The sequence below is a fragment of the Ralstonia sp. Ralssp110 genome (assembly GCF_047325135.1).
In the GTDB taxonomy this organism is placed as follows: domain Bacteria; phylum Pseudomonadota; class Gammaproteobacteria; order Burkholderiales; family Burkholderiaceae; genus Ralstonia; species Ralstonia mojiangensis.
Genome location: NZ_CP168610.1, coordinates 1470042 through 1582570, shown reverse-complemented (window position 1 = coordinate 1582570; position 112529 = coordinate 1470042). Strand labels below are relative to the sequence as shown.

General features: G+C 62.4%; 115 protein-coding genes and 2 tRNA genes (2 of these 117 cut by a window edge). 34 read left to right on the top strand and 83 right to left on the bottom strand.

The genetic code is table 11. From position 1 onward, the window contains the following. On the bottom strand, positions 1-933 hold the 5' portion of the coding sequence (locus tag ACEN9T_RS16305; protein ID WP_413708294.1) for an aromatic alcohol reductase. Its footprint begins 27 nt before the window's first position; only the first 933 of its 960 coding nucleotides appear in the window; it begins with the start codon at positions 931-933; its stop codon lies off the left edge, out of view. Positions 934-1025: 92 nt separating this feature from the next. Between ACEN9T_RS16305 and ACEN9T_RS16300 the strand changes: the two genes are divergently transcribed. The 5 genes from ACEN9T_RS16300 to ACEN9T_RS16280 all read left to right on the top strand — a co-directional run bounded on the left by ACEN9T_RS16300 (position 1026) and on the right by ACEN9T_RS16280 (position 4945). Beyond that, positions 1026-1439: a winged helix-turn-helix transcriptional regulator gene (locus ACEN9T_RS16300; protein WP_413708293.1), complete on the top strand. Its 414-nt coding sequence runs from the start codon at positions 1026-1028 to the stop codon at positions 1437-1439. A 426-nt stretch (positions 1440-1865) separates the two neighbouring features. Continuing rightward, complete coding sequence (locus tag ACEN9T_RS16295) at positions 1866-2516, top strand: Bro-N domain-containing protein (protein WP_413708292.1); 651 nt, start codon at positions 1866-1868, stop codon at positions 2514-2516. A 158-nt stretch (positions 2517-2674) separates the two neighbouring features. Next, the gene (locus tag ACEN9T_RS16290; protein ID WP_413708291.1) at positions 2675-3352 is read left to right on the top strand and encodes a TonB family protein; all 678 of its coding nucleotides are present in this window, start codon (positions 2675-2677) and stop codon (positions 3350-3352) included. A 58-nt stretch (positions 3353-3410) separates the two neighbouring features. Continuing rightward, positions 3411-3980 carry an imm11 family protein gene (locus tag ACEN9T_RS16285; RefSeq protein WP_413708290.1) on the top strand — a complete coding sequence of 190 codons (570 nt, stop codon included), beginning with the start codon at positions 3411-3413 and terminating at the stop codon, positions 3978-3980. A 332-nt stretch (positions 3981-4312) separates the two neighbouring features. Further along, positions 4313-4945 (top strand): Bro-N domain-containing protein, encoded by a 633-nt coding sequence (locus ACEN9T_RS16280; RefSeq protein WP_413708289.1) that lies wholly within the window; start codon positions 4313-4315, stop codon positions 4943-4945. Positions 4946-4956: 11 nt separating this feature from the next. Here the strand turns inward: ACEN9T_RS16280 and ACEN9T_RS16275 are convergent, their stop codons facing one another. From ACEN9T_RS16275 to ACEN9T_RS16105, 35 genes are all read right to left on the bottom strand, one after another. Continuing rightward, positions 4957-5667, bottom strand: a complete 711-nt coding sequence (locus tag ACEN9T_RS16275) for a hypothetical protein (RefSeq protein ID WP_413708288.1) — start codon at positions 5665-5667, stop codon at positions 4957-4959. A gap of 577 nt (positions 5668-6244) precedes the next feature. Beyond that, complete coding sequence (locus tag ACEN9T_RS16270) at positions 6245-6772, bottom strand: lysis system i-spanin subunit Rz (RefSeq protein WP_413708287.1); 528 nt, start codon at positions 6770-6772, stop codon at positions 6245-6247. A 264-nt stretch (positions 6773-7036) separates the two neighbouring features. Continuing rightward, entirely contained in the window at positions 7037-7381 is a 345-nt protein-coding gene (locus ACEN9T_RS16265; RefSeq protein WP_413708286.1) for a hypothetical protein, read from the bottom strand. After that, on the bottom strand, positions 7382-8020 hold the full coding sequence (locus ACEN9T_RS16260) for a glycoside hydrolase family 19 protein (protein ID WP_413708285.1): 639 nt from the start codon (positions 8018-8020) through the stop codon (positions 7382-7384). A gap of 76 nt (positions 8021-8096) precedes the next feature. Then, a complete protein-coding gene (locus ACEN9T_RS16255) occupies positions 8097-9161 on the bottom strand; it encodes a phage late control D family protein (RefSeq protein WP_413708284.1) in 1065 nt (354 codons plus the stop codon). 3 nt (positions 9162-9164) lie between these two features. Further along, the gene (locus tag ACEN9T_RS16250; protein ID WP_413708283.1) at positions 9165-9371 is read right to left on the bottom strand and encodes a tail protein X; all 207 of its coding nucleotides are present in this window, start codon (positions 9369-9371) and stop codon (positions 9165-9167) included. Next, positions 9346-10224: a phage tail protein gene (locus ACEN9T_RS16245; RefSeq protein WP_413708282.1), complete on the bottom strand. Its 879-nt coding sequence runs from the start codon at positions 10222-10224 to the stop codon at positions 9346-9348. The genes ACEN9T_RS16250 and ACEN9T_RS16245 overlap by 26 nt, the downstream gene beginning before the upstream one ends. 11 nt (positions 10225-10235) lie before the next feature. Beyond that, positions 10236-12548 carry a phage tail tape measure protein gene (locus tag ACEN9T_RS16240; RefSeq protein ID WP_413708281.1) on the bottom strand — a complete coding sequence of 771 codons (2313 nt, stop codon included), beginning with the start codon at positions 12546-12548 and terminating at the stop codon, positions 10236-10238. Between the two features lie 64 nt (positions 12549-12612). Then, complete coding sequence (locus ACEN9T_RS16235) at positions 12613-12933, bottom strand: phage tail assembly protein (RefSeq protein WP_413708280.1); 321 nt, start codon at positions 12931-12933, stop codon at positions 12613-12615. A gap of 23 nt (positions 12934-12956) precedes the next feature. After that, positions 12957-13460 (bottom strand): phage major tail tube protein, encoded by a 504-nt coding sequence (locus ACEN9T_RS16230; protein ID WP_413708279.1) that lies wholly within the window; start codon positions 13458-13460, stop codon positions 12957-12959. A gap of 12 nt (positions 13461-13472) precedes the next feature. Beyond that, positions 13473-14636, bottom strand: coding sequence for a phage tail sheath subtilisin-like domain-containing protein (locus tag ACEN9T_RS16225; RefSeq protein ID WP_413708278.1), 1164 nt, complete (start codon positions 14634-14636; stop codon positions 13473-13475). 101 nt (positions 14637-14737) lie between these two features. Beyond that, on the bottom strand, positions 14738-14974 hold the full coding sequence (locus tag ACEN9T_RS16220) for a hypothetical protein (protein WP_413708277.1): 237 nt from the start codon (positions 14972-14974) through the stop codon (positions 14738-14740). Between the two features lie 118 nt (positions 14975-15092). Next, complete coding sequence (locus ACEN9T_RS16215) at positions 15093-15800, bottom strand: tail fiber assembly protein (RefSeq protein ID WP_413708276.1); 708 nt, start codon at positions 15798-15800, stop codon at positions 15093-15095. A gap of 9 nt (positions 15801-15809) precedes the next feature. Further along, entirely contained in the window at positions 15810-17432 is a 1623-nt protein-coding gene (locus tag ACEN9T_RS16210) for a phage tail protein (RefSeq protein ID WP_413708275.1), read from the bottom strand. Continuing rightward, positions 17425-18045 (bottom strand): phage tail protein I, encoded by a 621-nt coding sequence (locus ACEN9T_RS16205; protein ID WP_413708274.1) that lies wholly within the window; start codon positions 18043-18045, stop codon positions 17425-17427. The genes ACEN9T_RS16210 and ACEN9T_RS16205 overlap by 8 nt, the downstream gene beginning before the upstream one ends. Continuing rightward, positions 18038-18925 (bottom strand): baseplate J/gp47 family protein, encoded by an 888-nt coding sequence (locus ACEN9T_RS16200; protein WP_413708273.1) that lies wholly within the window; start codon positions 18923-18925, stop codon positions 18038-18040. The genes ACEN9T_RS16205 and ACEN9T_RS16200 overlap by 8 nt, the downstream gene beginning before the upstream one ends. Then, complete coding sequence (locus ACEN9T_RS16195; RefSeq protein WP_413708272.1) at positions 18922-19239, bottom strand: GPW/gp25 family protein; 318 nt, start codon at positions 19237-19239, stop codon at positions 18922-18924. The genes ACEN9T_RS16200 and ACEN9T_RS16195 overlap by 4 nt, the downstream gene beginning before the upstream one ends. 73 nt (positions 19240-19312) lie before the next feature. Next, positions 19313-19987 carry a phage baseplate assembly protein V gene (locus tag ACEN9T_RS16190; RefSeq protein ID WP_413708271.1) on the bottom strand — a complete coding sequence of 225 codons (675 nt, stop codon included), beginning with the start codon at positions 19985-19987 and terminating at the stop codon, positions 19313-19315. Continuing rightward, the gene (locus tag ACEN9T_RS16185; RefSeq protein ID WP_413708270.1) at positions 19968-20480 is read right to left on the bottom strand and encodes a hypothetical protein; all 513 of its coding nucleotides are present in this window, start codon (positions 20478-20480) and stop codon (positions 19968-19970) included. The genes ACEN9T_RS16190 and ACEN9T_RS16185 overlap by 20 nt, the downstream gene beginning before the upstream one ends. Further along, positions 20470-21012, bottom strand: a complete 543-nt coding sequence (locus ACEN9T_RS16180; RefSeq protein ID WP_413708269.1) for a phage tail protein — start codon at positions 21010-21012, stop codon at positions 20470-20472. The genes ACEN9T_RS16185 and ACEN9T_RS16180 overlap by 11 nt, the downstream gene beginning before the upstream one ends. Next, positions 20997-21314, bottom strand: a complete 318-nt coding sequence (locus ACEN9T_RS16175) for a hypothetical protein (RefSeq protein ID WP_413708268.1) — start codon at positions 21312-21314, stop codon at positions 20997-20999. The genes ACEN9T_RS16180 and ACEN9T_RS16175 overlap by 16 nt, the downstream gene beginning before the upstream one ends. A 1-nt stretch (position 21315) precedes the next feature. Beyond that, a complete protein-coding gene (locus ACEN9T_RS16170; protein ID WP_413708267.1) occupies positions 21316-22317 on the bottom strand; it encodes a major capsid protein in 1002 nt (333 codons plus the stop codon). 35 nt (positions 22318-22352) lie between these two features. Next, entirely contained in the window at positions 22353-22688 is a 336-nt protein-coding gene (locus ACEN9T_RS16165) for a head decoration protein (RefSeq protein WP_413708266.1), read from the bottom strand. Between the two features lie 24 nt (positions 22689-22712). After that, entirely contained in the window at positions 22713-23816 is a 1104-nt protein-coding gene (locus ACEN9T_RS16160) for a head maturation protease, ClpP-related (RefSeq protein ID WP_413708265.1), read from the bottom strand. After that, entirely contained in the window at positions 23806-25311 is a 1506-nt protein-coding gene (locus tag ACEN9T_RS16155) for a phage portal protein (protein ID WP_413708264.1), read from the bottom strand. Before ACEN9T_RS16155 ends, ACEN9T_RS16160 begins: the two co-directional genes overlap by 11 nt. Continuing rightward, on the bottom strand, positions 25308-25514 hold the full coding sequence (locus ACEN9T_RS16150; protein WP_413708263.1) for a phage head-tail joining protein: 207 nt from the start codon (positions 25512-25514) through the stop codon (positions 25308-25310). The genes ACEN9T_RS16155 and ACEN9T_RS16150 overlap by 4 nt, the downstream gene beginning before the upstream one ends. 8 nt (positions 25515-25522) lie before the next feature. Continuing rightward, positions 25523-27469 carry a phage terminase large subunit family protein gene (locus ACEN9T_RS16145; protein WP_413708262.1) on the bottom strand — a complete coding sequence of 649 codons (1947 nt, stop codon included), beginning with the start codon at positions 27467-27469 and terminating at the stop codon, positions 25523-25525. Beyond that, complete coding sequence (locus ACEN9T_RS16140) at positions 27466-28113, bottom strand: hypothetical protein (protein ID WP_413708261.1); 648 nt, start codon at positions 28111-28113, stop codon at positions 27466-27468. The genes ACEN9T_RS16145 and ACEN9T_RS16140 overlap by 4 nt, the downstream gene beginning before the upstream one ends. 235 nt (positions 28114-28348) lie before the next feature. Next, positions 28349-28972, bottom strand: coding sequence for a hypothetical protein (locus tag ACEN9T_RS16135; RefSeq protein ID WP_413708260.1), 624 nt, complete (start codon positions 28970-28972; stop codon positions 28349-28351). Positions 28973-29191: 219 nt separating this feature from the next. After that, positions 29192-29560: a hypothetical protein gene (locus ACEN9T_RS16130; RefSeq protein ID WP_413708461.1), complete on the bottom strand. Its 369-nt coding sequence runs from the start codon at positions 29558-29560 to the stop codon at positions 29192-29194. Between the two features lie 31 nt (positions 29561-29591). Continuing rightward, the gene (locus ACEN9T_RS16125) at positions 29592-29891 is read right to left on the bottom strand and encodes a hypothetical protein (protein ID WP_413708259.1); all 300 of its coding nucleotides are present in this window, start codon (positions 29889-29891) and stop codon (positions 29592-29594) included. Then, a complete protein-coding gene (locus ACEN9T_RS16120; protein WP_413708258.1) occupies positions 29888-30931 on the bottom strand; it encodes a hypothetical protein in 1044 nt (347 codons plus the stop codon). The genes ACEN9T_RS16125 and ACEN9T_RS16120 overlap by 4 nt, the downstream gene beginning before the upstream one ends. Before the next feature lie 164 nt (positions 30932-31095). Continuing rightward, positions 31096-31536 (bottom strand): hypothetical protein, encoded by a 441-nt coding sequence (locus tag ACEN9T_RS16115; RefSeq protein WP_413708257.1) that lies wholly within the window; start codon positions 31534-31536, stop codon positions 31096-31098. Between the two features lie 226 nt (positions 31537-31762). Beyond that, entirely contained in the window at positions 31763-31990 is a 228-nt protein-coding gene (locus ACEN9T_RS16110) for a hypothetical protein (protein WP_413708256.1), read from the bottom strand. A gap of 40 nt (positions 31991-32030) precedes the next feature. Further along, a complete protein-coding gene (locus tag ACEN9T_RS16105) occupies positions 32031-32555 on the bottom strand; it encodes a phage regulatory CII family protein (RefSeq protein ID WP_413708255.1) in 525 nt (174 codons plus the stop codon). Between the two features lie 534 nt (positions 32556-33089). Between ACEN9T_RS16105 and ACEN9T_RS16100 the strand changes: the two genes are divergently transcribed. Together ACEN9T_RS16100 and ACEN9T_RS16095 are read left to right on the top strand one after the other, a co-directional pair. Continuing rightward, positions 33090-33578, top strand: a complete 489-nt coding sequence (locus ACEN9T_RS16100; RefSeq protein ID WP_413708254.1) for a hypothetical protein — start codon at positions 33090-33092, stop codon at positions 33576-33578. Positions 33579-33830: 252 nt separating this feature from the next. Then, positions 33831-34031, top strand: coding sequence for a hypothetical protein (locus tag ACEN9T_RS16095; protein ID WP_413708253.1), 201 nt, complete (start codon positions 33831-33833; stop codon positions 34029-34031). Positions 34032-34116: 85 nt separating this feature from the next. On the opposite strand, the gene ACEN9T_RS16090 is transcribed toward ACEN9T_RS16095, so the two are convergent. Next, a complete protein-coding gene (locus ACEN9T_RS16090) occupies positions 34117-34869 on the bottom strand; it encodes a class I SAM-dependent methyltransferase (RefSeq protein ID WP_413708252.1) in 753 nt (250 codons plus the stop codon). 128 nt (positions 34870-34997) lie between these two features. Beyond that, entirely contained in the window at positions 34998-35906 is a 909-nt protein-coding gene (locus ACEN9T_RS16085) for a LysR family transcriptional regulator (RefSeq protein WP_413708251.1), read from the bottom strand. A gap of 109 nt (positions 35907-36015) precedes the next feature. Between ACEN9T_RS16085 and ACEN9T_RS16080 the strand changes: the two genes are divergently transcribed. From ACEN9T_RS16080 to ACEN9T_RS16060, 5 genes are all read left to right on the top strand, one after another. Further along, entirely contained in the window at positions 36016-37326 is a 1311-nt protein-coding gene (locus ACEN9T_RS16080) for an MFS transporter (protein WP_413708250.1), read from the top strand. A 64-nt stretch (positions 37327-37390) separates the two neighbouring features. Continuing rightward, entirely contained in the window at positions 37391-38593 is a 1203-nt protein-coding gene (locus ACEN9T_RS16075; protein ID WP_413708249.1) for a M20 aminoacylase family protein, read from the top strand. A 389-nt stretch (positions 38594-38982) separates the two neighbouring features. Further along, positions 38983-39120, top strand: a complete 138-nt coding sequence (locus ACEN9T_RS16070) for a hypothetical protein (protein WP_413708248.1) — start codon at positions 38983-38985, stop codon at positions 39118-39120. A gap of 1 nt (position 39121) precedes the next feature. Next, positions 39122-39331, top strand: a complete 210-nt coding sequence (locus ACEN9T_RS16065; RefSeq protein ID WP_092969991.1) for a hypothetical protein — start codon at positions 39122-39124, stop codon at positions 39329-39331. 22 nt (positions 39332-39353) lie between these two features. Continuing rightward, a complete protein-coding gene (locus ACEN9T_RS16060) occupies positions 39354-39635 on the top strand; it encodes a hypothetical protein (RefSeq protein ID WP_413708247.1) in 282 nt (93 codons plus the stop codon). Between the two features lie 137 nt (positions 39636-39772). Here the strand turns inward: ACEN9T_RS16060 and ACEN9T_RS16055 are convergent, their stop codons facing one another. After that, a complete protein-coding gene (locus tag ACEN9T_RS16055) occupies positions 39773-40117 on the bottom strand; it encodes a hypothetical protein (protein WP_092969987.1) in 345 nt (114 codons plus the stop codon). Between the two features lie 220 nt (positions 40118-40337). On the opposite strand from ACEN9T_RS16055, the gene ACEN9T_RS16050 reads away from it, so the two are divergent. Continuing rightward, on the top strand, positions 40338-40586 hold the full coding sequence (locus ACEN9T_RS16050) for a hypothetical protein (protein WP_413708246.1): 249 nt from the start codon (positions 40338-40340) through the stop codon (positions 40584-40586). Then, positions 40583-41653, top strand: coding sequence for a tyrosine-type recombinase/integrase (locus ACEN9T_RS16045; RefSeq protein WP_413708245.1), 1071 nt, complete (start codon positions 40583-40585; stop codon positions 41651-41653). Before ACEN9T_RS16050 ends, ACEN9T_RS16045 begins: the two co-directional genes overlap by 4 nt. Before the next feature lie 258 nt (positions 41654-41911). Here the strand turns inward: ACEN9T_RS16045 and ACEN9T_RS16040 are convergent, their stop codons facing one another. The 15 genes from ACEN9T_RS16040 to ACEN9T_RS15970 all read right to left on the bottom strand — a co-directional run bounded on the left by ACEN9T_RS16040 (position 41912) and on the right by ACEN9T_RS15970 (position 56113). Beyond that, positions 41912-42343 (bottom strand): MerR family transcriptional regulator, encoded by a 432-nt coding sequence (locus ACEN9T_RS16040; RefSeq protein WP_413708244.1) that lies wholly within the window; start codon positions 42341-42343, stop codon positions 41912-41914. Positions 42344-42414: 71 nt separating this feature from the next. Beyond that, a complete protein-coding gene (locus tag ACEN9T_RS16035) occupies positions 42415-42831 on the bottom strand; it encodes an integration host factor subunit alpha (RefSeq protein ID WP_092969979.1) in 417 nt (138 codons plus the stop codon). Between the two features lie 78 nt (positions 42832-42909). Further along, positions 42910-45339, bottom strand: a complete 2430-nt coding sequence (gene pheT, locus ACEN9T_RS16030) for a phenylalanine--tRNA ligase subunit beta (RefSeq protein WP_413708243.1) — start codon at positions 45337-45339, stop codon at positions 42910-42912. 63 nt (positions 45340-45402) lie between these two features. Continuing rightward, complete coding sequence (gene pheS / locus ACEN9T_RS16025; protein WP_413708242.1) at positions 45403-46437, bottom strand: phenylalanine--tRNA ligase subunit alpha; 1035 nt, start codon at positions 46435-46437, stop codon at positions 45403-45405. A 142-nt stretch (positions 46438-46579) separates the two neighbouring features. Continuing rightward, positions 46580-46936: a 50S ribosomal protein L20 gene (gene rplT / locus ACEN9T_RS16020; RefSeq protein ID WP_012762124.1), complete on the bottom strand. Its 357-nt coding sequence runs from the start codon at positions 46934-46936 to the stop codon at positions 46580-46582. 28 nt (positions 46937-46964) lie between these two features. Further along, on the bottom strand, positions 46965-47162 hold the full coding sequence (rpmI, locus tag ACEN9T_RS16015) for a 50S ribosomal protein L35 (RefSeq protein ID WP_004636003.1): 198 nt from the start codon (positions 47160-47162) through the stop codon (positions 46965-46967). Between the two features lie 167 nt (positions 47163-47329). Next, positions 47330-47854 carry a translation initiation factor IF-3 gene (infC, locus tag ACEN9T_RS16010; protein ID WP_369812430.1) on the bottom strand — a complete coding sequence of 175 codons (525 nt, stop codon included), beginning with the start codon at positions 47852-47854 and terminating at the stop codon, positions 47330-47332. 42 nt (positions 47855-47896) lie between these two features. Further along, on the bottom strand, positions 47897-49804 hold the full coding sequence (gene thrS, locus ACEN9T_RS16005; RefSeq protein WP_413708241.1) for a threonine--tRNA ligase: 1908 nt from the start codon (positions 49802-49804) through the stop codon (positions 47897-47899). 382 nt (positions 49805-50186) lie between these two features. Beyond that, positions 50187-50263 (bottom strand) — tRNA-Val (locus tag ACEN9T_RS16000). A gap of 22 nt (positions 50264-50285) precedes the next feature. Further along, on the bottom strand, positions 50286-52511 hold the full coding sequence (locus ACEN9T_RS15995) for a RelA/SpoT family protein (protein WP_413708240.1): 2226 nt from the start codon (positions 52509-52511) through the stop codon (positions 50286-50288). 39 nt (positions 52512-52550) lie between these two features. Next, positions 52551-52919, bottom strand: a complete 369-nt coding sequence (locus ACEN9T_RS15990) for a RidA family protein (RefSeq protein WP_413708239.1) — start codon at positions 52917-52919, stop codon at positions 52551-52553. A gap of 29 nt (positions 52920-52948) precedes the next feature. Further along, on the bottom strand, positions 52949-53818 hold the full coding sequence (locus ACEN9T_RS15985; RefSeq protein ID WP_092969969.1) for an alpha/beta fold hydrolase: 870 nt from the start codon (positions 53816-53818) through the stop codon (positions 52949-52951). 145 nt (positions 53819-53963) lie between these two features. Next, positions 53964-54743: a 3-hydroxybutyrate dehydrogenase gene (locus ACEN9T_RS15980; RefSeq protein ID WP_413708238.1), complete on the bottom strand. Its 780-nt coding sequence runs from the start codon at positions 54741-54743 to the stop codon at positions 53964-53966. Positions 54744-54765: 22 nt separating this feature from the next. Then, the gene (locus ACEN9T_RS15975; RefSeq protein ID WP_024975498.1) at positions 54766-55401 is read right to left on the bottom strand and encodes a 3-oxoacid CoA-transferase subunit B; all 636 of its coding nucleotides are present in this window, start codon (positions 55399-55401) and stop codon (positions 54766-54768) included. Positions 55402-55411: 10 nt separating this feature from the next. After that, complete coding sequence (locus ACEN9T_RS15970) at positions 55412-56113, bottom strand: CoA transferase subunit A (protein WP_092969965.1); 702 nt, start codon at positions 56111-56113, stop codon at positions 55412-55414. A 153-nt stretch (positions 56114-56266) separates the two neighbouring features. On the opposite strand from ACEN9T_RS15970, the gene ACEN9T_RS15965 reads away from it, so the two are divergent. Then, complete coding sequence (locus tag ACEN9T_RS15965; RefSeq protein WP_004636022.1) at positions 56267-56812, top strand: LuxR C-terminal-related transcriptional regulator; 546 nt, start codon at positions 56267-56269, stop codon at positions 56810-56812. An 11-nt stretch (positions 56813-56823) separates the two neighbouring features. Here the strand turns inward: ACEN9T_RS15965 and ACEN9T_RS15960 are convergent, their stop codons facing one another. Beyond that, positions 56824-57609 carry an SDR family oxidoreductase gene (locus ACEN9T_RS15960; protein ID WP_045203199.1) on the bottom strand — a complete coding sequence of 262 codons (786 nt, stop codon included), beginning with the start codon at positions 57607-57609 and terminating at the stop codon, positions 56824-56826. A 210-nt stretch (positions 57610-57819) separates the two neighbouring features. Here ACEN9T_RS15960 and ACEN9T_RS15955 point away from each other — a divergent pair, with 210 nt between their 5' ends. Next, complete coding sequence (locus ACEN9T_RS15955) at positions 57820-59505, top strand: electron transfer flavoprotein-ubiquinone oxidoreductase (protein ID WP_092969963.1); 1686 nt, start codon at positions 57820-57822, stop codon at positions 59503-59505. A 68-nt stretch (positions 59506-59573) separates the two neighbouring features. On the opposite strand, the gene aroC is transcribed toward ACEN9T_RS15955, so the two are convergent. The 4 genes from aroC to ACEN9T_RS15935 all read right to left on the bottom strand — a co-directional run bounded on the left by aroC (position 59574) and on the right by ACEN9T_RS15935 (position 63715). Beyond that, positions 59574-60674 (bottom strand): chorismate synthase, encoded by a 1101-nt coding sequence (gene aroC / locus ACEN9T_RS15950; RefSeq protein WP_024975495.1) that lies wholly within the window; start codon positions 60672-60674, stop codon positions 59574-59576. Positions 60675-60759: 85 nt separating this feature from the next. Further along, complete coding sequence (locus ACEN9T_RS15945) at positions 60760-61173, bottom strand: FKBP-type peptidyl-prolyl cis-trans isomerase (RefSeq protein WP_413708237.1); 414 nt, start codon at positions 61171-61173, stop codon at positions 60760-60762. 95 nt (positions 61174-61268) lie between these two features. Beyond that, positions 61269-63176, bottom strand: a complete 1908-nt coding sequence (locus ACEN9T_RS15940) for an MFS transporter (RefSeq protein WP_413708236.1) — start codon at positions 63174-63176, stop codon at positions 61269-61271. Positions 63177-63259: 83 nt separating this feature from the next. Continuing rightward, on the bottom strand, positions 63260-63715 hold the full coding sequence (locus ACEN9T_RS15935) for a CBS domain-containing protein (RefSeq protein WP_009240853.1): 456 nt from the start codon (positions 63713-63715) through the stop codon (positions 63260-63262). A gap of 239 nt (positions 63716-63954) precedes the next feature. Between ACEN9T_RS15935 and ACEN9T_RS15930 the strand changes: the two genes are divergently transcribed. The 3 genes from ACEN9T_RS15930 to ACEN9T_RS15920 are packed head-to-tail and all read left to right on the top strand — an operon-like array spanning position 63955 to position 66452. Continuing rightward, entirely contained in the window at positions 63955-65289 is a 1335-nt protein-coding gene (locus tag ACEN9T_RS15930; protein WP_413708235.1) for an O-acetylhomoserine aminocarboxypropyltransferase, read from the top strand. Next, a complete protein-coding gene (locus tag ACEN9T_RS15925; RefSeq protein ID WP_413708234.1) occupies positions 65289-66113 on the top strand; it encodes an alpha/beta fold hydrolase in 825 nt (274 codons plus the stop codon). The genes ACEN9T_RS15930 and ACEN9T_RS15925 overlap by 1 nt, the downstream gene beginning before the upstream one ends. Positions 66114-66134: 21 nt before the next feature. Beyond that, positions 66135-66452, top strand: a complete 318-nt coding sequence (locus tag ACEN9T_RS15920; RefSeq protein WP_252691365.1) for an Mpo1-like protein — start codon at positions 66135-66137, stop codon at positions 66450-66452. A 4-nt stretch (positions 66453-66456) separates the two neighbouring features. Here ACEN9T_RS15920 and ACEN9T_RS15915 read toward each other — a convergent pair whose 3' ends face one another. After that, complete coding sequence (locus ACEN9T_RS15915; RefSeq protein WP_413708233.1) at positions 66457-67782, bottom strand: YihY family inner membrane protein; 1326 nt, start codon at positions 67780-67782, stop codon at positions 66457-66459. Between the two features lie 68 nt (positions 67783-67850). Between ACEN9T_RS15915 and wrbA the strand changes: the two genes are divergently transcribed. Genes wrbA through ACEN9T_RS15900 form a run of 3 tightly spaced genes read left to right on the top strand, consistent with a single transcriptional unit; the run spans position 67851 to position 70252 of the window. After that, positions 67851-68444 (top strand): NAD(P)H:quinone oxidoreductase, encoded by a 594-nt coding sequence (gene wrbA / locus ACEN9T_RS15910; RefSeq protein WP_045203206.1) that lies wholly within the window; start codon positions 67851-67853, stop codon positions 68442-68444. Next, complete coding sequence (locus ACEN9T_RS15905) at positions 68441-68833, top strand: DUF2069 domain-containing protein (RefSeq protein ID WP_092969949.1); 393 nt, start codon at positions 68441-68443, stop codon at positions 68831-68833. The genes wrbA and ACEN9T_RS15905 overlap by 4 nt, the downstream gene beginning before the upstream one ends. A 6-nt stretch (positions 68834-68839) precedes the next feature. Further along, positions 68840-70252, top strand: a complete 1413-nt coding sequence (locus ACEN9T_RS15900) for an FAD-binding oxidoreductase (protein WP_413708232.1) — start codon at positions 68840-68842, stop codon at positions 70250-70252. 17 nt (positions 70253-70269) lie between these two features. Here the strand turns inward: ACEN9T_RS15900 and ACEN9T_RS15895 are convergent, their stop codons facing one another. Then, a complete protein-coding gene (locus tag ACEN9T_RS15895) occupies positions 70270-70473 on the bottom strand; it encodes a hypothetical protein (protein ID WP_252691360.1) in 204 nt (67 codons plus the stop codon). 663 nt (positions 70474-71136) lie between these two features. On the opposite strand from ACEN9T_RS15895, the gene ACEN9T_RS15890 reads away from it, so the two are divergent. Then, a tRNA-Arg gene (locus ACEN9T_RS15890) sits at positions 71137-71213 on the top strand. 284 nt (positions 71214-71497) lie between these two features. Here ACEN9T_RS15890 and ACEN9T_RS15885 read toward each other — a convergent pair. From ACEN9T_RS15885 to tssH, 18 genes are all read right to left on the bottom strand, one after another. Further along, positions 71498-72076, bottom strand: coding sequence for a hypothetical protein (locus tag ACEN9T_RS15885; RefSeq protein ID WP_413708231.1), 579 nt, complete (start codon positions 72074-72076; stop codon positions 71498-71500). Positions 72077-72132: 56 nt separating this feature from the next. Continuing rightward, positions 72133-72885 carry a WG repeat-containing protein gene (locus ACEN9T_RS15880; protein ID WP_413708230.1) on the bottom strand — a complete coding sequence of 251 codons (753 nt, stop codon included), beginning with the start codon at positions 72883-72885 and terminating at the stop codon, positions 72133-72135. Between the two features lie 14 nt (positions 72886-72899). Then, positions 72900-73076: a WG repeat-containing protein gene (locus ACEN9T_RS15875; protein ID WP_413708460.1), complete on the bottom strand. Its 177-nt coding sequence runs from the start codon at positions 73074-73076 to the stop codon at positions 72900-72902. Positions 73077-73356: 280 nt separating this feature from the next. Next, on the bottom strand, positions 73357-74538 hold the full coding sequence (locus tag ACEN9T_RS15870) for a DotU family type IV/VI secretion system protein (RefSeq protein WP_413708229.1): 1182 nt from the start codon (positions 74536-74538) through the stop codon (positions 73357-73359). After that, on the bottom strand, positions 74538-78350 hold the full coding sequence (gene tssM / locus ACEN9T_RS15865) for a type VI secretion system membrane subunit TssM (protein ID WP_413708228.1): 3813 nt from the start codon (positions 78348-78350) through the stop codon (positions 74538-74540). Before tssM ends, ACEN9T_RS15870 begins: the two co-directional genes overlap by 1 nt. 12 nt (positions 78351-78362) lie before the next feature. Next, positions 78363-79649, bottom strand: a complete 1287-nt coding sequence (gene tssL / locus ACEN9T_RS15860; protein WP_413708227.1) for a type VI secretion system protein TssL, long form — start codon at positions 79647-79649, stop codon at positions 78363-78365. Then, a complete protein-coding gene (tssK, locus tag ACEN9T_RS15855) occupies positions 79649-80992 on the bottom strand; it encodes a type VI secretion system baseplate subunit TssK (RefSeq protein ID WP_413708226.1) in 1344 nt (447 codons plus the stop codon). Before tssK ends, tssL begins: the two co-directional genes overlap by 1 nt. 5 nt (positions 80993-80997) lie before the next feature. Continuing rightward, complete coding sequence (gene tssJ / locus ACEN9T_RS15850; protein ID WP_413708225.1) at positions 80998-81531, bottom strand: type VI secretion system lipoprotein TssJ; 534 nt, start codon at positions 81529-81531, stop codon at positions 80998-81000. Further along, positions 81528-81803: a PAAR domain-containing protein gene (locus tag ACEN9T_RS15845; RefSeq protein ID WP_413708224.1), complete on the bottom strand. Its 276-nt coding sequence runs from the start codon at positions 81801-81803 to the stop codon at positions 81528-81530. Before ACEN9T_RS15845 ends, tssJ begins: the two co-directional genes overlap by 4 nt. 37 nt (positions 81804-81840) lie before the next feature. Further along, a complete protein-coding gene (locus tag ACEN9T_RS15840; protein ID WP_413708223.1) occupies positions 81841-83418 on the bottom strand; it encodes a hypothetical protein in 1578 nt (525 codons plus the stop codon). An 8-nt stretch (positions 83419-83426) separates the two neighbouring features. Next, positions 83427-85751, bottom strand: a complete 2325-nt coding sequence (locus ACEN9T_RS15835; RefSeq protein WP_413708222.1) for a DUF3274 domain-containing protein — start codon at positions 85749-85751, stop codon at positions 83427-83429. Between the two features lie 50 nt (positions 85752-85801). Then, positions 85802-86338, bottom strand: coding sequence for a hypothetical protein (locus ACEN9T_RS15830; protein WP_413708221.1), 537 nt, complete (start codon positions 86336-86338; stop codon positions 85802-85804). A 16-nt stretch (positions 86339-86354) separates the two neighbouring features. After that, positions 86355-89501: a type VI secretion system Vgr family protein gene (locus ACEN9T_RS15825; RefSeq protein WP_413708220.1), complete on the bottom strand. Its 3147-nt coding sequence runs from the start codon at positions 89499-89501 to the stop codon at positions 86355-86357. Positions 89502-89634: 133 nt separating this feature from the next. Next, the gene (locus ACEN9T_RS15820) at positions 89635-90279 is read right to left on the bottom strand and encodes a hypothetical protein (RefSeq protein WP_413708219.1); all 645 of its coding nucleotides are present in this window, start codon (positions 90277-90279) and stop codon (positions 89635-89637) included. A gap of 82 nt (positions 90280-90361) precedes the next feature. After that, positions 90362-90847, bottom strand: coding sequence for an Hcp family type VI secretion system effector (locus ACEN9T_RS15815; RefSeq protein ID WP_413708218.1), 486 nt, complete (start codon positions 90845-90847; stop codon positions 90362-90364). A gap of 136 nt (positions 90848-90983) precedes the next feature. Beyond that, positions 90984-92477, bottom strand: a complete 1494-nt coding sequence (tssC, locus tag ACEN9T_RS15810) for a type VI secretion system contractile sheath large subunit (RefSeq protein WP_413708217.1) — start codon at positions 92475-92477, stop codon at positions 90984-90986. Between the two features lie 49 nt (positions 92478-92526). Next, positions 92527-93066 carry a type VI secretion system contractile sheath small subunit gene (gene tssB, locus ACEN9T_RS15805; protein ID WP_413708216.1) on the bottom strand — a complete coding sequence of 180 codons (540 nt, stop codon included), beginning with the start codon at positions 93064-93066 and terminating at the stop codon, positions 92527-92529. A gap of 57 nt (positions 93067-93123) precedes the next feature. Further along, positions 93124-95820 carry a type VI secretion system ATPase TssH gene (gene tssH / locus ACEN9T_RS15800; RefSeq protein ID WP_413708215.1) on the bottom strand — a complete coding sequence of 899 codons (2697 nt, stop codon included), beginning with the start codon at positions 95818-95820 and terminating at the stop codon, positions 93124-93126. Positions 95821-96223: 403 nt separating this feature from the next. Between tssH and ACEN9T_RS15795 the strand changes: the two genes are divergently transcribed. The 7 genes from ACEN9T_RS15795 (at position 96224) to ACEN9T_RS15765 (ending at position 103685) form a co-directional block, all read left to right on the top strand. Continuing rightward, positions 96224-96865 (top strand): TagK domain-containing protein, encoded by a 642-nt coding sequence (locus ACEN9T_RS15795; RefSeq protein WP_413708214.1) that lies wholly within the window; start codon positions 96224-96226, stop codon positions 96863-96865. 10 nt (positions 96866-96875) lie between these two features. Next, positions 96876-97682: a type VI secretion system accessory protein TagJ gene (locus tag ACEN9T_RS15790; RefSeq protein ID WP_413708213.1), complete on the top strand. Its 807-nt coding sequence runs from the start codon at positions 96876-96878 to the stop codon at positions 97680-97682. 1 nt (position 97683) lies between these two features. After that, positions 97684-98205, top strand: coding sequence for a type VI secretion system baseplate subunit TssE (gene tssE, locus ACEN9T_RS15785; protein WP_413708212.1), 522 nt, complete (start codon positions 97684-97686; stop codon positions 98203-98205). Positions 98206-98209: 4 nt separating this feature from the next. After that, positions 98210-100090, top strand: a complete 1881-nt coding sequence (gene tssF, locus ACEN9T_RS15780; protein ID WP_413708459.1) for a type VI secretion system baseplate subunit TssF — start codon at positions 98210-98212, stop codon at positions 100088-100090. A gap of 12 nt (positions 100091-100102) precedes the next feature. Then, positions 100103-101143 (top strand): type VI secretion system baseplate subunit TssG, encoded by a 1041-nt coding sequence (gene tssG, locus ACEN9T_RS15775; RefSeq protein ID WP_413708211.1) that lies wholly within the window; start codon positions 100103-100105, stop codon positions 101141-101143. Continuing rightward, complete coding sequence (gene tssA, locus ACEN9T_RS15770; protein WP_413708210.1) at positions 101130-102212, top strand: type VI secretion system protein TssA; 1083 nt, start codon at positions 101130-101132, stop codon at positions 102210-102212. Before tssG ends, tssA begins: the two co-directional genes overlap by 14 nt. A 279-nt stretch (positions 102213-102491) precedes the next feature. Further along, a complete protein-coding gene (locus tag ACEN9T_RS15765; protein WP_413708209.1) occupies positions 102492-103685 on the top strand; it encodes a diguanylate cyclase in 1194 nt (397 codons plus the stop codon). Positions 103686-103777: 92 nt separating this feature from the next. Here the strand turns inward: ACEN9T_RS15765 and ACEN9T_RS15760 are convergent, their stop codons facing one another. Further along, positions 103778-104248 carry an Lrp/AsnC family transcriptional regulator gene (locus ACEN9T_RS15760; RefSeq protein ID WP_024975461.1) on the bottom strand — a complete coding sequence of 157 codons (471 nt, stop codon included), beginning with the start codon at positions 104246-104248 and terminating at the stop codon, positions 103778-103780. 145 nt (positions 104249-104393) lie between these two features. On the opposite strand from ACEN9T_RS15760, the gene ACEN9T_RS15755 reads away from it, so the two are divergent. Next, positions 104394-105893 carry an aminotransferase class V-fold PLP-dependent enzyme gene (locus tag ACEN9T_RS15755; protein WP_413708208.1) on the top strand — a complete coding sequence of 500 codons (1500 nt, stop codon included), beginning with the start codon at positions 104394-104396 and terminating at the stop codon, positions 105891-105893. On the opposite strand, the gene ACEN9T_RS15750 is transcribed toward ACEN9T_RS15755, so the two are convergent. Continuing rightward, entirely contained in the window at positions 105890-106411 is a 522-nt protein-coding gene (locus tag ACEN9T_RS15750; RefSeq protein ID WP_413708458.1) for an Lrp/AsnC family transcriptional regulator, read from the bottom strand. The genes ACEN9T_RS15755 and ACEN9T_RS15750 overlap by 4 nt on opposite strands. Positions 106412-106556: 145 nt before the next feature. Between ACEN9T_RS15750 and ACEN9T_RS15745 the strand changes: the two genes are divergently transcribed. The 3 genes from ACEN9T_RS15745 to ACEN9T_RS15735 all read left to right on the top strand — a co-directional run bounded on the left by ACEN9T_RS15745 (position 106557) and on the right by ACEN9T_RS15735 (position 111213). Continuing rightward, positions 106557-107573, top strand: coding sequence for a 1-aminocyclopropane-1-carboxylate deaminase (locus tag ACEN9T_RS15745; RefSeq protein WP_413708207.1), 1017 nt, complete (start codon positions 106557-106559; stop codon positions 107571-107573). 91 nt (positions 107574-107664) lie between these two features. Then, entirely contained in the window at positions 107665-110364 is a 2700-nt protein-coding gene (gene mdeB, locus ACEN9T_RS15740; RefSeq protein ID WP_413708206.1) for an alpha-ketoglutarate dehydrogenase, read from the top strand. Positions 110365-110793: 429 nt separating this feature from the next. Beyond that, complete coding sequence (locus ACEN9T_RS15735) at positions 110794-111213, top strand: hypothetical protein (protein WP_413708205.1); 420 nt, start codon at positions 110794-110796, stop codon at positions 111211-111213. Between the two features lies 1 nt (position 111214). Here ACEN9T_RS15735 and ACEN9T_RS15730 read toward each other — a convergent pair whose 3' ends face one another. Further along, positions 111215-112048 (bottom strand): aldo/keto reductase, encoded by an 834-nt coding sequence (locus ACEN9T_RS15730; RefSeq protein WP_413708204.1) that lies wholly within the window; start codon positions 112046-112048, stop codon positions 111215-111217. Positions 112049-112138: 90 nt separating this feature from the next. Next, positions 112139-112529, bottom strand: partial view of an NADH:flavin oxidoreductase/NADH oxidase family protein gene (locus ACEN9T_RS15725; RefSeq protein ID WP_413708203.1) — the final stretch only. It continues 845 nt past the right edge of the window; 391 of the gene's 1236 nt are visible here — the last part of the coding sequence; its start codon lies off the right edge, out of view; it ends in the stop codon at positions 112139-112141.

Here is a 112529-nt window from a genome sequence, read left to right as displayed (position 1 = left end):
AAGGTTTGCCTTGATCCACGATGCCACGTCAGTGACCGGAATGGCGTGGCGTTGATTGAACGTCCCGCTCTTGTCCCACGCGACACCCCGCCCTTGAGCAAAAGCCGCGCGATACTTGCGCATCATGTTGTGCGGGTCGCGCGCCAGCTCGTCGAGCAAATACTGCTCGCTCCACTCGGACCGGCTGAAGGGGCGGCCGAGGGCCGCTTGCAACTTGTCGGCGACCTCTCCGTAGGTCACGGTGTCGCCGGCCAGATAGACAATCTCGTTCCGGATACGCGGTTTGGCGAACACAATCTCGGCGGTCAGCGCCCCAATGTCATCGGGCGTCGTCAGCGTTACAGCGGTGTCAAGGCTGCCTAGGGCGTGGACCGCGTCGTTTTGCAGGTCAACAACACCAAAGTCCGGCTCAAACAGATAGCTCATGAACATACCGGTCGAGATGATGACCCATTCAGTCTGGTGCTGACTGCGCAGCAGCTCACGCACGTCCAACTGTGCGTCGAAAATGTCCTGCGGACTGCCGCGACCAATCACATCAAAATCGACCCCGAACTGCCATGGAAAGTACCTCGGGATGCGCGCCTGCAAGGCCGCCCGTGCCAGCTTCATTGGCGTGTCGATGCCCGCTGCATAACCCGCGCAACCGATGACCGTGTCATATTGCGCGAAGACTTCGGCGAGCTCGTCGATGGAGCTTTTCACAAGATCGCCTACGACAATCTCGATCCCAAGACTTCGGATCTCCGCAATATCTTGCCGCTTGCCTGGTGCACTGGACTCAACGGCACTTGCGCGCAGCAGCACGCTGATCTTCGCACCGTCCACGTCCTTCGCGCGGCGTGCAAGATTGCGCAGCACCGGGAGGCCGAGTTCCCCGGCACCGAGCACGAGAATGTTTTGAGACGTAGAGTTAGGATCTGTTTGGTTCATCGTCTAGCCTGCTAAGGAATGAGTTGCAGCAGTCTAGCGATGCACGGGCGGGCGTAAAAGAAGGTACACGCGTGATACTGGGGGCTAGGTAGTTGAATCGAGACGAACTTCTCAAATATTCGCAGACCGTATGTGATGGCCTGAGGGACGATGATGATGGGTTGCGGCGGGAGGTGCTCGCCCATGCTGGGAGCCGTTGGTCGCTCGGCGTCGTCCACACCCTCGGCGTGTACGGCAGGCTGCGCCATGCGGAAATCGGTAGGCGCATGCACGGCGTTACTCAACGTATGTTGACGCGCACATTGCGACAGTTGGAGCGTGACGGCTTGGTGGTCCGTCACGACTTTGAAGAGATCCCGCCCAGGGTGGAGTACGAATTGTCCGACACCGGCATGGAATTGCTCGTTCGCATGGTTCCTCTGTGGACCTGGATCGTCGAGAGTGCGGACCACTTCCGCGAGGCGAGGCTGAATTTCGACAAGCAGCAGCGCGGCACAGACTCGTAGGCTAAAGGGGTTTCGATGCCCTTATCCGTTTGCCAAGCGTTCTACGGTCCACCCGCCCGAAAACGAATGACGGGCTACACATATTCGCCGCCCACCGTACTGCGAATCGGATGACCGCTGGTTTTCTTTGTCAGACTGCATCGGCGCGCTGGTTTGCACGTAGGTCCAACCAGCCGTATACTCGGCCGGTCGCCGGAAACACCGGCACACGGGATTGGCGTCCCGGTATACTTCGGCGCACAAGAGCCGCGCCTGCACATTGGACGCGGCTTTTTGTGTGCGCAGCATGGTTCTCCTTCGGGCGGGCTGTGTGGGAGGGCTTCGGCCCTGCCGGTTCCGAAGTACCGGTACGCCAACCTGCACAGTTCCGCCCACCCGATTGGCGTCGGGTTGGCGGTTCACACACCGCTACTTCGGAGTCATGCCATGACTGGTACGTCTGTTGGCGCGTCCGCGCTCGTCCCTACCCCCAACACCTACAAATTCGAATCCCACTCGGTACGCGTTGTCATGCGTGACGACGAGCCATGGTTCGTCGCGGCCGATGTGTGCCGCGCTCTGCAACTCACGAATCCGACAAAGGCGCTTCTTTCTCTCGACGCTGACGAGAAAGCCCTAACTTCAATTCAGGGCTTATCCCGAGGAAACGATCAGGCCAACGTCATCAGCGAATCCGGCATGTACACCCTAGTCCTGCGCTGCCGAGACGCCATCAACCCCGGCACCGTGCCGTACCGCTTCCGCAAGTGGGTCACGTCCATCGTCCTGCCGGCCATCCGCAAGACCGGCCAGTTCACGGCACAACCGCGCATCGACGCCGCGCCCCGCGCAGCCCTCACACCCGAAGAGCTCGCCAGCCTCTACCCCGCCGACGTCGAGCGCGCGCTGCAACTGCTCAACAAACACATCTACCAGGCAGACCGCTACACCGGCATGCTCATCGTCCTGCAGCACGACGACGCCAAAGAGCCCGTCGTCATCTCCGCCGGCAGCTATCGGCACAAGCGCGCCCGCGCGCTGACGGACTTTGCACGGGCGTCGGTGCAGATTTCGGATTTGATTGAGGCGGGGGTGTAGGGGGTGGGATGGGGCCCTGTCTTTGGCCGTTGTGGCGCCGCTGCGGTCGGCGAATGTCACGATCCTGAACAGGCGCCCTTCACTGCACTTGAGCTAGCATTCAGCCTGAAGGGTAAGACAAACAGACAAACGCGAGACTGGGAACAAACGGGGGGGTCATGCTACATCGCGCGCCGACGCTTGCTTGCATCGTTCTATTGGGTTCGCTTTCTGGATGTGCCAACCAAGCGCCAGCTTCATTGGCGACACGCCCACCTGCTACGGGGTGCACCACCCCGCCGCCCGTATATCCGGCGGAGGCGCGGCGTATGCGCATCCAAGGCACCGTCGTCGTGTCTGGCGCAGTTGAACCGGACGGAACGATCTCTTCCGTACAAGTCACTCAATCGTCTGGCAATGCCTTGCTCGATGATGCAGGCGTGCGGGCTGTACGCTCGACGGCATGCGCACCGTTTAACGATCCGAAGACAGGTAACGCGACCCGCGTGCCTTTTTCAAGACCGTTCACCTTCAGCATTGACGGCCAAGCCCAAACGCTGGTGGCTGCCCAACCAAGTCTACCGCCGGCCACCTTAGCGTACGCCGAAAGAATCAGGCAGCGGGTCAGGCCAAATATCGTCGTTGATGAAGTGCCTCCCGCAAATATCTTTGCGGTTGTGAAGGTACTCCTAGGGCCCGACGGTTCAGTGCTTCGCACAGAGCTTGAGAAATCCAGCGGTGTAAAGTCTTACGACGCGGCCGTTTTGAAAGCAATCGAGCGCTCCGACCCCTTGCCGCTGCCTGAACCTGGGCAAAAAGGCACCCGGACGGTTAGGCTGACATTCACGCCAACGTAGAAAACCTATCCCAACGTCACACGGCGGTTCTTACCCCAAGAACTGAATCCACGTGCCCATGATCCAGATACTGCAAGTAGACACCAGCGGACGAGTCCCTTGCCCAGAGGTAAGCAATCCGACGCGTTCAAAACTGCGCGGGCTGCAGACCATGGGAGGCGTCAGCTTAGCGGGAGAGTTCCCACAGCTCACGCTTGAGATGCAAGACGGCGATGAGGCTCCGCCTGGACTCGTCGATTATTTCAAGGTTGGCCTCTTGCATGTGGTGTCCGAAAAATTGAAGGCCGCGTTCTCGTCCCAGAGCGCCGAGCTAGAGTATTTTCCTGCCGTGGTCATGTACAACGGGTCCGCCACGGTCGTCAAATACTTCGTTGCAAATCCACTCAAACGCATTAAAGCAATTGATCTGGAGAACTCTGACGTCGATCTCGATAGCGAGCTCGGTGATGCACGTTCAGTGAGAAAGCTAGTTCTCGATGAATCCCGCTTTTCTGGCGTCAGGCTTGCCGTGATAGACGAAATTCAACGAGTTGGATTGCAGCACGAGATCGCGCTTGCGGTTGAATCAGCCGGATGCACAGGCTGCTCGTTCGTCAGCCCTGCTACGGTACGGTATGGGTTCAGTTAGCGGGTAGTGCGACTCACAGGGGCCCGCACAGCCGCATTTGCGAACCACTGTCACCAGCATTGCACCCTCCCCGCACCAGCCGTATACTCGGCCGGTCGCCGGAAACACCGGCACACGGGCTTGGCGGCCCGGGATACTCGGGCGCACATCAGCCGCGCTTGCTTTCACGCGCGGCTTTTTGTTTGCGCACGTCTGGCACTCCCATGGGCGGGCCGGATAGGAGGGCTTCGGCCCTGCCGGTTCCTGAGTTCCGGTCCGCCAACCTGTTCGGTTCCGCCCCCCTCGCTTGGCGGCGAGGAGGCGGTCTACTCACCGCAACTCAGGGATCTGCTATGACTGGAAATCTCAGCAGCGCGTCAGCGCTCGCGTCCAATACCTTCAAATTCGAATCGCACGCGGTGCGCGTTGTCATGCGCGACGACGAGCCGTGGTTTGTCGCGACCGACATCTGCGACGCGCTCAATATTCAGAACGCCTCGCAAGTCATTGCCCGGCTTGATCAAGATGAACGGTCTATGTTCAACATAGGTCGTCAGGGCGCAGCGCATATCGTGAACGAATCCGGCATGTACACCCTAGTCCTGCGCTGCCGCGACGCCATCAACCCAGGCACCGTGCCGTACCGCTTCCGCAAGTGGGTCACGTCCATCGTCCTGCCGGCCATCCGCAGGACCGGCCAGTTCACCGCACAACCGTGCATCGACGCCGCGCCCCGCGCAGCCCTCACACCCGAAGAGCTCGCCAGCCTCTACCCCGCCGACGTCGAGCGCGCGCTGCAACTGCTCAACAAACACATCTACCAGGCAGACCGCTACACCGGCATGCTCATCGTCCTGCAGGCCGACGACGCCAAAGAGCCCGTCGTCATCTCCGCCGGCAGCTATCGGCACAAGCGCGCCCGCGCCCTGACTGACTTTGCGCGGGCGTCGGTGCAGATTTCGGATTTGATTGAGGCGGGGGTGTAGGGATTCGCCGATCAGCGTGAGGAAAAGCGGTTGGCCGGGGCCAATCGCTCTAGGACAGAGGAGCTCGGCCAAGACGGGACTTGTCGATAGCGGCAGCCGTCCGTGAACGGGCATGGGGTTAAAAGCTGATGCCCTTCGTCAACGGGTTTAGCCGACGTGACCAGTACCTTGCGCCCATAGGCACCGAGATGCCCATAGCGGCCCGCGGGGCTGAGGTAGCCGACGATGCGCATCTGACGGGGCTTGTTCCCAGGCCGGGCATCACGCAGCCCTACATCGCACCGTGGATCGCCACAAATGGGCGTGACCCACCATTCACCTTCGTCTGAATCGGCCGGTCGGAAAGCATTCACTTCGAAGCCATGTGACCAAACACCCTCCCGCTCTACAGCGATGTACCCGTAGCCCGCAAAGATCTCGTCGCGTTCGGAGGGATGATCACGCCAATACGCTTGACCCAGCGCATACGCGCTATTCCCCAGGGTTGATCTTGTGAGGCTCCCACCAATTGGATTGGTGAAACCTTCAAAGAACCAGGTCGCATACTCCTCGCGCAGCGACAGTTTTGACAATGGCTGCCCCGACTCCCCTTGCGATTGTGCGAAAGCGTCTGCGTATCGGCGGACGACATCGGGCATTTCGCGGGCGGCCGCGTGTCCAGCCAGCACGCCTGCTATCAGAATCGTTGAAATAAATCGAAGCATCCAGCTCTTATCGGCCATACCGCGTGGTCGTACATTGAACATCGACATAGCCTTCGTCCCAGTCCCATGTAGAGGCCCGGCATAGCTCCAGTTCATGGGTCTTCGAGTCCAGGACACGCACGCTTACCTTCGTTAGGAGTCCGTGAAGACAGTCCCAGTTGAACGGCTCTGGACCGCTGAGGCGGGTCACCCCTCCGACTTTCAGGTCTCGAATCTCGACGTATCCCTGCCCCATGCACTCTCCCTTATCCGCAGGCGGATACACAGCAATCCTCGCCGTGACAAGCGCACAGGAAAGCTGACAGTGAGCGCTCGTGACGCCGTGACGCAAAGGCTTAAATCCAGCCGGCGGCTTAACGTCTGCCGGCGGATAACTGGTTTCCAGCGTCGGCGCAATAAAAAACGTGTTGTTCTTTGTATCGCAGCGCGTCGCGGCTCCAATGGCACCCCAGTCTGCTTTAGCAGGCGAGTATGCAAACAAAATTACTAAGAGAAGTCCGAGCCTGACTATTCCGGGCATGGGTTGAGTTGTTGGTTTGAAAATTGACTCTGGGCCGGAAACGGACGGACGCGCCGCCCGACTTGCAGGCCCCCATCAGCGCTGTACACAACCACCCGCCCCCTCAAGCGCACGCTCACGCGCCTGCAAGTATCTCAGTTTCTCCGCATCCCGCTCCGCCCCGGCGAAGAGATCGACAAGATCCGCCGCATCCTCTCCAGATAGCTCACATCGGCCGGTGGCTCCATCGCCCAGGCCGGCGCCGGGCTGATCTTCACCTGCGCCCGCACCGGTGTCGGCGTCGGGCTGGCAACGGGCGCGCACTGACATCCGTACAGTGCCAGCAGCAAGAGCGCGCTGCAGGCGCGTGTTTTCAGCGGTGGCACGTTGCATCTCCGAGAAATGGGTACGGTCGAGTGCGTCGAGCTGGTCGGTAAGCTGCCGGTGTTTGTCGATGGCAGCCTGCAGCGCCGTCACGACGGTATCGACGGCGGCCTGGCGCTCGATGGCGTGGTCGCGCTGCAGTTGCGCGATGGTCTTGTCGTAGCGGTTGGCCTGCCAGCCCCACGCCGCTGCTGCAGCTACCGCCGCCACTGCCACCAGGCGGATCATTGCGAAGTTCATTGGCTTTGCCTTGTCGGATGATGTGGGTGACCCACAGGCCCGCCATCGCCAGCGCGCAATGCAGTTGGACGGTGGCGATGTCGTGATTGGCGCCGAGCGCCGTGGAGGCGCTGCCCAGCGCGCACAGGGCGACTGCGCACAGCAGCAGCGCGCCGCGCAGCCCGTGCGGAATGGCCTGCGTGAGTGCAGACCACGCCGCGCCCGCGCAGATGGCCACAAGCGCCACGATGTCGATGGCGGTGAGCACGTCGTTTTGGCTGATCGTCATTCCTTGCGGCCTCCCATCCAGCGTTGCGCTGCCTGCTGCAGCCAGTCGTGCACCAGGCGCCGCAGCGCTGGAAGTTCGCCGTACGCGTAGCCGACGATGGTCAGCCCGAACACGCCGGCGATGAACTTGATGGCGTCGGACTCAAGCCCGGCCGGCACGTGCCACAAAGCAATGACGCCGTTGCCGAGGTAATGCGCGCAGGCAATGCCCAGCAGCAGCGCTGCCACGCGCTGCGCGGGCGTGCCCGGAATGAACCGCAGCGACACCAGCGCACCGGCCGCGCTCGGCAGAATCGTGTCCACCACGCGCAGCAGCGCGCCCCAACCTGTTTGCTCTGCCATTCATGCTCCCAATGCTTGTTTGGCCACCGCCCAGCGCGCGCGGCGCGGCTCTGTGCCTTCCATGGCTGGGCCGTTGATGCGGCGCGTGATCTCGTCGAACTTGCCGGCGTCGGCCAGCTTGCCGAGCCCGAAGGCCCACCAGTACCAACCGGCGGAGAGCGCGGCGTATTCGTCGCGCTCCAGCAGCTCGGGGTGCGTAACGAGATCCAGATCGAGCGCGTGGCCGCACTCGCGGTAGTTGGCCAGGAAGGTGATTTGCTTGAGGCCGCGGCCCCGGTAGCGCCAGCCGTCGCCGCTGGCGGCGTCGCCATTGCCGTAGCGGTTGGCGTAGGCGATGTTGGCAATGCGCATCTGCCGCTCGAGCGGCACCGCGCGCTCACCGGGCGCGCGGCCCAGCGCGAAGGCCAACGCAGGCGTGATGCGCGAGAACATGGCGGGCAGCGCGGCCACGGCGTAATTGAAGGATTCCGTTACGCGCGTGAAGCCGCCGGACTCGTGCCCGATCTGCGCAATGAAGGCCGCTTGCTGCGCGGGCGTGGAGATGCCGAAGCGCTTGCAGGTGGCCTCGATGTGCGGCCACCAGCGATTGGCGAGCGCGGGCGGCAAGGCTGCAGCCTTGCTGAAGGTGTCTTTGTTCATGGCTTGGAAATGAAAAAAGCCCGCCGGGTGGCGGGCTGATTGGGATGCGGCCGCGGTTGCGAGCGCGTGTGTCGTGTTACTTGGGCGGTGCAGGAATCGCCAGGTTGTTCACCTTGGCCGCCTTCTTGGGCTTGGCGTGGCCGGCCTTGGCCTTGCCGCTGTTGCCGCCGTTCAGGCTCACATTCACCAGCCAGCTTTTGTTGGCGTAGATGTGCGTGACGGTGTCAGCCAGGTAGTCGCCGTCGGCCTGGGCTTTGAAGCCTTCCAGGCGCAGCGTCTTCTCGGCGCTGATATCGCCACGGCCCATCATCTCCAGCTCGCCTTCGGCGGTGCTGCGGTTCATGTGTTGCAGCTTGGCCTTGGCGGCGGCCTTGGCGGCCTGCGGGCTAGCGTGCACGTGCCGATCGGTGTGCGTGGCCTGCGCGGGCCCGCCGTCGGGCGCTTCCGGGTTGGGAATGTGCAGATCGACCTTGCGGCCGGTCTTGGCATCGTGCGCGCGGGTTCTGACACCGCCGACGCTGCTGCGGTCTGGAAACGTCAGGCGGTAGCGCATCAGGTCTTCCGGCCGCAGCACGATGGGCGCGAGCGGCTTGCCGTCTGCGGATTTGCCGCCGCCGCGCGGGGCAACGATCAGCCGCCCGCCCTTGACCGTTGCCGTGCCGCCGTACTGCTTTGCAAGCCGGGTGATGAAATGCAGATCGCTCTCGCCGAACTGGTCTGCGCGCTGCACCTGTGCCTCGATCGTGCAGGCGGGCTTCCACCCGTGCCGCGCGGCCACGCTTGCCACGATGGCCGTCAGCGTGGTGCCGGTGTAGCTGGCATTGCGCTGGGCCTTGGCGGTGGCGCGCATGTCGGCCGGCTTGCCGCGTATCACCACGGTGGCGGGCGGGCCGCTCAGTTCGATCTCGTCAACGGCGTAGGTGCCGCGTGTGGATAGGCCCTTGCCGGCCCAGCCGAACGAGATGCGCAGCTTGGCGCCCTTGGGCGGGAAGGCGATCTTGCCGTCGCGGTCATCAAGCCGGATCTCGCAGCGGTCGGATTCCATGCCGGGCCTGTCGGTGGTGCGGATCTCCAGCACGCGATCGCGCAGCAGCGCGGTGATGTCTTTGCCGTCTGCCAGGACTTCGAATTGGGCTTCCATGGGCTACGTCCAAAGCTGGATGGGCTCGTCACGCGGGGGCGTGAGGTCGGGCAGGAAGATCTCGACGCCGACGGCGTACGGTTGGCGGCGTGCGGCCAAGCCGGGGTTGGCATCAAGCACGGCTTCCACGGTGCCAGCCAGCGTGCCGTATGCGCGGTAGCAGAGCACGTCCAGCACGTCGCCGTCAGATGTTCTGATAGTCATCGCCATAGCGTCGGAACTCCAAGTCGAAACCCTGTTTGCGCGGCGTGCCGTCGGCCAGCAGCGCGTCTTGCTCTTCGCCCACGCGGTCGAGGAAGTAGCGGCCGAGCACGTCGCCCGAGCCGGTGGTGAGCTGCACGGGCTTGAGCGCGGCGCCAATGGCCCGCAGGCGGTCAAGCTGCCCTGCCCCGGCGCCGCCGGCGGTGAAGATGGCGCCCGATACGGTGATGGTGTCGCCGCCCGCGCCCACGGCCTGCAATGCCTCTTGCCGCTGGATGCGCTCTTGCGCGGCGATGTTGTAGCGGGTCTCGCGGCGCAGGCGGTCGTATGCAGCGGTGCTGAGGCCGAACTGGAATTGCTCGCCGTCATCCGTCGACAGCACGAGCAGGCGTTCGGTGGCGCCTGCGGCTTGGCCGGCGCCCAGGATCTTGTCGGGCCCAAGCGCGTAGCTGGGCACCAGACTGCGCACGTTGGACGTGACGGCGGGCAGCACGGCATCGAGGCGGCGGCGTACGGTTGCCAGTGCGTCGCTGGTGGTTTGCGCGGCGCGCAGGACGGATGCGAAGCGCTCGCCCGCGGCGGTGCGCTGGATGCCGGCCAGCGCGGTATCCGTCAGGCCGAGCGCGCGCTGCGCTGCACCTCTGCCTGCAGCCGTTCGGCCTACGCCGCCAATGGCTTCAGCGGCAGAGGCAAGCGCGTTGCTGGCGCTGATCAGGTCGCCCAAGGCCTGTGCCTCGCGGCGATGGGCGTTGGCTTCCCCTGTGCCGTCCGGCTTGTCCAGCAACCGCTCCATCTGCCGGACGTGCTCGGCCGCACGCGCTGCATGCGTGGCCGCTGCGGATGCGTAGTTCAGAAAATCCATGGTGTGTTCCGTTACAGATGCGGGCGATCCGACATGGCGGCGCGGCGTTGCTGCGCGGCGTATTCGTCGAACTGGCGGCGCAGGTGGGGCATCAACTCCTCGGCAAGCTGGCGCGGGTCTTTGACGTCGCCGTGCACTGTCAGGGCGATGCGCGGGGCGAATTCGAAACGTTGGTCGATCTGCGGCGGCGGTGCCGGTGGTGCCTTGGCGAGCGCGCTGGCCGTGCCAAGCGCCTCCACGGCGCCTGCTGGCAGAACGGGCTTACCGGCTTCCATCGCGGTCTTGGGCTTGGTGCTGCCCAGCGCCAACCCTGCTGCGGCGCTACCCGCCGTGCCGCCCAGGTACGAACCCAGCATGCCGCCCAGCAGCCCGCCGACCACCGTGCCGATCGGCCCTGCGATGGCGGTGCCGGCGATTGCACCAATGGCGCGGCCCGCTGCACCGCCAGCAAGCTCGCCGGCCAGGCCTGCGCCGATGCCCGCGATGGCCTTGGCCTTGTCGGCTTTGGAGCCGGGGCCCTCGGCCGCTTGGGCGCTTGCCATGCCGGCCGTGCCCACCAGCGCCAAAACGCCCGCGACAGCGCCGACCTTGCCCCGCTTGGGCGCTGCACCTTTCAGGAACCGGCCCGAAGCGCCCAGCACGCCGGGTGCCTTTGTTGCAGCCGGTGCCACCTTGGCGGCAGAGGCAGCCACCCCGGCCGTGCGACCCACGCCCGCCGCAACGGCGTTGCCACGAGCGATGTCGGCAACGCCCTTGCCGATCTTCCATACGGCGCGCCCGGTCCTGAACGCCAGAATAGACGCCAGCACGCCGCCGATGGCGACGGTGGCCTTGGGCGATTCCGCCGCCAGCTTGCCGACGGAGTTGCCGGCGCCGGCGGCAAGATCCGCCACGCCATCCGTCACGGGCTTGAGCGCATCGCCAATGCGGCGCATGGCCTCATCCCACGCCTGCCCGACCTCGGCCCATTTCTGTTTGGAGCTGGCGCGGCGGTCTTCCAGGTCTTTCTCGATCTCGCCCGCCGCCTTCGCGCCTTCGTTCTTCAAGCGCTGGTACAGATCCGAGTTCTGCATGTAGGCGGTCAGCGCGGCCTTGACCTGCATGTCGTTGAAGAGATCGCCGGTCTTCATGGTCTCTTCAAACGCGCGCATCTGCGCTTCGCGCTTGGCGGGGTCGGATTCGCTGTTGAACTGCTTTGCCGCGGCGGCAAGCTGCTGGGCCTTCTGTGGGTCGGCCTGCTCGATGTACGCGCGGGCCAGCACGAAGGACGCTTCCATCGTGCTCCAGCCCTTGCCGATGGCCTCGCGCATCTTGGCCTGATAGTCGATGCCGGCTTTGGCGTAGTTGCCGGCCGTCTCTGCGCTTCCGATCTTGGAGAACCAGTTTTTGGTGTTGTTGGCGGCCTCGTCTGCGCTGCCGGCGGTTTTCATCTGCACCTGCAGCAGCGCGCCGAGCTGCTCGACCGATGAATTGCCGACAATGCCCAGCTTCTGCATGTCGGCCAGCAGCACCGGGAACCAGCGTGCCATGTCGCTCGATTCGAAAGAGCCTTCCTTGCCCTGAAACGCGATGGTCTCCAGCGCCTGCGCCATCTTGGCCGGGTCGGATATCTTGGCGTTCTGCTCGAGCGCCTGAATCATCCGCGCGGTTTCTTTCGGGTCGGCGCCCTGGCCGACGGAGAACTTGCCCACCAGCGGGGCGAACGACAGCGCGCGGTCAACGTCCATGCCCGCTGACACCATCTGGTTGACGGCATCGGCCAGCACATTGCGGCCGATGCCGCTCTGCTGCGCGGAGGCGGCAATGCCGCTGCTCATCTCGCGCTCTTTGTCGGTGCGCGCCGCGCCCGCCTTGATGGCAATGTCGCGGATGATCGCTTCGTAGTTGGCGGAGATGGCCGTCGGCACTGCGGCGGCAGCGACAAACTTGCCGGTGTCGCCGATGGTGCTGCGCAGGCCGTCTCGGCCACTGGCGACAAGCTGGGTGCCGCGCGCACGCAGTTCCAGCCCGCGCGCGGTACGGCCGAGGCGTTGATACGAGCGGTCGAGCCGGTCGACCTCGAACCCGGCTTCGCGCAGCGCGCGGGTGTTGCGCTCGATCTTGCTGCGCACCTTGTCTGCCGCGCGGTCGCCGGCGGCGTGCAGATCGCGAAACTCGCGCTGCAGGCGTTGCGTCTCGCCGATGGTGGTCTGCCAGACGCGCGCCTCGCCAGCGCGCTTCTTGAGTGCCTCCAGCTTGGTGCCGACTTCGTTGACGGCACGGCCCAAGGTTGAGCTGACCGCGCCACCGATGAGGATGCCGAGCGCAATGTCTTTTGTTGCCATCCGTGCTCCTCTGCGTCAGTCGGTCAACCACCACACCATGTCGTCGACCGTCATGGCGTCAATGTCAGAGGGGCTGACGCCCATCGCCAGCAGGCGCTTGGCCAGGCGCTTCAGGTCCGGCATCGGCAGCCTCGCGGTCGGCCAGCAGCCGAAAGTAGCCGCGCTGCACGCGCTGGTAATCAACGTAGGTCAGGCCCTCGATGTCGTTCTGGCCGGCGGTGGCGAGCGACGCGAACAGCAGGATCTCGCGCAGTTCTTCGTCGCCGCCCGCCTGCTGGCCCGCGACGCGCATGTCGCGCACGGTGGGCTGGCGCAGCGTGAGCGCATCGACCTTGACGCCGTTGACGGTGGCGGGAAACTTCAGCTTGATGGTGGTGGTTTGCATCTTGGTGTGTCTCTTGTGGGGCATTACATGCCGATGGCAGCGCGCACTTCGGCGAGTTGGTCAACGCCATCGATAACGCGCTTGCAGCCGAGCACGTCGATCTCGTGCCAGACGCGCCCGTCGATTTCGAGCTTGTAGTAATCAGCGCTGACGGAGTACTTGGATTCGGACTTCTCGCCCGGCTTCCACGAGCCCGGATCGACCTCGTAGAGCATGCCCCGCAGCACGAGCACGACGCTGCGGGTCTTGCCATCTTTGGTGCGCAGAGCACCGCGGAACGTGCCGTTAAAGGCGTTCTGATCGGCCAGGCCGAAGAGCTTCAGCACGGCGGTGGACAGCGTGACGAGCGAGAACGACGCTTCCATCGCCTCCATGCCCATATCGAGCTTGACGGGCGCATCCATGCCGCCGCCACGGTAGTCCTCAGTCTTGATCTTGAGCTTGGGCGGCGTCAGCTCCGACGCCTGCCCCGCGAGGTTCGTGCCATCCACGAACAGGTTGAAGTTGTAGAGTGTCTCGGGTACCAACTTGCGCCTCCGTTATTTGGTGTCGAGCACTTCGGTCAGCCACTCGTTGGTGACTTCGAAGCGGAAGATCGGGTTTTCTGCCGGGATGACATCGGTGAACCGCACGTTCCACACGACGCGGCCCTGCTCGATCTGGCTGGCGGTGTTGAGCACCGGGTCTGCATAGACCTCGAAATTGATCAGCGCGCCCGCGTTGCGCTGGTCGCGCATGAACGCCTGCAGGCCTTCGGTGACGTCGTGCACGTACGTCTTGGTGATGCCCCGGTCGACCGCCCATTTGTGGCCGGCCTGCGCCGCATCCATGAGGATGTCGAGCGTGCGCACACGGGTGACGAACGACCATTTCGGGTCGGCAGACAACGTACGGTTGCCCCACAGCCGGTAGCCACCGTCGCGGATGATGGTGGCGATGCGGGCCTCGTTCAGCAGGTTGGCGCGGCAGGTCGGATCGTTGTCGAGAAACTCGATGGGCCGGCCGGTGCCGGTGATGCCCACGAATTCCTTGTTGGATGGCGACGCCCAGTAGCCGTACTGCGCATCGGTGTACGCGAACAGGCCCGCAACGAATGCGGATGCCGGTGCGTCGGCCTCTGCGTTGGCGGCGGTGTCCCACGTGCGCACGCCCGGATCGACCATGTACAGGCGCTTCGAACCGAAGTTCTTGGCATACGCGAGCGCAGCTTCGTCGGTGGTGTTCGGCCCATCGATGATGCCGACCGCGCGCAGCTTGGACGCCAGTGCATCCATGGCCGTCGCTACCGGCTGGCGGGCAGAGAACCCGGGCGCGATCAGCAGGCGCGGTTGCACGTTGAAACGCGACTTGGCGTCGAGCAGCGATTGCAGGCCCGTGCGCATGCCTGCGCCCGTGGTGCCGCCGATGACGCTGGAGGTTAGCGCGTCTGCATCGTCAGAATCCGCAACGCCGGTTGCGACGATGACAGCCGAGGTGCGCTCCTGAATGGCCTTGATGGCGCGGGTGATGGCGCTGTTCTGCCCGAAGGCCTGCGCCGCCTCCCGCGCGTTGGTGATCTGCACCGGCACATCGGGCTGCACGAGATCCGGGCCCGGCGTGTACGTGTCGACCAGGCCGATGATGGACGACGACGGCACGGCGATCGGGCGCGGGCCGGTATCGACAATCGTGGTGGTGATGCCGTGGAAGAAAGAAGATGCCATGCGGCTCCTCGATGGAATGTAGAAATGAAAAAGCCCCGCTCGGTGGCGGGGCTTGCTGGGTACGGGGTGAGCGCGCTGACGAGCCAGCGCGCTATGTCGACTTAGTTTTCGATATCGATCTCGATGGGATACCGGCCATCGCGCGGGACGTGAGCGTGTTGTGTGTGGATGACCTTGCCGGCGCTGTACACCGTGACGGTGTAGGTGCCCTCTGCGATCTCCACTTCCTTGCCGAAATCGACTCCGTTATGACCCCACCGCGCCGTGCCAACCGTCACGGCCGGACCGACGAGATTCTCTTTGTTGTGCCCCACAAGGGTGACGACGACTTTTGCCATGATTGCTCCTGAACGGTTGAACGTGTGACGGGTGGTCATGGGCGCCTGTGCGTGACGGGTGCGCCGATGACTCTCGTTACGGTAGGGAGCGGCGCGTCGGTTTCCTATGGGGCTTGCGTCATGTGTCTGAGGTCTGTACCTCTGTGTTGTCGGTGTTCGAGGGCGCCGGGTCCGCTTCAGCGGCCGCAGCTTCCGCAGCGCGCTCTTTCTCAAGCTGTTCTGCCGCCGCCTGTTCGGCGAGTACCTGAGCCTTCACGGCTTCCACGTCGGGCTCATCAGGCCAATCGATGCTCTCAGGAAAAGCCGGCGCAGACAGGACACGCACGAGATCCATCTGATATGCGGCCCACGCTTTGAAGACGGCAATCTCCACATCCGACAGCAACCCTGCGGCGTAAGCATCGGCTTTGCCGGCGTTGGCCTGTCGTGCGATTTCCATCTTTCCATTGAAGGTGGCCATCGCCTCGTCGCGTGCCCGTTTGGCAACCTGCTCGGCGGACAACCGCCACGTGCCGTCCTTCCAGACGTGGTCATTGGAGGGACGGGGGTCAACTGTCAGCCCGATGTCTTGCGGGCGGATACCGGGCGCGACAATCTCTGCCTGCTCGCCAGTGTCGGTTCGATACAGCACCTTGCCTCGAAAGTCCGGCAGCATGACCCACGCGCCGTCACGGAAGAATGGCCATGTTTCGGCAGTGCGCTCCGGTAGCACCTGATCAGTTGCGAAGGCAGGTAGCAGCCAACGCCCCGGGGATCGAGGATCAGCGTCGGCCAGTTGGCTGCCGCAGTATTGGCCGGTCTGGTTGTCGTAATGGTGAATCAGCATGTGAATCCCTCAGAATGCGCGAATCATGGCCAGCAAGGCGACGTTGCGCATGCGCGCCTCCGTGCCGCCGTCTGCATTGATAGTGATGACGTGGCTATGTGAGCCGTTTGCGCCGATGCCAACGTTGTGCCCGTGCGATCCGTTACCGTCGAGATACACGGTGTGGCTGTGGTTGCCGTCGGTCGAGCTTGTGGCCGACCAACTGCCACCCGCATCGCGGTATGACCAATTGCCCACCGGGGCGACGGGTATGCCACCGCCAATGCCGTGCGCATGAGCGCCGCCCACCGACGTGGAACCCGTGTGAGCGTGCCACCCCTGGGCATCTGTCCAGGCCAAGTGCGCGTGATCGCCAGCCGCTGCGCTGGAGCCGGCGTGCGTGTGCTGCCGGTTCTGGCTGTCTTGCCATGTTCCGACGCCGCGCTTGGCATCGATGCCGCGCCCATCGTCCCAGCACCGCAAACCTTCGCCACGAAACTCCGGCAACCGGAAGGTGGACTCCCCGTCTCCAATGGAAAAGCATCCCCAGGCGTTCGCAGACCACTCGCTCTCGGTAACCATGGCACCGGTGCCCTGCGCATAGGCGAACAACTCCGGGTAGTCAGCGCGCATGAGTAACGCCCCATTGAGCCGCAAGCAACCCGCGCGGGGCAGCGTGCGCACTTCAAAGAAAATGCGCCCAACCTCGTTACCAGTGACTGCGGAGGCCACGTAGGCGCGCACGAAAGCGGTGTTTGCCGCCTGCAGGCTGTTGTCGCCAATGGCAGGTGTCGGCACACGGGGTGTACCGGTGAACTCGGGGCTGTCGGTTGCTGCGAGCTTGCGCCACGGCACCCACGCCCCATTCAGCAGGCGGCGGGTGTAGACGTCATTGGTGTCTGCATGCGCGAGCTGATAGACGGTGGTCCCGTGCTCACGCCATACCTTCAGCAGGCCATAGACGGACGGCCCATTGCTGTTCGTCGCGTTGTAGTAGTACTCCCCGGGCTCTGTCACCGCGTTCAGATCGCCAACAATCCCGTTGGTCAGGCTCAGGTCTGCGCCGATACCCGCCGCCAGGCCTTGCGCCACTGTTACGGCGTCGGTAATGCCGAAACCAGCCAGGGTGGTGGCTTTGTCGGCCTTCTCCTCGAGCGTGAGGCGCAGATCCCGCACCTCGTCGTCGACATACTCGCGCGTTGCCACCACAACCGCCGGGTCGATCTTTAGAACGATGTTGCCGGCCGCCTTGTGGATCAACATCATGCGGAAAAACTGTCCACGCCCGGAGCCCTCTGCGAGCACCGGCTTGTAACTGGGCGGCACGTTGGCGACCGCGAACAGCTCGCCATCTTCGTCGTACAGGCCGAGCTCACGCGACCACCATCCGCCCACCTCTTCGGGCAGGTAGACCTCGGCAATCACGATGCTTGCGTTCTTCTCGTCGCGGACGAGGCGATTCAGCGGCCGCCGGTGGCGTTCGCGCACGAGCGCGCGTTGCGCGGCGCTGGGCATGACATCCGCATCCGCGCCGCCATCAATACCTCCATCGCCGACGGCCATTTCGGTGAGCGGGACCATCGTATTGGAGACGAGCGTACGGGCCATCTTGGCCTCGCCGATCTCCGTCAAAGTCGCAAAATACTTAGCCATTCGATACCGTAGTGATTTCAACAACGTGTGCGGCGACCGCGATGTGCGTGGCACCTTCTGTGGCAACTGCAATGGGCATGTATGGGTACACGGTCACCGTATCGCCCTCCAGGCAGGCGGCGTGTATGCCGGTGTGGCCGGCAATCTCTGCGCTGAGCGTGAGCCCCGTCAGATGTCTTGATAGCGGCCGGACGTCGTCAACGATCTGTTCGATCTCTTCGAAGGTTGCCTCTGTGACGCCCGTGTTTTCGATACCAACGTCGAGCGCGAACGTGCCCCGCCGGGCCGGTGGCTGCGCCTGCCACCATTCCTGAATCGTCACTCGATAGCCCAGCGGTTCGAGGGCCCGCCGAAGCGCACCCGCTGTGCCCTTGCGCTGATGCACGCCAAAGGCGTTTCGCACAACGCGGCGCTTGACCTCTTCCGGCCAGTTGGCATTCCAGCGGTCGACCGAGCGGGCGCTTGCCAGGTACGGCAGCAGCCGCACGGGGCAGGTGTCCGCATCCCAAAGCTGATTCAGAGGAACGGGTGTGTCGAGCAGCGTGAGGATGGTCTGCGCCAGGGCGCGCTCCAGCGGCGTTGCATTTGCGGGCAGCAGCGTTTTGTCACTCATCCGCGCCCCCGACAACAACATCGATGCCCGCGCAGTAAGAAGCTTCGGTCAGGTCGACGATGATGTCTTCGGCGGGCTCGGCAACTTCCACACGCTGCACGCCAGCGACGTGCGCCGCGGCAAAGATGGCTGACCGGCGCACGTCTCGGCCGATGCGGCGCTGTTCTTGCGCGTAGGCATTGAGCCGCTCCCACGCAGCGGCAACCATGGGCTCCGCTTCCGGGCCCGGGTAGTGGTACAGCACGATGCGCAGCCGGTACGGGATGATGCGCGCCGCTTGCACGGTCAGCCGGTCGCCCAGCGGGCGGACGTCTTCATCGCTGAGTGCCTGGCGTACCCGCTCGACCAGCGCGTCGGAGGCGGTGCCGTCGCCCTCATTGCTGAGCACCGACACAATGACTTCCGCCGGCGCCGGCGAGATGGCACGTGCGTCTGCCACGCGACCGTCTGCGGCGCGTGCATGCAGCTCGTAGGCGGCGCGCGGGCCGGCGACCGACAACCGCTCGAAGGCGCCCTGTGCGCGCGTGCGCAGACTGGCTTCCGATTCCATGACTGGGGCGACCGGCGGAAACGCATCCGTGTCGCCCGGCACGGCAACAAGTCGCTTTGTATCCAAGCCAGCGGCCAGGTGTTCCAGATCGGCGCCCACGGCAAAGCCGAGCATGGTCGAGCGTGCGGAATCGTTCACGTGCGCGCGCTGCTGCACGTCGACATACGCGAGCAGTTCCAGCAGCTTGACCGCAGGGTCAGATTCCATGGTGGCCGACCATTCCGGACAGAGCCCCATGAAGGTCGAGAGGAGCCGCTGGTAGGACGCCTCGAAGTCGAGTGGTTCGACAACGTCGGGCGGCGGCAATGCGGACAGGTCGATTACGCTCATGACGTCACCTTGAGATCGACGGCCCGCTCGTTGTAGATACCGACGACACGCCAGACCACTCGACCGTCTTCAATGCCCTCCACCCGCACGCGCGAGAGGCGCAGGCGCGGCTCCCACCGTGTGATGGCACGTGCCGCTTCTGCCTGCGCGGCGGCAACCCAGCCGCGCGTGATGGGCAAATCCACCTTGTCGGGTAAATCGCTGCCGTATTCAGGCCGCTCGCGCCGGGTGCCGCGTCGTGTGCTCAGGATGTCGGTCAGGCTTTGCAGGAGGTGGTCCATGCCCGAGAGCAGCGCTCCCGTGCGTCTGTTCATGCCGACGACGGCCACGGTGCCTCCAATGAAAAATGGCGGCACGTGGCCGCCTTGCGATTGATGTGTGCTGCAGCTAGAACGGCTTGCCCACCGGCGCGCCGTCGCCCTGCTCCATGTGCGAGTGACCGCGCAGCGATACATCGCCGGCCACCACATCGTCTGTGGCTTGGATGCCGCCTTGGATGGCGACAGCGGCGCCGCCGGCGGCGCCCTGCCCTGACAGGCCGCCCATGAACGCGAGCGCCTTTTCCACGAGGGCATTGCCCGTGAAGGTGGATGCCGGCACGTCGGCACGCAGTTGCGGCGCTTTCAGCACAGCGCCGTCGGCGCGCAGCGTGAGCGACGTGTCGCCCACCTGCAGGACGATTTGCCCGCCTTCCGGTACGGCAAGCCGGTATTCGTGCGCTGCGTGGTCGTAATGCTCGCGGGCGCCGTCGGGGTAGTCCGTGGCCGTCAAATCTGACGATTGACCATTCGCGCCGCCGTGCTGGTCCGTATAGAAGCCCGCCAGGACAAAGCCGCCTTCAAGGCAGCCGGACGGCGAGACGAGCAAAGCCTGCTCACCCGGCGACGGCGGGCGCCATTCGCGCACGGCGCCGGCGGCACGCGACCACCACGGCAGCCAGTCAGACGTCCAGTCGGCAACGTTGACGGTGCAGCGGGCAGCAGCGAGGTCGACCTGCGCTATCACGCCGGCCTGCACGATGCACGCCAGGCGCCGGTCTGCTTCACCCGCTTCGTAGCCCATGGTCGGCCTCGCTATGGCGCGGCTGGATGTCGAAATCGACCGTCGTGCCGCTGGTGTCTTCAAACGCCCATTCGGGCGTGCCCAGGTCGAACTCATGTCGCCATTCAGCGGCGATGACGCTGTAGCCGTCGAGGTCGGGGCGCATGCCGTCTGGATGGAAGCCGTCGGCCTCCAGCTCAGCCATGGTGACAGGCAGGCCCCACGTCTGGTGGTGCAAGACCTTGATGAGCCGTGCGGCGAGCGCCCACATGGCGCCCTCGGCGTTTGGCTCGGTCGGGTCGCCAACGACGCGCAGCTCGATCACGATGTTGATGGGCGGTTGGCCGGTGCCCGGGTCGGTGCCCGGGCGCAGCGCGCCGACGTACAGCAGGATGGCCGGCAGCGGCATGCTGTCTTCGATTTCAGGTGCCCAGCCGATGAGGGCGACGTCGGGGAATTGCGCTTTGAGGTGCGATTCCACGGCGTCGAACAGTTGCTGCAGATCAGCGAGCATGGCCTGTCGCCTTGAGGATCTCGTATTTCACTTCCTGCTCCAGTAAGACCATGAGGCGCGCCTCGATCTCGGCAGCGGCTTTGCGGAATGCAGCTTCGCCCTTGTCAGCCCAATCGAGCTTGACGCCCTCGATGGGCATGCGCGCCTTGCCAACGCGGCGGAAGACCTTGCCGTCGCTTTTGCTGCCGCGCGTGCTTCGGTAGATCCACGCCTTGTCGAATCGATGCCGGCCGACAGACACGCCGCGCCGCGTTTGGCGGGGGTTGCCGAGCCGGTGCGCCTCAATGGAGTTCAGGCCGAGCCAGACCTTGCCTTTGTCTGCACTGCGCAAGAAGAAGTAGAGACGCTGCCGAACCAGTTTCTGCGCGATGTGCATCTCGGCCGAGACCTGCTTTGCTGTCTGGCCTTTCACCCAGTTGGCGCTCTTCTTCAGCGCGCGGCGCCAGGCGTTGCGCATGGCGTCTTTGCCAAGGCTTGCAAGCGGAGCCAGCGCTGCGGCAATGTCCAGCTCGGCCTTTAACGTGACGGACATGGTTCTGGCCTCAGTATCAGCTTGGTCATGCCGGAGCCGTCCGGCTGTAGCTCCATGACGCTGAACACGTCGCCCAGCGCTTGCACACGCGTGCGCTGGCGAACGCCGGCGGCGTCGGCATCGCGCAAGATCACGAACGGCTCACGCAGGCCCGAGCGCTGGCCGCGCATGGGTTCGACATCCAGCCACGGTGAATAGAACATGCCCATCACCGGGTCGGGCTTGCCGTCGATTTGCACCTCGTCAGAGAGCGCCTCGAAGACTGCCGTGTCGAGATCCGCCACGTGGTCCCGAAACGTCATGTCAGGCTGCCTTGCCCGTCCCGGCCGACAGCTTGATTACCGCGCGCGGGCGGGTGCACAGGTGTAGCGGGTTGGACTGCGCTTCCAGCTCAACGGCCTTGCCGAACTTGCCGGCTTCCTGCTTGGCGTAGTACGGCAGGCCGTTGGTGTTGACGGCCTCCATGTAGTCCGCCGGCGCGAAACGGGTGATGAACAGTTCCGGCACGCCTTCGGGCACGGCGTAGGCTTCGTCGTCGCCGATGTAGCCGACGTTGCCGACGCGCCCGCGATAGCGCTCCCACGTGACGCCACCGAAGTCGAAGGTGTCGCGCGGGTCGCCGCGCAGCGAGGCGGCCATCTGTGTGTTGAGGTAGGTCTCGCGGATGTCCTTGGACGTCATCAGCTGACGCCAGAAATTGCGCCCGCACAGCGCGCGCACGCCGGTGTGCGGGGTGGCGCCCAGCGAATCCTCCACCATGTCGAGTAGTTCCAGCGTGGAGGAACGCACGTCGCCGATGAGGATGGGCAGTTGCTGTTGCTTCAGCCCGAAGCGCTCGAACAGATCGACCAGAACGGACTTGCCGTCCGAGTCGAGGATCTGGCCCTTGATGGCGCCGATGCGGTGGAACTCGTGGGTGGCATCGAGCTGGCGGCGCATTTTCTGCAGGCGCTTGCTCACCACCGTCTGCAGGGCTTCGAGTTCGCTCTCTTCGCCGAAGGCGCGCAGGTTCTGCACTTCGTCCGCCTTGATGGTGGCGATTTCCGGCAGGTGCACGGCGTTGAACGGAATGACCTGACGCTTGCTGCCGACCACAACCTGCCCGGGCGAGCCGCGCTCTGCCGAGGCGACCAGCTGCAGTTGTTCGCCGTCGCGCTCGATCTGCGCGGTGGTGACGGTCATGCCCTCTTCTTCGAACAGGCCGAGAGCGGCCAGCCGCGAGGGCGTCGTTTCCAGCTCGTTGATGCTGGCGGTGAGCGCCGTCATGGAAAAGGCGTCGTCATTGAACAGGGCCATATCAGCCATGGGGTTCTCCTGAATTCCTGAATTCGTGTGGGTGCTTAGCGAACGGCGATGAAGGCCGCGAGCAGGTCGGTGCGGGCTTTGGCGTCAAGACCGGTGAGGCGGGCTTCGGCCACCTCTGCCAGGCGCACGATGGCGGTGGCGCGGCGGACGGTTTCGGACGCGCGCAGCGGTGCGTAAAGGATGGCGGCGGCTTTGCCGTCTTCCGTGGTGCCGTACGGGGCGTAGCCGGTACCGTCGGCGTCCTGCTCGAGCAGTTGGCCGGCGGGAAGCGCATCGCCCGCCGCCACGGTGATCTGCTCGCGCGAGAGGCTGCCCGGCGCTTCGGTCAGCAGGAATTCGGCGGTTTGTACGCCTTGTGTCTGGATCTGCATTTGGTGTGACTCCAATGGATTGCTTCAGGCGAGAGCCGAAGGCGTTTTCTTGCGGCGGGCGCTGTAGATGCTCGGGCCGTGCGGGCCGGCCTTGCGCTCGGTGGTTTCCTGCCCTGCCACCGGCTGACGATTCGACAGCCCCGTCGTGCTGGCTGCCATGACGCGGTCGTACAGCCGGGCGCGAACCTGTTCGGCGTTGAGCCCGTCGGCAACGAATTGCGCGGTCAGCTCTGGCAGGTGTGCCGCCGTGCACAGGCCGGCGATGTCTTTGGCGCGGGCGACAACGGCGTCGATGGCTTCGTTGCTGGCGAGCGCGCTGGCTGACACGACAGCCTCAGCCAGTTGCGGCAGGCCTGCGGCGCGGCACGCTGCGAAGGCGTGTTGCGCGAGCGCGCCGGCGTCGGGCGCCGGCGTGGCAGCGACCGGCGCGGCCGGCGGCGCTGCTGGTGCTTCCGGTGCAGCGGCTTTTGGCGCCTCCGCCGGCGGAGCTTCGAGCGCTTTCAGCAGTGCCTCGGGCGTGTGCTCGAACCGCGCGAGCAGTTCTCCGGTGCGCACAGACGCCTGCAGCTTGACGGGCGCCTCGATCTGGTCGGCGAAGCCGCGATCTTTGGCCTCGGCCGCCGTCATCCACGTCTCTGCGTCCATCATGGCGACAATCTCGTCGTCGGTCAGGCCGCACTTGTTGCGGTAGGCGGCGACGATGCCGTCGCGCGTCTTGTCGAGCAGCTCGGCGGTCTTGCGCATCTGCGCGGCGTCGCCGGCGGCGATGGTCCAGGCGTTGTGGACCATCATCATGGCGTTTTCGGGCATGACGATGGTGTCGCCCGCCATGACGACGAGCGACGCGGCCGAGGCGGCAATGCCATCGACGCGCGCCGTCACCTTGCCGCTGTAGCGGCGCAGTGCGTTGTAGATGGCGAAGCCGTCGAACACATCGCCGCCGCCTGAATTGACGGCCACGAGGATCTCGTCGGCGTCCTTCGCCACGGCGTCCAGCTCGTTGACGAATGCCTTGGCGGTGGTACCCCAAAAGCCGATGTCGTCATAGATGCGCAACTCCGCGACCGTCTTGCCGGCGGCGTTGCGCGCGGCTTTGAGGTCGTACCACTTCCTCTGTTTAGCTTTCATCGTTGGTGTGTTCCTGGTTGTCGGTCACGCTGCCGGCGCTGTTGCGCCTGCGCGCGTCCGAGTCGAAGACGAGGCCGAGCCTGTCGGCGCGTTCGTTGTCGGCAGCGTTTTCGGCATCGGTGGTCTCGGGGTCTTCGCCCTGGGCGAGGATCGTGGCCGAACGACTTGCCAGCCCTGCGCGAATGGCGATGCGCTGGGCCTGCACGTCTTGCACCGGGTTGATGTACGGCCAGCCCTGCGGCACCCAGCGCACGCGCTGATAGAGGCGCCGGTTCCGGTAGTAGTCGGGCATGGGCAGCACGCCGGACAGCGCCACTGCGTCCGTCCAGGCGGCCCACACGGGGCGGCAGTACTGGTGGATGAAGACGTTCCACTGCAGCTGCTCGAGCTGGCGACGGAACTCGCCGAGGATCACGCGCAAGGCGCGGTCGCTGACGTCGCGCAGGTCGCCGGTGAGCACTTCGTACGGCAGGCCGACCGATGCGGCGGCAGCCATGAGCTGCTGGCGCATGAAGGGGCCGTAGTCGGTGCCGGCGCCGGGTGGTTCGGCAAACTGCACCTCCTCGCCGGGAAGCAGTTCTTGCAGGGAGCCGGGCTCCATCGATGTGAGCACTGTGCCGTCGCCATCGAACTGGGCTGGATGGCCCGTCACCATATCCAGCTTCACGCTGGTGGGTGCTGGCCGGGTGATGAAGCCTGCGAACAGGTTCGCCACCTCCTGCCGCACGAGCACCGCGTCGTCGAAGCTGTCGAGCGTGTGCAGGCGCAGCAGCACCGTTGCCAGTACCGAGCAGCCGCGCACCGCGCCCGGTCGTAGCGGCTCGAACACGTGCTGGATCTCCGAGGCCGGCACACGGACCGTTCCCGCCTGTGCCGTCGCGCGCCCTGACTCGCCCGGGTGGCGACGGTACAGGTGATAGGCAACGCGGTCGCCGTCCCGGTCGAACTCGACGCCCGAGACGATCTCGCCGCCATTAGGCAGCATCTGATTCAGATTGGCCGGTAGGTGGTCGGCTTCGAAAAGCTGCACCTGCAGCGGCACGCAGAGCCCACGTTCCGGGCGGCGGGGGCGGACGCGGTTCAGAACCTCCCCATCGGTGAATAGAGCGCGAGCGGCGAGCGTCTGCAAGCCGTAGAAGTCGAGCAGACCATCGGCGTCGGCTTCGAGCACCCAGTCGCTCCACAGCTCTTTGAGCGCGCTGCGTACGGCCAGGTCGGGATGCTCGGGGTGCGGCACGATGCCGGTACCGATGGCGTTGGTCACCAGCCCGGCAATCGCTTTCTTGGCCCATGGGTCATTGCGAACGGCGGCGCGTGCACGCGTGCGGATGGTGCCGAGATTCTGCGTGACCGAGGCGTTTGGCCCTGCGCCCGATGCACGCCACGCGCGGCCCCGGCTGCCGGTGGTGCCACCGGCCTCGTACGCCTGCGCCCGAACCGCCCGCTCCGCCGGCAAGACGAAACCGAGCTGGCCCAGCGCAGGGTATCGGGTCATGTCACCCCCTTGCCCGCCGAGCGCAGCCGGATCACGCGCGATGCCGGTGCGGCGTCTTCGAGGTTGCGGACGATCTCACTGCGGATGCGCAGCATCTCGTCGACCGAGCGGTATCGGGCGCGCCGGTCCTGAAACTGAACCTCGACCTCGCCCTTCACCAGCGCGCTCTCGATGCGCTGGAGATCTTGCTGTGTGTAAGCCATGCGGTTCTCTATCGTCGTTTGAGGTAGCGCGACGCGGCCACGCGGCGGCGTGTGTGCGCTGTGCGCGGCGGCTCTACGGCCGGTGGTGCGGCCGGCTGTGGTGGCGCTTCGTCGTTGACGGGCGCCGCGGCAAACAAGCTGCCTTGATCGAAATGCATGCGCAGCCGACGCCAGTCGGGTTCCTGATACTTGTGAACGCCGAGGTAATACGCGACGGCCAGGTTGTAGACGTTCAGGTCGAGGATCTCGTTACGGTCGCCCCGCGCCTTGACCCACTCGGTGCGCGGGTAGCCCTTCACGTAGCGCACGATCTGCTTCTCTGCGGTGAGCTGCTTGTAGAACTCCAGCGGCAGGTCGTTCGAGAAGTGCAACGCGCCAGGGCCGCTGGTGAGCTTGAAGCGGTTGTAGATCCAGTCCTTGGCGGTGTCGGTGCCGACGATCCAGAGCTCGGCGCCGTCGACTTCCGTGGTGCCTTGCCACGTCACGTCCACGCGGGACGGGCGCTGTGCGATCACGGGCTTGTTCGGTTTGCTGGCGCCTTTGACGGCCAGCACGTGGCGCCACTGCCGCAGACGCGTGAAGTGATAGACGTCTTGCGTGTGGCTGCCGCCTGAGTCGATGGCAACAGCGCGGATCTGCATCTCTTTGCCGGAGGCGTGCAGGAACGTTGCCTGCAGGGCTTCGTCGAGCGTCGCCCACAGCGCGGGGTCGGACGGGTCGCCCATGAAGACCTGGTGATCGATCGTCCAGCGCTCCATGCCTTCGCCCCAGCCCATGACGAGCAGTTCGAGGCGGTCGTCCTGCGTGTCGACGGCGGCGGTCAGCAGCAGCGCGCCGGCGGGCACGGTGCGCAGGCGGTAATCCTCTGCGCGGTCACGCAGTTCGTCTGCGCTGGTGCGCTGCTGGGCGTTGTCCCAGACGCGCGCGAGACGCGTGTTGTAGAACACCTGCATCAGGCCCGGATCGCCTTTCTCTTGCGCCAGCTTGGCCTCGCGGTGTTCCTTGATGAGCGCGCGCCAGGACACCCAACCCAGCGGCGAATACACCGTCGACAGGTGGAAACCTACTGTTTCGCCGTCGCCTTTGGCGTGCGGGATCCAGCGGCCGGTCTTGAAGAGCGCGGGCTTTTCGTGCTCGCGGATGCGGTAGAAGCACGCGGGGCACTCGCAGTAGACGTCGGACAGATCGTCGCTTGCGCGCAGCTGCTCGAATTCGAGGATGTGCTCATGGCCGCAGTGCGGGCAGGACACGTAGTAATGGCGCTGATCGCTCTGCGCGTAGAGCTCGGCGATGCGCGAGGCACCGTCAATCGTCGGCGAACTTGTGTAGTAAAACTTGGCGTTGCGCCCGAAGGTGCTGGCGCGCTTCTCGGCGATGCCGATGGGGTCGCCTTCGTTGTTGAGGTCGCGCACCCAGCGGTCGATTTCGTCGCCGTACACATACCGCGCGGAGACTTCGGCCAGGTTGGCGGCAGAGCCGGCGGTGTTGATGAAGAGCGTGCCCTTGCGGAAGTCTTTGCGCTCGGCGGTGTTGGCGGCGTCACGCGAGCGGGCCGATGCGATGCGCTCGCGCAGGACCGGTACGGCATCGATTGTCTTGGCCACACGTGCGGAGAAGCGGCGTGTGAGGTTCAACGTCGGTTGCAGCGCGAGGAAGTTGGCCGGCGCGCGGTGGATCGTCGCCGAGATCCAGTTCAACGCGACTTGCGTCTTGAACAACTGCGACGCGACCATGGCGACCACGCGCAAGCACGGATGCGCGGGCGACAGGCACTGCATGGGCTCGACGGCGTACGGCGTGCGCGCGGAGCGGTATGGCCCGGTTTCGGCGGCGCCCGACTCGTCGGGGATCACCATGAAGTCTTCGGACCACTGGTCTACCCACAGTTCAGGGTCGGGCTTCAAGCCGGCCAGGAAGGCGCGGGCGAACAGTGCAGCTCCGTCGGGATGGCTCACGATGTGTCGATGGGCTCCATGGAGCCGTACCTCTCTTTCCCCGCGCGTGACAGGTCGGCCAACTTGCCGCGGTCGGGATCGTTGATGGATTCGGAAAGCACTGCGGCGCCGTGGTCGATCATGTCGTCGAGCACTTTGCGCAGTGCGGTTTCGAGATGGCGCTCGACGGCCCATGGGTCGGTCATCGAGGCAAGCTCGGGTGCGATCTGGCGCGGCAGGCCCATGATGCGGTCGCGCAGGTTGGCGCCGATCTTTTCGGCGGCGTCTTCGACGGCAATACGGCTGACCAGCAGGCCGGAGACCCACTGGTATTCGGTGCGGGCTAGCTGTGCCTGGTAGTACTCGCGTTCGGCGCGGGCGGCTTGGAAGTCGTGGCCGAGGGATGGGTCGGCATCGGGCGTTGTGTCTCTGGCGCTGTAGACGTCGCGGTCGATGCGCGCGGCTTCGTGGCGGGCGCGGACGGCTTCTTTGGCTGGGTCGGCGCCGCGCTTGATTTTTGCGAGCGTGGCATCAACGTCGACCAGCTTGCCGTCGGGCGTGGTGACCAGCTTCCCTTCTTTGCCAAGCTTGGTGACGTAGCTGGGCGACCAGTTCTGGCGCGCCGCGAACGCGGAGCGCGTCAGGAGGATCGTTTCACTCATCATTTCACCGTTTCACCTCGTCGGAGGTGAATTTCACTAAGCTGGAAAACTGGCCGCTAACGAAGAGTCGCGGGTGAGCGCCCCCGCAGTACCCCTTGAGCCCAGGGGCCCCCGGCCTATACGGGGGCGACCGACCGCAACTATCACGCCCCCGGGCTTCCGGCCCGCGCTCGCCGACGTTGCGACCTGTGCCGCGTCCCTTCAGAAGAGAAAGAGGTTCATCCTCGATTCGCGCAAGTCAGAAAAACAGGCGCCACCACTTTCTCTTTGGCAGCACAATATTGCGGGCGCGCTCTTCAATCGAAGGCTGGCTCGTTCGAATGCGATCTCTGTGTTGAATGGGTTCGCCGTTCTCATGCCATCCATCAAACGGCATGGTGAACTCGTCAATGTTGACTGCGTCCATCATTGCCTGCCGGAGAACCTCCGCGAACGCTGCTTCGCCCACCCACACCTGTTCGTCTCCGTCCGCCAGATACCAGCCCTGCGATTCGGCTGCCATGGCCCCTAGGATCAACTGCTGGAAAGTTGCGGCGGAAGGGGAACGACCTGATGAGGTGCGTGTGTGGACTGCGATCTCGTATTTGCGGACGCCTCGCGGTGCATAAGAATGGTTTTCCGCCGAGCGAAGCGCTGTCCAGTACTCGAACGCTGTGAGAAATGGTGCGGCCGGCTCTATGCGAGAAATTGATTCTGGACATTCGTGCACGGCAAGCCACAGCGTACCGCTTGCCGGCGTTTGCAAAAGTGTTGCGCCCGGTGGCAACGTCACCTTAAAGCCATGGGCGGCCAGTCGTTGCAGCACACGGCGGTCCAAATCTATTCCGGAGGAGCGCAGATAGGCACTCGTCGACAGGCTCATGCTCAGCTTCTTTTCAGAGGAAGGAGCATTAATGTTGCAACGCGACGCGAATAAAAACAATGTGTGCGCGCCTTGGCGTAGCCGCCAACACCAGTCCACTTCGCTGGACCCAACGCCCGACAAAACAAAAAGCCCGACACAGCAATCCGGTCGGGCTTTCATTTTCTATGGGCGCACGTCGCCCCACGAACCGAACTGTAAGCGACGCCCCTCGCCCCATCAATACTCGACACCGAATTTAACAATCCACGGCCTGATCGCCACCTTAGCCGCCGCATACGCCAGCGGCTGCCGCAGCCCCGCACGCGGGTTCCGCCACACCCCCGGCCCAAGGCGATTGCGACACTCCACCCGAATCGCCAGCGCATGGTCGCCCGAGATCGCCTCCATCGCCGCCGCCACCTGCTGCATCTGCCACGCATCCACGCTTGCCTCGTGAATGTCATCCGTTGACATCCACTGCCGCGAGCTCGCAGACCCACCGCACGTCGCATCCCGGTTCGAATACCACTTCGCGCCCGAATACTGCGCCTCCCAGCGGAACCACTCCAACAGCAGATCATCGAGCGCCTGATCCTCGCTCGTCACCAACGCAGATCGCCTCGTCACCTCACGCGGCTTAACGCAATACATCCGGCCTCCTCGATCCCATGATTTGATACATCCGCCCAAGATGCGTCTCCGCCCGCACCATAGACGGCGGCGCCCCCACCAACGGCGCCTCCGGAATCGGCGGCAGATGCTCAGCCACCGCCACCCGCCACTGCGCCGACCACCGCTCCTCAGCATCACCCCAGCGCGCCGCCTCAACGGCCTTCATCCCAAACCGCACCGCCGACCAGAACACCGCCCGCGACGGCCACTCACCTTTGCCGCGCGCCGCCAGCACCGCCGCGTTGAACGCCTCCTCAGCCGTCATGCCGCACCTCGCGCAACGCTTGCCGCGTGCCGCAACCGGCCCGCATGCCACGGCAACCCAGCCACCGCCTGCTCCGCCTGCGCCTGCAACCGCGCCAGCGCCTCCTCCTGCTGGCGCCGCAGCGCCCTTGCCCGCTCGCGCGACTCCCGCACCGCCGCCGCATACGACGGCACCCATTCCGGATCGCTCGCCCGCTTCGCGTGGTACGCCAGCATCGCAAATGGATCGTCCACACCACCGGCCGCCATACGGCCCCGCCATTCGTCGATCACCACCTGCCTCATGGCCACGGGTGCCCGAGCCACGATCCGTGCAACACGCGCCCGCTCGGGCCCTCTCAGGTCAACCGGCCAGGCAAGGTCTGCTTGCCACGCCACGCTCTGCCCATCCTCACTCTCTGCAAGCCCATCCCCAACCACGCTCGTGTTCTGACCACGTTCCTCTGAGAGCCGGTGCCGCCGCGAGCGACGGTGTTGGGGGCCGTTTCGATCCTCCCGCGCCGCAGGCGTGGGGGGCTCAATCTCCTTCTTCTCACGCGCCCGGCGTGGGGGGTTAGGGGGGTTGGTTTTAAAGGTGTTACCGGAATACGGATGTGTAGCGGCTTTCGCGTTATCCACAGACTCCGGCACATCCTTGAAACCCGCGTCAGCATTGAACTCATAGCCATCCTGCGGGTGTATCGAACCTCGACCGGCTTTCTTTTGGACGCACGAATCCGTATCCGCCAACGGGCACGCAAAAACGAGCTCGTACTGCCCGCCAAGCCGACGCAGCAGCCCCAGCTTCTCCAACTGCGCCAACATCCGCTGCAGCTTCGACTTGTCATGCGCCAGGTAGCGCACGCCACGGCGCGCAGTGCGCTCCGTCCACTCACGCAGCGCCTGATACGAGATCCGCACCACGCGCCCCACCACGCCCGTCCTGAAGTCCATACGCGGGCGCAGCGCCACCAGGTACAGATGCGCGATCTCCGCACCCGCCCCGGCCAGCGCGCTCAACTCAAGATCATTGATGCGATACGCCGACACCCTCGCCTCCATGCGTGCGCGCCAAGCCCATATACCCCGCCAGCCACGTCGCGTGATGCGCGGTGCCAGCCGGATACTCGTTCGCCTCATCCAACGGACGGCCAGACAATGCAGCCGCCCTGCCCTTGGCCCAAACAGCGCCAACGGCCTCGATAGGAATGTCCATGGAATCGCCCTTACAGCCGCAGCGGCGCGGCCTTACACAGCACGTCGAACACCGCCACAAACTCCGGCGACGTCGACGCAACAACGGTGGATCGAAAAGCGAGGCGCTCCGCCTCAGTTGAAATCGCGCGATAACGCGACGCGCAGGCCAACGCCAGCGCAGAAGACTCACCAGCCGCATTGAACGGCCAAAACACATCAGCCAGCGGCCACGCGCAAGCATCCAGCAGATGCTCCGCAAACTTCGACAGCACCGGCAACCCGCGAGGCTTGAACGCCCCCGCAATGCGGTGCCAGGCACAACACATCTGATCGACGCGCTCACACGACAAGCCCACAGCAACACGTCCCGCCTTGCAGCACGTCATGCCGTGTGAAAAGCGTGGCGTGTTGTCCTGCGTTTGTGTCATGCGCGATCTAGCCCTGTCAAAAATCGATACAACGTGGCGCAACAGGTTGCCGCCCGAACTGCTGGCGGCAACACTGCGTCGTCGGATCCGACAACCCGACGAAGACCGCTCACAAACCTCTTCAAGAACCACATGGACTACTTTCAGCCGCGCAAAGACGCTGAGGACTTGCTTGACTACATCCTCAAATATCAGACCACCCTATTCCAGAATCAAATAGGCGCGAGCGGAGAACCCGGCAAAGCTGTGGCCCAATTCTGCGAGCAGTTCATCGAGACTTATTCCGCTTACCTTTCCGGGCGGCCTCGGTAACCTCGGCCAACAGCCTCAGCTCGCGCGTCAGGACCTCACGGGTTTCCTTGAGACGCGCGGGCATCGACGTAGAAAAGCTCGCCCGTTCCTTCGCCGCCAGCCCGCACAGCACATCCGCTATCCGCTTGGCATCGTCGCGCGACAACTTCGCCGCCCCACCGCAATTCGCTTTACAACCTTGCATCACTTCTCCTATGCGCTCTCGCGCTTCAAAAAACAGCCAATCACGCCTTGCCACGCAGCCGCTGCAACCGCTCCGCATCACGCTGCGCACGCACACGCAACAGCTCGCGCAGCACCATCACAGAAGCCGTCGCCTCTTCAAACTCCCGCTCCAGCTTGCGCATCTCACCCTCGGAGAGATGGTTGTCCGCCAGCGCCGCAGACATCGCGCGGCTCACATCGCCCACCTCGGCCAACACCTGGCACAGCGCCTCATACAGATCCGTATTCGGCAGATCCTCGCGGGCTACCTCGGGCAGCGGAATCGCCACCATCCCGTGCCGCCAGCACAGCGCCTGAATCGGCAGCTTCGCGTTCGGCACACCAGCGCCTTCCGCGTGCTCGACAATCACCGACACCTCTTCGAACGACACGTAGTTCGTCTGCACATGCGGCAGCAGCTTGTTCCGCAGCACCGCGGCGGATTTGTCCATCCGCGCGGCCAATCCTTCAACGCCGCCCGGATAACCGCGCGCTACCCAATAGAGCGCATCGTGTTGATTGATTTCGGAATAGTGGTGGCTCAAGAGGTGTCTCCTAAAGTGGGGTCATAGGGCCGCCGGGCGCATCGCACTACCGGCTGTTCTGGCGGGCGCGTACACTCGCCTCATCGTTGGAAAGGCGCGATCCAGCGTGTGGAAGTTGCTCCTTCGACGAATGCGCCGAAGACGGGCCACAGGTGCCGCAGCCGGTATCATTCGAGGCTTGGGCCGCGTTGGCCGCGGGTGTCGCCATGCAGATGGCGCGCGGGCGGAGACAAGCTCGGGCCAGATCAAATGCCAGTCGTCGGGACGAAGGTGTTTGCGCGTAACAAGCGCACGCGTCTCCCTCTCGATGCCGACGCAGAACATCGGCCCTAACCGTATGCGGAGGCTGATTGCCTTGCGCAGGTAGCGGATCGTCGTGCCACACAAGCGCGCGAAATCCGCCTGCTTGTCGGGTGACATTGCGTTTAAGTAAGCCCGCAGGTTTTCCATGCGGCGATGGTACCCATGGGTATTTTTTATCTCAATACCTTGGCGGGGCGTTTCCGCGAAAAACAGGGCCGGAATTTGTAAAGAATGGATAAGTACGAACGACGTCGGCAGCGGCTGGACCAGATTCGCGTCTCTCGCTTCGAGGGCTCGATCGTCAAACTCGCCCAGGCAATCGGCAAGGCGCAGTCATACGTCGGACGCATGCTCTACGAAGAAGGCAAAGCCGGTGGCAAGCGAATCGGTGAAGACGTCGCGCGCGAGATCGAGCAAGCGCTCCACCTGCCGCCTTTCTCTCTCGATGCAGAAGACGAGGCCCCGCCAGCGCCAGACCTGGGCGCACTGGCAATCGGTGCGCTGAATGACCTTTCTGAACGAGATATCGAAGCAGCGATTGCGACTCTTGAAGCAGTGCTTGCGGCAAAGAAGCAGCTTAAAGGTGGCGCGCGGCTTGTCGGCTCAGCTGGACCGAAGGCAAAGCGCTTCGAGGAAGCACCAGCAGAAGTTGCCGAGCCTTCCGACTACGGCTACCCTCCGGTCCCCAAGGCAAAGACGCAGCGCAAGCGCGCCAGTTAAAGAATCCCGCTTCGGCGGGATTTTTTGTTTCCTGTTGAGCAGGAAACGAATAGGAGGATTCTTATTCTATTGTTGGCCGCCCACCAACAACATGACTGCCCGCGCGGGCCGTCAGTCGAATCAACAATGGGCATCCTCATTCCGTTTCCTCAGCCAGGCACGCGTACACGGCCTGGAAGTCCTAATGCTGCAGAGTGCGAAGTACAAGAGGCGCGACTCGCAGCCGCGTACCGGCGCGATCTCGATCGCACGGTGGCTCTGCTGATCGAGCATGTGCAGAGCGATGGATACGACGGCGTTGCGCTCATCCTGAAGCCGACGTCTTCCACTCTCACGCCGGCATTCGTGGTTGGCGGCTTTTACAGACACCGCCTCACCGAGGCATCAGACGCAACGATGCAACTGCACCTCGCGATCAAGCTACGTGCGCGCGAGCAATCGCAAATGCCATAGGTGTTGGCCGTTGTACTGCAAGCGGGCATTGAACAAGACCATTGCGCCCGCCCGCGGCGCCCTAGACGCGCGCGGGGCCAGGCTCCTAGGTACGGCGTCCGACGAGGACCGGTTGAAAAAGAACGTTGTCCAGACGCTGCACTTCATGCAGACCGGCCTCGCGCATCAGTTCTTGCAGGCGGTCGGTGGTCACTGCGTAATAGCGACTTGTAAGGGCCTCCGTCGCGCAGCGGCCATCCGGCTGTTCGGTAGTGAGGTACATGCGCAGGTCGTAGCAATTGCCGTCCCATTCCCAAACCTGGACAGCAAGGAAACGTCGTCCCTCAGAATCGCGATGAAGCCCGTATGGGCGCACGTCGGGTGAGCGCCGCTCGATGATGGCGTAGTCTCTAACGGAGAGCACCAACAGGCCACCCGGCCGCAGAACGCGATAGGCACTGCGTAGCGCCTGCAATATCTCGGCGTCTGTGAGCAGGTGTGGCAAGCTGTTGTCGCAGGCGAGAACGGCAGCACAACTTTCGTCGGCAGCGCCGTGCAACGTGCGAAGATCGTCAACGCGTACGCTCGCCTGTAGATTGCGTGCGTCTAGTTCCTGCTGCAACCTTTCGACTGCACCGGCCGACAGGTCCGAGGCGGTTACTGAATACCCCTCCGCCACCAAGCCCAGCGTCTGAGTGCCAATACCGCAAGCTGCATCAAGAACAGGCTCTCCAGGTCCAACGCCCCATCCCTTTAGAAGCTGCGCTAGTGCCTCGCCTTGGTTGCGAACGGCGGCGTCCCAGTCGCCATAGAGCAAGTGATAAAACGGCGCGAGTCGATCGTAGAAGTTGCTGCTCATTTGTGCTCGTCGTCGGTGGGTTGTAATCAAGATCAGCATAGGTGCCTCAGCGCCGTCTTGCGTCTACAGGACGGTTGATCCACTCACCTTGCTTGGGTTGAATCCATCTCCGGTGACCGACAACATCATCAAGACGGTCGTCCCCTCTGCAATTGATCGACAAAGCGAATGAGCGCTGGATTCCCATCGTCAGCCCTGCAGACGAATGACACCGGATGGGTCATCGTGAGGTCGGGATGGTCGAGCAAGACCACGTCCTTGGGGCAGGTATGTTGAGAGACGTCCGAGACAATCGAATATCCCATCCCTGCCGCAACCAGTCCAAGGATCGTCAACACATCACTGCCAATCTGAACCTTCTTGGGCGAAAAGCCTGCCTGCTGGCACTGGTAAGTAAGGAAATCATCGTACGCGGGCGCAGTCTCCCGCGGAAACCATATGCACGGCTCATCTTTCAACTGCGCGAGTCGCTTAGGCACCTTTTTCGCCAGCGCACTGCCACGCTGCAGTGCGAGCTTGAGGCGGCAATTGAAGAGGTGCGTTTCTCGAAGACCCTGATTGTCCGGCTTATCTTGGGGCAAGTATCGCCAAGTGAGGAAACCCCCATCGAGTTCGCCTGCAATAATTCTCGCAATCTGTCGCGTTGATAGCGTCGGCTCCAGCATGAGCGCAACCTTTGGGACAGCTGCCGAGAACGACCGCAGCGACTCCAGTATCTGAGGGTGCCAGCTGTAATTTGGTGCTATGCCAATCCGCAACGCCCCTTCCACGCCGCTTGCGATGCGCGAGAGCCGCTCCTTGGCCGCATTAAGCTGAGCAAGCACCGCCCGCACGTCAATTGCGAACTGCGCCCCAGCAGTAGTCAGCGCGCTTCCTCTCGCTCCCCGCTCGAACAGCACCACGCCGAGCTCTTCTTCCAGGTCCTTCATCTGCCGGCTTAGCGCGGGTTGAACGACATGCACGTGCCGGGCAGCTTCAGAAACACTCCCGTGGTCCGCAATTGCCAAGAAATATTTGAGCTGACGCAGATCGATCATGATTTACCCATGCCGCAGAGATATGGCCCACATCTCAATTCAGCATTTCTTGTTATAGCTTCCCCATCCTACACTGCCGCGCACTCTCATAACAAATAAGGAGACTGCCATGCACGACAGTGTGCTTGCCCAAGACATGAACAGCCCTAGCGCGCTTGTTCAACGACGTACGGTTGTTGCCGCAACAATCGGGAACGTCCTGGAGATATACGACTTTCTGGCCTTCGCCATCTTCGCGGTACCGATCTCGAAGGCATTCTTCCCATCGGGCGATGAGTACGTCGCGCTCATACTGACGTTCATGACGTTCGCCGCAGGCTTCATAGTGCGTCCGCTGGGCGCGCTGATTCTTGGCCGCTACGCGGACCGTGCCGGCCGCAAGAACGCGCTGAGCCTCACGCTGCTCCTCATGGCGCTGGGCACACTGGTACCGGCAATCTGCCCGACGTACCAAGCCATTGGAATTGCTGCACCCCTTATTCTGGTTCTCGGGCGCCTGGTACAAGGTTTTTCAGCGGGCGGGGAAATCGGCAGCAATGTGGCAATGTTGATTGAGAACGCGTCCCAATCGAACCGCGCGCTTTTCAGCTCATTTCAGCAGGTGGCACAAGGTGGGGGCGTACTTGTAGCCGGGTTGATTGGACTTGGCCTGACTCAGTATTTTGGCGAGCAACAGATCCTTACCGAGTATTGGCGGATCGCCTTCCTTGTCGGCTTGCTCATCGGCCCCGTCGGTTGGTATATCCGCCGCTCAATTCCCGAAACCGCGGAATTCGTGCGCGCTGAGGCGTCCGGCCACACGCACACCTCTTTCATCTCAGGGTTGCGCGCGCACTCCGGCCGCATTTTTCTTGGCATCGCAATCATGGTCTTCTGGACCGTAGCGGCACAAGTATCCAATTACTTCACAACCTATGCTGTGCGCGATCTTCACCTGCCGCTAGTGGCAAGTTACGTTGGGCAGATCGCCTGTGGCATCACGTTGATATTGGTCTGTCCGTTGGTCGGCACTTTTGCAGACAAAGTCGGACCATTCAAGCCAATGGCATGGGGCGCTGGGCTTGCGGGTGTGCTGGCATACCCATTGTTTTCAGTGCTCGCCTCCCACCCGAGCCTTCTGACGTTGGTCGCCGTGCAGTCAATCATTTCGGTTTTCCTTGGTTTGTATGCTGCCTGCGCACCGTTGGTCTTGGCTGACATTTTCCCCACCGAGTACCGCGCAACCGGTGTCGGCACTTCCTACGCGCTGGGTGTGACGATTTTTGGAGGCCTCACTCCGCTTGCAGTCACCACCCTCATCCATATCAGCGGGGACAAATTGATCATTGGCCTCTACCTGTCAGGAGCAGCCCTCGTCAGCCTCGTGCTCATCGGCGTTATGGCGCTCGGCAGGCTGGCTTACGGCACCCGATCGGTCTGAAGCGACTCCACCTCACGCAAGAAGCCGCGCCTGCAGACGCGGCTCAACCTGCAAGCCTAGAAGCATGAAAAGCCCCAAACACGAACACGCTGACTATTCGGAAATCGTTCGCATCCGACGCTGTCTCCACGCACATCCCGAACTCAAATTCGAGGAGGAAAAGACGTCCACCTTCGTTGCCAAGACGCTCCGCGATTGCGGTATTGAAGTCGTAGAGCACGTCGGCGGGTACGGCGTCGTGGGCACGCTCAAGAAGGGACGCTCTGATAAATGCATTGCGCTGCGCGCAGACATGGATGCGCTGCCATTGCAGGAACTGAACACGTTCCCTCATGCCTCGCAGTTGGCCGGGAAAATGCATGCCTGCGGACATGACGGGCATACAGCGATGTTGCTAGGCGCCGCGATGCAGCTCAGCAAAGACATCGACTTTGACGGCACAGTCCAGTTTGTATTTCAACCCGCCGAGGAAGGCGGCGCAGGCGCCCGACGGATGATTGAAGACGGGCTGTTCGAGCGGTTCAGGATCGACGCCATCTTCGGCATCCACAACTGGCCGGGCATGCCGGCCGGCTCATTTGGCGTGCGAGCCGGCCCTCTCATGGCTTCCAGCAGCACCTTCAACGCAAAAATCACCGGCAAGGGTTCGCACGGCGCTCAGCCGCACCACAGCCTAGACCCGGTTGTCGTGGCAGTGCAAATCGCCCAGGCTTGGCAGACAATCGTCTCGCGAAATGTCGATCCAAACCGCCCCGCCGTCCTGTCCGTCACGCAGATCCATGCTGGTACCACGGACAACATTATTCCCGAAGTGGCCACGCTTTCTGGAACGGTCCGCACCTTCGACCCCGCCACACTGGATCTGATCGAGCATCGGATGTCGGCGATTGTGGAGAACATCGCCGCCGCATTTGGAGTCAATGCAAGCTTTGCTCTTGAACGAATCTACCCGGCCTTGTTCAATCACGAAAAAGAGACCGGCGACGCAGCTGAGGCAATGCTATCCGTTGTCGGACACAACAGGCTCGATACGAACGTCGACCGCGCGCTGGCCTCCGAGGACTTCGCATTCTTCCTTGAAAAGAAGCCCGGCTGCTACGCATTCTTGGGCAATGGCGTACTACCTGGCAGTCAGTGCGAAACCGGTCTCACATCGCATCAACTCCACAGCCCCTACTACGATTTCAATGATTCGATCATCGGGACTGGTATCGCCTATTGGATTTCCCTGGTCGAGACACTTCTATCTGTGAAAGTGCCAACTTAACGGCGGAAGCTGCAGAAAGGGCTTCGGATTGCCGATGCCCTCTCCAAGCTAGCCAACTGCAAATCGAAAACAGAGCAGCGATCCTGCAGCGCTTGGTCGGCGCTCTATACAACTGCATCCAGAACCAAACGGCTACATTAAACGGCGGTCACACATCTCTACATCTTTAAGTACCTTCTGGTATTGTTTCTAATATTCCCCATGGGTATCTTTGCTTCAGTTGTCTTGTGGAGCTCAGATGAACACCCTGTCTAGATTCACCGGCGCCCTCGCCTACCTCGCCGCCCTCGGTGCGGTCCTATCCTTCCACGCATACGCCCTCCATCTCGACGAGTCATCCGAGACAGAGCCCACGCGCATCACCCAGCGCCAGGCATGAGGAGGACACGATGCACCGTTCCTTCCTCCACCGCCTCGCGTCCGGCTACTTCAGCCATCACCCCGCCCTCGGCCTCGCCGTCGTGCTGATCGCGTTCGGCCTCGCTGGCGCCATCGCGCCCGATGCCGCAATGGTGCTCGGGGCCTGACATGCCGCCGCGCCCCATCGCGGACGCGGCCGTGCTCGCCGAGCGCAACAAGCTCCGCCTCATCTGCACGGATGCGCAAGCGCTCGCCGCCGGCCCCATCCGCACCGCCATCGAGGCATCCGCGCACGCCCGCACCCATCCGCGCATTCGCACGACCCGCCGAGTGTGGGTCGACCTCAAGAAACTGGCTGCAGGCGACTTCGACGACTGACCAGCCGCAACGGAGACCAATCATGCATCGCATAGTGAACCGTACCCCCGCCACCCTCCGCATCGGCAAGCACGACGTGCAACGCCGCCCCCTGCCCGGCTCGCTGCATTGCAGCTACACCCTGCGCGTCAATGGCGAGGTCGTGTGGGAGAGCATCAGCATCCCCTGCGCACGAGATCTCGACAGCGCCGTCAAGACGCACCGCTCGTGTCAGGAAGTCATCGAGTCCGCGCGCCGCGGTGGGCGTCGGATGGGCATGCAGAAGATCAACGGCGCTGTTCGGCCGAAGCGGGGGGCGTTGTGAGGAGGCTCATTGCCACCCTGAAGAATGCGGGACTGGCAAGTGACAATATGCGCGCTGCGGCAACGGACACTGCGAGCTACCGCTGTGCAACAGTGGCGGCAATGGAAGGAGCTATGGTTCCTCGCTGTCTTGTCGCTTTACTCCGGACCTCTCAGCCATTCGTCGAGCACCTCACTGTCGAGGTGAATACGAATCTGCGGATCGCTGGCCTCACCCAAGTCCACACCGCCCGCGAAGACCCGATTGATAACGTCGATCGAGCGTTGCCCGATTGCGTTTCGGGTCGCCGCGTCACCGCCATCCAGTGCCTCACGTACGTCACGCTCAAGAACCACGAGAAACTCGCGACTCGTACGATGCGGCCGCTCTGCGGTGGGCATTGGCTTGGTGAACAGGCCATTCCCGTTCTGCGTAACAGTCATCTCGAAGTCTCGGAAGACCTGCCCGGGATATGCGCGCATCCATTGCGTGAGATCGAACATCGCTCGCCTCCGAAAGATTGCGGGAATGCTAGCACGCAAGCCGCTACAAAATTGCTGAGGCTAGAGATACATCCCGCAAGCGCCCATGGCGCCAACGCAGACGATGACGATAGTTGCCGCCCACCAGCGCAGCGACTCACGATAGAGGTTTGATCGATACATCGCGCCATCGTAGGTGGCGCATGCCCGCTAGAGTGCGGGCGCAACAGGATTTGACATCATGAACCAACGACTGATGACCGAAGCCGACCTGTACCGAGTGACCAAACTGAAGCAGAACGCGGCGCGCGTGCGCTGGTTCTTGATGAACTTCGGTGTAAGGCCCGTGCAGAGCGCGGATGGCAGCCTGACCCTGACGTGGGGAGCCTACGAGATCATGCAGGCCCGGCGCGCCGGCGGCATGACGCCATCGAATGACGCGCACGCGGCGGCTCGGCCCAAGCTCGTGCGCGTCGGTAGAGCAGCATGAACGCACGCCGTCGCACGAAGCCAGACGGGCTGCCGAGCCGCGTCTACAAGCGCAACGGTAGCTTCCACTGGGTCCGGCCCAACGATCAGAAGTGGATCAAGCTGTGTCGCATCGATGACGGTGAAACGCGCATGTACGAGCGTCTGGCGGACGAGAAGCGCAAGGTGTCGATCGATGTTGGCGAGCGCACCATGCCGCGCCTCGTGCGTATCTACATGGACCAGCACGTGGCCGGCTACGCGACATCGTATCGGGCCGAGTGGGAACGCCGCGGCGAGGTGGTACGCAAGGCTTTTGCGAACTTCGACATCGAGCTGGTGGACGTCGAGGCCTGCGAAGAATTTCTGACCAGCAACTGGGGCAACAAGCTCAACACCCAGAGGGCCATGAAGGCGTGGCTTCAGTCGTTCTTTTCCTGGGCGGTGCGCAAGAGGCACATCCAGATCAACCCGGTCCGGGAGATCAAGGTGAAAAAGCCGAAGGTGCGCAAGGTCTACATCCGGCCTGAGCACTTCGTTGCCATCCGCGACGCGCTTACCGTGGCCGCCGACGGTAAGAAGACGCCGACTGGCCCCATGATGCAGGTGTTCGTCGATCTGTGTTACCTGACGTGCCAGCGCTCGACCGAGATCCGCAACCTCCGCTGGGCAGACATCGACGCCAAGCGAAAGCTGATCCGGTTCGTGCCCACCAAGACGGAAGACAGCAGCGGCGAGGCCGTGGACTGGCCGCTCACGCCCGAGATTGAGGAAGTGCTGAAGCGCGCCAAGAAGATCGAGCCCATCGGCGGCGACTATGTGGTGCGGGACAAGAACGGCAAGCCAAAGACGGCGGCAGCCTGCCGCGATGCGTGGAACGACGCCAAGGCACGCGCCGGCCTGACCGACACGGGCTACACGATCAAGGACATTCGCGCCCAGGCGCTGACCGATGCCAAGCGCGCCGGGTACGACATCGACGAGCTGCAGATCGCGGGCGCGCACACTGATCGGGCAACAACCGAGGGCTACATCAAGCAGCGCGACGTGCCGGTTTCAAACGTTCGTCTCACGCTTCCGGCGGCTTGAAATTCTGTCAAATATGAGCCACCCGACGTGCCGGAAAGCCGCATGGCCACGTGCTTAAGAAATAAGCACAATATTGGACAGTTTTCTTAGAAACCGTTGACCGGCGCGGTTTTGCGACTGATTGCGCACCTACATGGGGTGCAGGTGGTCGGAGGTTCAAATCCTCTCGCCCCGACCAAAACAAAAGCCCGCGTAACGGATCACGTTACGCGGGCTTTTTCGTTTCTATCTGAGCGCTTCTTGTCTGCAATATGGGCTTTATGGCTTGTCGATACGCAGCACTTCCAGCACGGCCGACAGCTCACGCCGCAAGTCCTGAACATCCACCGACGCGCTCGCAGCGACGGACATCGGCGCCGCAACCTCCATTTCCAATTCTTCGGCCTCGACCGGCGACGCTGCGGCCACGCCATGCCGCAACTCGTCCAGCCGGTTCCGCGCGCCATTGATCGTGAAGCCCTGCTCATACAGCAGCTCGCGAATACGCCGGATCAGCAGCACTTCATGATGCTGGTAGTAACGCCGATTGCCGCGTCGCTTGACGGGCTTGAGCTGTGTGAACTCCTGCTCCCAATAGCGCAGCACGTGCGGCTTGACTGCGCACAGGTCGCTCACTTCGCCAATGGTGAAGTAGCGTTTGGCAGGAATCGGCGGCAGGTTGACCCGCTCCGTGTGTTTATCGGCGGCCATACAGGGCTGAACTACAGGGCTGGCGAAAGAAACGGATTGAACGGACAGCTGAACGAGATCACGCAGCAGAGTTACGCGACGTCGACAGGCAGCGGCTCGACGCGCTCTTCAACGAGCGCCTTGAGCTTCTGGCTCGCATGGAACGTAACGACGCGACGCGCGGTAATGGGGATGATCTCCCCCGTCTTTGGGTTTCGGCCCGGGCGCTGCGGCTTGTCGCGCAACTGGAAGTTACCGAAGCCGGACAGCTTGACGCTATCACCCTGTTCGAGCGCCTCGCGAATCACGTCGAAAAATGCCTCGACCATGTCCTTCGACTCACGCTTGTTCAAGCCGACCTGCTCGAACAGCATCTCGGCAAGCTCGGCCTTGGTAAGCGTCGGCACGTCCTGACCGCGCGCATCACGTGCGTCGGCCAATGCTGCCGAAGAAGAACCGAGCGAGTCGCCCAAGGATGCCGCCAACGCTGGCGCGTGTTGATCGTTCATAGGATTCGCTTAGCGTATTCGATCCGAATGCGGAGGTTCGTTCGAGCTGTCTCTAGCGCAGTGCGGACGTCTGAGACGTCAAGCGCGCAGGCGCGCGCCAAATGCATCGCCGGCCGCTCGAATCAGTTGCTGTGTGGCGGCCTCGACAATGTCGTCCTGAAGGGTGCTGTCAGTATCTTGCAACGTAATTCTGAAGGCAAGGCTTTTCTCCTGCGCCCCAATGGCAGCCGTGGCGGCCTTGGGACGGAACTCATCGAACAGCACAACGCCCTGCAGATAACGCTGCCAAGGGGTGCCGACAGCCGTTTTCTCGAACGTGTCGACCAGATCCTGCACCGCCACATCCTGGCGCACAACCAGCGCGATGTCGCGCGTCACGGCCGGCACACGTGGCACTTCACGATACTTCGGCAAGCCTACTGCGGTAATGGCGTCTAGCTCGACTTCCCACGCCACCGGTGCAGTCGCCAGATCGTACTTCTGCAGCCAACGCGGATGCAGTTCACCGATCCAGCCGATGGCGCGGCCATTCAGCACCACGCGCGCGGAGCGCCCCGGATGCAGCGCGGGATGTTCGGCGCGCTCGAAACGCGCCTGCAGCGGCCACAGCAGCGACTCGACATCGCCCTTCACATCGAAGAAATCGATCGGACGGGTCTGCACGCCCCACTGCTCTTCCTTCGACGGACCATATGCAATGCCGCCCGCCATCATCGGTTGCGCGTAGCCGGCGATCGACAGGCCACCGTCGGCGACGCTCGCATCGCGGTGGAACACACGTCCCACCTCGAACATACGCACGCGCGAAGCCTTGCGATTCAGGTTGTAGCGCACCTTGTCCAGCAAACCGCCGATGAGCGTGCTGCGCATCACCGAGTACTGGCTGGCAATCGGATTCAGCAGCGGAATCGGGTTGGTGTTGCCAGCAAAGTCGGCTTCCCATTCGGTCTCGACAAAGGCGAAGTTGACGACCTCGTGGTAATCGCGCGCGGCAACGGCGTGACGCACGTCGTGCATCGTGCGGCGTGCCTCGTCGGTCGGGCGCATCGCGCTCTCGGCCACCGGCGGCTTGGCGGGAATCTGCTCGAAACCGTAGATGCGGGCGACTTCTTCGATCAGGTCTTCCTCGATTTCGAGATCGAAGCGATACGACGGCGGTTCGACGATAAACACGTCGCCGTCCACGCTGAACGTGAGGCCGAGGCGCTTGAACACGTCCGCCACAACGTCGTGCGACAGCGGAATACCGAGCACACGTGCAGCACGTGCGACACGCATGCGCACCGGTTCGCGCTTGGGCAAGTTGACAATCTGATCGTCGATCGGGCCAGCCTGGCCGCCGCAGATTTCGAGGATCAGCGCGCTGATGCGCTCGATGTGTTCAACGGTCGTCGCATAGTCAACGCCGCGCTCGAAGCGATGGCCGGCATCGGTCGAGAAGTTGTAGCGGCGTGCACGGCCCTGGATGGCTTCCGGCCACCAGAATGCGGCCTCGACGTAGATGTTCTGCGTATCGAGCGTGACGGCCGTCTTGTCACCGCCCATGATGCCGGCAAGGCTTTCGATGGCCTGCTCGTCCGATATCACGCCGACCTTCTCGTCGACGGTGATGGTGTCGCCATTGAGCAGCTTCAGCGCTTCGCCGGCCTTGCCCCAACGCACCGTCAGGCCACCGTGGATCTTGTCCAGATCAAATACGTGCGACGGGCGGCCCAGCTCCAGCATCACGTAATTCGAAATATCGACCAGCGCCGACACGCTGCGCATGCCCGCGCGCTCGATGCGCGAGACCATCCAGGCCGGTGTCTTCGCATGCGCATTTACGCCGCGGATAATGCGACCAGAAAAGCGACCGCACAGGTCCGGCGCCTCAACCTTGACGGGCAGCTTGTCAGCCAGCGCTACCGCAACGGGTGCCATCGACGGCATGGTGATCGGTGCGCCCGTCAGAGCGGAAACTTCACGTGCCACGCCGTGGATCGACAGGCAGTCCGCCTTGTTGGGCGTGAGTTTAATGATGAAGATCTGGTCGTCCAGATCGAGTACCTTGCGGATGTCTTCGCCCACCGGCGTGTCTTCCGGCAGCATCAGGAGGCCGCCGTGGTCTTCCGACAGCTTCAGCTCGCGCGCCGAACACAGCATGCCGTAGCTCTCCACGCCACGCAGCTTGCCGATCTTGATCTTGAACGGCTTGCCATCTTCGCCTGGCGGCAGCTCGGCGCCGACCATCGCGCACGGCACCTTGATGCCTACCGACACATTCGGCGCGCCGCAGACGATCTGCAGCAGCTCGCCCGTACCCGCATCGACCTTACACACGTTGAGGCGATCGGCGTCCGGGTGCTTGTTCACCTCGACCACATGGCCGACAACGATCTGCGAGAACGGCGGCGCAACGGGGTCGACCTCTTCCACCTCGAGGCCAGCCATCGTCAGACGATGGGAGAGTTCATCCGTGGTGATCGACGGATTGACGAAACTGCGAAGCCAGGATTCCGGAAATTGCATGGCGCGACAGGAAAGAGAATTCGATTAACGGGGCGATAAAGTACCAGTGCGAGCGCTCGGCGCTTACGCGAACTGGCGCAGGAAACGCACATCGCCCTCGAAGAACAGGCGCAGATCGTCGATGCCATAACGCAGCATCGTCAGGCGCTCCAGGCCGGAGCCGAACGCAAAGCCGATGTAGCGCTCAGGGTCCAGGCCCATGTTGCGAACCACGGTCGGGTGCACCTGGCCGGAACCGGAGATCTCCAGCCATTTACCGTTGCCGAATGCCATGTCGATCTCGGCCGACGGCTCGGTGAACGGGAAATACGACGGGCGGAAACGCACCTGGATGTCGTCGCGCTCGAAGAAATTGCGCAGGAAATCGGTATAGACGCCCTTCAGGTCGGCAAAGCTGATGTTGTCTGCAATCCAGAGGCCTTCGACCTGATGGAACATCGGCGAGTGCGTGGCATCGCTGTCAACGCGGTACGTGCGCCCCGGAGCGATGACCTTGATCGGCGGAATGCGGTCGAGATGCTTGTACTTCTCGACGTGCATGCGGGCATAGCGCACCTGCATCGGGCTGGTGTGCGTGCGCAGCAGCAGAAGCTTGTCTTCGCTATCGCGACCGTCGATGTAGAACGTGTCCTGCATCGAGCGCGCCGGATGGTTGTCCGGATTGTTCAGCGCCGTGAAGTTCATCCAATCCGATTCGATTTCGGGGCCGTCAGCCACATCGAAACCGATCGAACCGAAAATCTTGGCGACCCGCTCCCAGGTATTCATCACCGGGTGCAGACTACCCTCGGCCACATCGCGGCCTGGCAGCGTTACGTCGATCGCCTCGGCTGCAAGGCGGGCGTTCATCAGCGCATCAGCCAGCGCCTGGCGGCGGGCGTTCAGCGCCTCCTCAACACGGCTCTTGGCTTGGTTGATGCGCGCGCCTTCGGACTTGCGCGTCTCCGGATCGAGCTTGCCCAAGCCTTTGAGCAAGTCGGTCAGCACGCCGGACTTGCCGAGAAAGCGCGCCTTCTCGTTTTCCAGCGAGGCGTTGTCCTCCACGGAGGCAAACGCGTTTTGGGCATCGACGACGACTTGATCCAGATCCAGTGACATGGGAAGGCGAGCGAAAAAATTCGGGGTGATTCGGGTCCGCGAAATGCGCGGAATAAAAAACGGGGCTCGGTGAGAGCCCCGTCAGGGTGATCAGCCGGCAAACTTACTGGGCAATTCCAGCGGCCTGCCCGGCCAATCCAATTCAGGCGACGTTGGCTTTCACCTGGTTCACGATGGCAGCAAAAGCCACCTTGTCGTGAATGGCCATGTCCGACAGCACCTTGCGGTCCAGCTCGATGGACGCCTTCTTCAGGCCGTTCATGAACTTGCTGTAGGTCAGACCATGCTCGCGTGCGCCAGCGTTGATACGTGCAATCCAGAGAGCGCGGAACACGCGCTTCTTGTTGCGACGATCGCGGTAAGCGTACTGGCCAGCACGCATGACCGCCTGCTTGGCGATGCGATAGACGTTATTGCGGCGGCCGCGGTAACCCTTGGCTGCGCTGATAACCTTCTTATGACGGGCCCGCGCTGTGACCCCACGTTTTACTCGAGGCATGAAATGCTCCTTTCGTAGTTAGTTAGGGTTAGGCGTACGGCATCATTGCGCGAACGGACTTCAGGTTCGTCTCATGGACGCCCTCGGTACCGCGCAGGTGACGCTTGTTCTTGGTGGTCTTCTTGGTCAGGATGTGACGCTTGAAGGCTTGGCCACGTTTGATCGTGCCACCAGGACGGGCAGTAAAGCGCTTGGAGGCGCTTTTCTTCGTCTTCATCTTCGGCATGGAACAACTCCGTTTTTGACATGAAGCCAGGTGGACGGCTGGCGCCGACACTTGCAAGACCCGGGCTCACTTGTTGTATCGCGGCAGGCTTTGACACCTGCCGCGTCTTCCGACGTTTCCGTCTGGAACCTGCTCAGCGCGGTCGGAATCGCCCGACCGCCACTGCATTACTTTTTCTTCTTGGGCGCCAACATCATCACTGCCTGGCGACCTTCCATCTTCGGCATCTGCTCAACCTGACCGAATTCCTCCAGGTCAGACTTGATACGCTCCAGCACACGCATGCCGAGTTCCTGGTGAGCCATTTCGCGGCCGCGGAAGCGCAAGGTAACCTTTACCCGGTCGCCATCCTCAAGGAAGCGCGTTGCGTTGCGCAGCTTGACGCCGTAGTCGTTGTCGTCGGTACCAGGGCGGAATTTGACTTCCTTCACCTGGATGACCTTCTGCTTCAGCTTGGCCTCGTGAGCCTTCTTCTGCTCCGAATACCTAAACTTGCCATAGTCCATCAGGCGGCAGACTGGCGGCGTTGCAGTCGGCGCGATCTCGACCAAGTCGACGTCCTTCTCTTCTGCCAGACGCAGCGCGTCGAACAGTTTGACGATGCCGAGCGCCTCATTATCAACCCCGGTTAGCCGGACTTCCGGCGCGGTGATCTCGCGGTTGAGGCGGTGAGAAGATTTGTCAGTAGCGATGTTGATGTCCTCGAAGAATCAAAAAAACAGGCCGTGCCCAGCTCATGACTTGTTGGCGAGATCGTTCTGCAGTCGCTCAACGAACGCCGACACCGGCATGGAGCCTAGATCGACGTTGCCACGGGCACGCACGGCCACCTGATTTTCATCCCGCTCTTTGTCGCCAACCACAACCTGGTATGGGACCTTCTGCACGGAATGCTCGCGGATTTTATACCCAATCTTCTCATTCCGCAAATCGACGATCGCCCTAAATCCTTGTTTTTGCAGGGATTGCGCAACGGATTGTGCGTATTCGGCGTGCGCATCGGTGATGCTGAGCACCGCAACCTGCACTGGTGAAAGCCACGTCGGCAGCGCTCCGGCATATTGCTCGATCAAGATACCGATAAAGCGCTCTAGGCTGCCGACAATGGCCCGGTGCAGCATGATGGGGCGATGGCGCGCACCATCTTCGCCAACAAACTCGGCATCCAAGCGTTCAGGCAGGTTCGGGTCGACCTGAATCGTGCCGCATTGCCATTGACGGCCAAGCGCATCCTTAAGCACATATTCGATCTTCGGACCGTAGAACGCACCCTCGCCTGGCAGATACTCGAACTCGCAACCCGAGGCACGCAAACCTTCGGCCAATGCGGCTTCGGCGCGATCCCAGCTTTCTTCGGTGCCGATGCGCTTGTCCGGCCGCGTCGATAGCTTGTAAAGAATCTCGGTAAAGCCGAAATCTTTGTAGACCTTCTGCAGCAGCGTCGTAAATGCGGTCACCTCGGCCTGGATCATGTCTTCCGTACAGAAGATGTGACCATCGTCCTGCGTGAAGCCGCGTACGCGCATGATGCCGTGCAGGCCACCCGAAGGCTCGTTGCGGTGGCAGGCACCGAATTCGCCGAAGCGCAGCGGCAGATCGCGATAGCTCTTGATCCCCTGTTTGTAGATGAGGATGTGGCCCGGGCAGTTCATCGGCTTGAGCGCGTATTCGCGCTTCTCCGATTCCGTGATGAACATGTTCTCGCGGTACTTGTCCCAGTGGCCGGTCTTCTCCCACAACGACTTGTCGAGAATCTGCGGCCCCTTTACTTCCTGGTAGCCGTTCTCGCGGTACACGCGGCGCATGTACTGCTCGATCTCCTGCCACAGCGTCCAGCCCTTCGGGTGCCAGAACACCGTGCCAGGCGAGTACTCGTCGATATGGAAGAGGTCCAGTTCGCGGCCGAGCTTGCGGTGGTCGCGCTTTTCGGCCTCCTCCAGCATGTGCAGGTAGGCTTCCTGGTCCTCCTTCTTGGCCCAGGCCGTGCCATAGATGCGCTGGAGCATCTCGTTGTTGTGGTCGCCGCGCCAGTAGGCACCAGCCACCTTCATCAGCTTGAAGACCTTGAGTTTGCCCGTGGACGGCACGTGCGGGCCGCGGCAGAGATCAACGAAATTGCCTTCGCGGTACAGACCAATTTCCTGATCCTCAGGAATGGAGGCAATGATCTCGGCCTTGTACTTTTCGCCCATGCCCTGGAACAGCTTGACCGCCTCGTCGCGGCTCAGCACTTCACGCGTAACCGTCTCGTCTTTCTTGGCAAGTTCACCCATCTTCTTTTCGATGGCGACGAGATCTTCGGGCGTGAAGGGACGCTTGTAGGCGAAGTCGTAGTAGAAGCCGTTCTCGATGACCGGACCGATGGTGACCTGCGCGTCCGGATACAACTCCTTGACTGCGTAAGCCAGCAAGTGGGCCGTAGAGTGACGGATCACGTCGACGCCGTCGGCGTCCTTGTCTGTGATGATGGCGAGCTTCGCATCGCGGTCAATCGTGTAGCTCGTGTCGACCATCTGGCCGTCCACGCGGCCAGCCAGCGCGGCCTTGGCCAGCCCAGCTCCGATGCTCTGTGCCACTTCGGCCACCGTCACCGGGCCGGGAAACTCACGCCGGGAACCATCCGGCAACGTGATTGCGATCATGCTTGCTCCTGTGGAGTCACCGTTGCGCATTTCAGGTTTCAGAGATGCACAGCGGTCGTTATTCTGTCGTGCGCCACGCCAAATCAGCGCAGCAGGTTGTCGAATCGAATGCTTCGAAGCGCTTTCAGCTTGATCGCCACGCGTGACACGAAACTGCGGACGAAAAAAAACGCGGCCAAGGCCGCGTTTTCATTTGCGCTATCCACCGCTTGGGCAGACCGCAAAGGGCGAAAAACGCACCTTGACTACTGTCGCTCCGAAGCGGTTGTAGTTCGCGGTGCCTGAATCATATTTCGCCTTGTGTTCAGTTGTACGGGACAAGCCCGGGAATTGCGAGGATGACGGCTTGGACACCCTACCCGACGCGTCCTGCTAAATGCGTTGGTAGGCTCGATTGGACTCGAACCAACGACCCCCACCATGTCAAGGTGGTGCTCTAACCAGCTGAGCTACGAGCCTGCCGAAGGACGAAACTATACCGTCACTTCCTTCGGGCTGTCAATACCCCCTGCACTTCTTCGATCAACGTCAGCGCGCGCTGCAGTTGTGTCGCCTCTGACACTTCCGCGGTGAACTGCATTTTTGCGACGCCCTTGCTCGACAGCGTGCGCACCCCGGTCACGTTGATCTTCTCGCGCGAGAGGATTTCCGATATGTCGCGCAACAAGCCCTGCCGGTCCAGTGCCTCGACCTGGATGTCGATCGGGTAGACCGAATCGCTGCGTTGGCCCCATTCCGTCTGGATCACGCGGCCGGGCGCGCGCGCGGCAAGCTGCTGGAACGTCGCACAGCTCTGCCGGTGAATCGATACGCCACGCCCGCGCGTGACAAAGCCCACGATCGGGTCGGGCGGCGCAGGCTTGCAGCAACGCGACATCTGCGTGAGGAGCGAATCGACGCCCACCACCAATACGCCGCTCTTGGCGCCGCGAGCCACGCTGGTGGCGCGGCTCTTCTTGGTAATGGCCGCTTCGTCGTCGACGGGGGCGGGGGGCGGCGCCCCATCCGAGCGCAAAACAGCCTCGATGCGACGCAGGCTCAGCTCGTCCTTGGCGACCACAGCATAGAGATCGTCCGGCGTCTTGTAGCCGAGCTTGGCGGCCAGCTCTTCCAGGTTGACGGCGGTCTTGCCTTCGCGCTGCAGCGTCTTGTCGATGAGCGCACGGCCCTGCGCAAGCGTCTCTTCCAGCTCCATCGCGTTGAACCACGCGCGCACTTTCGTGCGGGCACGCGGGCTGACGAGATAGTGCAGCTCGGTGTTCAGCCAATCGCGCGACGGCCCGCCCTGCTTGACGGTGACGATCTCGACGGTCTGGCCGTTCTTGAGCGGCGTATTCAGCGGCACCATCGTGCCGTCGACGCGCGCGCCGCGGCAGCGGTGGCCGAGATCACTGTGCAGGTAGTAGGCGAAGTCGACCGGCGTTGCACCTTGCGGCAACGCGATCACGCGCGCCTGCGGTGTCAGCACGTAAATGTGATCATCCAGCTCGGTGTGCTTGAGTTGCTCCCACGGGGAATCCTCGTGCGCGACGATGTGCTCGGCGTCGTCCTTCCAGGCGAGCAGCTGGCGAAGCCAGGCGATTTTCTCGTCGTAGCGCTCGCTGGCGGAGAACTGGCCGGCATAGCCCTTGTTGCCCGCCTCCTTGTAGCGCCAGTGCGCGGCCACGCCGTACTCGGCGAAGTGGTGCATCTCCCGCGTACGGATCTGCACCTCCAGCGCGCGGCCGTCGTCTCCGATCACCACCGTATGCAGCGACATGTAGCCGTTGGCCTTCGGACGCGAGATGTAGTCGTCAAACTCCTTCGGGATCGGCTGCCACATGTGGTGCACGAAACCGAGCACCGTATAGCAATCCTTGATGTCGTCGACGATGACGCGGAAGGCTCGCACGTCGTACAGATCGGCAAAGTCGAGTTCCTTGCCGCGCATCTTTTTCCAGATGCTGTAGATGTGCTTGGGCCGGCCGCTTACCTCCGCCTGAATGCCGGCGTCGTGCAACGTCTTTTGCAGTTGCGCGATGGCCTGGCCGATGAACTTCTCGCGCTCGATGCGCTTTTCATCCAGCAGGCGGGCAATGCGCTTGTAAGTGTCGGGATCCTCAAAGCGAAAGCCCAGATCCTCAAGCTCCCACTTGAGCTGCCAGATGCCCAGGCGGTTAGCCAGCGGTGCGTAGATATCCAGCGTTTCGCGCGCCATGCCGTCCGGCGCCGGACGTTTCGTCTGCGCAAGCCAGCGCAGTGATTGCAGCCGCGACGCCAGCCGGATCAGCACCACGCGAATGTCTTGCGCGAACGCGAGCAACATCTTGCGCAATGCCTCGACTTGCGCACGGCGCGCTTCAGCTTCGTTCTTGCGCGTGATGCCAGCATCGGTCGGGCTGGCGAGACCGGCAATCGCGCCAATGCGCAGCAGTTGCCGCACGTCGTGTACGAGCTTGACAACCTCGCCACCGAACGCGGGCTCGAGCGCCTTTTCGTTGTCCATTGCCAGCGTGGGCAACAGAAACAGCGCGGCCGCCTGCAACGACGGCGTATCGACGCGCAGCCCTTCAAGGATGGCGATCGTGCCGCGCGCGTGCGACTCCAGCGGCTCGCCGGTCAGCGTGGCGCTGTCCGCGGCATTGGCCGCAAGATATTCGATCGCACGTGCGACCTGCTCTGCCGCCGATCCGGGCCCCTCGGCCGGCCGTTCGGTCTTGTTCTCCATGATGCGTCCTGCTTGCGTCTGGCCTGTTGCGCGACGGGCTCAGCTTTTCTGTGCGGCCGTCACGACGATTTCGATGCGGTACTTCGGATTGGCCAGCGCAGCCTCAACGGTGGCGCGCGGCGGCGAGTTCTTGGAATCGGCGGCAACCCACTGGTCCCACACCTTATTCATCTCGCCAATCTCGCCGATGTCTTTCAGGAAGATCTGGCACATCAGGATGCGTGTCTTGTCGCTGGCGTTGGCGGCGAGCACGCGGTCGATGATGGCGAGCACTTCTGCGGTCTGCTCGGCAATGCCGGCGTCGAGCGTGGTCTCCGGCACCTGGCCAGCCACATAGACGACGCCGTTGTAGACGGCTGCATCGGAATAGCGATGTTCGACGTTGTAACGCTTCAGTTCAGTGCTCATCTGCAAATCGAATGAGGTCAAGCAACCGGTCATTGACCGAGAAAGAATTTGCGGGCGATCGCCACCTGATCCGGCTGGATGAAGGTCGGCGCATGGCCCACATCGGGAATTTCCACCGTGTTCACATGCTGGCCGCGCTGCATCATGGCTTCGACTGTCTCGCGCGTCAGCAAATCGGAATGCGCGCCGCGCACCACCAGCACCTCGCCGGGAATCGCCTCGAACAGTTTCCACAGCGTGGCTTCGCCAGCGGCGATCATTTCCGGCGTGGTGTTCTTGAATGGCTCGGCCAGGCGCGGATCGTAATGCAGAATCCACTCGCCGCCCTGCGGTTTCAGAATCGCGGCATTCAGTTCACGCCATTGATCCGGCGTGTGGGGGCCGAACGAAGCGCTGATCGTCTTCAGGTACGCCAGCCCTTCATCGAAGGTCTTGAAGCGTACGTTCAGGCCGAGGTAAGCACCGATGCGCGTCAACGACGATTCCGTCACACGCGGGCCCACATCGTTGAGCAGCAGCTTGCGAATCGGCGATTTCGGCAAGCCTGCCAAACCGATGCCGATCAGACCGCCCATCGAGGTCCCGAACCAATCGACGGATTCCGCATTTACGCGCGCGAGCAGCGTGACCATGTCGGACGCGTATTGCGGTAGCACATAGCCCTTCGGATCGGCCAGCCAATCGGAGCGCCCGCGGCCCACCACATCGGGACAGATGACGCGATAGTCATTGCACAGCGCCTGCGCCAGTACGTCGAAATCGCGCCCCGTGCGCGAGAGGCCATGCACGCAAACCAGCACACGCGGATTCTGTGCGTCGCCCCACTCGTGATACGCCATCCGATGCAAGCCGGACGGGCTCAGGCATTGCACGAAGGCAAGGCGCGGCGAAACTGGCATGAACAACTCCTACACGTGAATGACGGAGACAGCGAAGCCTGATTGTACGCGGGCCCGCGAGCATGCGGCGGCGCAGCAGGCATGCGCTGTCCATCAAAAACAAAAAAGCCCCGCCGGAGCGAGGCTTTTTTTGAAACAGATCGGCTTACTGCGCGACCCAGCCACCATCCATGTTCCACGCCACGCCGCGCACCTGCTCGGCCGCATCGCTGCACAGGAAGACCGCCAGCGCGCCGAGCTGATCGGGCGTAACGAACTCGCCCGACGGCTGCTTTTCCATCAGCAGATCCTTCTTGGCCTCGAGCGCGGACAGGCCGTCCTTCTCGGCGCGCGCATCGATCTGCTTCTGCACGAGCGGCGTCAGCACCCAGCCCGGACAGATCGCGTTGGACGTGATGCCCGTCTGTGCCGTCTCCAGCGCCACCGATTTGGTGAACCCGACGATGCCGTGCTTGGCCGCCACATACGCCGATTTCTGCGCCGATGCCACCAACCCATGCGCCGAAGCGATATTGATGATGCGGCCCCAGTTCTTGCGCTTCATGCCCGGCACGGCAAGCCGCGTCGTGTGGAAAGCCGAGGTGAGGTTGATGGCGATGATGGCATCCCAGCGCTCGGTCGGGAAATCCTCCACGTTGGCCACGTACTGGATGCCGGCATTGTTGACGAGGATGTCCACGCCGCCGAATTCTGCATCGGCGTAGGCGAACATCGCTTCGATCTCGGCCGCCTTGCTCATGTCGGCGCCGTGGTATCCGATACGGATGGCGTTCTTGCCTGCCGCCGCGATCTGCGCCTTGGGCGCTTCCACATCGCCAAAGCCGTTCATGATGATGTTGGCGCCCTTCGCGGCCAGCGAACAGGCGATACCCAGACCGATCCCGCTGGTCGAGCCCGTAACGAGGGCAGTTTTTCCTTGCAGCATGCGTGTCTCCGAAGGTCAGCGATTACAGCAGGTTGACGCCAGTCTTGGCTTGGATCTCTTCACGCGAAACGCCCGGCGCGGTTTCAACCAACTTCAGGCCCTGCTCGGTCACGTCGATCACGCCGAGGTCCGTAATGATGCGATCAACCACGCCCACGCCCGTCAGCGGCAGAGTGCACTTGGGCAGCAGCTTCAGGTCTTCGGTGCCGTCCTTCTTCTTGGCGGTGTGCTCCATCAGCACGATCACGCGCTTGACGCCGGCCACGAGGTCCATCGCACCGCCCATACCCTTGACCATCTTGCCGGGGATCATCCAGTTGGCGAGGTCGCCCGTCTCACTCACCTGCATCGCGCCGAGAATCGACAGGTTGATCTTGCCGCCGCGAATCATCGCAAAGCTCTGGTCGCTGCCGAAGATGGCGCTGCCGGGCAGCGTGGTCACGGTCTGCTTGCCCGCGTTGATCAGGTCGGCGTCAACTTCGTCTTCCGTGGGGAACGGGCCGATACCGAGCATGCCATTTTCGCTTTGCAGCCAGACTTCCTTGTCGCCGGTGTGGTTGGCTACCAGCGTCGGGATGCCGATGCCGAGGTTGACGTAGAAACCGTCTTGCAACTCCTGGGCAGCGCGCGCCGCCATTTGGTCTTGTGTCCAGGCCATGTCGGTCTCCTTAGTTGGCTGCTCGGATGGTGCGCTTTTCGATGCGCTTCTCGGGCGTGGCATTAAGCACGATGCGGTGCACGTAAATGCCAGGCAGATGAATGTCGTCCGGTGCCAAATCGCCCACTTCAACAATCTCTTCGACTTCAACGATGCAGATCTTGCCGGCGGTGGCCGCAGCCGGATTGAAGTTGCGTGCGGTCAGGTTGAAACGCAGGTTGCCGGACTTGTCGGCCACCTGCGCCTTCACCAGCGCCACATCGGGCACCAGCGAGCGCTCCATGACGTACGTCTCGCCGTCAAACTCGCGCAGCTCCTTGCCCTCGGCTACCAGCGTACCGACGCCGGTCTTGGTGAAGAATGCCGGGATGCCGGCTCCGCCGGCGCGTAGCTTTTCGGCCAGCGTGCCTTGCGGCGTGAATTCCAGCTCGAGTTCGCCAGCCAGGTACTGGCGCTCAAACTCCTTGTTCTCGCCCACATAGGACGAAATCATTTTCTTGATCTGGCGCGTTTCCAGCAGCAGGCCCAGGCCAAAGCCGTCAACGCCCGCGTTGTTGGAGATGCATGTCAGGCCCTTGACGCCCGAGTCGCGCAGTGCGGCAATCAGCGCTTCCGGAATGCCGCACAGGCCGAAGCCGCCCACGGCAATGGTCTGGCCGTCCTTGACGACGCCCGCGAGCGCCTCGCTCGCGTTGGCGAAGATTTTGTTCATGCGTGCTCCTTCCTTGGTGGTCCAACAAATCCGGCAGGGTTTTGACCGATCACACAGTTGGGGTTTGTGCGATGCAGCGCCGGAAAATAGTAACGATACAATCTGGCGAGAATACGCAAGCGTCGCGCGACGCAGCAATACGTACGAATACATATGCCCGCCCTCGACTACCAAACTGCGTTCCAGCTTGCCCCTGTCGGCATGGTGATGTCCCGCGAGCGGGTGATGCTCGACGTCAACGACGAAGCCGCCCGCATCTTCGGCCACGCGCGCACGACGATGATCGGGCAGTCGTTCGAGCTGCTCTATCCGACGCACGACGAATACGAGCGCACCGGCGCGCGCATCATCCCCGTCATGAACGCACGCGGCAGCTATTCCGACGAACGCATCATGAAGCGCGCCAATGGCGAACTGTTCTGGTGCCACGTCACGGGCCGGGCGCTAGACCGCGCCAAACCGCTGGGCGAAGGCATCTGGACGTTTGAAGATCTGTCAGCACATCGCCCCGTTACCGCAGCGCTCACGCCGCGCGAACGCGACATCGCTGCGCAACTGGTCGAGGGTAAGACCAGCAAGCAAATCGGCAAGCAGTTGGAGATCAGCCCGCGCACGGTGGAAATCTACCGCGCGCGGTTGATGAAGAAGTACGCCGCCAACACCTCGCTCGAACTTGTGCAGCGGCTGATGGGGCACTAAGCCCCAGCGCCTTACACCATGCCGTCGTCGGCGTTGATAACGGCACCGTTGATGAAGTCCGACTGATCCGACGCCAGCAGCAGAATCAGTCCATCCAGGTCTTCCGGCTTGCCCACGCGCTTGCGCGGCAGCATCTGCACCAGCTTCTGGCCGGGCTCGGTTTCCCAATGGTGATGGTTGATCTCGGTATCGATATACCCCGGGCAAATCGCGTTCGTGTTGATGCCGTAACGGCCCCACTCCAGCGCCATGGCCTTGGTCATGTGCACCACGGCCGCCTTGCTCATGCAATACACGCCGATCTGCGACAGCACCTTCAAACCCGCCACGGATGCAATGTTGACGATGCGCGACTGCGGCAGCGGCGAGCCGTTCTTCTCAGCGCCCTTGGCCCGCGCAATCATGCGCTTGGCCGTTTCCTGCGCCACAAAGAAGGCGCCGCGCGTGTTGGTGTCGAATACGAAATCGAAGTCGTCCGGCGTGACGTCCACCATGCGCTGCGTGGTTGAAACGCCCGAATTGTTGACCAGGATGTCGATCGTGCCGGCTTCGGTTTCAGCGTGGGCGATGGCCGATCGGATGCTGTCCGGGTCAGTCACGTCCAGCCGGATGACATGGGCGCTGCCGCCCTTCGATTCGATGTCGGCGCGCAGTTCTTTCAGTCGCTCGACGCGGCGCGAAGCCAGCACGACCTTTGCGCCGGCCGCCGCCAGCGTGTGCGCGAAACGCGCGCCCAGGCCGCTCGACGCGCCCGTGATCAGCGCGACCTTGCCTTCCAGATTGATCGACAGACCCATGATGCGTGTTCCCCGTGTGTTGGTTTGACATGCGCCGGGCTGCGCCGAAGCAACACCGGCATGTGATTTGGGCGCAGCTTAGCAAAAAATCGAACGATCGTTCAGAAATTTCCCTTGCCGCATTCAGGCGTGTCCCGGACAATGCGGAAAATTCTAATGCAGCAATCCGTCATACCAATAAGCAAACGCCCTACAAGCGAAGAGACACTTATGAACCAGCAACAGCTCCTCGAACAATACGGCCCGCGAGAGTCCATGGAGTATGACGTCGTTGTCGTCGGCGGCGGCCCCGCCGGCCTGGCGACAGCGATTCGCATCAAGCAACTGGCTGCCGAGACGGGCAAGGACGTGTCCGTCGTCGTGCTGGAGAAGGGTTCCGAGCCGGGTGCACACATTCTTTCGGGCGCGGTGATGGACCCGCGCGCCATCAACGAACTCCTGCCGAACTGGAAGGCCGACGGCGCACCGCTCAACCAGGCAGTCACCGGCGACGACGTGCTCTTCCTGAGCGAGACCGACGCCAAGCGTACGCCCGACTGGCTCGTGCCGCGTAACTTCCACAACGACGGCTGCTACGTTGTCTCACTGTCGAACGTGGTCAAGTGGATGGCCACGCAGGCCGAAGCCATGGGCGTGGAGATCTTCCCGGGTTTTGCCGCTGCCGAAGTCCTGTACGACGACAAGGGTGCGGTGCGCGGTGTCGCAACGGGCAACATGGGCATCGGCAAAGACGGCGAGCCAACAGAGAACTTCCAGCTCGGCATGGAGTTGCTCGGCAAATACACCATCTTCGCGGAAGGCGCGCGCGGCCATCTCGGCCGACAGCTGCTGGAAAAATTCAAGCTCAACGCCGGCAAGGACCCGCAGACCTTCGCCATCGGCATCAAGGAACTCTGGGAAATCGACCCGGCAAAGGCCAAACCTGGCCTCGTTGTGCACACTGCCGGCTGGCCGATGGAAGACGACACCTTCGGCGGCGGCTTCCTGTATCACCTGGAAGACAACAAGGTCACGCTCGGCTTCGTGATCGGGCTGGACTACAAGAACCCGTGGATGAGCCCATTCGAAGAAATGCAGCGCTGGAAAGCCCACCCGGCCATCCGCGCACACATCGAGGGCGGCAAGCGCATCGGCTACGGAGCCCGCGCCATCAACAACGGCACGCCGCAAGCACTACCGAAAACCGTGTTCCCCGGTGGCGCGCTGGTCGGTTGCGACGCCGGTTACCTGAACGCGGCACGCATCAAGGGCAGCCACGCGGCCATCAAGAGCGGCATGATGTGCGGTGAAGCCGTGTTCGAAGCCGTGACGGCCGGCCGTTCCGCTGACGAGCTGTCTGCCTACCCCGCAGCCTTCGAACAGAGCTGGCTGAAGGAAGAACTGGATCAGTCGCGCAACTTCAAGCTGTGGTTCAAGAAGAGCCCGACGCTGGGGAAGATCATGACCGGCATCGAACAGTGGCTGCTGCCAAAGATTGGCGTCAGCAACCCGCCTTGGACGCTGCACGGCACGAAATCGGACAATCAGTCGCTCAAGCCGGCATCGGAGTGCCCGAAGATTGAGTATCCGAAGCCGGACGGCAAGATCACGTTCGACCGGCTGTCGTCGGTGTTCATCTCGAACACGAACCACGAAGAGAACCAGCCGGCTCACCTGACGCTGAAAGACCCGACCGTTCCGACGCGCATCAACCTGACGCAGTTTGCCGGCCCCGAGCAGCGCTATTGCCCGGCAGGCGTGTATGAGTTCGTCAAGAACGACGAGGGCACCGAGCGCCTGCAGATCAACGCGCAGAACTGCGTGCACTGCAAGACCTGCGATATCAAAGACCCGACACAGAACATCGTGTGGGTCACGCCGGAAGGCGGCGGCGGGCCGAACTACGTCGGCATGTAAGTACCGGGCGAGCACCCAACAAAAAAGACGGCTTGAAGCCGTCTTTTTTGTTGCCTGAGCGAATCGATTCAGGAAGCTTTTGCCGCGATGGCTGGGGTCTGCACCGACACATCTCCGCATTGCGCGCGATGGCGCAGCGCGTGGTCGATCAGCACGAGTGCCAACAGCGCCTCGGCGATTGGCGTAGCACGAATGCCGACGCACGGGTCGTGGCGGCCGAACGTCTCGACCACAGCCGGATCACCCGCCTTGTCGATCGAACGACGCGGCGTGCGAATGCTCGAGGTCGGCTTGATCGCCAGCGACACGGAGATGTCCTGCCCTGTCGAAATCCCACCCAGGATGCCCCCGGCGTTGTTGCCGACGAAGCCTTCCGGCGTCAGCTCATCGCCATGCTCGGAGCCGCGCTGGCTGACTGCGTGGAAACCGGCGCCAATCTCAACGCCCTTCACCGCGTTCAGGCCCATCATCGCGTGTGCAATATCGGCATCCAGACGATCGAACAGCGGTTCACCCCAACCGACGGGCACGCCCGTGGCCACCACCTCAATGCGCGCGCCGACGGAATCGCCGTCCTTGCGCAGTGCATCCATATAGGTTTCCAGCTCGGGAACGATCTCGGCATTGGGCGCGAAGAACGGGTTGTTCGGCACCTCGTTCCAGTCCATGAACGGGATGTGAATATCGCCCAGCTGCGACATGAAGCCGTGGATTTCGATGCCGAACTTTTCACGCAGCCACTTCTTGGCGACGGCACCCGCAGCCACCGTCGGCGCCGTCAAACGTGCGGAAGAACGGCCGCCGCCGCGCGGGTCGCGGACGCCGTATTTGTGCCAGTACGTGTAATCGGCGTGACCGGGACGGAAGGTCTCGGCGATGTTGCTGTAATCCTTGCTGCGCTGATCGGTATTGCGGATCAGCAGGCAAATCGGGGTGCCCGTGGTCTTGCCTTCGTACACGCCGGACAGGATCTCGACGAGGTCCTCTTCCTTGCGCTGCGTGACGTGGCGCGATGTGCCGGGTTTGCGACGGTCCAGATCGGGCTGGATGTCTTCTGCCGACAGCGTCATGCCGGGCGGGCAGCCGTCGATGACAGCGCCGATGGCCGGGCCATGCGACTCGCCGAAGGTGGTGACGGAAAACAGCAGGCCCAGGGTATTGCCAGACATGATCGTGCTCAGGAAGGCGCCGCGACTGCCGCGGCGCAAAACATCAGGAAAACGCTATTGTAAGGCCGATCTATCGGCCCTTTGGTCAGCCGCCGATACCGAGCAGTTCGACCTCAAAGTTCAGCGTGGAATTGGGCGGAATCGTGCCGGGCACGCCGCGTTCGCCGTAAGCGGTGGCTGCCGGGCACGTCAGCTTAGCCTTACCGCCTACCTGGATCTTCTGCACGCCTTCGGTCCAGCACGGAATCACGCGATTCAGCGGGAACGAGATCGGCTGACCGCGCTTGTAGGAGCTGTCGAACTCGGTACCGTTGGTGAGCGTGCCACGGTAGTGCACATTGACCGTGTCGCTGGCCTTGGGCGACGGGCCAGTGCCCTTGGTCAGCGTCTGGACGATCACACCGGAGGGCAGCGTCTCAGATGCCGGCGATGCGGCTTGCGCGGTAGCGGCAGCCAGGGCAAGCAACGAAGCGCACAGCAGCGGGGAAACGTGTTTCATGGCAGGTAACGGGAGAGTTGGAGGTCAGAAAAAACGCATGAAGGCCGATTGCAGGCCGACCGGCAGTGTATCGAAGTCCGGAGGCCCGCCACGCGCTAGAGCCGCTCGCCGCGCAGCGCCAGCACGGCGGCCTGCATCGCTTCCGGCGATACGGCATGCGCCGGCACCGGCGTGCCGATGCACAGCTCCAGCCTGTTGAGGAAACCGCGACGGAACGGGCGCGACATCGCCGCCCCGCCCTTACGGGAGAAAAAGCTGCCCCAGAGGCCACGTAGCGCCATCGGCACCACCGGTACGGGCGTGCGTTCGATGATGCGGCGCATGCCGTCCTTGAACGGGTTCATCTCGCCCGTGGCAGTGATCTTGCCTTCGGGGAAGATGCAGACGACCTCGCCTTCCGCCAGCGCCGCGGCAATCGTGTCGTAGGCGCGCTTGAGCATCTCCGGGTCTTCATGCATCGGCGCAATCGGAATCGCCTTGACCGTGCGGAAGAACCACGACAGCACCGGCACCTTGAAGATGCGGTGGTCCATCACGAAACGCACGGGGCGGCGCACGAACGCGCCCACCACCACGGCATCGACGAAGCTCACGTGGTTGCAGACCAGCAGGCATGGGCCTTCATCGGGAATCTGCTCCGAGCCCTCCACCTTCACGCGGTAAACGGTATGGATCAGCAGCCACATCACAAAGCGGATCAGGAATTCCGGCACCAGCGTGTAGATGTAGATCGCCACCACGGCGTTGAGGATGCCGGTAACGAGGAACAACTGCGGGATCGTGAACCCGGCACGCGTGAGCACCATCGCCAGCACTGCTGAGGCGATCATGAACAGCGCGTTGAGGATGTTGTTGGCGGCAATGATGCGCGCGCGGTGCGTCGGTTCACAGCGGCTCTGGATCAACGCGTACAACGGCACGCTGTAGAAGCCGCCAAACATTGCCAGCAGGAACAGGTCAGCCAGCACACGCCAATGACGGTGGTTCTGCAGGAAGCCGGAAATGCCCGTCAGCACGTCGTGAGCAACCAATGCCTCGGCGTGCGACGCAAAGTACAGATCCACTGCAAACACCGTCATGCCGATCGAGCCAAACGGCACCAAGCCGATTTCCACCCTGCGCCCCGAGAGCTTTTCGCACAGCACCGACCCCAACCCGATGCCGACCGAAAACACGGCCAGCAGCAGCGTCACAACGTTCTGATCGCCGCCAAGCACGTTACGCGCAAAGGCAAAGAACGACGTCAGGAACGTCGCGCCCACGAACCACAGCCACGAAATGCCCATCAGGCTCAGGAACACCGCGCGCTGGTTGCTTGCCAGCTTCAGGTTGCGCCAAGTCTCGGAGATGGGGTTCCAGTTGATGCGCAAGTCCGGCTGCGACGCCGGCGACACCGGCACACCACGCGCCGTCAACCAGCCGGCCACGGCAATGACAATGCATGCGATGCCCGTGAACATCGGGCCGATCAGCTCGCCGTTGCGCGTGTAATTGGCCAGCTCGCCACCGCCGATGGTGCCGATCAGGATGGCAACGAAGGTGCCCATTTCCACCAGCCCGTTGCCGCCCACCAGTTCTGTCGATTGCAGATGCTGCGGCAGATACGCGTACTTCACCGGCCCGAACAGCGTCGAATGCACGCCCATCAGGAACGTGCACAGGTAGAGCAGTTCAACGTGACGCAGCGCGAAACCCGCGCAGCCGATCGCCATGATGGCGATTTCCAACGTCTTCACCAATCGGATCAGCCGCGCCTTGTCCATGCGATCGGCGATCTGTCCGCTGGTGGCCGATAGCAGCACAAAAGGCGCAATGAAGATCGCAGAGATCAGAAACGCTGCCGAAGCCGGGTCAGCATTGCCGAACAGCGCGGCGTGGTACGTGACCAGCGAGGAAAACGCCACCTTGAAAACGTTGTCGTTCATCGCGCCCAGGAACTGGGTCCAGAAAAACGGTGCAAAACGACGCTGCTTCAGCAGGGAAAACTGGCTCGATTGGCTCATCGGCAGGAGGCTGTTGGTTCAACAAAAAAACCCGCTCGCAATGGCGGGCGGGTTTCATGAATGCGGTAAAGAGATCGCGCAGATCAGTCTTCGTTGGCCTTTTCTTCCGGCCAGTCGCGAATGTACGCCTTGAGCATCTTGTTTTCGAAACTTTGATCTTCCAACACGGCTTTGGCCACGTCGTAGAAGGAAATCACGCCCATCAACGTGCGGCTGTCGAGCACAGGCAGGTAGCGCACATGGTGCTCCAGCATGATGCGACGCACTTCGTTGACCTCGGTTTCGGGCGTGCAGGTGACGGGATGATCGTCCATCACCTTGCGGATGGTGGTGCCGTCGCCCACGGAACCGTGGTTCTTGGCGACAACCTTGATGATTTCCCGGAAGGTCAGCATGCCGACCAGTTCACCGTACTCCATGACCACGAGCGAGCCGATGTCTTTTTCCGCCATCGTCTGCACGGCCACCTGGAGCTTGGTTTCAGGTGCCACGGTGTAGAGCGTGTTGCCCTTCACGTGGAGGATGTCGCTGACTTTCATATTGCGTCTCCCAGAGTTCGGGGTGCCGGTCTGCCGGGGGGCGACCGCGCGCGGGTTGTGGTTATGGTTGTGCTCTGATCCTAGCCCAAACCGGATCGCTTCGACAAGCATGCAGCGCAGAAAAAACCTGTCAAAAACCGCGCCCGCTCGGCGTTTGCCCGGAATGCGCTGCAACAGGCAGCAGTGCTAGCATGGCCCGTCCAAACCCGCTCCCGCTCCCTTTCGGGGTGCTTGAATCCATGTCCAAAGCCCGCTTCGACACGCTGGCCCTGCATGCCGGTGCCGCGCCCGACCCGGCCACCGGCGCGCGCGCCACGCCCATTCACCTGAGCACGTCGTTTGTGTTCCGCGACAGCGAACATGCGGCGTCATTGTTCAATATGGAACGCGCGGGCCACGTCTACTCGCGCATCTCCAACCCGACCGTTGCCGTGTTCGAGGAGCGCATGGCAGCGCTGGAAAACGGCGTAGGCGCCATCGCCACGGCTTCGGGCCAGGCGGCACTGCATCTGGCCATCGTCACGCTGATGGGTGCCGGCTCGCATATCGTCGCGTCTTCGGCGCTGTATGGCGGCTCGCACAATCTGCTGCATTACACGCTGCGCCGCTTTGGCATTGAGACGACCTTCGTCAAGCCGGGCGACATCGATGGCTGGCGCGCTGCCATTCGCCCGGACACCCGGCTGCTGTTTGGCGAGACGCTCGGCAACCCAGGGCTGGATGTGCTGGACATCCCGACCATTGCATCGATTGCCCATGACGCGGGCGTTCCGCTGCTGGTCGATTCGACCTTCACCACGCCGTGGCTGCTGCAGCCGTTCGCGCATGGCGCAGACCTCGTCTATCACTCGGCCACCAAGTTCCTGGGTGGGCACGGCACGACCATCGGCGGCGTGCTGGTGGACGGGGGCACATTCGACTATGTGGCCGCCGGCAAGCACCCCGAGCTGACCGAGCCGTACGCGGGGTTCCACGACATGGTGTTTGCCGAGGAAAGCACCGTCGCGCCCTTCCTGCTGCGCGCGCGACGCGAAGGCCTGCGCGACTTCGGTGCCTGCATGAACCCGATGGCCGCGTGGCAACTCCTGCAAGGCATCGAGACACTGCCGCTACGCATGGCGCGGCATGTTGACAATGCCCGCCGGGTCGTCGCCTTCCTGGCCAGCCACCCGATGGTGGCGTCGGTCGCCTACCCTGAGCTGGAATCGCACCCCGATCACGCGCTGGCCAAGCGCCTGCTGCCGCGCGGCAGCGGTGCGGTGTTCAGCTTCGACCTGCGCGGCGACCGGCGTGCCGGCCAGCAATTCATCGAGTCGCTCGGCCTGTTCTCGCACCTCGCCAACGTGGGCGATGCACGCTCGCTGGTCATCCACCCCGCATCGACAACGCACTTCCGCATGGACGCCGACGCGCTGGCCGCAGCCGGTATCAGCGAAGGCACGATCCGCCTTTCCATCGGCCTGGAAGACGCCGACGACCTGATCGACGATCTCAAGCGCGGCCTGAAATCCGCCGAGCGCGCGATGTCCGCCGCGCCGGGCAAAGCCGCCGCCAACGCAACGGGAGCCCGCTGATGGAATGGACCGTACAAGGCGAGCGCGCCTATGCCTACACCGGCGGCAAGCCGTTCAACGCCGAATTGCCGTGCGTCGTGTTCGTGCATGGCGCGCAGAACGATCATTCGGTCTGGGGGCTGCAGACGCGCTGGTTTGCGCACCACGGCTTCAGCGTACTGGCGGTGGATCTGCCCGGACACGGCCGCAGCGCCGGCGCCCCGCTGCAGACGGTGGAAGCCATGGCTGACTGGGTGATGGCGCTGGTGCACGCGGCCGGCGTCGTACAGCCAGTCATCGTCGTCGGCCACAGCATGGGCTCGTTGATTGCACTGGAGTGCGCGTCACGGTACGCAAGTCGCGTGCGCCGCATCGCCCTGGTGGCGACGGCTTGGCCGATGAAGGTGTCGGATGCGCTGCTTGATGCGGCGCTCAACAACACGGCCAGCGCCATTGACATGGTGAATACGTGGTCGCATTCCAGCCTCGCGAACAAGCCATCGTCCCCTGGGCCGGGGTTCTGGATGCATGGCGGCAGTCAGCGGCTGATGGAGCGGATTGCGCACGGTACCGAGGCGCCCGTCTTCCACATAGACTTTGCCGCCTGCAACGCCTACGCACGCGGCGCCAAAGCCATGGCGGCCGTGCAGTGTCCGTCACTCGTCATCGTGGGAGAGAAAGACCAGATGACCCCAGCGAAAGCTGGACGTCAGGTTGCGGCAGGATTGACCGGCAGCCGCGTTGTCGGGCTCCCAGGCGGGCACGCGATCATGGGAGAATGCCCCGACGGCACACTCGACGCGCTGATCGCCTTTGCGCGAGAACGAGACCCGGTCGCCGCATAAGTCGCCTCCTGGAGACGCATCATGGCCACCACTGACACCCGGAGCTTCGGCAGCTTTGCCGAGTTCTATCCGTACTACCTGAGCGAGCACCAGGACCGCACCTGCCGGCGTTTGCACTTTGCCGGCTCGACGGTGGCGCTGGTATGCCTGATCCTGCTTGTCCTTACGGGCAACCTGTGGTGGCTGCTCGGAGCGGCGGTGAGCGGTTACGCGTTCGCGTGGGTCGGGCACTTCGGATTCGAGAAGAACCGGCCCGCCACGTTTCGCCATCCGTTTTACAGCCTGATGGGCGACTGGGTGATGTATCGCGACATCTGGACCGGCAAGATCCCTTTCTGAAGCGTCAGGCGCCGGCGCTGGCGGCGGCCATTGCGGACGCCGCGGGTGCCGTAACCGCCTGCGCTGCCGCCGCCACGCCGCGTTCGCCAGTCGTGAAAATGCTCTCCAACGTGGCATCGAGCGCAGGATTCTGCAGTTGGCTGACCAGCGTGTGCGTGTCCCCCAGATGGCGTGCCAGCGAGGTGCGCGGCAAGCGCGGCAGACTCAGCACCAGCCTTTCATAGAGCGGTCGCAGCGTGGTCGTGTGCGCATCGCAAAGCAGCGCCCAATGGGTCTCACCGCGATCCTGCTGCAGCTTGCCGATCAAATGCAGTGCCTTCAGCTTGGTCAGCAGGTCAGCCAGGTAATCGGCTTCCAATTGCAGGCGCCGGCCGATATCACGCTCGGCCACCGTACGTGGTGCCTGTTCGCGGGCGCGATACAGCAGCAGCAGAACACCCAGCGCATCGAAGAACTCGCTGCCCGGAAACGTGCGCCGTTGCCAGTAGCCCTGGCGGATGATCGGCAGTGTCGACGCGATGGTCGCGCCTAGCAACGTCACCAGCCAGCTCACGTAGATCCACGTCAGGAAGATCGGTAGCGTGGCAAATGCGCCGTAGACGGCCGTGTACGTCGGGATATGCGCAACGTAAGCGCCAAAAACGCGCTTGGCAATTTCAAACGCCGCCGCGGCAATCAGGCCGGCAATGAAGGCATCGCGCCGCTCCACATTGGTGTTCGGCACGAACACGTAGAGCATCGCAAACGCAATCGCCGAAAGCAGGATCGGGACCAAGCCCACAATCACACCCAGGCCGAACGGCAGCTTGTGCACATAACCCGCCGAGATCGACACGAGGTACGAACTAACCGACAGGCTTGCGCCAATCAGCACCGGCGCGAATGTCATCAGAGCCCAGAACACCAGAACGCGCTGCGCGAGCGGCCGTCGATGGCGCACGCGCCAGATGGCGTTCAACGCGTTCTCGATGGTGAGCATGGTCATCACCGAGGTCACGACCAGGCCGATCAGGCCTGCTGCCGTCAGCCCCTTGGCGTTGCTTGAAAACTGGTTGAGATACGTCAGGATCGGCCGGCTGATGTTGCCCGGCACGAGATTGCTGAACATGTAGCCCTCGATGTCCGCCCGGAAGCTCTTGAACATCGGGAATGCCGTGAACAGCGCAAACGCCACCGTCAGAATGGGAACGAGCGACAGCACCGTCGTGAACGTCAGGCTGCTGGCCACTTGCGGAAGGCGATCTTCACCGGCGCGGCGCAAGGCGTAACGCGCCAGCGCACGCAGCTTGGCGGCATTCCATTGACGAAGCGCACGGGTGTCAAAAAGCATGAAAAATGAGGCTGGAGGCGGGGTTGGGGGGCGCAACTATAATACCGCGACGCTCTCAACGCTTTGTTATGAAAGATATCCTGGTCTTGTACTACAGCCGTCACGGCAGCACGCGCGCATTGGCCGAAGCCATTGCGCAAGGCATTGAAAGCGTCGACGGCGCTCAGGCGCGTGTGCGCACAGTGCCCGCCGTCTCCACCGTCTGCGAAGCCACGCAGCCCGACGTGCCCGACAGCGGCCCGCCCTACGTGGAAGTACGCGACCTGGAGGAATGCGTGGGCCTGGCGCTGGGTTCGCCCACGCGCTTTGGCAACATGGCCGCGCCGCTCAAGTACTTCCTGGATGGCACCACACCGCAATGGCTGGCGGGCGCGCTGGCGGGCAAACCGGCATGCGTGTTCACCTCCACGGGCAGCATGCATGGCGGGCAGGAAACCACCCTGCTCTCGATGATGCTGCCGCTGCTGCACCATGGCATGGTCGTGCTCGGTCTGCCGTATCAGCACAGCGAACTGCTTTCCACCGATGCCGGCGGCACACCGTACGGACCGTCACACGTCGCGCATCGCGGCGATACCGCACCGCTTACCGCCCACGAACGCACGCTCGCCACGGCCATGGGCCGGAGGCTGGCGCAGACTGCTCTGAAGCTCGCCGCATGACTCCCGCCGACAACGCCGTCACCGAATCCCGCGCACTGGCTCTGCTGAGTGCAGGCAGCCTCATCGCACTGATCGTGCTGTGCGCCGCGTGGGAGTTGTGGCTCGCGCCCGTGCGCCCGGGCGGCTCGTGGCTGGCGCTGAAGGCGCTGCTGCTGGCGTGGCCACTGCCCGGCGTGCTGCGCAAGAACCGCTACACGATGCAATGGGCGTCGATGTTCATCCTGCTGTTCTTTACCGAAGGCATCGTGCGGGCGACATCGGACGTTGGGCTTTCGCGCTCTCTGGCATGGGGCGAGGTGGCGCTCAGCGTGGTGTTCTTTACCGCAACCATCTTCTACCTGCGCCCGTTCAAGCGCGCTGCAAAAGCCCGCGCCGGCCACAGCACCTGACCCGTCATGACTCACGATGCCTTCCTGCAAGCCTGCGTTGATGCCATCGGCGCAACACACGTCCTGACCGCGCCGGAAGACCTGGCGCCCTACCTTACCGATTGGCGCAAGCGTTTCACGGGGCGCGCACGCGCAGTGTTGCGCCCGGCCAGCCCCGACGAGGTGGCAACACTCGTACGCCTGTGCGGCGAATACGGCGTGCCCATCGTTCCGCAAGGCGGCAACACCGGCCTGTGCGGCGGCGCCACGCCCGACATGGAAGGCAGCGCAGTCGTGATTTCGTTGCAGCGCATGCAGCGCGTGCGCGCCGTCGACCCCATCAACAACACCATCACCGCGGATGCCGGCTGCATCCTGGCCAACGTGCAACAAGCCGCCGCAGATGCTGACCGCCTCTTCCCACTCAGCTTGGCGGCCGAAGGCAGTTGCACGATCGGTGGCAATCTTGCGACCAATGCGGGCGGCACCGCCGTCCTGCGCTACGGCAACGCGCGCGAGCTCTGCCTGGGCATCGAAGCGGTCCTGCCCAACGGCGAACTGTGGAATGGCTTGCGTGGCCTGCGCAAGGACAACACAGGCTATGACCTGCGGGACTTGCTGATCGGCGCGGAAGGCACGCTCGGCATCATCACCGGGGCGATGCTGAAGCTGTTTCCGCAACCGCGCGCCAAGGTGACGGCGCTGGCGGCGCTGCAATCGCCGCGGCAAGCGCTGGAGTTTCTATCGCTGGCGCAAGGCCATGCAGGGACGCTGCTGACGGGCTTCGAGCTGATGTCGGCGTTTTGCCTGGAGCTGGTGCACAAGCATTACCCGCAGCTGCGCGTGCCGTTTACGAAGGCATATCCGCAATATGTGCTGCTGGAATTGTCCGATCTGGAAAGCGAAGCGCACGCGCGCACGCTGTTCGAATCGCTCATGGAAGACGCGCTCGCGCGCGGCGTGATCGACGATGCGGCGGTGGCGGAATCAGTGGCGCAGTCGCGCGACTTCTGGAGCCTGCGCGAACATATTCCGCTGGCGCAGGCCGATGAAGGCAAGAACATCAAGCACGATATTGGCGTGCCCATCTCGCGCATTGCAGACTTCATTGACGTGACCGACCGCGCGCTGGCCGCAGCCTATCCCAGCATCCGCATGGTGACGTTCGGCCACCTTGGCGACGGCAACCTGCACTACAACGTGTCGCCGCCGGAAGGCCATGCGCACGAAGCGTTCCTGGCCAACCAGGACGGCATCAACCGCATCGTGCACGACAGCGTGCATGCGCACAGCGGCTCCATCTCGGCTGAACACGGCATCGGCCAGCTCAAGCGCGAAGACAACGCGCGCTACAAAAGCCCCGTTGAACTGGCGGCCATGCGCGCGATCAAGCAGGCGCTGGACCCGCGCGGCCTGATGAATCCGGGGAAAGTGTTGTAAGGCGATCCGGCCTTGCTTCAGCCGAACAGCTTCAGCGTGTAGTTCGCCACCGCCAAGAGGACCGTTGCCCCCAGCAGCCACAACAGCATGCGTGGTACGCCGCTGGGCGGCAGACGATGATCGCTGGCGTTGGAACGGTCGCCAATGCGCCCGCTCTGGGCGCTACGGATGTAGGTACTGCGGGACGCCCCTGCCGGGCGTCGTGCATGACGCGTGCTCATTGTTGTTTCCTCCCTGCCCCATGGCTAGCGCCTCGCCCCGGCTCCCTGCAGCCATGGCGAAACACAGCAGCCCCATGGATCGCTCCATGGCTGCTCAAACAAGACTCCCTGATTTCCCGTCTGGCCGAACCCAAAAGGCTTCGTCACGCCCGTTTGGCGTGCATAGGCACGGTGTTCCGCGTCATTGCGCGGAATTTCGAATGAAACGTTATTGTTGTATGGCACTACCCGACGCCACGAAATGTATCAAAAATCCCCCCAATTGGGGGGTACGTATTTTAGGTATCACCTTTTGGATGATGCGCAGGAACGACGCTTGCGGGCTTGATCAGGGCAAACCCGAACTCGACCCATGTATGGAGGCAGCCCATGCCCGCTTTGCCCGACCTGACCAAGCGCGCCCACATCACGCCGCCGCAGCCGCCCGAACAGCCCCCGCACCCGCCGCCGGAAATGCCGCCGCCCGACGAACCGGCCCACGACCCGGTGCACGACCCTGAACCCCAAACGCCCCCAATCGAACTGCCGCCCGGGGAGCTACCGCCGGAAATCCCGCCCCAGCATTAGCGCGGCGCAACATCCCATCTGTTAGAATCGCGGCCTCCCAGGCACCCGGAGGCCGCGCGTTTTTGGTATGCCTGGGCAGCCTGCATATCTGCATATCTGCCCATAGCTCAGTTGGATAGAGCATCGGCCTTCTAAGCCGACGGTCGGGGGTTCGAATCCCTCTGGGCAGGCCAATGAAGGGTTACCGCGAATTTCAGCTGCAACCCTTTTTCATTTTCACCGGTGGCGTAGGCGCCATGCAGAGATTTTGAGTCAGCATGATTCCATGTCGATCCACGCACCCGGCGAATGCCCCGCCCCCAATGCATGCGCGGGACATCGAATTGCCGTGACGCGCCAAAACCAAAGGTGACCCCGTCAGGCCGAGTGCGGCGTGACCTCCTCGACTAGGTGCGCAAAGACGGCGATGCACGCAATCTACTGGACGTGCACCTGTCCACTCCGTTACAAACGAGGATCACCACCGAACCGACTTGCTGGAGCAGCGTAGCCCGGCTCGGAAGGCGTGACCAACATGCCCCTCTTTGTAAGCGATCAGCGAGATCGCCCTTGCGATATGCGCCTGATCGTTGTTCCACCTTGAGGTCCGCAATGGGTGCGGCGCGGCGACATCACGGAACTCGCGCCCCGCTTTATCAATATAAAAAGGCAGCCGGTCACTATACACGGTGCGCAGCTCGGCGTAGTTGCCCTTAAAGCGGAAAGGACTGGAGCGCCCGATGTTCATTCGCGCATCCCTGTATATGAGCGATTCACCAGTCTTATAGCGTGGCGCAAATAAGACATGACCAGCATGATCGATAGCGCCCCATCGTCTTTCGGCGTCGGCGACGGCAATCACTCCCTCGCCTGCATCCGATGCGTCGGCGTAACCGCAACCAATGACATGACCATCCAAGCCGAGTACGCATACACCCAAATCTTCAACCCATTCGGTACCGCTTCGAAGCACACGAAGGACGGCGTTTGCCCAGTAGCCAATGATTTCCAAATCCTGGTAGCCGGAGTCTCTGCCAAAGGTGTGTAACACCTGCATGGTGCGCAGATCGATAATGTGTTGCTTATCAAGGTAACCCTTAGGGTACGTGCTCGTTATCGCGTAACCGCCCTTAAGGCGTGGGTATCCCATCGGTCCATTGGGGGGAGCACCCACGCACCGTTGAGGTCGATGATGCCGCCAGTCTTGCCCGCCTGCTGGCGCACTTCCGCGAAGTCGCCCACAAAATCCGACGCCTCGTAGAATTGAGCCGAAATGACTTCCGCACCGCTTTCATCTAGGTAGCCGTATTTGCCATCGCGCTTTACGAGAAAGCGCCCAATCTGGAACCGCCAAGCGTTGGAACGCTCAATAGCCATGTAGGGCTCGATCACATCGTCGAAATAAGGCGCTTGATAAATCATGGAATTGACCTGTTTCCCGCTGGCATCAAAAAAGGCGATGCCACCATCCTTCGGCAACACAAAAAGGGGTGGGACACTGCGCGCGACGTCAAAGACATCACCGTTCATCCATTGACGCAGCGGCTCCGGATAGACACTGGGATCGCGGTCATAGCGGAGCCGGTCGTCGGCAATCTCCGCAGCGTCAATGGGCAGATTTCCTCGCATATTGGTCCAAGCCCGCAGCGTCTTGCCCTCACGGTCGTACTGCTGATATGCATAGTGGCTCATTTTCTTCTTCGATGATCCAAGACCGCATAAGAATGCCGGCACCGGTGCAAACCCACAGCCGCCTTGCGACCCTTCGACCGTGGCGTTATGCGCAATGCCCTTCTTGATCTTTAGCGCCGTGGCAACACCATCACGATAGCGATAAGCCCTATCGAATCGCGGGCTTACGACCAAGCGACCGGCCTCATCTATATAGCCCCAGCGCCCCCAACGGCGGCAGCCGCCCTTCCCTCGCTGAACATGCCTGCTCGCTCGAATCGCGGTGGAATCACCACCTCGCCGTGTTCATCGGCAAAACCGTATTGCCCGTTTGCACTAAGCCAAGGCACCAACGGCTGACCGGCATGGGCGGACGAAATCGTCATGAATAGGGTCAATGATCCGAATACGAAATGCTTAGTTCGTCCGAGCAGATACATGTTTGGCTTATTCTTTCTGGTTAATTGCTGGGTGCCACCACCGCAGACGGTCCCAGCGCTCTGGACCTCCGCCGGGCAACGGATTTGCTACCAAGTATCGCTTTCCCCTCATCCGCAAAACTGCCGGCGCAAGCGGCTACCGACCGCAGTGTCTGGTCTCGCCAAGCGCCCATACGCCGCTATCTCAGCGTGCTAGGCCGCTGATACCGAAGCTGATCGTCTAATGTCAATGCGGCAAATTTTCGAGAACAATTTCCACACGCCGATTCAATGCTCTGCCGGCCGAGGTACGGTTGTCACCAACGGAATCCTTAGCGCCTCGGCCAATGATCAACAACCGGTTCTGGGCAACGCCATGCCCATGCAAACGCCGACCCACAGCCATGGCGCGTGCCGTCGACAGCGCGGAGTTCGACTCAATACGATCTCGCGGGCCAGGTGCATCGTCGGTATGCCCGAGGATGGTGACCTTGCCGCGCGTCTCCGCAAGCACCGTGGCCAGCCGATCAAGCTGGCGCGCAAGCACGGGAGTGAGGTCTGCTCTGCCGGAGGCGAATCCTTCGTCACTGCTGAAAGCCAGATAGATCCGACCGTCTTTGGCACTAATACCAACGGGAGCCGCTCCGGCTTCGGAAGACAGCGCGCGTGAGACGCGCTCCTCCAGTGTCTCTTGTTGCTTTAGTAGCTGGGCAGACAGGGCCTTTACCCGGCTGGCAAGCATCTGCTTTTCGAGATGCTGAAGGTAAGTCACCGCTCCGAACCCGAGTACCAGTGCAATGACAACCAACGCCGCGATAACAGGAAGCCAAGAACGGTGTGGCAGTGCCTCTTGACGAAGGAGCACAATCTCATGGACCTCCGCGCTTAAGGCCATGGCTCGCTCGTGGGTCCAACTGCGGGTTGATGTTGACGCAGCCATAGGCGCGTGCTCGACGACTGCGCGATGCTGCATCTGGATTTCAGGCAACCGCATGCCTCGCTCGTCGCTCAGACCGCGTTTGATCAGGAGGGCAATCACCTCCAGCGCATTGCTGCTGGCGTTCGGCGTTTCCTGCAGCTTCTGAATCCACGCGCGGCAATGCTGTCCGCGGCTGTTCTCTTTGTAGAACTCGGCGAGCAAGCTGTGTTGCACCCAGACGCCCCGCAAACTATCGGCACGCCCTCGCACACGGCTTCCGGCTTGGTCTAATGCGGCACAGAAGCAGTACTGCACCGCCTCAATGACATCGGCCTTGAACGCTGCAGCTTGGGTAGCCTGCTTGAAGGCGTTGAGCCTGGTGCGGACTTCAGACTTGAGCGTGTCCAAGCGAGCTGCGGATTCCAACTCGGGCGACAGTTCGTCCAGGAGCCAGAAAAGCGGCTGCGCCAGTCTAAGGAAATGATTCTTGGGTTGTGTTTGACTCGCCATCAACCCGACCTCCCCGGGCACTGAAACCCTTGCAGCAGCCCGGTCGTCCACGGGTTTGCCAAGCTGCCTGTATTGATGTCGAGCTTGGCCTTGCGCCCATCAAAGTCATACTCGGCGAGGAAATGGCTATTCGACACGGAGCTGGCGAGTTTGCCCTTGGCAATCACGCGCATCATGGCCCACGGGCCATTCGCGGTAAGCGTGGAAGTCTCTGGGCGCACGCGCGGATTGGCCGTGATCTCCGCACCCTGCCCGCCTCGCGGCCCCGGCCATGTCACTTTGAGCGGACTCACCGGCCCGTGAACGTAGCGCTGGCTCTGGCCGTCGAAATCCATGTTCAATTCAACGATTTCCGGGTCAAGCTCGACCACCTTCAGGTCTACCCTCCACGCCATCTTCTTTGCACCTGGGTCGCGGAGGAACACCTCACGAATTTCCTTGGCGCGCTGGAATGGACTAAGGCTTGGCCCTGCCACCGGCGGCACATCGGGGGCACTCAGCTTGTAGCGCCACGGGGAGACGGTTGTATCGACGTAGGGTGCCAGTACCTTCTGGAAGAAATCGTCCAGTACACCGCCGGTCGCAAACACGCGCGCAAAGTCCTCCGTATCCACGTCCTGTGTAGCATTCGGCGTGAAGGGGTACTTGCCGTCGATAGCGCTACGGCAGCTCTCGCCAATCACGGCATTCATCTGGGCGACAAGGATGTCGCCAATCCCCTTATTGACGTCGCGCGTGCCCTGCACCACCAAGTCTGCCAACACCTCCTTGAGCGGGGCGGGCAGTTTGGCAGCTTCCATCTTCAACTGAGCGCCCGCCTCGGCGGGTGGCGGCAGATTGCGGGTCTCCAGCGCATTGCTGGCAACCATCAACGATGTGTAGTAGGCGTTGACCATGCCCGCAATCGCGTCCAGTCGCGGTTTGCCGTTCGCGACTTGCGCGTTGGGGACCGCAACGTCGGCTTGGCCGGTCACGACTTCGCGCAGGGCTGCGAAGCTGTTGTCAACCAGCTCGCGCTCCTGTCGCGCTTCGGCGCGAGCTGCGAAGCCGCTGATCTTGTCGGACTTTCCGTCCAAGGCAGCCAGTGCCTTGTCGGCGAGCGATTTGTCTTTTGGTTCGGTCGGCTGGCTCAGTGTCGTCTCGCGCACCACCACGCGCCCCAGACGCGCCAATGGCGAATCGGGCGCAGCGAAGTTGCGCAGCACTTCCAGGTCAAAGGCGAGGTTGTTGCCCGACAAGGCCCGGACGTCAGACAGAAATTCCGTCCAGCGCTGCGCATATTCGGTCAGATACAAGCGGCGGATTTCCCGAGTCACCGGGTCATCGCCAGCCAGCTTGCCTGCTGCGCTCTCAAGCGTTTTTTTTTGAGCGCTGGCTCCCGCGCGGCCCATCACCCACGCATCGATTGCCTGCGCCTTGTTGACGAACTCGGGCAAACGGGCGTTGAACAGATTGTGGTACCCCGCATAGGTGAACAGTCCCGGAATACCTCGCTCCAGCGGCTCGCCGCTAGCACGGGAGAACACCGTACCCGCTTGCGGACCGATGGCACGCACCAGCGTGAAATCCGCCGGTGCCTCTTCCATCATGGCGGCCTTGGCTCGGTCGTACAAACGTTCGGTCGAGGTATTACCATCTAGGAAGTCCCGCGCGGAACGGATCAGGTCCTCATTCTTGGCATAAGGCGAGTGGACCGGGCGCGTGCCATCGAGCAAGCTGTTGAGGTGCTCGACCACGGCAATCCGGCCACCAAAGGCGTCCGCGCCGCCACCGGTCGCCCAGTCGCTTTGTACCCAACCGCGCACGTCGGAGGCATTGAAAATGTCTTTGTCGTAGAGCATCAGGTAGACGCGCAGTGTGTCGTAGGTGAGCTTGGTGTCCTTGTCGGCGATGGCAGCAGACAACACGGTTTCCATTCGGCGCACCAGGTACGGTACGAGCAGGTTGTCTTCCAGCTTGACGTGCGTGCCCATGGTGGCGGCCAGCACCTGTTGCGGAACATACAGGCCGTAACGCCAGTGAAGCGGCGGAGCTGCCAGGTCCAAGCCAGGAAACGCTGGCAAATCGTGCGCCTCGGCCAGCAACGCCGGCGTGCCCTCGGGCTCGGGCTTCTTGTAGAAGCTTGCCACCTTGGCAGTCAGTGCCTTGGCATTTTCCTGCACCACGTCGAGATAGTGCGTGTTGTGCCCAAAGCTCAGATAAAAACCGGCGACCAGCCACAGGAAGATCACCAGCACCATGGCATGGGCCAGCAGGCGCATCAATCGGAAGCGGAACTCCCAACGCAAGTTCGGGCGAACTAGGTGTGCCTCGGGGAAAACGCCGCGCTTGAAGAGGTCCTGCAGGAAGTAGCTGTCGGTGCTTGAGCTGGCTTGAAACGCCCGCGCCTCGTCGAGCGTCGCGGCATCCAGCACCTGCAGCGTCACCGTGTCGTCAGCAGCGTTCACCGATGCGCCAGTCTGCGCCGCGCTGGTGAAATACACACCACGCAGCATGGCGTTGTGCTGTGTGCTGTCATAGCGGCTTTGCGCAAAGATCTGGTCGACCAGATCAGCCAGCGGGTTCGTCAGCGCATCGAATTCTTCGACCAAGCTCACCAGTGCCTTCTTGCGACCGGCGTCGAACTCTTCGTTGAAACGATCCGACTCCCCTGCGATCAGGCGCGCCTCCAGGGCGGCCATCTCGGTACGGCACAGATCTGCGATGGCGGGCGCCGATTCGCCACGCTTGAGCTTGCGGTCTGCCGGAAGTCCAAAGCCCCACGACTGCGCGCGCCCCTCACTGCCCAGATATTGAAAATACTGAGCGAAGCCAGGCAGCAAGTCGAGCTTGGTTACCACGACATAGATCGGGAACTGGATGCCTAAGTCCTGCCGCAATTCGATCAAGCGGTTACGGATTTTAAGCGCCTCATTCTCACGCTCTTGTGTGGACTGGTGAACTAGGTCAGCCACGCTGACGGCAACTAAGGCACCGTTGATGGGTGCGCGGCCACGATATTTGCGCAGCAAACCGAGGAATCGGCCCCACTCGGCGTGGACGGCCTCCGGTTTGCAGTCTTGGCTGGTGTAATTGCCAACGGAGTCGATCAGCACCGCTTCGTTGGCGAAGCGCCACGCCGGTGCCTTGCGGTCTTCATCCGCGCGCGAGGGCGAACTTCCGCCGCCCGCCAGGGGGAAGCGCAGGCCGGCATTGCTCAGGATGCTGGTTTTGCCAGTCTCGGCGAAACCCAAGGTGAGATACCACGGCAGCTCGTACAGGTAGCGCTTGCCCTCGAACAACCGGGCGAGGCCACTACTGGTGCGCAGTGCCTTCAACTGACGCATGGCGGCATCGACACTGCTGGTGACAGCCTTGACATCAGATTGGGGGGCCAGCGCCTGCTCACCCTCGGTCTTAGCATCCAACCATTTCCGGACCACACCGCCCGAGCGAATGTTGCGCCAGAGCAGGCTGAACAGATAGACGACCGACACGAGGATGATGACGGCGATCAACAAAAGGCGAGGTGTGCTGTCTTGCAGCGGGTGATGTCCGTTCAGGGCGAGCAGCGGGCCAGCGTGCCAGATCAACAAACACAACGCGGTCGCCGCCACAAAGAACACGGGCAGCCCAAACACCAAAAAGAAGTACAGCGCCAGCAGCAAGACGATCACAGCGACACGCACACCGACGCTCGCCAGCGGCACGATGCCATCGAAGCTCAGTAGCGGACCAATCCACCACACGGCCGCCGCGATCAGCAGGACTACCAGCAGAAGCAACATCTGCCAACTAAAGAGCGCGTTGCGCAGTCGTTTCAACAATTCCATACCTAGATCCAATTACTGCGTGACGTCGATCTGCACCCGGCGATTTTTCGCCCGGCCATCCCTTGTCGCGTTATCTGCCACGGGTTCGGTGTCGCCCTTGCCCACGGATTCCAGCCGGCCCTGGGCCACACCTCGCGTGGCGAGATACTCGGCAACGTGCACGGCGCGCTCTTCCGAGAGCATCTGATTCGAAGGGAACCTGGCGGTCTTGATGGGCTGGTTGTCGCTGTGACCAGTGACGGTGACTTTGCCGGGCACTTTGGCAATTTCGGCGGCGACCTTGTCCAGCAGGGGATGGACCTTGGCGTTCACGTCGGCACGGCCGCCGGCAAACATGTCGTCGCCCCGGAAGGTGACGGCGCTGTGCGTCGCATCTTCTTCCACCTGGACTTGGCCACGGGCAATTTCGTCCTTGAGCAATTCGGACAGACGCAGGACCACCTTGGGCGGCGGCGGCGGCGTGATCTGCGCAATAGCCTGGATCTGTTGCTCCAGATCGTGCGTGCGCAACGAGAGTTGGTACTTGTACCAGGCGAAGAGGCCGAAGGCGGCCAAGCCGAGGACTGTGACGCTCAGCCAGATCGGGACGGTGCGGATCATGGAGAACCGCCCTGCCGGTGTCACGGGCAGGTTCGGCGACAGTTCTCGGGGCACGGCGCCGCGGTGTTTGCGAATCAACCCGTGCAGGCTCTGCCGGATGGCGAAATGTTGCCGGTCACCGTCGGTGACGCCACGGTAACGACCTTGGAAATCGAGCGAGAGCAGGTAGTAGATCACCTCGATCACGTCGATGTGTTCTTCGGGGCTGTTGACCAAACGGCCCAGCACTTGGAAGACCTTGGTGCCCCCTTCGTTCTCGCCGTGCAGTGTGACAAGGAGGCTGGACTCTGCCCAGGAACCGCCACCGCCCCAGGACGTGCTTTGGGCGGCTTCGTCCAGGGCGGTACACAGGCTGTAGCGTGCGGCAAGTGCGTGCTCGGGGCGGATGCCAACCCGTTCGCAGACGGTCTGGAAGTCATGCAGCTCTTGCAAGAGCATGTCCTTCAGGAGTGCGGCCTGATCGACACGCAGTGTGCCTGGCATGTCGGCCACGGCACGCAACAAAGGACGAGCAGCGGACAGCAGCGGGTTAACGGCCTGCCGCGCCTTTTCGCCGCGCTGCTCGATCGGCTTGCGTTTGATCTGGCGCGGCTCGTTGGCGGCCTGGGTAGAGGTGGCGTGCGCCTGTTCAGCCCCGGGCGGTGCCTCCGACAGCCGGGCGTGATGATTTGCGGTACCGGCTGTTGCTGGGTTGACCATTAGCGTACCCCCCACAGTTCAAGCCGCAGCTCCGGGAAGCTCCCCGCGACATGTAGTGCCAGCCCGCCGTAGCGTTGGACCTGCTGCCACAGCGGATGGTCTTGTGTGAGCTCGAAGTACACCTGGCCAGCGTTGAAGGGAATCTGGCGCGGCGGTACAGGCATGGCCTGCAACGGAATACCGGGCAGGTGCGAGCGGATGAGTTCGGCCAACCGCTCGGCGGGGCCCACCTTGGCTTGCGCAGGGAATTGCTGCTGCAGCACGTCGCTGGGCAGTTGTGCGCCCACGGCCAGCACAAAGGTGTTGAAGCGCTCGAACTCTGCCGGGTCCAGCACCGCTAGGCGGATGCCGTGCTGCTGGTCGCGCAACTCGATGCGCTGGGCACCGCGCTCCAATACCACATTGAGCAGAAAACGCAGGTCGTCCACCACGGGCTTGATGCAGGTGTGGGGCTCGTCATGGCGGTAAGCGGGGTAGTCCGGATTCGGGCGGCGGGTGGCGGTACGCACGAAGGTGGACAGCTCGCCGGCGAATGCGGTCAGTTGGACATACAGCGCTTCGGGCGAATCCGCTTTGGCTGCCAGCATGTGCTCCAGCACGGGCTCGAAGCGGTTGAACAGTTGCAGGATGAGGTATTCAGAAATCTCGGCAGCGTCTCCACCCCGGGTGCTGGAGGCCGTGAGGCGCTCGGCCATGGAGGTGGCACGCAGGCGCAGCAGGCCGTGGACTTCGGCCAGCCACGTTTGCAGCAAGGTGCTGGCGGTGTAGACGTTGACTGGCGGGATCAGCCCGGCATCCAACCTGGCGCTGCCGTCAGCCCGGATCTCGGTGACCTTGACCAGCGGCATGCCGACCCATGATTCGGTCAATTCTTTCTCCGGCACTAGGCGCAAGCGCAAATCGCCCAACTGCACGAGCTTGGGGCCTTGGCCGATGGAGTTAGCGTCGAGCAGGTCTTCTTCGAAGCTGCGATAGCGTGCCAGCGAGTCGTGGGCATCTTCAAAGCTGGTTTCTTCCGCATTGGGCGTGCGGATGGGCACGGCCAGACAGATGATCTGGTTCAGGTGCTCATGGCGCAGCGCCAGCGGCGCGGGCAGCTTGGCGTGAGCTGGCGCGTCGAACGGTGTGCCGTCCTGATAAATGCCGGCGGCACCGGAGACGACCAGTTTGCCCAGGGCCAGCGCTTCCGCGTCGATGGCAATGTGGTGGAAGCCCCAGAAGAATGGGCTCAGGGCAGCGGCGCGCATGTGGGCGAAATGCTCCAGGTAGCGCTCTTGCTGCTGGAAGAGTTGCGGGCGCAGGAACAGCCCTTCGCTCCAGACGACTTTGTTGTACCAGCTCATGAAAATCAATCAGGTTTGCATACGGTGATGGCTTGCTCGTCCAGGACGATCTGCAGTTTGACCTTGCGGGCGGGGATCGCGACGCGGTACCAAGCAGCTTCGGGCGCAGGCGGCAACTTGTAGACGGTGCGCCAGGTAGCTTTGCCGAGGTCGCGGTAGCCGACCAGCAGGCCGAGCGCATGCGTGTCTGGGTTGAGCTTGCGTTCGATGTCGCGGAACTCGCCCGGGCGCAGAATGAATTCGTCGCGCGCAAGCAGGTCCGAGACGAGCATCGTGCGGTCGGTGGATTCGAGTGCGTAGTAGTCGGCGTTCTCAAAGGTGCTGGCGGTCTTGAGTTCGTACAGGCGCACGAGCACCGGGGACGCCCTGCCCTTGTCGTCGGGGTTGAGGGTGTCCTTGGCTTCGATTGCGAGGTCGAGCTTCATTTGCTCGGGCTGGGCGGGGGCGGTGGAACACCCGGAGAGCACGAGCAAGACACCGAGCGCCAGCATCCACAATCGTTTGCCGCCCAGCGCGGAGGGTCGCTGAACGGGCTTCATGCGCGGGCGGGCGGGCTGCCCATCAGGACACAGCCGCATTCGGTGCCATCACCGGCGCGGGCCATGATCGTGCCGCCGACCTTGGATGTGCCCGACACGCGCACGATGCGGTTGATGCCGTGTGGGCGACCGTCGGGGTACTTAGCGGGGCAGTTGACAAGATCGCCCTCGCGAGCAATGGCGCGGCCACGGATCTTGCTGGTGGGCGAGCCGGTAATGACGACGGCGCCGTGCGTACCGATGTCGCCTACGGTGATGATTTCTGCGGACATGTTGATTTCTGTACGAAAATTGATCGATTGCTGGGCGTTATTGCTGCGGTTTGCCAAACCACGGCCAGTACGCCCGGCTCTCACCGCGCGCGCGGTCCCACTGCGTGATCGGCGGCGACGGCTTCCAGCCCGGCGGCGGGCCAATCAGCACAGCCCAACTATCCTTGGCATCGGCCACGCTGGTGACCACGGCGCTCTTGCCGTTCTGGTTGGCATAGGCTGCAGCAAAGGCGGTGTTGACAGCGAAGCTGGCGGCGCGGGCCGGACCCTCCATCACTTGAGACACGCTGTAGAAGTTGCCGATCTGGTCTAGGTCGGGCCATTGCTGGTGGACAGCGGCGTGCAGCGGCTTCATCAAGGTGGTGATGTTGGCCGTGTGCTTATGCACGTCGTGGTAGACGCGCCCAACGGGGTGGTCTTGCGCGGCCAGCTTCTGAACGGCCTCCATCAACGGGCTCCACGCCCCGCCGGGGTTGGCCGCCTTGGCGTCGATGCCGCCTTCATGGTGCTGGGGCGTGTAGATGGAGGCCAGCGGCGTGTAGCCCCAGTCGGCGCTGGGGTGGCCGAGGATCAGGAGGGCAGTGTTTTCATTAGTCTGCTCGCCCATCGGGTAGTTGGGCGCATCCATGTTCCACACCCACACCAGCTTGTTGGGATTCGCCGCCAAAAACTTGAGGGCTTCTTGCAGATCGTAGAAACCCACGGTTTCATCACCGGCCTTGAGCACCACCTGCGGCAGCTTGCCGTTGGGGTTGAACATCATGCTCCGGGCCTCGGATTCTTCCGCTACCTTGCCATAGATCAAGCGCCGTGCCCCTTTCAACGTCAGCGTTGACTCTCCAATGATCATTTCATCGGTCGCAGGTGCACCACGTACCGTTTCGCCTCGGTCATTCTTGTGCAAGTTGACAAAGTAATCGCGCATGCGCTCTTCGGCGTGCGCTGCGTCGTATGCTCCATAGCTAGGGGCGGGAATGCCCATGTTCTTTTGGTCGCGCAGCAACTCATCGATCCCACTGTCCTTGATCTCAAAGTCATAGTACGTCTGCGTATTGACCCACTCGCGCGGCATCCCGGCAAACACGATCGCGTCCATAAAGTCTGGGCGAGATGTGCCCGTGCGGATGGAGTAGAAGTAGTTCGGGTCGGCCGGATAGGCGCGGAAGCTTCTTAGTGGGGCAGTGACCAAGTCGTTGAAGGCCCCAACGAATCTGTCACGTTTGACCTGGGGGTAGTCCTCCAGCCGTTTGTTACGATCCATGCCACCAGTCAACTCCCCCACCGCATCCCCCAGCTTAAACTTTGGCGCCTGTAAGTCATTCGCGTTGGGCTGCGCCAGCCCCTGCGCCCACAGCAGGTTCCATTGGGTGGGGTAGTCACGCCACATCAGCGGGTTGAGCCACTGCACACCCAGCAATACGGCAGCGGGTGCCTTGGCGGGATCGGTTTGTGCGGCAGCGGTTTGCATCCGTGGCCACGCCACGGGCTTGCGGGAATAGTTGGCAGACATTGAAACTCCAGGGTGACAGGCGGTGAGCAGCAGACAGGCGCTGACCAGTAACTTGGCGGAAGCGAACACGCGCCCGTGCGAACTCAAACGAAACAGGTAAGACATGCAGTTCCTCAGACGTAGGGCGTGTCAGACTTACCTGACTGGTGATGGGCCTGGAACACAGGCAGCCGATTGCGCTTGTGGGCGATCTGGAGAATAGTTAGGGCGCCTTTCTCTGCGACAAATTTGTCCTGTTCCGCTAGCGGCTTACTCTTCAATTTTGCGGTGTCGTAGTACTCAAATTCGTTATCCTGCTCGGGCTTCCTGCCCGGCGGAAAGTCGTCGCCTTTTTCTGGCCTCGGCTTACACCAGCGCCAATCCGCCATCCTCCGCAGTTGGTTCATCTGCACATTGTTGAATTTGCACAGGCCCACATCCACGTCGTAAGCCAGCACGTGCTCGCTGTGGTCGGGGTTGGTCAAGATAGTCGAGTGATTGGTGGCCTGTTGGTTGGCGCCCTTGGCAAGTAAGCCCATGCGCTCGGTTTTCTCGAACGACTCAAAGTTGCTGCCCTTTATGTCGCCGTGGCCCTGCGCGCTCAGCTTGCCCACATCCTCTTCCGTGAAGCCCCATGGGTTCAGCACTCCGGCACGGCCAAGTAATTGGCGATGCCCGCCGTCGGTATAGATGGCGCGCCGGGCACGTTGACGAATGCCCGCGTTCTGGTCGTAGCGCATGGCCGCTTCGCTGGCGGTGTCGCCCTGCCCCAGCTCTTTGCGCTGTTCCGCGTAGGGGTCTTCTCCCTCGAAGGTGTGACGCTTGGGGTTCAACGCATCACTGGCGGATTCCTTGTACCGATTGAACGGGCCTTCGATGCGTGAATCGCCTTCGCGCACCTTTCCAGGCCTGAATGAGGAACCATCACCGCCCGGTAAATAAAGCGACTTGGGCTCGATCCCCTTGCAGGGGACTTCGGGCGCGTTGACACGGACCTTCCAGCCATCGTCTGGGCTGGCATTCAGGTTGGCAAGCTTTGCGCCCACAGCGCTGCTGCCCCACAGGACGACCTGGAAGACAAATCCCCAGAGCGTTGCATTTGCCTTGCCGATGACACTACGGCGCTCGTCGCCCCAGATCTCCTTGACCTGCATGCGCAATTGGTCTGCACGCGGGGCCCAGAACTGTTTCTCGTTCAGATCGGCGCGGTTCGTTTGCTTCCAGTAGTCGAAGTAATCGCCAGCGCCACCGGTGGGGGCAACGCCAACCTTGTACGGCCGCCCGGGCTGGCCCTCGGCCCACACGCGTTGGAATAGCAAGCCGTCGGCACGGGTCTCTTGCACGTCTTTGTCATTCAAGCCCAACCAACCCATGCCTTTGACGGTATCAATGGAGATCACACGGTCGTGCGGGTTGCAGTACAGGAACACGCGTTTTCGTGTTTTGCGGGCTTGCTCGTCTTGCGCGGTGGTATTCGGCTGGCTTCCGCATTTAGGGCGGCGGTTCCAGAGGTGTTCGTCAACAGTAGCGGTGTCGTAGTGCTTCGGCTCGAAGTTGCGCACGATGTCAAAGAAGTTCGCCAACCCTTCATAGCGGGACTCCTGCTTGACGCGCCCCTGCAACTCAGGCCAGTTGTATTGCGCGTAGTTATCAGCCCCACTTTTCTGCACGCTATAGGGCGCATTGGCCAGAATGTAGTTGTCGGCCACGCCGCACCCCTTCAAATCAGGATGATTGGCGCCGAAGTAGGCCGAGCACAGCCCGACCATGTTGCCTTGGCTATGGCAAACCACGGTCACAGGGCAATCTTTTCCGCCGTACTGCGCACGATGAATCTCACGGATGCGCGCGACCAGCTTGGCGAGGCGCCATGCAGCAAAGGCCTGGTAGTGTCGGGCCGGGCAACTGTAGACCTGGCGGTCGCTGGTATTCATGTCCTGCACGGCAAGGCCGAGGAACAATCCAGTGTCCGTACCATTGCCAAACATGTCAGGCAAAGCAGAGCAGCCGTTGGCAAAGGGGCCGCCGCCCCAAGCATCGGCTTCATCAAGCAGGATGCTTCCGCCCACGGTGGCAACTTCTGCTTTGCTGGCCTTGTAACCCCAGCGGAAGCGGATGACCGGACTGTAGCCGTCTTCCTTGATGAAGCTGGTGGACTTTAAGTCACGGTGGATGTAGCCATCCGCCGTGAGCTCGCCCATATAGCTGGCGGGCTGAAGCTGACCACTGCCCTTGATGCGGTGGAGTTGGTCATCCTTGCGCTGCAAGCGTGCGTTGAGCCCGGCCAGCAGGCCAATTTCACCATCGTCAAACCATTCGCCATTGGAATTGACTCCGTGCACGAAAATGATGACGCCGGGCAACGGAAGGGGCGCGTCCACGTCCATGCGTGGTTTGCCGGGAAGACACAGCGCTTCGGCGTAAGGGCCGCTCGGGCGGCCTGCAGTCGTTTCGGTCATTGGATTGTTTTCTGGCTTATTGGGGCCGGCAAGCAACGGTCGCAACTTGATCAGGGCAAGATGGTGTGCAGATATTTCTCACGCGTGAACCTTTTCAGAACAATGTCTGTGAGCTCTTGATCTGCGACTGATCTCGGGGCTTCGAGATAATGGCGTTGATAGGCTTGCGCCTCTGGAAGCGATGCCATGGATGCGGCAACCACACAGTTCAAATTGCTTTCGCAAAGCGCGCCATTCACCTCGTAGGTCCGCACGACGCTGGCATAGCATTCCAATTCCGGCTGGTTGCTTATGCGCTCGCTCAACATGCAGCGCATCATCGAGAACTCGGGCACGTTGCCGCGTATCGCGATCGCCTCTTCAAGCTTGCTCAACGCGCCCGCGTAGTCTTTACGGTTGGCAAGCTCACTCGCTTGTTGTGCCAGCAAGAAGGCGCGCTTCGACTCAGGCGTCGATGCTTGCTTGGCCTGGGAGGCTATTTCACTCGATTGCGCTGACACCCGTTCCACTTGTTGCGGAACGGATCGCGCGCCTGCGCCACTGTCTGTGCAGCCGAGAATCCCCGCACCCGCCAGAAACAGAGACAACAACCAAGCTCGATTTCTAGACATTGATACTCCCGTTCCTTCTTTCTACATAGACACTCTCGATCGGTATGACGATCGATCCCTGGGACGGACCGGGCACGGCACGGCCTTCTTCGCCCTCATAGACATAACCTCCACTGAGTACCAACTCGACCTTGAGTGACTGGTCCGGAGGCGGGAGCGTCAGGGTTGCCGTGCCAATGGGAAGCGAACCATCCTTTGGCCAAAAACCTGCTTCATTGTTTATTCCCAAGGGGGTGGGAGTGCCGTCAATTCCGTTAATTCGCAGCGATGCCTTGGCGAAGAAAACGACCTTACCCTTCTTGCTAGCGCTAGTGAGGCCCATGCCGTTTACCCACAGAGAATCGCCAGGCCCGCTGGATTTCAGGCTGAGATTTCCATAGATAATGAACACGCCAAGGGCACCGACGCCCTCGACAGGCAAGTAGGCGGCTCGCTTAATCTGGTAGGTCGACTGTTTCAGCTTGTATTGGTACCCGTTGTCGCGCATCCGATTGTCGTCGTCCAACGTCAACGAGGTGTGGACCATCCTTGCTTCCTGGCTAGGCTGCTCCTCACCAAAGGAGATCGACAGCGCCTCTGCTGCCTCAGACTCATGCAGGCCGGTTTCGCCCAGACTATTGGTGACGCCCTTTACGACGCTGCCGTCTTGCTTGACGATTTGATAGGGCGTGCCAGCTACCGGCAGGCTATCCGCCGGCCGGATCAGGCGGAACTTACGCCCGGTATCCCCCGAGTCGAACTGAGGCAGTGCCCGTTGGATACCCTCAGGCCCAGGCACATCAAAGTTCCCCGTATGGGCATGCACGCGTGTCGGCCCAAAGATGTCCACACACCCATCGGCAATGCGGATACCCGCGTTGCCGCTCATAAGCGTGATGCCATTCTTGGCATTACCCAGGATGCTGCCCTCGGTAGCAGTTACTACCACGTCGGTCTTGGCGTTGAAGTCCATGCCATCACTCTGTGATTGCAGAATGAGCTTGCCGCGGTGGGCAATACCTTTCCAAAATCCACTATGGGCAAACAGACTGATGCCGGTGCCGCCATTGACGACGTACTGCTGGCCGGCCGTGTACTGCTGGTTGAGCTTGGACACGGTGTCGATATGCTTACCGGCGTAGCTGGTGATGGTTTGCGGGCTGGCGAGGGCCATGCCAGCCGGCGCGTAGGCACCCAGCAGCGGTTGGCCACCATGCCCCGGTGCTTCCTTGTGGTTGTTGGCTCCCGCATCCCATTCCTGAACAGCTTTGGTCAAGCTGCTTTGCGGGTCCGTGTCTGGCTGTGCTGCTTCGTGCTGGCTGCTGTAGTCCCCGAATGACTTGGCGGTTTCGAGCGCGGCTTCCAAGCAGCGGATGAACTCATCGCGCGTGAGGTGACCGCCCACGGCGTTGATCTGGCCTTCTGCGGTGAGGAAGAGGCCCTTGGCACCGCGCACGCTGCCGTGGCCGTCGGTGCGCAGGTCGAAACCCTCACCACGTTGGTCTCTGCGCCCGGGGTTGCCGGGCACGCTGGTCAAGTAGCCGAGGTTGAGCTGACTGGTCTGGTGATCGGAAGACAACTGGGCCTGAATCTGGCCCTGCGTGTCATCCATCAGCAGGTGGTTACGCCGTTGCCCGAAAAGTTCTTTGCTAGCCACACCAGAGAGCGCGTGCTGCGTTGGCAGGCTCCAGGGTGGCGTGTTGAGCTGGTTAGGAACGCGCCCCATCACAACGGGCGTGTTCGGATCGCCGTTCAGGTAGCACACCAACACCTCCTGCCGGATGCGGGGCACGTGCATGGCGCCAAACTGGTCGCCAGACCAACCGTTGGCAACACGGATCCAGGGCGAGGAGTTCTCGTCGTACTTGCCGTAGCGGTCCCATTCGAACTGGACTTTGACGCAGCCGTGGTCATTGGTCCATACCTCTTGGTTCTTGGGGCCGGTGACGATGGCGCGCTGGATGCCTTGAACGCGCGGCTTGTGGGCGGTCAGCGCCGGACGGAAGACTTCGTCGGTGGGGTGGGCTTCCAGCTTGACGCGGCAGGTGTATTGCTGTGTGCTGCCACTATGAATGCCCACGTCTTCCAGCGTGAGTTCAGTGCTGACGATGAGCACCTCGCGGTTCAGGGCGTCGTGGTCGTGGTTGCTAATCTGGTAGGTGCAACCTGCGGCGATACCGCGCAGGTTGCCTGCGCCGTACATACGCCGGCCTTTGGCACGCCGCTCTTCCGCGCGGATGCGCACTCGGAAGTTGCCGACTTCACGGCTGTCGTAAATGCCGGGTTCGTATTCGTAGCGCTCGAATTCTGAGAAGTGGGTGTCGCGTGGCAGGCTGTCGCTGACGGTCAGATCGGCCTTGGGCTGGCGCGGGTCGTAGTCCTTGAGGGTGACGCGGCCGGTGCGCAGGCGATTCTTGGGCTCGAAGCGCGTCAGGTGCTCCTGGTCGACCTTGAAACCTTGCGGGTAGATCGACAGCGCGTGATACGCCTGGCTGGGGAATTTTTTCCAAGCGCCGGATTCGGAGACGAGGACGAGCCGGTGGTGACCACCGTCGTGCTCGAAGAAGTAGGTGATGCCCCATTCTTCTGTGAGACGTTGGATGAAGTGGGCGTCGGTCTCGCCGTGCTGCACTTCCCAAATCAGCTTGGGGAAGACGCGGGTGTCCAGACGCTTGTCCACCGAGTACGGGTAATCGGCCAGCACTTCGTCCAAGATGTCGATGACTGACTTGTTCTGGAACGATTTGAAGTCGGAGGTCTGCGTCGCTAGCCAGAGCCAGGGGCGCAGGGTGTAACGATAGAGACGATTGCTGTCCACACCGCCGATCAGCTCTACGGCGGTGATCAGGCCGGTGATCTGGCGCTCGCCCGCGCCAATGCCGCCCAGTAACCCCTCGCCCATGCCGTCGAGTTCAATCGACAACGTCATCTCTTGGCCGATGGCGGCATCGAGATCGGATTCAAGCATGGACTGATCGGCGGCGAGGGAGACGGGGCGCAGATCCACCGTGTAGGTGAACAGCTCGCTCAGGGCTTCGCGGCCCGAAACGCGCACGAATTCCAACTGCGGCATGCCCAGCAATTCGGGAATCGCGCTGCTTGTCGCTTTGACTGTGCGATGACTGCCCATCAAGTTGGAAATCTCTTCTGCTGCGCCCATCTCTCGACTCCTTATGATTGAGACACCACTGTGATGACTGGTGGCGCTGCCCATCTAATCGTTGTTGCCGTCAGATGGGCTGGACATATCACGCTTTCTGATTGCCCTTGATCCAGCGCTTCCAGCTACCTTGCTAGTTCATAGCTGTTGCAGCGGCCATGCCTGCAATGCCCAGCGGCACCAGCGGAATCGACAGGAGCGTCAACACCCCATCGGCAGCGACCGTCAGCGGTGTGAGCAGCACCAGCGCGGCCTTACCACCGGTCGGCACCTCTTCACGAATCTGCACGCTGTAGGTCTGGTTGAACTTCTTGGCCAGCGCAGAAGGCATCGTGAACCCCTTGGCGCTGTAGCGTTTTCCGCTCAACAGGAACGACTGCGTCATGCGTCCGCTGGCGTTCTTTGAGAAGCCGTAGGACTGTGCCAGCCGCTGTTCCTCGCTGCTCGCATCCGCCGGCAAGGACAGCGTGAAGCCGCCGGTCATGTCCGACTCCGGCGTCACCTTGAACTGCTCCATGCGCGCCGTTACTTTCGGGTGCAGCGGCGAGTCCATGACCTCAACCAGACGCGGCGGCGTGTCGAGGATGTAGTGGTACTGCGATCCAAGCACGACGATCTTCGAGCCATTGGCCGCTACCAGAATCTGGCTCACGTTCTCTGTGTAGTTCTTGTATTCCTTCTGTGAGATTTCCGAATACAGTGACTTGGTAACGGGCGCGCATGCGCCAAGGCCCAACAGCGGCAGGACAGTTGCTGCCAGGATCAGTTTGCCTTTCATTTCTATATTTCCTCTTGGTCTTTTTTGAACAATCAAGGTGGTGCCCACCCGATGTAATCAGCTATCGGATGGGCAAGCCTAGTTAGGCTTCCTTATTGCCCTTGATGTCGTAACCAGCCGTGATCGCACCACCGCTGCCACCCTGGGCGTTCTGCACCATGTACTCCTGCTTGACCTTGGAGAACGACAGCGCCACCTTCTCGCGCACACGCGCCTCGTCGGTCGCGGTACCACGCGGTGCCACCTTGGTCACGATCACATCGCTCATCGTTAGCTTCAGGTACTCCAGCGGGTTGCCGCCGGCCTTTCGCACCACCAGCGTGGCTTGGTCGATGTGCTTACCAGTCAGGCAGTACTTCATCAGGTTGGGCGATGCACGGTCGACGTAGTGCTCGAAGGACAGGTCCGACACGGTGGCTTTGCCGGCACCGCCGCCGCTGCCGGCGTGCATGTTCGACTGTTGCTCGATGTTCCAGTCCCACACCAGCACTTCGATTTCGTTCTTGTGCGACGAGTCTTGCGATTCGCCGTCGATGCCATTGATCTTCAGGAAGATGTCCTGTGCCATTGCAAAGCTCCTTTTGTTGTATTGAGTCTTTCGTCAGGTACTGCTAACAAAGGCCGCAGCAGTTCCCCGCGGGCCTGCCGGTAACAGGTCCGTTGGGAACCACCTTGGATTCAGGGGGTAAAGCTGGGGGTCAGGCTTACGCAGCTTCCTTAACCGACGGCAGGCGCGCCACCAAGCGCAGCGAGACGGTCAGACCTTCCAGTTGGAAGTGCGGGCGCAGGAAAAACTTGGCGCTGTAGTAGCCCGGGTTGCCTTGCTGCTCTTCGACCACGACTTCGGCGGCAGCCAGCGGGCGGCGTGCCTTGGTCTCTTGCGAGGAGTTGGCCGGATCGGCATCCACGTAGTTCATGATCCATTCGTTCAACCAGCGCTGCATGTCTTCGCGCTCCTTGAAAGCACCGATCTTGTCGCGCACGATGCACTTCAGGTAATGCGCAAAGCGCGAGCAGGCAAACAGGTACGGCAGGCGCGCCGACAGGTTGGCGTTGGCCGTGGCATCCGCGTCGTAGTACTCGGCCGGTTTTTGCAGCGACTGCGCGCCGATAAAAGCAGCGTAGTCGGTGTTCTTGCGGTGGACTAGCGAGATGAAACCGTTCTTCGACAGTTCGGCTTCGCGGCGGTCGGAGATGGCGATTTCGGTCGGGCACTTCATGTCGACGCCACCATCGTCGGTCGGGAAGGTGTGGCACGGCAGATTCTCAACCACGCCGCCACTCTCCACGCCGCGAATCAGCGTGCACCAGCCGTATTGCTTGAACGAGCGGTTGATGTTGACGGCCATGGCGTACGCCGCGTTGCTCCACAGGTACTTACGGTGATCGGCGCCGTCGGTGTCCTCTTCAAAGTCGAAGGCATCGACCGGGTTGGTCTTGATGCCGTACGGCAGACGCGAGAGGAAACGCGGCATGGCCAGACCAACGTAACGGGCATCTTCCGAATTGCGCAGGCTATTCCACGGTGCGTATTCCAGGTTCTGGAAGATCTTGGACAGATCGCGCGGGTTGGCCAGCTCTTGCCACGAGTTCATCTGCAGCACGGAGGGCGACGCACCGGCAATGAACGGGGCGTGGGCGGCAGCCGAGATCTTGGCGAGCGAGCCGAGCAGCTCGACATCCGGCGGCGTATGGTCGAAGTAATAATCCGCAACAAGGCAGCCGTACGGCTCGCCGCCGAGCTGGCCGTACTCTTCTTCGTAGACGCGCTTGAAGAACGGGCTTTGATCCCAGCCGATGCCCTTGTAGCGGCGCAGCGTGCGGCGCAGTTCTTCCTTGGAGACGTCCATCACGCGGATGCGCAGCTTCTCGTCGGTCTCGGTGTTGGAGACAAGATGATGCAGGCCACGCCAGGCGGATTCCAGCTTCTGGAAGTCTTCGTTGTGCAGGATCAGGTTGAGCTGCTCGGAGAGCTTGGAGTCGATCGCACCGATGATGGCCTCGATGCTCTTGTAGGCATCGTCGCTCATGGTGAATGTGCTGGCGAGCGCCTGCTCGGCCAGGGTGCGGACGGCCAGATCAACGGCCTCGCGGGCTTGGTCGGTCTTGGGGGAGAACTCGCGGTTCAGTAGCGCCGCAAAGTCGGACTGGTCAGCCGTTGCGACGCTCTGTTGTTTCTGTTGTTGTGCGGAAGCCATGGATTGCTCGCTCAATGGTGGAAGTCAGGAAGGCAAGAAGCTGGGTGGCTCAGGCTTCGGTCTGTTCGGTTTCGGCTTGAACCGGCGTCACCTCAGGCTTCGGTGCCTTGGCCAGTGCCTGCAACAGCGCCGGGTCTTGCAGCAATTGGTTAATGAGCGACTCGGCGCCGGACTTGCCGTCCATGTAGGTCTGAAGGTTGGCAAGCTGCGTGCGGGCCTCGAGCAGTTGCTTAAGCGCGTCGACCTTGCCGGCGACCGCGGCGGGCGAGAAGTCTTCAATGCTCTCGAAGGTCATGTCGACCATCAGTTGGCCTTCGCCGGTGAGCGTGTTCTGCACGGCAAACGCAACGTGCGGCTTCATGGCCTTCATGCGCTCGTCGAAGTTGTCGATGTCGATTTCGAGGAACTTGCGGTCGGCCACCGGCGGCAGTGGTTCAGCTGGCTTGCCGGACAGGTCGGCCAGCACGCCCATGACGAAAGGCAACTCGATGCGTTTTTCCGAGCCGTAAACTTCGACGTCGTACTCGATCTGCACGCGCGGTGCGCGGTTACGCGCAATGAATTTTTGCGAACTGTTCACAACAGACATGAATCTCCCCTGTTGGGTTAGATGAAGAGGAAGTGCTTGAGGAAGGTGCCACCGGCGCTAAGCCCGTTCGGCGGCGGGAATGACCGGTTCTAGGCCGCGTCCGGAAAGGTATTCGGCTTGGTAAGCCAACTCGACGCCATCGCTAACCAACTGTATGTGGATGGTGGCAAGTGGCTGTTTGCTTGCCTGCGCACCCAGCCAAAGCTTGGCCAGTTGTGGCTGGATACGTTGTTCAATGAAACTGATGAGCTGGCGAGCGCCTGTTTCACCGATCGGGCAACGCTCGACGATGTGCGCAACCACGGCGGCGTCATAGGTGAGCGCGATGTCGTGCTGCTCACGCATGCGCTTGACCACGCGGTCTAGGTGCAGGCGGACGATACGGCCGAGGTTATCGGCGGCCAACGGCAGGTACGGCACCACCACCAGACGACCGAGGAATGCGGCGGGGAAAGTCTTGCGCAGCTCGGGCATGAGTGCGTCGCGCAGTGTGGCGGGTTCCGGCAGCAGCGCCGGGTCATCGCACAGGCTGGTCAGCAGGTCAGAGCCAGCGTTGCTGGTCAGCAGCAGGATCGTGTTCTTGAAATCGATGTGGCGCCCTTCCCCGTCCTCCATATAGCCCTTGTCGAAGACTTGGTAGAAGACTTCGTGGACGTCCGGGTGGGCCTTCTCCACCTCGTCGAGCAGCACAACGCTATAGGGGCGTCTGCGTACGGCTTCGGTCAACACGCCGCCCTCGCCATAGCCGATATAGCCCGGCGGCGCGCCCTTGAGCGTGGAGACGGTGTGCGACTCCTGGAATTCGGAGAGGTTAATGGTGATGAGGTTCTGCTCGCCGCCGTAGAGGGCATCGGCCAAGGCTAATGCGGTTTCGGTCTTGCCGACGCCTGAGGGGCCGACCAACAGGAAGACGCCGACGGGCTTATTGGGGTCGGTCAATTGGGCGCGCGCGGTCTGGATGCGCTCGCCAAGCTGGGCAAGCGCGTGGTCCTGGCCGATGACGCGTGTGCCCAGCGTTTGCGGCAGGGCCACTACGGTGGCGATCTCGTCAGCCACCATGCGGGTGACGGGGATGCCAGTCCAATCGGCCACGATGGCGGCGACCACAGCTTCGTCCACCTCGGTGTACACCAACGGTGTCTCGCCTTGGGCGGCCTGCAACTCGGCTTCGAGGTCGGCCAGTGCGGCCGGCGACTGGCTCGCCCCTTCCGGTACGGCGTCGATTGCCTGCCGCTGCTCCAGAATGCAGGTGGCAAGTGCCCGCTCCTGCTGCCAGCGGGCTTCGGCTTGACCGAGTTCGATGTTGATCTCGCGTATCACACTGTCGACCTCGGCGATACGGCGACGATCTGCCTTACCGAACGCGGCTTCCTTGGCAAGCAAGGCCGATTCGGCCTGGGCAGCAGCCAAACGCTGCCGCGCCAACTCAACGGTGGCGGGCGGTGCGTGCAACGACAGGGCGACGCGCGCGCACGCGGTGTCGAGCAGGCTGATGGCCTTGTCGGGCAACTGGCGCGAGGGGATGTAGCGGTGCGAGAGCTTGACGGCAGCACGCACAGCCTCCTCGCGGATCAAGACCTTATGGTGAGCTTCAAAGGTGCCCACCAGGCCACGCACCATGGCGACAGCGTTGGCTTCCTGCGGCTCCATCACTTGCAAAACTTGGAAGCGCCGGGTGAGCGCGGGGTCTTTCTCGATATGGCGTTTGTATTCGCTCCACGTGGTGGCACCGATCGTGCGCAGAGCCCCACGGGCCAGTGCGGGCTTGAGCAGGTTGGCGGCGTCGCCCGTACCGGCTTGGCCACCTGCGCCGACCAGGGTGTGCACTTCGTCCACGAACAGGATGACGGGCTTGGCGGATTTGGTGGCCTCTTCCAGCACCCCTTTCAGGCGCGCTTCGAATTCGCCCTTCATGCTTGCGCCGGCTAGAAGTGCACCAACGTCCAGGCTGAGCAGGCGGACGTCTTTGAGGCTCGGGGGAATGTCGCCAGCAGCGATGGCCTGAGCCAGGCCTTCGATGACGGCCGTTTTGCCGACACCGGCCTCGCCGATTAGCAGCGGGTTGTTTTGGCGACGGCGCAGCAGGATGTCCGTCATGGTGCGGATTTCGTGCTCGCGACCGATGACGGGGTCGAGTTGGCCTGCGCGTGCGGCTTCCGTCAGGTCGCGGCAATACTTGGCGAGTGCGCTCTTGCCCGTACCTCCAGGGGCCATCGCACCGCTCGCCTCGCCTGGAATGGCCGGCGCGAGGCCGCTGCCATCGTAGGCCGCTTCCTGGCTTTCGGGGGATTGCGCGATCAGCGCGGGAATGCTGTCGACCAACTCCTCCGCTCGCACCTTGGCGAACTGATGAGAAATACCGAGAACGGTGCGGCGCAGTTCCGGTGTCTTGAGCAGCGCGGTCAGCAGATAGGCACCGCGCACGCGGTCATCGGCGAATGCAAGCGTGGCATACACCCAAGCGCGCTCGACAGCAGCTTCGATTTGGAAGGAGAAATCGCTGATGGAACTGGCGCCGGCTGGCAGGGAAGATAGTGCGCGTGCAAGATCAGCCTCAAGTGCCTGGAAATCGGCTTCGGCATGCCTCAGCACGCGCTGCAGGTCACTATCGGATGCTTGCAGTAGCTGATGCAACCAGTGCACAAGCTCGACGTATGGGTTGCCACGGAGCTTACAGAAGGCGGTCGCGCTCTCGATCGCCTTGAAAAGGGTGGAATTTAGTCGGCCGAATAGCACCTGACGTGAGATATCCATGACTCTTTTTAACTCCCCAAATGGCCGCCAATAACATGTCTGACGGCCAGATTTCATCCCTCATTTTTGGAGAGAAGCGTATGGTCAAAATCGCACCCAGGCAACTGAAATAAGCCTCTAGATAAATCACAAAAAAACACACTCAACTAAACGCGACATTTGATTTCAAACGAGCCCTTGCTTTTTTAAAAAAAGAGCGGAGAAATCACCGAAGACGTTGATTCCACCACGAAAATTAACAAAAATTCACCTGATACAAGCGACCAACTTAGGGCTATTCCGATTGCTTATTTATTAAACACCTCACTCGCTCAATCTCGATTTTATTAAAACTAAATTCAGACTCCAATAAATAGAAGAACTGGAGATTTCCGAGCATTTCTGGCTAGGAGAAACTCCGATTATGATCTGCGCCATTTATCAAAAATTGGGCGTAGAAATCATGGGCGACCAGCAGTTCCCAGCGGCGCAGCGCAGCATCCTCGATGACCTGGTGCCCAGCGACGACACATCGGGTTGGGTACCCGACGCTGGCGACCCCTTCTCGATTCTTCGACGCACTGGCGGCATGGAGCTCACCCAGTCGCCGCCCACCGCTGCGAGCAATCCTGAAGATGTGCTGATGCAACTCAGCCGCGAGGCCGATGCGGTGCTACGTAACCCCGAGCTGGCCAATGCCTACTACCAGCATCAGGTGCCTCCACGAAGCGATGGTGCAATTGCCAGTTTTGCTGATGCAACGTCTGCCGATCCGCTACAGGTAGGTACGCAGCCAGCAACCGACAGCCTGCTTGACATGCTGATTGGCCAGCCTCGAATTGAGAGCCTCATCGGTGATGCAGACAACTTCACTGACTTGCAACCACTCTTTGCCACCCCGGCGATGCCGGACGTTCTGCATCTTTTTGCGGGCGACATCGTGATCGCGGAGCGACGCGCTATCACGGCGGCGCTGGCCCGCCGCGAGCACCACCTCGTCTCGATGGACAGTGCCTACTTACCGGCTGTCACATATCAACAGGAATCACATAACCATGACAACTGACACCTTGCTTATGGATCCGTCGTCGACATCGGGTCTGGCAGCCGTTCTGCAGCACAACGGCTCGGTTGCTCAAACGCTGCAGAACGCTGAAGTGCGCGTGCGTCAGCAACCTGGCGCGTTTGAAGAGCGCTGGCAGCTCTTTCAATGGTTGTGCGTGACGGGCGACTGGGAGCGCGCGCTCAAGCAATTGCAGGTCGCGACCCAACTGACGCCAGACTTTGCGCAGACCGCACACGCCTATCGCAACCTGATTCGGGCGGAGATTTTTCGTCAGGGCGTGTTCAACGGAGAGCGCGAACCCGGTGCACTGCTAAGCCCGCCGGCCTGGTTGGAGCCGTTGCACAAGGCATTGGCACAGGCGGCATCAGGAGACATTGAAGAAGGGGACCATAGCCGACACCTTGCCCTCGTAGACGCAACTACGGCATGCGGCGCACACAATGCGGGCACCTTTGCCTGGATCAGCGATAGCGATACGCGTCTTGGTCCCACCTGCGAAATCATCTCGGCGGGCCGTTATGCCTGGCTGCCGTATATCCAGACGCGCAGGTTGGAGATGAGCGCAGTGACTGGCCTGCTCGACTTGGTCTGGCGCCCGGCCACCGTAACACTTGCAGACGGCATGGTCTGTCGGGGCTTCATACCAGTGCGTTATCCCGGCTCTGAGCATGGCAACGATGCGACCCGGCTCGCGCGCGAGACCCATTGGACCGAGTTGGGTGAGACGGGTGTCCTGGGCTGGGGCCAAAAAACATGGACAACGGATCAGGGAGACATTGGGCTACTCGATGTGACCCTGCTCGTGCTGGAGAACTAGTGTGTCAGGGCACCGCACACCGATCCGCCCCAATGCACAACTGCTGCCGACACTCTTTGACCGGTTACGGGACGATGCACCACAGCGGCAAACGGAAGCCGCTAACGAATACACGGTCACGCGCACACAGATGCGCGAGATCCTGCAACGCGATCTGACTTACTTGCTGAACACGACCAATCGCGAAGACGAGATCGATCGGACACGCTACCCAGAAGCAGCGAGTTCCACTCTCAACTATGGGGTACCGCCCGTTGCCGGCGGCTATCTGTCGGAACACAAATGGACCGACATCGTCAAGATCGTGCGCCGCGCGATTCTGGATTTCGAGCCACGGCTCATTCCTGGCTCCCTGGAGGTCAAGCCATTGCTCAAGGAAGGTGCGCCAACGCGCTACAACGTGCTCCTGTTCGAGATCAGTGGACTGATCCACATGGACCCATACCCGATGGCATTTACCGCGCAGAGCTCGCTCGACCTGGAAACAGGTCACATGAACGTCCGCTCACTTCATGCCCACTGAAACCATGGACCCACAACTTCTGGATTACTACAACCGGGAACTGGTCTACATGCGGGAGCTGGCCGGTGAATTCGCCCGGCAGCACCCGAAGGTCGCCAAGCGCCTTGGCATGCACGGCATCGAGGTGGCAGACCCTTATGTAGAGCGCCTGATCGAGGCGTTCTGTCTGCTGTCGGCACGCACTCAAATCAAGCTGGATGCGGAGTTCCCACGCTTCACGCAACGGTTGCTGGAGGTGATCTACCCGAACTACGTAGCGCCGACGCCAGCCATTGCGGTGGCGCAGTTCTACCCTAGTCGCACGGAAGGCGATCTGGTGCGCGGGGTTTCAATACAGCGGGATACGGCTTTGCTCGCAAAGGCACCACCTGGCGAATCCACCGAGTGCGAATTCCGCACCACCCAACCGCTGACGCTGTGGCCAATCGAGATTGCGGAAGCGCGGCTTACCGGCATTCCACCGGACATTCAGGGCATGGAGCGCTATTTGCCGGCGCACGTGAGCGTACAAGGCGCACTGCGCCTGCGGTTGCGGCTCACACACGATGTCAGGTTCAGCCAGTTGGCCGGCCTGGATCGCCTGCCCATCTACCTGAGTGGCAATGATCAGATTGCCTCACATTTGTTCGAGCTGATCCACAGTGCTGGCTGCACGACACTCATCGGCAAGCCTGGCGCCATGGATGAACGTCCAACCGCCGTCACGGACAACGCCGTCAGCCATGTCGGCATGGCACCCGACGACAGCGCACTGCCATTAGCCTGGAACAAATTCCACGGGCACAACTTGGTACATGAGTACTTCACATGCCCGCAGCGCTTTTACTTCTTCGGGCTCGATGGCCTTGCGCGGGGCCTCGCAAAGATCGACGGCCGCGAAGCGGAGTTTGTGGTGCTGCTCTCCAAGGCACCGAGTGCAGTGGTGAGCCAAGTCGATGCCAGCCAGTTCGCGCTGTTCTGCACACCGGTCGTCAACCTCTTCCCGATGCGCACCGACCGGATGGAGGTGAGCCCGGGCCGTACAGAATTCCACCTGGTGGCCGACCGGCGACGCCCGCTTGATTACGAGGTGTTCTCGGTACAGAAGCTCTCGGGCCAGGTGACCGAGCACAGTACGCCGATCGACTTCCGGCCGCTGTTTGCTACGCTCAACAGCGATGAGGGCAACCATGGCCGGTACTTTTCTGTGCGTCGGGAGCGGCGGTTGATCTCAGACCAGGCGCGTAAGTACGGCACCCGCACAGCCTACACAGGCACGGAGGTGTTTCTCTCGCTGGTAGACCAGAACGAAGCGCCCTACCCGAACGACCTGCGCTATCTGTCGGTGGAGGCGATGGTGACTAATCGGGATTTGCCGAATCTGGTACCGCGCAATGGATTCAGTGATCTGAGCTCACCCGCTTCGATTCCGGTAGAAGGGATTGGGTTGATCCGCCCGCCATCGGCACCGCATGCGCCGTTTGCCGAAGGCGAGATGGCCTGGCGGCTGATCCGCCAGTTGGGCTTCAACTACCTGTCGCTGATGGATCTCGACCATCGACAGGGTGGCCAGGGGCTGCGCGACATGCTTCGGCTATTCGTGTCGGCCAACGATACCGCCCAGCAGCGGCAGATCGAGAGCCTGATCGGTTCCAAGCTCAAGCCAGTGACACGGCGCATGCCGGGGGCGGGTCCGATTCTGTATGGCCGAGGCGTGCAGTGTCAGTTGACGGTGGATGAGGCCGGCTTCTCTGGCGTCAGCCCGTACCTGTTTGGCGTGGTGCTGGAACACTTCCTGGCGCGCCATGTGTCGGTCAACGCCTTCACGGAAACCGAGCTGCACGCGATGGAGCGCGGACTGATCCACCGCTGGTCGCCCCGCACGGGCGGCCGCAATGTCATCTAGGGTCGTTTAGCCATGTTCCACGGTCAAAATGATCTTGGGCCACCGCCCGCGCCAGCACGGCACGCCCAAAGCCACTACGCAGATCTGCAACCATGGAAGCTGAGCTTTCTCGGGCTATTGCGGGGGCTGTCTGCGCGCCATGCCTCGCTGCCGCCTGTAGGCCGCGCACCCCGCCCGCAGGCGGAACCCTTCCGCATCGGGCAAGTGGCTTCGCTCACCTTTGCGCCACGCGAGATTGCAAAGCTGGAGCAGCGCGCCGATAGCCTGCGTATCCAGTTGTTCGGCCTGGGCATGCTGGGGCCCAATGGCGCGCTGCCGATCCATTTAACGGAAATCGTTCGGGAACGAACCGAGGCGCACCATGACAACACCACGGCCGCATTTCTGGACATCTTCCACCACCGCGCGCTGACGCAGTTCTATCAGGCTTGGGCTGAATCACAGGCAGCCGCTGGACTCGACCGGCGTGACGAGGAGGTGTTCTCGCGCTACATCGGCTGGCTGGCAGGAGCAGAGGCTGACGAGATCGCTCGCAGTGCGCTGCCACCACATGCGCGGCTGGCAGCCAGTGCCCACCATGTGCGGGAGTCGCGTAGCCCGGACGGCATCGTGGCGGCGCTATCGCATTTCTTTGGGGTGCCGGTGCAACTGCAGGAGTTTGTGCTGCATTGGATTGCACTGGATGCTGCCGAGTGCAGCCACCTCGGCCGCCCGGGTGCAACCAGCGTGATGGGGCAAGGCGCCTTGCTCGGCGAGGCTGTGCCCGATCGCCAGCACAAGTTCCGGCTCATTATCGGACCGCTCGACCTGCAGCAGTATTTGAACTTCACCCCCAAGGGACGCGATCTGCCCGTGCTGGTGGAGTGGGTGCGCAGCTTTGTGGGCTTTGAGTTTGAGTGGGAAGTCGAGCTGCAAGTGCAACCACAATCTGCCCCGCCGGCCGTGCTAGGCGCAGATGAGCGTCTGGGATGGTCGACCTGGCTCGGGCGGTCCGATACAAGCTGCGCCATTACAGGCATGGTCTTTCAACCTGAACACTATGTTGCTCAATAAGCTCATGAAGGCAGTCGCTTCCAAGCCGGCCTCCTCGCCTGATATCCGATTTGCTGAGTTGGCGTTGCCGATCAATGCGGATCAGCCATGTGGTCCGGACCTTGAATACGACACGGAATATGTAGTGCTGCAAGCCCGTGCCACCCCGCGCGAGGCAGCCCAGTACGGGGACTTTATGACGCCGACCGATGCGCTGAACTGGCCTGAGCTGGAGCGCGATTGCCAACGGCTGCTGTTGCGCACCAAGGACATCCGGCTACTGACACTCTTTCTACGATGTCGCACTCGACTGGACCAGGCCGAGGGCCTGCGCGATGGCCTCGCGCTACTGCATGCGGTGCTGACGGCCTTTCCCGAGCAAGTCCATCCTCAACTTGAGATCGATGGGGAGATTGACCCTGGCGTTCGGGCAAACGCGCTCGCGACGCTAGTCGATCCACAAGGGTTGTTAGCCGACGTGCGCGAGATTGCCCTGGGCAGGAACGCCATGCGCCTTCAGATACGCGACATCGAGCGTGCGCTTGGCATGTCACGTCCAGCCGATGCGCTTGCACCGGCATCAGTGCATCAGCAACTGGAAGCCCTCCGTAGCCAAGGACTGCCTCAGATTGAGGCTATGCAGGAAGCCTGCGCGCTGGCGCAGTCCATTCAACTGTGGTCCGAAACTTCACTGCCCGATCACGCGCCAGATTTGAAGCCGTTGATACGGCTGCTGCAATTGGCCGGGCGTCCTGACTCGGCGCAGCCCGTGGCGAGTGAATATGCGCCGGCAAGTGAAATACCCCCTGCTGCTGCACCGGCCCCAGCGCCCCCACGCGCCGACAATGCCCCATTGCCGCCAGCAGACGCGCAACCTGCCCCCTCCCAGAACGTCAACGCTATGCCAACCAGCCGTCACGCCGCTTTGACGCAAATCCGCTTCGCTCGGACTTGGTTTGAAGCGCACGAGCCAAGCAGTCCGGTCGCGCTGTTGCTTCGGCAGGCAGAGTCGCTGGTGGGGAAACCGTTTGCGGAGGTGTTTCAGGCGATTCCCGCGGATATCGTTGAAAGGTGGGCGCAGAACGAATAATGGTGCCGTGCGCAGGACGTACAACATCGGACAGCAACTGCCCTCTTCCCCGGCGTTCCTGCGCACGTTGTGCCATCGGCCACACCCTATTGCAAAAATGAGCCTTAAGAGGCGCACAAAACTGCCGATAGCCAGAGGTTGTGGTGAATGCTCTGCACCCAAGCCTCGCCGCTCCAGAAGGCTTCCAGCAGTCGTAGCCACAGGTCGGCCCATCCGGCCTAGGCTCGGTTGCCGAATGCGCGCTTGTCTTGTTCCCATTCCTGTCGCCCGTCCGATCTCATGCTCAGCCCGCTCGCTCTGATAGGTATCGTGATGGTGTCCTGCTTGATGAGCGTCGCCATCCTTGGATCACTGCTTCGGACCGCCGTGCCGGGAATAGGCCGCTGGTGCGTGGCACACGCTCTATTGGCCACGGCTTCGGCGTGTGTGCTGACCGCGGGCAGTCTGCAAGCACGGTTCGTCACCCTGGCGGCTGCACTCATCACGCTGACGGCCGTCCTGTTGCTCATACAGGGGATGCGCCAGTTTTTCGGCAAGCCTTGGGCGGTGACTCAAGAGACGGGGGCGTTTGCCATCGCGTTCGTTGCGTTGGTGTATTTCACGCTCATATCGCCGAACGTCAGCGCAAAGATTGGGATCGTGTCGGTGTTCTTTGCCTATGCCCGGATTGCTGTCGGGACATTGGCCCTGCGTCACGCGCCGCATGCGGGCGCCCGCTATCCCTATCGATTCGTTGCCGCGGCCGCATACCTGGGCGCGTTGTTCCATGTCACCCGGGCGATCGCCGTTGCCTTCGGCCTGCCGCAATCGGCTTTTCCCGAACCGTCAGCGTGGAACGTTCTGTTTCTTGGGCTGGCGATCGTCACGTTCCCATGCATGTCGACCGGCATGGTGATGCTCGCGCACGATCAACTCGCCCGGAGGATGGAGCAGCTCGCGAATATTGACGAACTCACGGGCGTACTGATGCGGCGAGCGTTCATGGCAAGGGCAAGCGTCTTGCTTCACGACGCGGTGGCGAGCGGCAAACCGTTGTCGATTGCTGTTCTGGACATTGATAAGTTCAAAGCCGTCAACGACAGCTTCGGCCATGCCGTCGGCGACCGCATTCTCAGGCATGTCACGTCGGTTGTATCCACGCGGCTCAGGCCGGGCGATCTTGTCGGTCGCCTCGGTGGCGAGGAGTTTGCGATTGTGATGGTCGACGCGGAAAAGACCGCCGCTGCGGCTTTGACGGATGAACTCCGGCTCGCGGTCGAGCATTCGCCAAGAGAAGGCGTGCGTTGCACCTTCAGTGCGGGGGTCGAGTGCGTCATGCCCGGAGACACATTGGCGGCCACCCTCGCCCGAGCGGATGCAGCGCTCTATATGGCGAAAGAGAAAGGGCGCAACCGGGTCATCATTGCCTCAGAGGCTCACGAACGCGGCGTCGAAACGCATGGAGCAACTGCCACGTCAAAACTGGTCTGCTGATGCTGGGTTGGCGAACTTCGGTAGCTGAATAATTGGCCATTTCCTACGAGGCTGCTACGAAAACTCGCCACAGTTCAGCCGCAAATACACCCTCAATCCCCCTGCCCCACATCCCGCACCGGCAGCGCAGTCGAATACTTGATCTGCTCCATCGAGAACGATGAACTCACATCCGACAGCGGCACGGACTTGATGAGGTGCTTGTACACGCGGTCATAGTCTTCGATGCCCGCCACCGCAACACGCAGCAGATAGTCCATCTCGCCGCTCATCCGGTAGACCTCCACCACCTCGGGCATATCGCGCACCACCTGCGTGAAACGCTGCGCCCACTTCTCGGTGTGCTGATCCGTGCGTACGGCAACGAACACAGTGGTGCCGACGCCCAACTTGCGTGCGTCGCACAGCGCCACCTGGGCGCGGATGACGCCCGTGTCCTTGAGCCGCTGCACCCGCTTCCAGCACGGCGTTTGCGAGAGGTTCACGCGCTGCGCAAGCTCGGCGATGGGCAGCGTCGCATCCGCCTGCAACAGCCTCAGTAGTTCGCGGTCAATAGCGTCCATTTCGGCAGAGAAATTTTCTTTTATGGAATCTGAATTTTAGGGAAAATTAATCGCCACATCGAGGAATTCACAGGAAACTTTAAATTATTTTTCCGGGCGGCCCGCCGTATCATTTTCCCTGCCTCCACCGCAGCACAGAAACGAAATGAGCGACAGCAACACCCTCCACTACCTCGACTACGCAGCCACCACGCCGGCCGACCCTCGCGTGATTGCGGCCATGACCGCCTGCCTTGGCATGGAAGGCGCCTTCGGCAACCCAGCGTCAAGTTCGCATGCGACCGGCCGCGTCGCGCGGAACAAGGTGGAGCACGCACGCGAGCAAGTTGCCGCGCTCATCGGCGCTGATGCCGACGAGATCATCTGGACGTCGGGCGCAACCGAGTCCAACAACCTCGCGCTGAAGGGCTACGCAGAGGCCGCCACCGGCAAGCGCCACCTCATCACGAGCCGCATCGAACACAAGGCCATTCTCGACACGATGGCGAACCTGTCGGCGCGTGGCTGTTCGGTGACGTATCTCTCGCCAACACGCGACGGCGAAATTACACCCGAGGCTGTCGCCGCTGCGATGACGCCCGACACCGGCCTCGTCTCGCTCATGCTGGTGAACAACGAACTGGGCACGTTGACTGACGTTGGTGCGATCGCGCAGATCGTGCATGCCGCCGGCGCGCTGTTCCACGTCGACGCCGCACAGGCACTCGGCAAGACGCCGATCGATGTGCGCGCGCTCGGCATCGACATGCTCTCGATGTCCGCCCACAAGGTGTATGGCCCCAAGGGGATCGGGGCGCTGTATGTGCGCCGCGATGTTGCCTCGCGCATTGCGCCGCAAATCCACGGTGGCGGCCATGAGCGTGGTCTGCGGTCGGGCACGCTGGCGACGCATCAGATTGTCGGGATGGGCGTGGCGTGTGAGTTGGCTGCGGAAGAGCTGGAGCACGAAACCACCCGCATTGCTGCGCTGAGCCAGCGGCTGAAGGCAGCGGTGCTCGCCCTCGGCGACGTGGTGCAGAACGCCGACGTGGCCCGACGCATTCCCCACACCCTCAGCTTCACGGTCAACGCGCCCGGCTTCATGCCGATGATGCTGGGCGACGACCTCGCCGTGTCGTCCACATCGGCGTGCAACTCTGCAGCGGGCACGCCCTCGCATGTGCTGACGGCCATCGGCCTGGATGCCGATGCCGCCGGCCGCACCGTGCGCATCAGCCTGGGCCGATTTGCTACCGAGCACGACGTCGATTTTGCCGCTGCGTGCTTCCAGCGCGCGATCGAGCAATGCCGCGCCACCGCATCCAGCGGGTTGACGGCTTCGCGGCAAATCATGCCCGCCGATCTGAAGGCCATCTGCAATGCAGGTTTCCGCTCGGTGATCTGCAATCGCCCAGATGGCGAGAGCAGCGACCAGCCCGCCTTTGAGGACATTGCCGCCGCCGCCCGCGAACTGGGCCTGGAAGCGCGCTACCTGCCGGTCGAGCCGAACGGCATTGGCGATGCAGACGTCGCGGCATTTGGCGAACTGGTCGACACGTTGCCCAAGCCCGTCCTTGCGTATTGCAGAAGCGGCAACCGGGCCGGCATGCTCTGGAACCGCCTGATGGATCAACGCAAGGGCTTAGCCGCTCGCACCGTCGGCTAAGCCACCGGCAGCTCCGTCGTCGACAGCACCTGCTTGAGCACCATGAACGTCCGGATCTGCCGCACGCCCGGCAGATACAGCAACTGTTCGGCATGGAGCCGGTTGTAGCCTTCGTTGTCTTTCGTGCGCACGAGCATGAAGTAGTCGAACTCGCCGGTTACGACGTGGCATTCCAGGCAACCGGGCACCTTCTGCACCGCTTTCTCAAATGCCGTGAATGATTCCGGCGTCGAGCGATCCAGCACGACGCCGATCATCACCAGCGACCCCAGATCCAGCGCACGCGGATCGAGCAGCGCAACAATCCCCTTGATCAGCCCCAGCTCCTTCAGCCGTTCCACGCGGCGAAGGCAGGCCGGCGGGCTGAGGTTCACCTTGGCCGCCAGGGCCACGTTGGAGATGGACGCATCGCGCTGGAGCGTCCTGAGAATCGCGCGATCGGTGCGATCCAAGGCGTGGCGCGCTGAAGCCGCCGACGCGTCAGCATCTTCCTGCAATTTTGTTTCGCTCTTTTTCATATTAAAGAAATAAAGAGATACATAGTTCGATATACGGCCATCTACGTTCCGGATATTAGACGATCTTTGCAACCTCATTTCGTAGCGTTCTGCGTACCATTGGTTTCCGACATCCCGCCATTTGCGGCACTGAAGGAGCCACCTCATGAACCTGCAGCGATTTCCCCGTTATCCCCTGACGTTCGGCCCGACGCCCATCCAGCCGCTGAAACGATTGAGCGCGCACCTGGGCGGCAAGGTCGAGCTGTTTGCCAAGCGCGAGGACTGCAACAGCGGCCTGGCCTTCGGCGGCAACAAGACGCGCAAGCTGGAATACCTGATCCCGGAAGCGCTGGAAGGCGGGTACGACACGCTGGTGTCCATTGGTGGCATTCAGTCGAACCAGACGCGCCAGGTGGCCGCCGTGGCCGCGCACCTCGGCCTCAACTGCGTGCTGGTGCAGGAAAACTGGGTGAACTACTCCGACGCCGTGTACGACCGCGTCGGCAATATCGAGATGTCGCGCATCATGGGCGCCGACGTGCGCCTCGATGCAGCAGGCTTCGACATCGGCATCCGGCCCAGTTGGGAACAGGCCATGGAAGACGTGCGCAAGCGCGGCGGCAAGCCGTTCCCAATTCCGGCCGGCTGCTCCGAACACCCGCTCGGCGGCCTGGGCTTTGTCGGCTTTGCTGAAGAAGTCCGCCAGCAGGAAGCGCAGCTGGGCTTCAAGTTCGACTACATCGTCGTCTGCTCGGTCACGGGCAGTACGCAAGCCGGCATGGTCGTCGGCTTTGCGGCGGATGGCCGGGCCGACAAGGTGATCGGCATCGACGCCTCGGCCAAGCCGGAACAGACGCGTGCGCAGATCCTCCGCATTGCCCAGCACACCGCCGAACTGGTCGACCTCGGCCGAAACATCACAGAGAAGGACGTGGTGCTCGACACGCGCTACGGCGGCCCGGAATACGGCTTGCCCAATGAAGGCACGCTGGAAGCCATTCGCCTGTGCGCACGCCAGGAAGCCATGCTGACGGACCCCGTGTACGAAGGGAAATCCATGCACGGCATGATCGACATGGTGCGCAACGGTGAATTTCCTGAGGGCTCGCGCGTGCTCTACGCCCACCTGGGCGGCGTGCCGGCGCTCAACGCGTACAGCTTCATCTTCCGCAACGGTTGATGCAGCGCCGCCGCGGCGGCGCATCCGGGCGCGGGCGTGCATCGCATGATCACGGCCCGCCTTCCCATCCTTCCTTCAGGCAGGACCCGTCATGACGGATTTATCGACCGGCGCCGCGTCGATGCGCTCCCTCGCGCACCGCATCGAAGACAGCGATCCAGGGGAAACCGCCGAATGGCTCGACGCGCTGGAGGCCGTCGTCCAGCATGCCGGCACCTCGCGCGCGCAGTTCCTGTTCGACCGCTTGGCAGAACGCGCCTCAAAGCTTGGCGTCGGCACCGCCCTCGCCCGCGTCACGCCGTACGTCAACACGATCCCCGTTGAGGCGCAGCCGCCGTATCCCGGTGACATCGATACCGAAGAGCGACTGGCCGCCGCGCTGCGCTGGAACGCGCTCGCCATGGTGGTGCGTGCCAACCAGGCCTACGGCGAGCTGGGCGGACACATCGCCAGCTATGCGTCGGCCGCGGATCTGTTCGAAGTCGGCTTCAATCATTTCTTCCGGGCCGACAACGCGGGGCACGGCGGCGATCTCGTCTATTTCCAGCCGCATTCTTCGCCCGGCGTTTACGCGCGTGCGTATCTCGAAGGCTTCCTGGATGAAGCGCATCTCGAACACTACCGGCGCGAAATCACCGGTCCGGGGTTGTGCTCGTATCCGCATCCGTGGTTGATGCCGGCGTTCTGGCAGTTCCCGACCGGATCGATGGGCATCGGGCCGATCAACGCGATCTACCAGGCGCGTTTCATGCGCTACCTGCACAACCGCGGCCTGCTGCAGACCTCCGAACGCAAGGTGTGGGGCTTCTTCGGCGACGGCGAAATGGACGAGCCCGAATCAATCGGCGCCCTCTCGCTGGCGGCGCGCGAGCGGCTCGACAACATCGTGTTCGTCATCAACTGCAACCTGCAGCGGCTCGACGGTCCCGTGCGCGGCAACGGCCGCGTCGTCGACGAACTCGAAGCGCAGTTCACGGGCGCCGGCTGGAACGTCATCAAGGTGCTGTGGGGTTCGGACTGGGATGCCCTCTTCGCCCGCGACCATTCGGGCGCCTTGCTGCGTGCATTCGCGCAGACCGTGGATGGCCAGTTCCAGACGTTCTCCGCCAACGACGGCGCCTACAACCGTGAGCGCTTCTTTGGCCAGAACCCTGAGCTTGCCGCGCTCGTCTCGCATTTCAGCAACGAAGACATCGACCGCCTGCGCCGCGGCGGCCACGACGTGCGCAAGCTCCACGCCGCCTACGCTCGGGCGCTGCAGCACACCGGCCAGCCCACGGTGATCCTTGCCAAGACGATGAAGGGCTTCGGCATGGGCAGCGTTGGGCAAGGCCGGATGACGACGCACCAGCAGAAGAAGCTCGATGTCGATCAGCTCAAGGCGTTTCGCGACCGCTTCCGCCTGCCGCTGTCGGACACCGATGTCGAGCAATTGAAGTTCTACAAGCCAGCGCCGAACAGCCCGGAGGTGCAATACCTGCATGCGCGCCGGGCTGCCCTCGGAGGCTATCTGCCCAGACGGCGGATGGCGGCAACACAGGCGCTGACCGTGCCTGCGTTGCCATCCTGGGGACAATTCGCGCTGCAGGCCGAAGGCCGCGAGATGTCGACCACGATGGCGATCGTGCGGATGTTCGGCAACCTGCTGAAAGACGACACGCTCGGCCCGCGCGTGGTGCCCGTAGTGGCGGACGAAGCGCGCACGTTCGGCATGGCGAGCATGTTCCGCCAGGTCGGCATCTATTCGCCGCTGGGCCAGCAATACGAACCGGAAGATCTGGGTTCGATGCTGTATTACCGCGAAGACACGAGCGGCCAGATCCTGGAGGAAGGCATCTCGGAGGCCGGCGCCATCTCGTCGTGGATTGCCGCCGCCACCGCCTACAGCACGCACGATCTGCCGATGCTGCCGTTCTACATCTACTACTCGATGTTCGGCTTCCAGCGCATTGGGGATCTGATCTGGGCGGCGGCGGACCAGCGGGCGCGCGGCTTCCTGATCGGCGCCACGGCGGGCAAGACAACGCTCGGCGGTGAAGGCCTCCAGCACCAGGACGGCGCCAGCCACCTTGCCGCATCCACGGTGCCGAACTGCCGCGCGTGGGACCCGGCATTTGCCTACGAGGTTGCCGTCATCCTCGACGAAGGTATGCGCGCGATGCTGGAGCGCCAGGAAGACATGTTCTACTACCTCACGGTGACGAACGAGAACTACGCGCAGCCCTCCATGCCAAGCAGCGACCTGCGTGCGGGCATTCTCAAAGGGATGTATCCGCTGACGCCACAAAGTCTGCCGACCGCACGCGTGCAGTTGCTCGGCTCCGGCGCCATCCTGGGCGAAGTCATGGCCGCCGCGCAGATGCTCAAGGAAGACTGGAACATCGACGCTGCCACCTGGAGCGTGACGAGCTTTTCCGAGCTGCACCGCGAGGCCATCGCTGTGGAGCGCGTTGCCCGCCTGGGCGGTGAAGCCGCGCCTTCGTACGTGGAAACCGTCTTGCGCGAATCGCACGGGCCCGTCATTGCGGCCACCGACTATGTGCGCGCCGTGGCCGAGCTGATCCGTGCGCACGTGCCGCGCCGCTACGTCACGCTCGGCACCGACGGCTTTGGCCGCAGCGATTCGCGCCGGGCGCTGCGCGAGTTCTTCGAAGTGGACCGCGCATCCATCGTCATCGCCGCACTGAAGGCGCTCGCCGACGACGGTGAACTGGATCACGCCGTGGTGCGTGAGGCGGTTGCACGCTACGGCAAACACGCGACGATGGCTGACGCGCCGTGGATGCGCTGAACAACCCGCACTCGCGAGGCTTTTAGCTCGGCTCGCCGAGGTCGAAGCTCCACGTGCCGAGTTATTTGCTCCGCGTGTCGAGCTTTTTGCTCCGCGTGTCGAGCTTTTTGCTCCACGTGTCGAGCTTTTTGCTCGGCGGTTGATGCTCCGAACTCGGCCCACGAGGCTTTTTGCTCGACTGCCCGAGCTTTTTGCCTCGCACGCCGAGGTTTGTCGTTGGGGTGTGGCGCACTGAATCTCGGCCCTGCGTGCGGTCGATGCATCGGCGCAGCGAAATGGGCCAGGGCACGGTCTTCCGAAATCGGTCGTGCGGCGGTTTCAGCCAAGGGCGTCGCGTCAGGGCCCTTTTTCGTTTCCAAATGTTACGACGTGCATTCAGGTCGACTTCGCGTCGGGCAAGCAGCGAGGCCGTGCAGTACAGTCCATGCCATGAAAAAAGCCCTCACCTGCCCGTCTCTCGTCCTGCTGGCCTTGCTCGGTGCGTGCGCATCGCACCCGCAACAGCAGCCCGTTGATTCGACCACCGCCGCTGCGGCCACCACCGACGCCAGCGCAGACAACGGCTGGCAGGTGCTGCGCGCCAACTACATGGCGTGCGTGCAGCGCCAGGCCGATAGCGGCGTGCCGGGCACCACGCAGACGAAGGCCGTGGTCGCCTCCGCGCTCGATGCCTGCGAGGGCGATCTGCGCACCATGCACGACGGTTTCCGCGACCACCTCAGCGCGTCGATGTCTTCATCCGGCGCGCGCAAGGCAGCCGACCGCGTCACCAAAGACACCCGCGAGAAAGCCCGCGTCTACCTGATGGGCTACGTCGACCACGAGCGCTACCTGGCGAAGTCGCGCTGATTTAAAGCATCTCCAACGCGCGCGGCCCCTTGGGCGGCGGGAAGATGCTGTCTAGTGTTGCAAGCTGCTCAGCCGTGAGCGTGTGCGACAGCGCCCCGATGTTCTCGCGCAGGCGGTCAGGATGGCCGGTCTTGGGAATCGCGATGATGTCGTCCCGCGCCAGCAGCCACGCCAGCGCCACCTGTGCCGGCGTCATGCCGCACTCCTGGGCGAAGCGCACCAGCTTCGGATGCCGAACGAGCCGCGCCTGCTCGATGGGCGAATAGGCCATCACCGGCACACGGCGCTCGCGCAGCCAGGACAACAAATCCCATTCGATGCCGCGCCGGCTAAGGTTGTAGAGCAGCTGGTTGACGGCAATCTGATCGCCGCCGGGCGCGTCCCACCATTCCTCCATGTCGGACAGGTCGAGATTGCTCACGCCGTACTGGCGGATCTTGCCTTCGCGCTGCAGGGCCTGCAGGCCTTCCAGCGTGTCTTCGAACGGCACATCGCCACGCCAGTGCAGCAGGTACAGATCGAGGCGGTCGGTGCCGAGGCGGCGCAGGCTGCGCTCGCACGCCGCGGCGATACCGCGCCGGCTGGCGTTGTGCGGATAAACCTTGCTCACGAGAAAGACCTCATCGCGCCGTCCGGCAATGGCCTCGCCAATTAGCGATTCGGAGAGGCCTTCGCCGTACATCTCGGCCGTGTCGATCAGCCGCAAACCCAGGTCGAGGCCCAGACGCAGCGTGGCGATTTCTTCGGCACGGGTGGCGCGGTCGTCGCCGATGTTCCAGGTGCCCATGCCGAGTGCAGGGACGCGTTCGCCGTTGGGCAGAGTGACGTGTTTCATGTCGTGCTTTCCGATCGGTCAGGCAAAACATGAATCTACAAGAGACGCGGCGCACCGTTAAGGTCGCGCCCGTCCGGTCAGAAAATACGGCTAGCGCACCTGACGTTGCGCCGCCCACCGGCGATAGCGCCGCGACTGGCAGGCTGCGGCCAGTTGCTGTTCGATCAGTGCCCGCAGGGGCGACACGCCAGGGGCCGTCGTGCGCCCCTTGCTCAACCGGCCGAGCTGAAACTTGACGACAGCCATGTTGGCGAGTGCGCCCAGCGCCTTGTTCTTCCACGTGATGGGCTGCAGCACCGGCGCGCTGTTCTTGCCGCCCGCCCAGTCGCGCGGCAGGTTGGGATCGATGGACAGCGCCGTCGCAATGCCGACCATGTCGACACCGCTGTCGACCACCTGCTCCGCTACGGCCCGGCGCCGGATGCCGCCTGTGACCATCAGCGGCATGCGGGCAATGGCGGCAATGTCGCGTGCGAATTCC

Coding starts and splice junctions, on each gene's coding strand:
- ACEN9T_RS15875 (WP_413708460.1), bottom strand. CDS start 73,076: ATGACGATTTCGTCCGCCCATGCCGGTCAGCCGTTGGTGCCTTGGCTT.
- ACEN9T_RS16100 (WP_413708254.1), top strand. CDS start 33,090: ATGGATAAGTACGAACGACGTCGGCAGCGGCTGGACCAGATTCGCGTC.
- ACEN9T_RS16270 (WP_413708287.1), bottom strand. CDS start 6,772: ATGAACTTCGCAATGATCCGCCTGGTGGCAGTGGCGGCGGTAGCTGCA.
- ACEN9T_RS16295 (WP_413708292.1), top strand. CDS start 1,866: ATGACTGGTACGTCTGTTGGCGCGTCCGCGCTCGTCCCTACCCCCAAC.
- ACEN9T_RS15735 (WP_413708205.1), top strand. CDS start 110,794: ATGAAAAAAGCCCTCACCTGCCCGTCTCTCGTCCTGCTGGCCTTGCTC.
- rplT (WP_012762124.1), bottom strand. CDS start 46,936: ATGCCTCGAGTAAAACGTGGGGTCACAGCGCGGGCCCGTCATAAGAAG.
- ACEN9T_RS15955 (WP_092969963.1), top strand. CDS start 57,820: ATGAACCAGCAACAGCTCCTCGAACAATACGGCCCGCGAGAGTCCATG.
- ACEN9T_RS16210 (WP_413708275.1), bottom strand. CDS start 17,432: ATGGCTAAGTATTTTGCGACTTTGACGGAGATCGGCGAGGCCAAGATG.
- tssK (WP_413708226.1), bottom strand. CDS start 80,992: ATGAGCTGGTACAACAAAGTCGTCTGGAGCGAAGGGCTGTTCCTGCGC.
- ACEN9T_RS15965 (WP_004636022.1), top strand. CDS start 56,267: ATGCCCGCCCTCGACTACCAAACTGCGTTCCAGCTTGCCCCTGTCGGC.
- tssM (WP_413708228.1), bottom strand. CDS start 78,350: ATGGAATTGTTGAAACGACTGCGCAACGCGCTCTTTAGTTGGCAGATG.
- ACEN9T_RS15905 (WP_092969949.1), top strand. CDS start 68,441: ATGACTCCCGCCGACAACGCCGTCACCGAATCCCGCGCACTGGCTCTG.
- tssG (WP_413708211.1), top strand. CDS start 100,103: ATGTTCCACGGTCAAAATGATCTTGGGCCACCGCCCGCGCCAGCACGG.
- ACEN9T_RS16035 (WP_092969979.1), bottom strand. CDS start 42,831: ATGAACGATCAACACGCGCCAGCGTTGGCGGCATCCTTGGGCGACTCG.
- ACEN9T_RS16085 (WP_413708251.1), bottom strand. CDS start 35,906: ATGATCGATCTGCGTCAGCTCAAATATTTCTTGGCAATTGCGGACCAC.
- ACEN9T_RS15815 (WP_413708218.1), bottom strand. CDS start 90,847: ATGGCACAGGACATCTTCCTGAAGATCAATGGCATCGACGGCGAATCG.
- ACEN9T_RS15980 (WP_413708238.1), bottom strand. CDS start 54,743: ATGCTGCAAGGAAAAACTGCCCTCGTTACGGGCTCGACCAGCGGGATC.
- tssL (WP_413708227.1), bottom strand. CDS start 79,649: ATGGTCAACCCAGCAACAGCCGGTACCGCAAATCATCACGCCCGGCTG.
- ACEN9T_RS16045 (WP_413708245.1), top strand. CDS start 40,583: ATGAACGCACGCCGTCGCACGAAGCCAGACGGGCTGCCGAGCCGCGTC.
- ACEN9T_RS16150 (WP_413708263.1), bottom strand. CDS start 25,514: ATGGCTTACACACAGCAAGATCTCCAGCGCATCGAGAGCGCGCTGGTG.
- tssA (WP_413708210.1), top strand. CDS start 101,130: ATGTTGCTCAATAAGCTCATGAAGGCAGTCGCTTCCAAGCCGGCCTCC.
- wrbA (WP_045203206.1), top strand. CDS start 67,851: ATGAAAGATATCCTGGTCTTGTACTACAGCCGTCACGGCAGCACGCGC.
- ACEN9T_RS16060 (WP_413708247.1), top strand. CDS start 39,354: ATGCATCGCATAGTGAACCGTACCCCCGCCACCCTCCGCATCGGCAAG.
- ACEN9T_RS15835 (WP_413708222.1), bottom strand. CDS start 85,751: ATGACCGAAACGACTGCAGGCCGCCCGAGCGGCCCTTACGCCGAAGCG.
- ACEN9T_RS16255 (WP_413708284.1), bottom strand. CDS start 9,161: ATGGAAGCCCAATTCGAAGTCCTGGCAGACGGCAAAGACATCACCGCG.
- ACEN9T_RS15870 (WP_413708229.1), bottom strand. CDS start 74,538: ATGGCGAGTCAAACACAACCCAAGAATCATTTCCTTAGACTGGCGCAG.
- ACEN9T_RS16135 (WP_413708260.1), bottom strand. CDS start 28,972: ATGAGCCTGTCGACGAGTGCCTATCTGCGCTCCTCCGGAATAGATTTG.
- ACEN9T_RS15760 (WP_024975461.1), bottom strand. CDS start 104,248: ATGGACGCTATTGACCGCGAACTACTGAGGCTGTTGCAGGCGGATGCG.
- mdeB (WP_413708206.1), top strand. CDS start 107,665: ATGACGGATTTATCGACCGGCGCCGCGTCGATGCGCTCCCTCGCGCAC.
- ACEN9T_RS15820 (WP_413708219.1), bottom strand. CDS start 90,279: ATGAAAGGCAAACTGATCCTGGCAGCAACTGTCCTGCCGCTGTTGGGC.
- tssH (WP_413708215.1), bottom strand. CDS start 95,820: ATGGATATCTCACGTCAGGTGCTATTCGGCCGACTAAATTCCACCCTT.
- ACEN9T_RS16190 (WP_413708271.1), bottom strand. CDS start 19,987: ATGGGCTACGAAGCGGGTGAAGCAGACCGGCGCCTGGCGTGCATCGTG.
- ACEN9T_RS16125 (WP_413708259.1), bottom strand. CDS start 29,891: ATGACGGCTGAGGAGGCGTTCAACGCGGCGGTGCTGGCGGCGCGCGGC.
- ACEN9T_RS16055 (WP_092969987.1), bottom strand. CDS start 40,117: ATGTTCGATCTCACGCAATGGATGCGCGCATATCCCGGGCAGGTCTTC.
- ACEN9T_RS16040 (WP_413708244.1), bottom strand. CDS start 42,343: ATGGCCGCCGATAAACACACGGAGCGGGTCAACCTGCCGCCGATTCCT.
- ACEN9T_RS15845 (WP_413708224.1), bottom strand. CDS start 81,803: ATGTCCGCAGAAATCATCACCGTAGGCGACATCGGTACGCACGGCGCC.
- ACEN9T_RS15825 (WP_413708220.1), bottom strand. CDS start 89,501: ATGGGCGCAGCAGAAGAGATTTCCAACTTGATGGGCAGTCATCGCACA.
- ACEN9T_RS15755 (WP_413708208.1), top strand. CDS start 104,394: ATGAGCGACAGCAACACCCTCCACTACCTCGACTACGCAGCCACCACG.
- pheT (WP_413708243.1), bottom strand. CDS start 45,339: ATGCAATTTCCGGAATCCTGGCTTCGCAGTTTCGTCAATCCGTCGATC.
- ACEN9T_RS15900 (WP_413708232.1), top strand. CDS start 68,840: ATGACTCACGATGCCTTCCTGCAAGCCTGCGTTGATGCCATCGGCGCA.
- ACEN9T_RS15960 (WP_045203199.1), bottom strand. CDS start 57,609: ATGGGTCTGTCGATCAATCTGGAAGGCAAGGTCGCGCTGATCACGGGC.
- ACEN9T_RS16110 (WP_413708256.1), bottom strand. CDS start 31,990: ATGCAAGGTTGTAAAGCGAATTGCGGTGGGGCGGCGAAGTTGTCGCGC.
- ACEN9T_RS15765 (WP_413708209.1), top strand. CDS start 102,492: ATGCTCAGCCCGCTCGCTCTGATAGGTATCGTGATGGTGTCCTGCTTG.
- ACEN9T_RS15745 (WP_413708207.1), top strand. CDS start 106,557: ATGAACCTGCAGCGATTTCCCCGTTATCCCCTGACGTTCGGCCCGACG.
- tssC (WP_413708217.1), bottom strand. CDS start 92,477: ATGGCTTCCGCACAACAACAGAAACAACAGAGCGTCGCAACGGCTGAC.
- ACEN9T_RS15930 (WP_413708235.1), top strand. CDS start 63,955: ATGTCCAAAGCCCGCTTCGACACGCTGGCCCTGCATGCCGGTGCCGCG.
- ACEN9T_RS15730 (WP_413708204.1), bottom strand. CDS start 112,048: ATGAAACACGTCACTCTGCCCAACGGCGAACGCGTCCCTGCACTCGGC.
- ACEN9T_RS15840 (WP_413708223.1), bottom strand. CDS start 83,418: ATGTCTTACCTGTTTCGTTTGAGTTCGCACGGGCGCGTGTTCGCTTCC.
- rpmI (WP_004636003.1), bottom strand. CDS start 47,162: ATGCCGAAGATGAAGACGAAGAAAAGCGCCTCCAAGCGCTTTACTGCC.
- ACEN9T_RS16180 (WP_413708269.1), bottom strand. CDS start 21,012: ATGTCCGTCACGTTAAAGGCCGAGCTGGACATTGCCGCAGCGCTGGCT.
- ACEN9T_RS16070 (WP_413708248.1), top strand. CDS start 38,983: ATGCACCGTTCCTTCCTCCACCGCCTCGCGTCCGGCTACTTCAGCCAT.
- ACEN9T_RS16165 (WP_413708266.1), bottom strand. CDS start 22,688: ATGCAGATCCAGACACAAGGCGTACAAACCGCCGAATTCCTGCTGACC.
- ACEN9T_RS15970 (WP_092969965.1), bottom strand. CDS start 56,113: ATGAACAAAATCTTCGCCAACGCGAGCGAGGCGCTCGCGGGCGTCGTC.
- ACEN9T_RS16090 (WP_413708252.1), bottom strand. CDS start 34,869: ATGAGCAGCAACTTCTACGATCGACTCGCGCCGTTTTATCACTTGCTC.
- ACEN9T_RS15885 (WP_413708231.1), bottom strand. CDS start 72,076: ATGCAGGTGTTACACACCTTTGGCAGAGACTCCGGCTACCAGGATTTG.
- ACEN9T_RS16175 (WP_413708268.1), bottom strand. CDS start 21,314: ATGACGTTTCGGGACCACGTGGCGGATCTCGACACGGCAGTCTTCGAG.
- ACEN9T_RS16240 (WP_413708281.1), bottom strand. CDS start 12,548: ATGGCAACAAAAGACATTGCGCTCGGCATCCTCATCGGTGGCGCGGTC.
- ACEN9T_RS16050 (WP_413708246.1), top strand. CDS start 40,338: ATGAACCAACGACTGATGACCGAAGCCGACCTGTACCGAGTGACCAAA.
- ACEN9T_RS16120 (WP_413708258.1), bottom strand. CDS start 30,931: ATGGAGGCGAGGGTGTCGGCGTATCGCATCAATGATCTTGAGTTGAGC.
- ACEN9T_RS16065 (WP_092969991.1), top strand. CDS start 39,122: ATGCCGCCGCGCCCCATCGCGGACGCGGCCGTGCTCGCCGAGCGCAAC.
- ACEN9T_RS15750 (WP_413708458.1), bottom strand. CDS start 106,411: ATGAAAAAGAGCGAAACAAAATTGCAGGAAGATGCTGACGCGTCGGCG.
- ACEN9T_RS16275 (WP_413708288.1), bottom strand. CDS start 5,667: ATGGCCGATAAGAGCTGGATGCTTCGATTTATTTCAACGATTCTGATA.
- ACEN9T_RS15790 (WP_413708213.1), top strand. CDS start 96,876: ATGGATCCGTCGTCGACATCGGGTCTGGCAGCCGTTCTGCAGCACAAC.
- ACEN9T_RS16205 (WP_413708274.1), bottom strand. CDS start 18,045: ATGAGTGACAAAACGCTGCTGCCCGCAAATGCAACGCCGCTGGAGCGC.
- ACEN9T_RS16170 (WP_413708267.1), bottom strand. CDS start 22,317: ATGGCTGATATGGCCCTGTTCAATGACGACGCCTTTTCCATGACGGCG.
- ACEN9T_RS16185 (WP_413708270.1), bottom strand. CDS start 20,480: ATGCTCGCTGATCTGCAGCAACTGTTCGACGCCGTGGAATCGCACCTC.
- ACEN9T_RS16195 (WP_413708272.1), bottom strand. CDS start 19,239: ATGAACAGACGCACGGGAGCGCTGCTCTCGGGCATGGACCACCTCCTG.
- ACEN9T_RS15895 (WP_252691360.1), bottom strand. CDS start 70,473: ATGAGCACGCGTCATGCACGACGCCCGGCAGGGGCGTCCCGCAGTACC.
- ACEN9T_RS15995 (WP_413708240.1), bottom strand. CDS start 52,511: ATGGAGAACAAGACCGAACGGCCGGCCGAGGGGCCCGGATCGGCGGCA.
- ACEN9T_RS15920 (WP_252691365.1), top strand. CDS start 66,135: ATGGCCACCACTGACACCCGGAGCTTCGGCAGCTTTGCCGAGTTCTAT.
- ACEN9T_RS16225 (WP_413708278.1), bottom strand. CDS start 14,636: ATGGCATCTTCTTTCTTCCACGGCATCACCACCACGATTGTCGATACC.
- tssF (WP_413708459.1), top strand. CDS start 98,210: ATGGACCCACAACTTCTGGATTACTACAACCGGGAACTGGTCTACATG.
- ACEN9T_RS16235 (WP_413708280.1), bottom strand. CDS start 12,933: ATGCAAACCACCACCATCAAGCTGAAGTTTCCCGCCACCGTCAACGGC.
- pheS (WP_413708242.1), bottom strand. CDS start 46,437: ATGTCACTGGATCTGGATCAAGTCGTCGTCGATGCCCAAAACGCGTTT.
- ACEN9T_RS15795 (WP_413708214.1), top strand. CDS start 96,224: ATGATCTGCGCCATTTATCAAAAATTGGGCGTAGAAATCATGGGCGAC.
- ACEN9T_RS15940 (WP_413708236.1), bottom strand. CDS start 63,176: ATGAGCCAATCGAGCCAGTTTTCCCTGCTGAAGCAGCGTCGTTTTGCA.
- ACEN9T_RS15990 (WP_413708239.1), bottom strand. CDS start 52,919: ATGAGCACTGAACTGAAGCGTTACAACGTCGAACATCGCTATTCCGAT.
- ACEN9T_RS16080 (WP_413708250.1), top strand. CDS start 36,016: ATGCACGACAGTGTGCTTGCCCAAGACATGAACAGCCCTAGCGCGCTT.
- ACEN9T_RS16285 (WP_413708290.1), top strand. CDS start 3,411: ATGATCCAGATACTGCAAGTAGACACCAGCGGACGAGTCCCTTGCCCA.
- aroC (WP_024975495.1), bottom strand. CDS start 60,674: ATGTCTGGCAATACCCTGGGCCTGCTGTTTTCCGTCACCACCTTCGGC.
- ACEN9T_RS16215 (WP_413708276.1), bottom strand. CDS start 15,800: ATGCTGATTCACCATTACGACAACCAGACCGGCCAATACTGCGGCAGC.
- thrS (WP_413708241.1), bottom strand. CDS start 49,804: ATGATCGCAATCACGTTGCCGGATGGTTCCCGGCGTGAGTTTCCCGGC.
- ACEN9T_RS15915 (WP_413708233.1), bottom strand. CDS start 67,782: ATGCTTTTTGACACCCGTGCGCTTCGTCAATGGAATGCCGCCAAGCTG.
- ACEN9T_RS15985 (WP_092969969.1), bottom strand. CDS start 53,818: ATGCCAGTTTCGCCGCGCCTTGCCTTCGTGCAATGCCTGAGCCCGTCC.
- ACEN9T_RS16075 (WP_413708249.1), top strand. CDS start 37,391: ATGAAAAGCCCCAAACACGAACACGCTGACTATTCGGAAATCGTTCGC.
- ACEN9T_RS16290 (WP_413708291.1), top strand. CDS start 2,675: ATGCTACATCGCGCGCCGACGCTTGCTTGCATCGTTCTATTGGGTTCG.
- ACEN9T_RS16260 (WP_413708285.1), bottom strand. CDS start 8,020: ATGAACAAAGACACCTTCAGCAAGGCTGCAGCCTTGCCGCCCGCGCTC.
- ACEN9T_RS16200 (WP_413708273.1), bottom strand. CDS start 18,925: ATGAGCGTAATCGACCTGTCCGCATTGCCGCCGCCCGACGTTGTCGAA.
- ACEN9T_RS16245 (WP_413708282.1), bottom strand. CDS start 10,224: ATGGATTTTCTGAACTACGCATCCGCAGCGGCCACGCATGCAGCGCGT.
- ACEN9T_RS16265 (WP_413708286.1), bottom strand. CDS start 7,381: ATGGCAGAGCAAACAGGTTGGGGCGCGCTGCTGCGCGTGGTGGACACG.
- ACEN9T_RS15925 (WP_413708234.1), top strand. CDS start 65,289: ATGGAATGGACCGTACAAGGCGAGCGCGCCTATGCCTACACCGGCGGC.
- tssB (WP_413708216.1), bottom strand. CDS start 93,066: ATGTCTGTTGTGAACAGTTCGCAAAAATTCATTGCGCGTAACCGCGCA.
- ACEN9T_RS16160 (WP_413708265.1), bottom strand. CDS start 23,816: ATGAAAGCTAAACAGAGGAAGTGGTACGACCTCAAAGCCGCGCGCAAC.
- ACEN9T_RS15935 (WP_009240853.1), bottom strand. CDS start 63,715: ATGAAAGTCAGCGACATCCTCCACGTGAAGGGCAACACGCTCTACACC.
- ACEN9T_RS16250 (WP_413708283.1), bottom strand. CDS start 9,371: ATGGCGATGACTATCAGAACATCTGACGGCGACGTGCTGGACGTGCTC.
- ACEN9T_RS16155 (WP_413708264.1), bottom strand. CDS start 25,311: ATGACCCGATACCCTGCGCTGGGCCAGCTCGGTTTCGTCTTGCCGGCG.
- ACEN9T_RS16280 (WP_413708289.1), top strand. CDS start 4,313: ATGACTGGAAATCTCAGCAGCGCGTCAGCGCTCGCGTCCAATACCTTC.
- ACEN9T_RS16140 (WP_413708261.1), bottom strand. CDS start 28,113: ATGATGAGTGAAACGATCCTCCTGACGCGCTCCGCGTTCGCGGCGCGC.
- ACEN9T_RS15945 (WP_413708237.1), bottom strand. CDS start 61,173: ATGAAACACGTTTCCCCGCTGCTGTGCGCTTCGTTGCTTGCCCTGGCT.
- ACEN9T_RS16220 (WP_413708277.1), bottom strand. CDS start 14,974: ATGGCAAAAGTCGTCGTCACCCTTGTGGGGCACAACAAAGAGAATCTC.
- ACEN9T_RS15975 (WP_024975498.1), bottom strand. CDS start 55,401: ATGGCCTGGACACAAGACCAAATGGCGGCGCGCGCTGCCCAGGAGTTG.
- tssJ (WP_413708225.1), bottom strand. CDS start 81,531: ATGAAGCCCGTTCAGCGACCCTCCGCGCTGGGCGGCAAACGATTGTGG.